98 protein-coding genes and 6 rRNA genes (2 of these 104 running past the window's edge) are annotated in these 115,343 nt (G+C 62.5%); 57 read left to right on the top strand and 47 right to left on the bottom strand.

The genetic code is table 11. From position 1 onward, the window contains the following. From JOE60_RS16740 to JOE60_RS16725, 4 genes are all read left to right on the top strand, one after another. Positions 1-638, top strand: partial view of a GntR family transcriptional regulator gene (locus JOE60_RS16740; protein WP_167268724.1) — the 3' portion only. 34 nt of this gene lie to the left of the window's left edge; the window shows 638 of its 672 coding nt (coding positions 35-672); the start codon falls outside the window, past its left edge; the stop codon is at positions 636-638. A 387-nt stretch (positions 639-1,025) separates the two neighbouring features. After that, positions 1,026-2,378, top strand: a complete 1,353-nt coding sequence (locus JOE60_RS16735) for an MFS transporter (protein ID WP_167268726.1) — start codon at positions 1,026-1,028, stop codon at positions 2,376-2,378. Between the two features lie 28 nt (positions 2,379-2,406). Beyond that, the gene (locus tag JOE60_RS16730; protein ID WP_167268729.1) at positions 2,407-3,663 is read left to right on the top strand and encodes an aminopeptidase P family protein; all 1,257 of its coding nucleotides are present in this window, start codon (positions 2,407-2,409) and stop codon (positions 3,661-3,663) included. An 87-nt stretch (positions 3,664-3,750) separates the two neighbouring features. Further along, the gene (locus tag JOE60_RS16725) at positions 3,751-4,566 is read left to right on the top strand and encodes an IclR family transcriptional regulator (protein WP_167268731.1); all 816 of its coding nucleotides are present in this window, start codon (positions 3,751-3,753) and stop codon (positions 4,564-4,566) included. A gap of 101 nt (positions 4,567-4,667) precedes the next feature. On the opposite strand, the gene JOE60_RS16720 is transcribed toward JOE60_RS16725, so the two are convergent. Beyond that, positions 4,668-5,147 (bottom strand): DUF4383 domain-containing protein, encoded by a 480-nt coding sequence (locus tag JOE60_RS16720; protein ID WP_167268733.1) that lies wholly within the window; start codon positions 5,145-5,147, stop codon positions 4,668-4,670. A gap of 155 nt (positions 5,148-5,302) precedes the next feature. Here JOE60_RS16720 and JOE60_RS16715 point away from each other — a divergent pair, with 155 nt between their 5' ends. Continuing rightward, entirely contained in the window at positions 5,303-6,274 is a 972-nt protein-coding gene (locus tag JOE60_RS16715; protein ID WP_167268735.1) for a hypothetical protein, read from the top strand. Positions 6,275-6,348: 74 nt separating this feature from the next. Beyond that, complete coding sequence (locus JOE60_RS16710; protein ID WP_167268737.1) at positions 6,349-6,816, top strand: SRPBCC family protein; 468 nt, start codon at positions 6,349-6,351, stop codon at positions 6,814-6,816. A 10-nt stretch (positions 6,817-6,826) separates the two neighbouring features. Here the strand turns inward: JOE60_RS16710 and JOE60_RS16705 are convergent, their stop codons facing one another. Continuing rightward, complete coding sequence (locus JOE60_RS16705) at positions 6,827-7,477, bottom strand: LysE family transporter (RefSeq protein WP_167268739.1); 651 nt, start codon at positions 7,475-7,477, stop codon at positions 6,827-6,829. Positions 7,478-7,580: 103 nt separating this feature from the next. On the opposite strand from JOE60_RS16705, the gene JOE60_RS16700 reads away from it, so the two are divergent. Beyond that, positions 7,581-8,036 carry an Lrp/AsnC family transcriptional regulator gene (locus tag JOE60_RS16700; RefSeq protein WP_167268742.1) on the top strand — a complete coding sequence of 152 codons (456 nt, stop codon included), beginning with the start codon at positions 7,581-7,583 and terminating at the stop codon, positions 8,034-8,036. A 12-nt stretch (positions 8,037-8,048) separates the two neighbouring features. Here JOE60_RS16700 and JOE60_RS16695 read toward each other — a convergent pair whose 3' ends face one another. Next, a complete protein-coding gene (locus tag JOE60_RS16695) occupies positions 8,049-8,507 on the bottom strand; it encodes an Lrp/AsnC family transcriptional regulator (protein WP_204815020.1) in 459 nt (152 codons plus the stop codon). Between the two features lie 350 nt (positions 8,508-8,857). Here JOE60_RS16695 and gluQRS point away from each other — a divergent pair, with 350 nt between their 5' ends. The 4 genes from gluQRS (at position 8,858) to JOE60_RS16675 (ending at position 12,362) form a co-directional block, all read left to right on the top strand. Continuing rightward, positions 8,858-9,745: a tRNA glutamyl-Q(34) synthetase GluQRS gene (gene gluQRS, locus JOE60_RS16690; RefSeq protein ID WP_167268745.1), complete on the top strand. Its 888-nt coding sequence runs from the start codon at positions 8,858-8,860 to the stop codon at positions 9,743-9,745. A gap of 25 nt (positions 9,746-9,770) precedes the next feature. After that, positions 9,771-10,916: a serine hydrolase domain-containing protein gene (locus tag JOE60_RS16685; RefSeq protein ID WP_167268747.1), complete on the top strand. Its 1,146-nt coding sequence runs from the start codon at positions 9,771-9,773 to the stop codon at positions 10,914-10,916. Between the two features lie 50 nt (positions 10,917-10,966). Next, a complete protein-coding gene (locus tag JOE60_RS16680) occupies positions 10,967-11,758 on the top strand; it encodes an SDR family NAD(P)-dependent oxidoreductase (RefSeq protein WP_167268749.1) in 792 nt (263 codons plus the stop codon). A gap of 67 nt (positions 11,759-11,825) precedes the next feature. Further along, positions 11,826-12,362, top strand: coding sequence for a phosphohydrolase (locus JOE60_RS16675; RefSeq protein WP_167268752.1), 537 nt, complete (start codon positions 11,826-11,828; stop codon positions 12,360-12,362). An 89-nt stretch (positions 12,363-12,451) separates the two neighbouring features. Here JOE60_RS16675 and JOE60_RS16670 read toward each other — a convergent pair whose 3' ends face one another. From JOE60_RS16670 to JOE60_RS16655, 4 genes are all read right to left on the bottom strand, one after another. Continuing rightward, positions 12,452-13,696 (bottom strand): low temperature requirement protein A, encoded by a 1,245-nt coding sequence (locus JOE60_RS16670; RefSeq protein ID WP_167268754.1) that lies wholly within the window; start codon positions 13,694-13,696, stop codon positions 12,452-12,454. A 117-nt stretch (positions 13,697-13,813) separates the two neighbouring features. Continuing rightward, positions 13,814-15,109 carry an ATP-binding protein gene (locus JOE60_RS16665; RefSeq protein ID WP_167268757.1) on the bottom strand — a complete coding sequence of 432 codons (1,296 nt, stop codon included), beginning with the start codon at positions 15,107-15,109 and terminating at the stop codon, positions 13,814-13,816. Between the two features lie 103 nt (positions 15,110-15,212). Further along, positions 15,213-15,980: an SDR family NAD(P)-dependent oxidoreductase gene (locus tag JOE60_RS16660; protein WP_167268760.1), complete on the bottom strand. Its 768-nt coding sequence runs from the start codon at positions 15,978-15,980 to the stop codon at positions 15,213-15,215. A 4-nt stretch (positions 15,981-15,984) separates the two neighbouring features. Continuing rightward, positions 15,985-16,884, bottom strand: a complete 900-nt coding sequence (locus tag JOE60_RS16655; RefSeq protein ID WP_167268768.1) for a fumarylacetoacetate hydrolase family protein — start codon at positions 16,882-16,884, stop codon at positions 15,985-15,987. A 140-nt stretch (positions 16,885-17,024) separates the two neighbouring features. Here JOE60_RS16655 and JOE60_RS16650 point away from each other — a divergent pair, with 140 nt between their 5' ends. From JOE60_RS16650 to JOE60_RS16630, 5 genes are read left to right on the top strand one after another with little or no spacing between them, the layout of a single operon-like run. Further along, entirely contained in the window at positions 17,025-18,329 is a 1,305-nt protein-coding gene (locus JOE60_RS16650; protein ID WP_167268769.1) for an L-fuconate dehydratase, read from the top strand. Further along, the gene (locus JOE60_RS16645; protein ID WP_167268771.1) at positions 18,326-19,618 is read left to right on the top strand and encodes an alpha-L-fucosidase; all 1,293 of its coding nucleotides are present in this window, start codon (positions 18,326-18,328) and stop codon (positions 19,616-19,618) included. Before JOE60_RS16650 ends, JOE60_RS16645 begins: the two co-directional genes overlap by 4 nt. Then, positions 19,611-19,925: an L-rhamnose mutarotase gene (locus JOE60_RS16640; RefSeq protein ID WP_167268774.1), complete on the top strand. Its 315-nt coding sequence runs from the start codon at positions 19,611-19,613 to the stop codon at positions 19,923-19,925. Before JOE60_RS16645 ends, JOE60_RS16640 begins: the two co-directional genes overlap by 8 nt. Next, entirely contained in the window at positions 19,910-20,869 is a 960-nt protein-coding gene (locus JOE60_RS16635) for an aldo/keto reductase (protein WP_167268777.1), read from the top strand. Before JOE60_RS16640 ends, JOE60_RS16635 begins: the two co-directional genes overlap by 16 nt. After that, positions 20,862-21,758: an amidohydrolase family protein gene (locus tag JOE60_RS16630; protein ID WP_167268779.1), complete on the top strand. Its 897-nt coding sequence runs from the start codon at positions 20,862-20,864 to the stop codon at positions 21,756-21,758. Before JOE60_RS16635 ends, JOE60_RS16630 begins: the two co-directional genes overlap by 8 nt. On the opposite strand, the gene JOE60_RS16625 is transcribed toward JOE60_RS16630, so the two are convergent. The 5 genes from JOE60_RS16625 to JOE60_RS16605 form a co-directional block, all read right to left on the bottom strand. Further along, positions 21,755-22,426 (bottom strand): FadR/GntR family transcriptional regulator, encoded by a 672-nt coding sequence (locus JOE60_RS16625; RefSeq protein ID WP_167268781.1) that lies wholly within the window; start codon positions 22,424-22,426, stop codon positions 21,755-21,757. The two genes, JOE60_RS16630 and JOE60_RS16625, sit on opposite strands and share 4 nt — an antisense overlap. 158 nt (positions 22,427-22,584) lie before the next feature. Beyond that, entirely contained in the window at positions 22,585-24,093 is a 1,509-nt protein-coding gene (locus JOE60_RS16620) for an amino acid permease (protein ID WP_167268783.1), read from the bottom strand. A 142-nt stretch (positions 24,094-24,235) separates the two neighbouring features. Further along, positions 24,236-25,651 carry an aspartate ammonia-lyase gene (gene aspA, locus JOE60_RS16615; RefSeq protein ID WP_167268785.1) on the bottom strand — a complete coding sequence of 472 codons (1,416 nt, stop codon included), beginning with the start codon at positions 25,649-25,651 and terminating at the stop codon, positions 24,236-24,238. A gap of 12 nt (positions 25,652-25,663) precedes the next feature. Further along, positions 25,664-26,695 (bottom strand): asparaginase, encoded by a 1,032-nt coding sequence (locus tag JOE60_RS16610; RefSeq protein ID WP_239528895.1) that lies wholly within the window; start codon positions 26,693-26,695, stop codon positions 25,664-25,666. Beyond that, on the bottom strand, positions 26,692-27,420 hold the full coding sequence (locus JOE60_RS16605) for an FCD domain-containing protein (protein WP_167268787.1): 729 nt from the start codon (positions 27,418-27,420) through the stop codon (positions 26,692-26,694). The genes JOE60_RS16610 and JOE60_RS16605 overlap by 4 nt, the downstream gene beginning before the upstream one ends. Positions 27,421-27,701: 281 nt before the next feature. Between JOE60_RS16605 and JOE60_RS16600 the strand changes: the two genes are divergently transcribed. Both JOE60_RS16600 and JOE60_RS16595 read left to right on the top strand, forming a co-directional pair. After that, positions 27,702-28,208, top strand: coding sequence for a hypothetical protein (locus JOE60_RS16600; RefSeq protein WP_167268790.1), 507 nt, complete (start codon positions 27,702-27,704; stop codon positions 28,206-28,208). Between the two features lie 76 nt (positions 28,209-28,284). Further along, positions 28,285-28,746: a DUF3817 domain-containing protein gene (locus JOE60_RS16595; protein ID WP_167268793.1), complete on the top strand. Its 462-nt coding sequence runs from the start codon at positions 28,285-28,287 to the stop codon at positions 28,744-28,746. 617 nt (positions 28,747-29,363) lie between these two features. Here JOE60_RS16595 and JOE60_RS16590 read toward each other — a convergent pair. The 5 genes from JOE60_RS16590 to JOE60_RS16570 all read right to left on the bottom strand — a co-directional run bounded on the left by JOE60_RS16590 (position 29,364) and on the right by JOE60_RS16570 (position 33,910). Then, entirely contained in the window at positions 29,364-30,308 is a 945-nt protein-coding gene (locus JOE60_RS16590; RefSeq protein WP_338112592.1) for a hypothetical protein, read from the bottom strand. Continuing rightward, the gene (locus tag JOE60_RS18430) at positions 30,295-30,963 is read right to left on the bottom strand and encodes a DUF6318 family protein (RefSeq protein WP_239528894.1); all 669 of its coding nucleotides are present in this window, start codon (positions 30,961-30,963) and stop codon (positions 30,295-30,297) included. Before JOE60_RS18430 ends, JOE60_RS16590 begins: the two co-directional genes overlap by 14 nt. A 223-nt stretch (positions 30,964-31,186) precedes the next feature. Beyond that, on the bottom strand, positions 31,187-31,564 hold the full coding sequence (locus tag JOE60_RS16580) for an RNA-binding S4 domain-containing protein (protein ID WP_167268795.1): 378 nt from the start codon (positions 31,562-31,564) through the stop codon (positions 31,187-31,189). Positions 31,565-31,607: 43 nt separating this feature from the next. After that, a complete protein-coding gene (locus tag JOE60_RS16575) occupies positions 31,608-32,711 on the bottom strand; it encodes a sulfite oxidase (RefSeq protein WP_167268798.1) in 1,104 nt (367 codons plus the stop codon). Between the two features lie 164 nt (positions 32,712-32,875). Further along, a complete protein-coding gene (locus JOE60_RS16570) occupies positions 32,876-33,910 on the bottom strand; it encodes an aldo/keto reductase (RefSeq protein ID WP_167268800.1) in 1,035 nt (344 codons plus the stop codon). 246 nt (positions 33,911-34,156) lie between these two features. Between JOE60_RS16570 and JOE60_RS16565 the strand changes: the two genes are divergently transcribed. After that, positions 34,157-34,648 carry a flavin reductase family protein gene (locus JOE60_RS16565; protein WP_167268801.1) on the top strand — a complete coding sequence of 164 codons (492 nt, stop codon included), beginning with the start codon at positions 34,157-34,159 and terminating at the stop codon, positions 34,646-34,648. On the opposite strand, the gene JOE60_RS16560 is transcribed toward JOE60_RS16565, so the two are convergent. Next, positions 34,645-35,391 carry a hypothetical protein gene (locus JOE60_RS16560; RefSeq protein WP_167268802.1) on the bottom strand — a complete coding sequence of 249 codons (747 nt, stop codon included), beginning with the start codon at positions 35,389-35,391 and terminating at the stop codon, positions 34,645-34,647. The genes JOE60_RS16565 and JOE60_RS16560 overlap by 4 nt on opposite strands. Positions 35,392-35,577: 186 nt before the next feature. On the opposite strand from JOE60_RS16560, the gene JOE60_RS16555 reads away from it, so the two are divergent. Continuing rightward, entirely contained in the window at positions 35,578-35,982 is a 405-nt protein-coding gene (locus JOE60_RS16555; protein WP_314325022.1) for a YchJ family protein, read from the top strand. A 19-nt stretch (positions 35,983-36,001) separates the two neighbouring features. On the opposite strand, the gene JOE60_RS16550 is transcribed toward JOE60_RS16555, so the two are convergent. After that, on the bottom strand, positions 36,002-37,966 hold the full coding sequence (locus tag JOE60_RS16550; protein ID WP_167268807.1) for an acyl-CoA dehydrogenase family protein: 1,965 nt from the start codon (positions 37,964-37,966) through the stop codon (positions 36,002-36,004). A 60-nt stretch (positions 37,967-38,026) separates the two neighbouring features. After that, a complete protein-coding gene (locus JOE60_RS16545; RefSeq protein ID WP_167268810.1) occupies positions 38,027-38,329 on the bottom strand; it encodes a hypothetical protein in 303 nt (100 codons plus the stop codon). A gap of 290 nt (positions 38,330-38,619) precedes the next feature. Between JOE60_RS16545 and JOE60_RS16540 the strand changes: the two genes are divergently transcribed. Genes JOE60_RS16540 through JOE60_RS16530 form a run of 3 tightly spaced genes read left to right on the top strand, consistent with a single transcriptional unit; the run spans position 38,620 to position 44,391 of the window. Further along, positions 38,620-40,077 carry a DUF3375 family protein gene (locus tag JOE60_RS16540; RefSeq protein WP_167268812.1) on the top strand — a complete coding sequence of 486 codons (1,458 nt, stop codon included), beginning with the start codon at positions 38,620-38,622 and terminating at the stop codon, positions 40,075-40,077. Beyond that, on the top strand, positions 40,070-40,912 hold the full coding sequence (locus tag JOE60_RS16535; RefSeq protein WP_167268815.1) for a DUF4194 domain-containing protein: 843 nt from the start codon (positions 40,070-40,072) through the stop codon (positions 40,910-40,912). Before JOE60_RS16540 ends, JOE60_RS16535 begins: the two co-directional genes overlap by 8 nt. After that, positions 40,909-44,391, top strand: coding sequence for an ATP-binding protein (locus JOE60_RS16530; RefSeq protein WP_167268818.1), 3,483 nt, complete (start codon positions 40,909-40,911; stop codon positions 44,389-44,391). Before JOE60_RS16535 ends, JOE60_RS16530 begins: the two co-directional genes overlap by 4 nt. A 32-nt stretch (positions 44,392-44,423) precedes the next feature. On the opposite strand, the gene JOE60_RS16525 is transcribed toward JOE60_RS16530, so the two are convergent. Next, positions 44,424-44,936, bottom strand: coding sequence for an FBP domain-containing protein (locus JOE60_RS16525; RefSeq protein ID WP_167268821.1), 513 nt, complete (start codon positions 44,934-44,936; stop codon positions 44,424-44,426). Between the two features lie 1,475 nt (positions 44,937-46,411). Between JOE60_RS16525 and JOE60_RS16520 the strand changes: the two genes are divergently transcribed. From JOE60_RS16520 to JOE60_RS16495, 6 genes are all read left to right on the top strand, one after another. Beyond that, entirely contained in the window at positions 46,412-47,482 is a 1,071-nt protein-coding gene (locus JOE60_RS16520; protein ID WP_167268824.1) for an iron-siderophore ABC transporter substrate-binding protein, read from the top strand. A 5-nt stretch (positions 47,483-47,487) separates the two neighbouring features. Continuing rightward, positions 47,488-48,618 (top strand): FecCD family ABC transporter permease, encoded by a 1,131-nt coding sequence (locus tag JOE60_RS16515; protein WP_167268826.1) that lies wholly within the window; start codon positions 47,488-47,490, stop codon positions 48,616-48,618. After that, positions 48,618-49,724, top strand: coding sequence for a FecCD family ABC transporter permease (locus JOE60_RS16510; RefSeq protein ID WP_420851417.1), 1,107 nt, complete (start codon positions 48,618-48,620; stop codon positions 49,722-49,724). Before JOE60_RS16515 ends, JOE60_RS16510 begins: the two co-directional genes overlap by 1 nt. A 1-nt stretch (position 49,725) precedes the next feature. Further along, positions 49,726-50,550 carry an ABC transporter ATP-binding protein gene (locus JOE60_RS16505; RefSeq protein ID WP_167268829.1) on the top strand — a complete coding sequence of 275 codons (825 nt, stop codon included), beginning with the start codon at positions 49,726-49,728 and terminating at the stop codon, positions 50,548-50,550. Continuing rightward, the gene (locus JOE60_RS16500; RefSeq protein WP_167268832.1) at positions 50,547-51,602 is read left to right on the top strand and encodes a siderophore-interacting protein; all 1,056 of its coding nucleotides are present in this window, start codon (positions 50,547-50,549) and stop codon (positions 51,600-51,602) included. Before JOE60_RS16505 ends, JOE60_RS16500 begins: the two co-directional genes overlap by 4 nt. A gap of 110 nt (positions 51,603-51,712) precedes the next feature. Further along, positions 51,713-52,567, top strand: coding sequence for a GDSL-type esterase/lipase family protein (locus JOE60_RS16495; RefSeq protein WP_167268835.1), 855 nt, complete (start codon positions 51,713-51,715; stop codon positions 52,565-52,567). A 19-nt stretch (positions 52,568-52,586) separates the two neighbouring features. On the opposite strand, the gene JOE60_RS16490 is transcribed toward JOE60_RS16495, so the two are convergent. After that, the gene (locus JOE60_RS16490) at positions 52,587-52,874 is read right to left on the bottom strand and encodes a YciI family protein (protein WP_167268837.1); all 288 of its coding nucleotides are present in this window, start codon (positions 52,872-52,874) and stop codon (positions 52,587-52,589) included. Positions 52,875-52,941: 67 nt separating this feature from the next. Here JOE60_RS16490 and JOE60_RS16485 point away from each other — a divergent pair, with 67 nt between their 5' ends. Continuing rightward, entirely contained in the window at positions 52,942-53,421 is a 480-nt protein-coding gene (locus JOE60_RS16485) for a MarR family winged helix-turn-helix transcriptional regulator (protein ID WP_167268839.1), read from the top strand. Positions 53,422-53,469: 48 nt separating this feature from the next. Beyond that, positions 53,470-54,234, top strand: a complete 765-nt coding sequence (locus JOE60_RS16480; protein ID WP_167268842.1) for an SGNH/GDSL hydrolase family protein — start codon at positions 53,470-53,472, stop codon at positions 54,232-54,234. Positions 54,235-54,245: 11 nt separating this feature from the next. On the opposite strand, the gene JOE60_RS16475 is transcribed toward JOE60_RS16480, so the two are convergent. From JOE60_RS16475 to JOE60_RS16465, 3 genes are read right to left on the bottom strand one after another with little or no spacing between them, the layout of a single operon-like run. Further along, positions 54,246-55,034, bottom strand: coding sequence for an FAD:protein FMN transferase (locus JOE60_RS16475; protein ID WP_239528893.1), 789 nt, complete (start codon positions 55,032-55,034; stop codon positions 54,246-54,248). Next, a complete protein-coding gene (locus JOE60_RS16470) occupies positions 55,018-55,554 on the bottom strand; it encodes an FMN-binding protein (RefSeq protein ID WP_167268845.1) in 537 nt (178 codons plus the stop codon). Before JOE60_RS16470 ends, JOE60_RS16475 begins: the two co-directional genes overlap by 17 nt. Continuing rightward, a complete protein-coding gene (locus JOE60_RS16465) occupies positions 55,551-57,011 on the bottom strand; it encodes a ferredoxin reductase family protein (RefSeq protein WP_167268847.1) in 1,461 nt (486 codons plus the stop codon). Before JOE60_RS16465 ends, JOE60_RS16470 begins: the two co-directional genes overlap by 4 nt. 395 nt (positions 57,012-57,406) lie before the next feature. On the opposite strand from JOE60_RS16465, the gene rpmB reads away from it, so the two are divergent. The 6 genes from rpmB to rrf (JOE60_RS16435) all read left to right on the top strand — a co-directional run bounded on the left by rpmB (position 57,407) and on the right by rrf (JOE60_RS16435) (position 64,273). Then, a complete protein-coding gene (rpmB, locus tag JOE60_RS16460; RefSeq protein ID WP_011776361.1) occupies positions 57,407-57,643 on the top strand; it encodes a 50S ribosomal protein L28 in 237 nt (78 codons plus the stop codon). Then, complete coding sequence (gene rpmG, locus JOE60_RS16455) at positions 57,643-57,810, top strand: 50S ribosomal protein L33 (RefSeq protein WP_003798558.1); 168 nt, start codon at positions 57,643-57,645, stop codon at positions 57,808-57,810. Before rpmB ends, rpmG begins: the two co-directional genes overlap by 1 nt. Before the next feature lie 4 nt (positions 57,811-57,814). Continuing rightward, the gene (gene rpsN, locus JOE60_RS16450; RefSeq protein WP_011776360.1) at positions 57,815-58,120 is read left to right on the top strand and encodes a 30S ribosomal protein S14; all 306 of its coding nucleotides are present in this window, start codon (positions 57,815-57,817) and stop codon (positions 58,118-58,120) included. A 703-nt stretch (positions 58,121-58,823) separates the two neighbouring features. Further along, positions 58,824-60,345 (top strand): 16S ribosomal RNA (locus JOE60_RS16445). A gap of 517 nt (positions 60,346-60,862) precedes the next feature. Continuing rightward, a 23S ribosomal RNA gene (locus JOE60_RS16440) occupies positions 60,863-64,002 on the top strand. 154 nt (positions 64,003-64,156) lie between these two features. Further along, a 5S ribosomal RNA gene (gene rrf / locus JOE60_RS16435) occupies positions 64,157-64,273 on the top strand. Together the 16S, 23S and 5S rRNA genes form the textbook arrangement of a ribosomal RNA operon. A 70-nt stretch (positions 64,274-64,343) precedes the next feature. On the opposite strand, the gene JOE60_RS16430 is transcribed toward rrf (JOE60_RS16435), so the two are convergent. Then, positions 64,344-66,248 (bottom strand): BTAD domain-containing putative transcriptional regulator, encoded by a 1,905-nt coding sequence (locus JOE60_RS16430; RefSeq protein WP_167269718.1) that lies wholly within the window; start codon positions 66,246-66,248, stop codon positions 64,344-64,346. Positions 66,249-66,369: 121 nt separating this feature from the next. On the opposite strand from JOE60_RS16430, the gene JOE60_RS16425 reads away from it, so the two are divergent. The 8 genes from JOE60_RS16425 to JOE60_RS16390 all read left to right on the top strand — a co-directional run bounded on the left by JOE60_RS16425 (position 66,370) and on the right by JOE60_RS16390 (position 78,696). Next, positions 66,370-67,251 (top strand): alpha/beta fold hydrolase, encoded by an 882-nt coding sequence (locus tag JOE60_RS16425; RefSeq protein ID WP_167269716.1) that lies wholly within the window; start codon positions 66,370-66,372, stop codon positions 67,249-67,251. 399 nt (positions 67,252-67,650) lie between these two features. Continuing rightward, positions 67,651-69,172: ribosomal RNA gene (locus JOE60_RS16420) — 16S ribosomal RNA — on the top strand. A 518-nt stretch (positions 69,173-69,690) separates the two neighbouring features. Then, positions 69,691-72,830: ribosomal RNA gene (locus JOE60_RS16415) — 23S ribosomal RNA — on the top strand. A gap of 154 nt (positions 72,831-72,984) precedes the next feature. Next, positions 72,985-73,101 (top strand): 5S ribosomal RNA (gene rrf / locus JOE60_RS16410). A 101-nt stretch (positions 73,102-73,202) separates the two neighbouring features. Then, positions 73,203-73,778 carry a GNAT family N-acetyltransferase gene (locus tag JOE60_RS16405; protein WP_167267730.1) on the top strand — a complete coding sequence of 192 codons (576 nt, stop codon included), beginning with the start codon at positions 73,203-73,205 and terminating at the stop codon, positions 73,776-73,778. 223 nt (positions 73,779-74,001) lie between these two features. After that, complete coding sequence (locus JOE60_RS16400; RefSeq protein ID WP_011776355.1) at positions 74,002-74,289, top strand: HU family DNA-binding protein; 288 nt, start codon at positions 74,002-74,004, stop codon at positions 74,287-74,289. Positions 74,290-74,446: 157 nt separating this feature from the next. Then, complete coding sequence (locus JOE60_RS16395; protein WP_420851404.1) at positions 74,447-76,723, top strand: bifunctional copper resistance protein CopD/cytochrome c oxidase assembly protein; 2,277 nt, start codon at positions 74,447-74,449, stop codon at positions 76,721-76,723. Continuing rightward, positions 76,723-78,696 (top strand): NHL domain-containing thioredoxin family protein, encoded by a 1,974-nt coding sequence (locus JOE60_RS16390; RefSeq protein ID WP_167267728.1) that lies wholly within the window; start codon positions 76,723-76,725, stop codon positions 78,694-78,696. Before JOE60_RS16395 ends, JOE60_RS16390 begins: the two co-directional genes overlap by 1 nt. Before the next feature lie 63 nt (positions 78,697-78,759). Here the strand turns inward: JOE60_RS16390 and JOE60_RS16385 are convergent, their stop codons facing one another. From JOE60_RS16385 to JOE60_RS16370, 4 genes are all read right to left on the bottom strand, one after another. Continuing rightward, positions 78,760-79,752 (bottom strand): hypothetical protein, encoded by a 993-nt coding sequence (locus JOE60_RS16385; protein WP_204815018.1) that lies wholly within the window; start codon positions 79,750-79,752, stop codon positions 78,760-78,762. Between the two features lie 158 nt (positions 79,753-79,910). Then, positions 79,911-81,650 (bottom strand): helicase HerA-like domain-containing protein, encoded by a 1,740-nt coding sequence (locus tag JOE60_RS16380; protein ID WP_167267726.1) that lies wholly within the window; start codon positions 81,648-81,650, stop codon positions 79,911-79,913. 3 nt (positions 81,651-81,653) lie between these two features. Further along, positions 81,654-82,172, bottom strand: a complete 519-nt coding sequence (locus tag JOE60_RS16375; protein ID WP_167267724.1) for a GNAT family N-acetyltransferase — start codon at positions 82,170-82,172, stop codon at positions 81,654-81,656. Positions 82,173-82,251: 79 nt separating this feature from the next. Continuing rightward, positions 82,252-84,180, bottom strand: a complete 1,929-nt coding sequence (locus tag JOE60_RS16370) for an FAD/NAD(P)-binding protein (protein WP_167267722.1) — start codon at positions 84,178-84,180, stop codon at positions 82,252-82,254. A 297-nt stretch (positions 84,181-84,477) separates the two neighbouring features. Between JOE60_RS16370 and JOE60_RS16365 the strand changes: the two genes are divergently transcribed. From JOE60_RS16365 to JOE60_RS16335, 7 genes are read left to right on the top strand one after another with little or no spacing between them, the layout of a single operon-like run. Continuing rightward, positions 84,478-85,443, top strand: a complete 966-nt coding sequence (locus tag JOE60_RS16365) for an amino acid ABC transporter permease (RefSeq protein WP_204814952.1) — start codon at positions 84,478-84,480, stop codon at positions 85,441-85,443. Further along, a complete protein-coding gene (locus tag JOE60_RS16360; protein WP_208381532.1) occupies positions 85,440-86,363 on the top strand; it encodes an amino acid ABC transporter ATP-binding protein in 924 nt (307 codons plus the stop codon). Before JOE60_RS16365 ends, JOE60_RS16360 begins: the two co-directional genes overlap by 4 nt. Before the next feature lie 9 nt (positions 86,364-86,372). Then, positions 86,373-87,404: an ABC transporter substrate-binding protein gene (locus tag JOE60_RS16355; protein ID WP_167267718.1), complete on the top strand. Its 1,032-nt coding sequence runs from the start codon at positions 86,373-86,375 to the stop codon at positions 87,402-87,404. Continuing rightward, positions 87,401-88,567 (top strand): LLM class flavin-dependent oxidoreductase, encoded by a 1,167-nt coding sequence (locus tag JOE60_RS16350; protein ID WP_167267716.1) that lies wholly within the window; start codon positions 87,401-87,403, stop codon positions 88,565-88,567. Before JOE60_RS16355 ends, JOE60_RS16350 begins: the two co-directional genes overlap by 4 nt. Next, a complete protein-coding gene (locus tag JOE60_RS16345) occupies positions 88,551-89,378 on the top strand; it encodes a DUF1684 domain-containing protein (protein ID WP_167267714.1) in 828 nt (275 codons plus the stop codon). Before JOE60_RS16350 ends, JOE60_RS16345 begins: the two co-directional genes overlap by 17 nt. After that, positions 89,375-90,436, top strand: coding sequence for an LLM class flavin-dependent oxidoreductase (locus JOE60_RS16340; protein ID WP_167267712.1), 1,062 nt, complete (start codon positions 89,375-89,377; stop codon positions 90,434-90,436). Before JOE60_RS16345 ends, JOE60_RS16340 begins: the two co-directional genes overlap by 4 nt. Before the next feature lie 9 nt (positions 90,437-90,445). Continuing rightward, a complete protein-coding gene (locus JOE60_RS16335; RefSeq protein ID WP_167267710.1) occupies positions 90,446-91,792 on the top strand; it encodes an NtaA/DmoA family FMN-dependent monooxygenase in 1,347 nt (448 codons plus the stop codon). A 185-nt stretch (positions 91,793-91,977) separates the two neighbouring features. Here the strand turns inward: JOE60_RS16335 and JOE60_RS16330 are convergent, their stop codons facing one another. The 5 genes from JOE60_RS16330 to JOE60_RS16310 all read right to left on the bottom strand — a co-directional run bounded on the left by JOE60_RS16330 (position 91,978) and on the right by JOE60_RS16310 (position 96,077). Continuing rightward, positions 91,978-93,174, bottom strand: coding sequence for an FG-GAP repeat domain-containing protein (locus tag JOE60_RS16330; RefSeq protein WP_167267708.1), 1,197 nt, complete (start codon positions 93,172-93,174; stop codon positions 91,978-91,980). 72 nt (positions 93,175-93,246) lie between these two features. Further along, positions 93,247-93,687, bottom strand: a complete 441-nt coding sequence (locus JOE60_RS16325; protein WP_167267706.1) for a GNAT family N-acetyltransferase — start codon at positions 93,685-93,687, stop codon at positions 93,247-93,249. Positions 93,688-93,707: 20 nt separating this feature from the next. Continuing rightward, positions 93,708-94,109, bottom strand: coding sequence for a (R)-mandelonitrile lyase (locus JOE60_RS16320; RefSeq protein ID WP_167267704.1), 402 nt, complete (start codon positions 94,107-94,109; stop codon positions 93,708-93,710). Between the two features lie 49 nt (positions 94,110-94,158). Continuing rightward, complete coding sequence (locus JOE60_RS16315; RefSeq protein ID WP_167267702.1) at positions 94,159-95,178, bottom strand: aldo/keto reductase; 1,020 nt, start codon at positions 95,176-95,178, stop codon at positions 94,159-94,161. 17 nt (positions 95,179-95,195) lie between these two features. Next, a complete protein-coding gene (locus JOE60_RS16310; RefSeq protein ID WP_204814951.1) occupies positions 95,196-96,077 on the bottom strand; it encodes an aldo/keto reductase in 882 nt (293 codons plus the stop codon). 86 nt (positions 96,078-96,163) lie between these two features. On the opposite strand from JOE60_RS16310, the gene JOE60_RS16305 reads away from it, so the two are divergent. Both JOE60_RS16305 and JOE60_RS16300 read left to right on the top strand, forming a co-directional pair. Further along, positions 96,164-97,039, top strand: coding sequence for a helix-turn-helix transcriptional regulator (locus tag JOE60_RS16305; protein WP_167267698.1), 876 nt, complete (start codon positions 96,164-96,166; stop codon positions 97,037-97,039). A gap of 29 nt (positions 97,040-97,068) precedes the next feature. Continuing rightward, entirely contained in the window at positions 97,069-97,998 is a 930-nt protein-coding gene (locus tag JOE60_RS16300) for a threonine/serine dehydratase (protein ID WP_167267696.1), read from the top strand. 80 nt (positions 97,999-98,078) lie between these two features. On the opposite strand, the gene JOE60_RS16295 is transcribed toward JOE60_RS16300, so the two are convergent. Beyond that, on the bottom strand, positions 98,079-99,077 hold the full coding sequence (locus JOE60_RS16295; protein WP_167267694.1) for an ABC transporter substrate-binding protein: 999 nt from the start codon (positions 99,075-99,077) through the stop codon (positions 98,079-98,081). Positions 99,078-99,355: 278 nt separating this feature from the next. Here JOE60_RS16295 and JOE60_RS16290 point away from each other — a divergent pair, with 278 nt between their 5' ends. Together JOE60_RS16290 and JOE60_RS16285 are read left to right on the top strand one after the other, a co-directional pair. Then, positions 99,356-100,345, top strand: coding sequence for an LLM class flavin-dependent oxidoreductase (locus JOE60_RS16290; RefSeq protein ID WP_167267692.1), 990 nt, complete (start codon positions 99,356-99,358; stop codon positions 100,343-100,345). 116 nt (positions 100,346-100,461) lie between these two features. Beyond that, on the top strand, positions 100,462-103,098 hold the full coding sequence (locus JOE60_RS16285) for a trehalase-like domain-containing protein (RefSeq protein WP_167267690.1): 2,637 nt from the start codon (positions 100,462-100,464) through the stop codon (positions 103,096-103,098). Between the two features lie 19 nt (positions 103,099-103,117). Here JOE60_RS16285 and JOE60_RS16280 read toward each other — a convergent pair whose 3' ends face one another. The 8 genes from JOE60_RS16280 to JOE60_RS16245 all read right to left on the bottom strand — a co-directional run bounded on the left by JOE60_RS16280 (position 103,118) and on the right by JOE60_RS16245 (position 111,065). Continuing rightward, positions 103,118-104,044: an AEC family transporter gene (locus JOE60_RS16280; protein ID WP_167267687.1), complete on the bottom strand. Its 927-nt coding sequence runs from the start codon at positions 104,042-104,044 to the stop codon at positions 103,118-103,120. A 160-nt stretch (positions 104,045-104,204) separates the two neighbouring features. Further along, positions 104,205-104,636: an aspartate 1-decarboxylase gene (gene panD, locus JOE60_RS16275; RefSeq protein WP_204814950.1), complete on the bottom strand. Its 432-nt coding sequence runs from the start codon at positions 104,634-104,636 to the stop codon at positions 104,205-104,207. A gap of 80 nt (positions 104,637-104,716) precedes the next feature. Further along, positions 104,717-105,268, bottom strand: a complete 552-nt coding sequence (locus JOE60_RS16270; protein WP_314323412.1) for a DUF6036 family nucleotidyltransferase — start codon at positions 105,266-105,268, stop codon at positions 104,717-104,719. 2 nt (positions 105,269-105,270) lie between these two features. After that, positions 105,271-105,849, bottom strand: a complete 579-nt coding sequence (locus JOE60_RS16265) for a helix-turn-helix domain-containing protein (RefSeq protein ID WP_167267685.1) — start codon at positions 105,847-105,849, stop codon at positions 105,271-105,273. A 55-nt stretch (positions 105,850-105,904) separates the two neighbouring features. After that, a complete protein-coding gene (locus JOE60_RS16260) occupies positions 105,905-107,440 on the bottom strand; it encodes an FGGY-family carbohydrate kinase (protein ID WP_167267683.1) in 1,536 nt (511 codons plus the stop codon). An 8-nt stretch (positions 107,441-107,448) separates the two neighbouring features. Beyond that, entirely contained in the window at positions 107,449-109,485 is a 2,037-nt protein-coding gene (locus tag JOE60_RS16255) for a bifunctional aldolase/short-chain dehydrogenase (protein WP_167267681.1), read from the bottom strand. A 3-nt stretch (positions 109,486-109,488) separates the two neighbouring features. Further along, positions 109,489-110,655, bottom strand: a complete 1,167-nt coding sequence (rhaI, locus tag JOE60_RS16250) for an L-rhamnose isomerase (protein WP_167267679.1) — start codon at positions 110,653-110,655, stop codon at positions 109,489-109,491. After that, a complete protein-coding gene (locus tag JOE60_RS16245; protein ID WP_167267782.1) occupies positions 110,652-111,065 on the bottom strand; it encodes an L-rhamnose mutarotase in 414 nt (137 codons plus the stop codon). The genes rhaI and JOE60_RS16245 overlap by 4 nt, the downstream gene beginning before the upstream one ends. Positions 111,066-111,190: 125 nt before the next feature. Between JOE60_RS16245 and JOE60_RS16240 the strand changes: the two genes are divergently transcribed. Further along, positions 111,191-112,207 (top strand): LacI family DNA-binding transcriptional regulator, encoded by a 1,017-nt coding sequence (locus JOE60_RS16240; RefSeq protein WP_167267677.1) that lies wholly within the window; start codon positions 111,191-111,193, stop codon positions 112,205-112,207. A gap of 61 nt (positions 112,208-112,268) precedes the next feature. Here JOE60_RS16240 and JOE60_RS16235 read toward each other — a convergent pair whose 3' ends face one another. The 3 genes in view from JOE60_RS16235 to JOE60_RS16225 are tightly spaced (at most 45 nt apart) and all read right to left on the bottom strand, a layout consistent with a single transcriptional unit that may run on beyond the window. Further along, positions 112,269-113,180: an aldose epimerase family protein gene (locus JOE60_RS16235; protein WP_167267675.1), complete on the bottom strand. Its 912-nt coding sequence runs from the start codon at positions 113,178-113,180 to the stop codon at positions 112,269-112,271. After that, positions 113,177-114,709, bottom strand: coding sequence for an L-arabinose isomerase (gene araA / locus JOE60_RS16230; protein ID WP_167267673.1), 1,533 nt, complete (start codon positions 114,707-114,709; stop codon positions 113,177-113,179). Before araA ends, JOE60_RS16235 begins: the two co-directional genes overlap by 4 nt. Before the next feature lie 45 nt (positions 114,710-114,754). Continuing rightward, positions 114,755-115,343: the 3' portion of an L-ribulose-5-phosphate 4-epimerase gene (locus JOE60_RS16225; RefSeq protein ID WP_167267671.1), read on the bottom strand. The gene runs 119 nt beyond the window's last position; 589 of the gene's 708 nt are visible here — the last part of the coding sequence; its start codon lies off the right edge, out of view — the gene reads right to left on this strand; the stop codon is at positions 114,755-114,757.

Here is a 115,343-nt window from a genome sequence, read left to right as displayed (position 1 = left end):
CGCAGGGCACGTCCCTCGCGGAGAACGCCTACCTGCTGCTGCGCGATCGGCTCATCATGCTGGACATCAAGCCCGGCGATCCCATCAATGATGGGCAAATTGCCGCCGAATTGGGGATTGGGCGGACCCCGGTCCGCGAAGCCATCAAGCGGCTCGAAAGTGATCACCTGGTGGTCTCATACCCCCGGCGCGGTACGTTCGCCACCGGCGTGGACATCACCCAGCTCGCCGAGGTTTCCGAGATCCGGGAGCTCCTGGAGCCGCTGGCTTCCAGGAAGGCCGCCCGCATGGCCGGTCCCGCGATGCGGGAGGAGCTGCGCTCCGTTGCTGCCGCGATCAGTGCGCTGGACGGACAGGATAATTCCTCGCAGGAACTCATGCGGTACGACATTCAGGTTCACCGGCTCATCTACAAGGCTTCGGCTAACGCGCACCTGGAAGATGTCCTGATCCGCTACGACAACCTCGCCACCCGCATCTGGTGCCACATGCTGGAGAAGATGCCGTCCGTCTCAGGGCACATCTCCGAGCATGCCGACCTCCTTACGGCCATTGCCGACGGCGACGAAGAGCGCGCCGCCGAGCTCGCCCTGCACCACGTGGTCAGCTTCGAAGAGACCATCCGCAAGGTCCTCTAGCCCCCGGCCCCTCTCTCACGTCCCGCGGGTTTTTTGGCGTTCCTCTCTCACGTCCCGCGGGTTTTTTGGCGTTCCTCTCTCACGTCCCGCGTGCCTTTTGGCGTTCCTCTCTCACGTCCCGCGGGTTTTTTGGCGTTCCTCTCTCACGTCCCGCGCGCCTTTTGGCATTAGGTGGGGGTGGGATGTGAGAGAGGGATGCGTTAGGTAGGGGTGGGATGTGAGAGAGGGGTACGTGGGTGGGGGTGGGATGTGAGAGAGGGACGGGGTTGTGGTGTGTACAACTAAGGTCCCCGCCGGATATGTAGCTCTTGACTGTGTCGCCACTCACACTTAGTCTGGTGCAACAGCGTTGCGCTGAATGCAACCCCAATCAAATTTGGTGGACACATGAGCAATGAATCATCTGTGGCAGCCGCACCGGGCAGCCCCTCCCGCACCCCCCACGCATCAAGCTCCCAACCAGCAGTCAGCAGTGACACTCGACGGCGAGTGGTCACCGCAAGCTTCATCGGGAACTTTGTTGAGTGGTTCGACTACGCCGTGTACGGATACCTGGCCGGCGTCATCTCTACTGTTTTCTTCCCCGAGTCCGACCGGCAGACGGCCTTGCTCGCGACCTTTGGCGTGTTTGCCATCAGTTTCTTCGTCAGGCCCTTGGGTGGTTTCATCTGGGGCCACATCGGAGACAAGCTGGGCCGCAAGCAAGCGCTGAGCCTGTCAATCGTCCTGATGTCCGTCGCGACATTCTGCATAGCCCTCATCCCCGGCTACGCCACGATCGGCGTGATGGCGCCGATCCTGCTCCTCCTGGTCAGGGTGGTCCAAGGCTTCTCCGCAGCCGGCGAGTACGCCGGGGCGTCAGCTTTCCTGGTGGAGTATGCGCCGCCGAACCGCCGCGGACTGTATGCCGCCGTCGTGCCCGCCAGTACCGCAGCGGGTCTGCTGCTGGGGTCCCTGCTGGCCGCCCTGCTGAGTTCAGTCCTCAGCGCCGAGCAGCTCAACGAGTGGGGCTGGCGCCTGCCGTTCCTGTTGGCTGCGCCCATGGGATTGATCGGGCGGTATATCCGGACCAAGCTCGAGGACACGCCGGCTTTCCGTGAACTCGCCGCCAAGGACAACGCGGTCAAAGCACCCGCCTTCGCCATGTTCAGGACGTACCGGAAGCAACTCATCATTGCCACCGGCGCAGTGTTGCTGAACGCGGTGGGTTTCTACGTGATCCTCAGCTACATGCCCACGTACCTGTCGGAGGAACTGGGCTTTGGGGCAACGGAATCATTCCTTGCCACCACCATCGCCTTGGCCAGCTACATCGGCTTCATCTTCCTGACCGGCATGGCGTCGGACAGGTTCGGCCGCAAGCGGATGCTCATCACGGCGTCCGTGCTGTTCATGCTGTTGACGGTGCCGGCATTCATGCTTCTGGATACAGGCAATTTCCTGGTGATCGTGCTGGTGCAGATTCTGCTGGGCGGGATGCTCACCCTGAACGACGGCACGCTTCCAAGCTTCCTGGCCGAACTCTTCCCCACGAAGGTCCGCTACACGGGATTTGCCGTCAGTTTCAACCTCTCCAACGCCCTGTTCGGCGGCACTGCGCCCTTCATGGCCACCTTGCTTATCGGCATGACCCACAACCAACTGGCTCCCGGTTGGTACCTCGCGGCTGCCGCCCTGGTTTCCCTCATCGCTGTCCTGTTTGCCACGGAGTCTTCCAAGAAGCCCCTGCTGCAGGACTAGAACAACCAACCCATTGAAAGGAAAGACCATGACCATCACGCAGAACGAGGCCGTCAACGATGTGGCCAAGCTCGAACGCACCAAAGTCCTCAACAACGGCGAAAAGGTCTCGCTGACCTTCTCCGACGCAGAGTTCGAGCGCCGTCTGGCCGGACTCCGGAGCATCATGGCTGAGAAGGAACTCGACGCCGTCATCCTCACCAGCTACCACTCCATCAAGTACTACTCCGACTTCCTTTTCACCTACTTCGGCAGGTCTTACGGAATGGTGGTCACCAAGGATGACACGGTGACCGTTACGGCAAATATCGACGCCGGTATGCCTTGGCGCCGCAGCTACGGCGAGAACCTGGTGTACACGGACTGGCGCCGGGACAACTACATCCACGCCATCCAGGAAATCCTTCGGACCCGGGGCATCAACCCGCGGCGCATCGGCGTGGAAGACGATTCCCTGCCGTTGGACAACCGCAACAAGATCCAGGCCGCTTTCTCCGGTGCAACCCTGGTGGATGTGGCACAGGCTGCGATGCGTCAGCGCATGATCAAGTCCGCCGAGGAGATCGCGGTCATCAAGCACGGCGCGCGCATTGGTGACCTTGGCGGCGAGGCCATCCGCAACGCCATCACGGCCGGGATCACCGAGTACGAGGTGGCGCTGATCGGTACCGAGGCCATGGTCCACGAAATCGCCCGGACGTTCCCGGATTCCGAAATCCGCGACACGTGGGTGTGGTTCCAGTCCGGCATCAACACGGACGGTGCCCACAACTGGGCAACCACCCGCAAGATCCAGGAACACGACATCCTGTCCCTGAACTGCTTCCCCATGACCAGCGGCTACTACACCGCACTGGAACGCACCCTGTTCTACGGCGAACCCGATGCCCGCTCCTTGGAACTGTGGAACATCAACGTGGAGGTCCACAAGCGCGGACTGGAGCTCATCAAGCCCGGTGCTGTGTGCAAGGACATCGCGGCGGAACTCAACGAGATCTACGTCAGCCACGGCCTGCTGGCCAACCGGACCTTTGGCTACGGCCACTCCTTCGGTGTGTTGAGCCACTACTACGGACGCGAAGCCGGACTCGAACTCCGGGAGGACATTGACACCGTGCTGGAGCCCGGCATGGTGGTGTCCATGGAGCCGATGATCACGGTGATGGACGGCCAGCCAGGCGCCGGTGGCTACCGCGAGCACGACATCCTGGTGGTGGGTGAAGACGGTGCGGAGAACATCACCAAGTTCCCGTTTGGCCCTGAGTACAACATCATCGGAGCCTAGGTCTGATGGGCCGGCGGACGCTGCACCCAGTGCCCGCCGGCCACGTCAGGTCCATGGACACCGGACGCAGCGAAATATAGTGAACGCATGACTCCCACGGAAACCAGCCAGACTCCTGACAGCAGAAACGGCAACGGGGACAGCAAAAGCACCTCGGTGATTGTCAACGCCATCGCGGTCCTGAGGAGCTTCTCGGCGGAGGAGCCACTGCTGGGAGTCACCGAAATCGCGGGCCGCATTGGCATGCACAAGAGCACCGTCAGCCGCATTCTGGCGACGTTGGAGCAGGAAAACCTTGTGGAGCGCGACGTCGAATCGCGCAGGTTCCGCTTGGGGCTGGGCATGATCGCCATGGCGGGGCCCTTGTTGGCCGAGCTGGAAGAGCGCCGCGTGGCCTACCCCGTGCTCCGCGAACTGACCGAGCGCACAGGCGAAACCAGCGCGCTCATGGTGTGGAACGGCGTCGAATCCATGTGCGTGGAGCAGATCCCCAGCCGGCATCAGGTCAAGCACTTGGCGCCGCTGGGTGCCCGGTACAACGAGGCCCTGAGCTCGTCGGTCCAAGTGTTCCTGGCGGCTGAGGATGAGGAGCGCGTCCGTCAGTTGCTGCGCAGCGGTTCCATCACTCTGCCCGGCTTGGATGATGATGCTGTTGAGGCGTATCTGGCGCGGGTTGGCGATTCCAAGGAACGCGGCTGGGCTGTGAATTTCGGGGAGACGTCCATTGAGGAAGTGGGGGTGGCCTCGCCGGTGTTCGATTACCGCGGGGAGATTGTGGCCTCCGTCCTGATTCCGGCCCCGAAGTTCCGCGTTTCGCAGGACACCCTGGCCAGTCTGGGCGAGGCGTGTGCCGCGGCGGCGGCGAAGGTGACCACACGGCTTGGTGGGCGTCCCGCGCGGTAGCCGTGCGCCGCCGTCGAGCCTCAAAGCCCGAGCCATCCCGGCGCGAGGAAAACAACAGGCGACCGTCCCCCGGAAGGGGCGGCCGCCGTCGTCGTCAGTGGCTACAGTGTCCTTCGCGAAGTAGCCGTCTCATCCATGGCATCCCTGCCGAGCCAAACGCCCAGGCCCACCATGGCAATACCAAGGATCAGGTGGAGCCAGTTGTCGGCGGTGTTGAACGGGACAAAGTTGGCGCCCGTTCCCTGGTTGATGACCAGGCCGTAGATCCACAGGACGATGTACACAGCGCCGCCGCCCAGCAGGAACAAGCGCGCCATCCGCGCGTTGCGGGCCATGGTCAGGCCGGCTGCGCCAAACAGCAAGTGGACGATGTTGTGAAGTATGGACACTTGGAAGACTCCAAGCAGCATGGCGCCTGACTCATGTCCCGCAAAAGTCATGGCGCCGTAATTGGTGGTGATTCCCGGGATAAAGCCCAGTACGCCAACCAGCAGAAATACAATGCCGACGCCCATGGCGGTGTTACGCAGGGTCAAGCCCATCATGTGATGGTGTTCGGCGGGGTGCGAAGCGGTGGTCATCAGTCCTCCCTTTCACGCGGTTACCCGGCTCTTCTCATGGAGAGCCGACCTGCGGCAAGGGGTGTGGCAAAACCTTGCCGACGCCGCCATAATACTCCTCAAACGCCCTCAATAGCAGGGGATGTGCCCAGTTCAGCGGCGGTTAGCATGGTTGCATGAGCCATGTTCCCCACGGACGCGCGCACACCGTTTTCCACGACACCCGGGACTTCACTCCGTTCCGGGACGGTTATGTCCGCACGCCGGTCCGTGGACTTACCGACGGCGTGGGTGGAGTGCTGTCCGGCGTGCTGGGTGGCAGGGACCAAGCCCGGTTGTCCGTGACCGGCCGGGTGCCCCGGCTCCGGATGCTGTCCTCCAGGCAAGCCAAGGCCATGCACGAGGCCGTATTCACCTCCACGGCTCCGGATCCGCTCCTCTCACTTGCCCGGGCCTATCCGGGGTGGGCCGGTTTGTGCCACGTGGTGGCGGGCCTGATCGCGTACAAGCAGGGCGGTTTCCTCCGCGCCTCCGAGCTTCTGCAGCGCGGTTTAACAACAAGGATCGACGACGACGCCAGCCAGTTCTCGTCCATCTACCTGGGCCAGGTGGTCACCCGGGTTGAGGTTGCCGAGCGCATTGAGGTTCCGGTGCTGTTCAGCGAGGAATCGGTATTCCTGGCGTTGTCCCATTGCCTCCGGGAGATGGGGATGACCGAGGCGGCGCTGGAAGCGGTGGTGGGCCTGCCGCCGTCGTTGCCTTCCGCGTTGGCCCGTTGCACGGCGGCGCATGCGCTGGAACGTCACCGGGACGTGGTGCGCTGGACGGAAGGTTTGCTGAACACGGATGATCTCTCCGCGGCGTTGCTGCTGATCAGGGCGCGTTCGCAGCGGGCCAGGGGCGATGTTGAATCGGCCCAGGCGGCGTTGAAGGAGGTCCTTCGGCGGCGCAAGACCAGCTTGGTCCTCCGCAATGACGCGCTCACGGACAAGGCCTTGCTTGCGCTGGATCAGGGGCGCCGGACGTTGACCCCGTGGTCCAAAAAGGCTGCCCCGGCGGAGGAGCTGGAGACCCTGGAGTTCATCCGCAAGGACGCCGAAATGCGCCGCCTGTGGGAGAACGATTTCAGGCAGCTCGGCGGCGAGTAGGAATCCCTGGCGGACCCTGTGCGGCGCGCCATCGTTGCCCGCCTGGGTCAAGGAAAACAAGGAAGAGAACTGACATGAGCAATCCCACCACCATCACTGCAGAAACCGGCGTTCCCTTTGTAGACACCGTCCGGGACTTCGACGCTCCCATCAGCGCCGTCTTCAAAGCCCACGTGGACCCCGACCTGCTCGCCAAGTGGTTGGGGCCGCGCAGCACGTCCATGAACGTCACGGAATACAACGCCGTGACGGGTGGAACCTGGCGCTACGAGAATGGGGACGCAGGGAACCCCTTCTCCTTCCGCGGCGTCTTCCACTCCGTGGAGACGGATGCGCTGATCATCATGACCTCGGAGTTCGATGGCGCACCCAACCAGGTGGTCATCAGCACCACCACTTTTGAAGAAGTGGATGGCCGCACCAGGATGCAGGCGCACGAGGTCTACCCGACGGTTGAGGCGCGGGACATGGCTTTGTCCACCGGCATGAACTACGGCGTGATTGAGGGCTACGAGCGGTTGGACGAGCTGCTGGCGTCCTGAACCCCAGGGATCATCCGCCGGCCACTGATGCCAGCAGCGGGAGCACTTGTTCTGACAACAGCACGGCTCCCAGTCCGATCATGATGATTCCGCTGATGAGGGTAACAATCCGCGCTGCGCCGGGCCTTGAGGCGAGGAGCTTCCTGGAAGTCAGAGCAACGGCCGTATAAACGAGCCCGGCCAGGAGGACGAACGTCAGGCCCAGCAAGCCAGACTGCACCGGCACCGGGAGTGTGGCATCCGTGCTCACAAATTGCGGCACCAGCGCCACGAAGAACAGCAAACCCTTGGGATTGATGCCGCTGGTGCCCATGCCCTGGAAGAAGGTGCGGAGCTGGTTTCCGGAATGTACGACGCCGGCTTCCGCGCTGAAGGTGGCCCCGCGCCATGAGCGGATGGTGGCCACGCCGAGCCATAGCAGGTACGCGGCGCCGGCGATGGTCAACCACCCGAGGAGGCCTGGTACGCCGGCCAACAAAGCCGCCAACCCGGCCACCATCAACAAGGTGTGCACCACGTAGCCGCTGCACAGCCCCGCCACTGCGGGCACGAAGCTGCGTTGGCGGAGGCCGGCCGAGATGGAGTAGGCCCAGTCCACGCCCGGGGTGCACGCCAGGGTGACCGCAACGAGGATGAAGGCGAGGAACAGCTGCGGATTCACGGTCTCTCCAGAGTTTTAGGGAACGGGAAAACTCTAGGTAAAAACTGGCCATAAGTGTTCCCGTTTTTATCGCAGAGACAGCTGCTTTGGGTAAGATATATGCGTGATTGACGGAATCGACAGAAGTATTTTGCGCCACCTCAAAGAAGATGGCCGGATGACTGCCACGGCGCTCGCCTCCAAAGTGGGGTTGACTGTGGCCCCTTGCCACAGGCGGCTCCGCGATCTGGAGAAAGACGGGGTGATCCGCGGCTACCGCGCGGACATTGACCCCGGCGCTGTGGGACTGGGTTTCGAGGCGATCGTCTTTGTCACGCTGCGCCAGGTGGACCGGACCACCATGGCGGATTTCGAGGATCGGGTGGCCGCCAGCCCCAACATCGTGGAGGCCCAGCGATTGTTCGGTTCGCCGGACTATCTGCTGAAGGTCATCGCTGCCGACTTGCCCGCCTACCAGCGCTTTTACGACGACGAGTTGGCCGCGCTGCCTGCGGTGGAACGACTGACGTCCACGCTGGTGATGAAGAACCTCAAGACGAATATCGGGCCGCCTGTTTAGGCAGCCGCCCGTCTACCCGGCCAGGAGTCCCGTGGTCCGGTAAGGAATCACTTCGCGCAGGAACATGCTGGTGGACGTCCGCACGATCCCCGGACACAGCCTTATTTCCTCCGAGACCCGGTAGAGGTCATCCGGACTCTTCGCCACCACCCTGATCACCAGGTCAGTATCTCCGGCGGGGGCGTGGCACTCCAGGACCTCGGGGATTCGCCGCAGGGCCGCGATTGCCTCGTTGAGATGGCTCTGGTCCAGTTCTGCGCTGACCGCAGCGGCCACTCCGCGGCCCAGCGCAGAGGGGAGGACTCTGCTGCTGTTGGCGCGCAGTGCCCCGGAGCTTGTCATCCGCTCCAGTCGGGACTGCACTGTGCCGCGGGCCAGGTGAAGTTTCTGCGCAAGGACCATGATGGGCACCCGGGGATCCTCGTCCAAAGCCGCGAGGATTCGCCGGTCCGTGCCGTCGAGTTCCTGCAAAGTGACCACTTCCTGTCGTTGAATTCCATCCAGACTGGTCAGATCGATCAATCCACTCGAGGTCTGTTGCACCTACTGTATGTCTCCTGCTGAAATAGTGGCAACGAAGCAGGCAAGGGCTACCGCCCAAGCCCGCAGGCAGCAGGTCACGCGGAACACCACCCGCAGCCCTGTCACAGGCTTCCCGCAAGGAAGCAGCCGCTGATTGACTCTTGTTCACAGCATTGTCATTCCGCACCCGCCCGTCTTTGTCCGGGCAGCACCAAGAGCCCCTGAGCCACCGAATCGTTGCGGTAGCTGAGGGGCTCTTGTGCGTCCGGCACTCCCGCCCCGCCGCATAGGCTTGCTGTATGACTTCCGCTGGCCGCTTCGCCCCAAGCCCGTCCGGTGAGCTGCACGTTGGAAACCTCCGGACGGCCATCCTTGCCTGGCTCTTGGCCAAATCCACGGGCCGCGACTTCCTGCTTCGCGTGGAGGACCTGGACCGTGCACGGGCCGGAGCGGAGGCTGTGCAGCTCCGCGATCTGGAGGCTGTAGGCGTGCGGTGGGACGCCGCCGTCGTGCGTCAGACGGAGCGCGGGGCGCTGTACGACGACGCAATCGATCGCCTCACAGCGGACGGGCGCACGTACCCGTGTTTCTGCACGCGCAAGGAAATCCAGGAGGCGCCGTCTGCTCCGCACGCCCCGCAGGGTGCGTATCCGGGTACGTGCCGGAACCTGGGCCCGGCCGAGCGGGCCATCCGGAGTGCGTCGCGCCCAGCGTCCATCCGTCTCCGATCCGAGGTCTCCGCATGGACTGTGGAGGACCGGTTGCACGGCACCTATACCGGCGTGGTGGACGATTTCGTGCTGCGGAGGAATGATCACGTGACCGCCTACAACCTGGCCGTGGTGGTGGACGACGCCGCCCAGGGAATCGACCAGGTGGTTCGCGGCGATGACCTCCTCCCATCAACGCCGCGGCAGGTGTATCTGGCCACGCTGTTGGGGCTGCCGGTGCCGGAATATGCGCACGTTCCGTTGGTGGTGAACCACGACGGCGTGAGGCTGGCAAAGCGCGACGGTGCCGTGACGCTGGGCGACCTTTCCGCGGTGGGACTCTCCGCCGATCGCGTGCGCGATGTGATCCTGGATTCCCTGGGGCTTCCGGCCGGACCGCTCTCCGCGGCGCTTCCGTTCTTTGACCCGGGGAAGCTGCCTTTGGAGCCGTGGGTGTGGAAAGCTCCAGCCCCCTGACGGCCCGGCCCTATACGCTGGCTGGATGCACTCACAGGTGGTCGCCCCAGGATTTGAACCCGTAGCCCAGCTCTTCGAACGTTTCCTCGCCCAGGACCCTGACTACTCGGCGCAGGTTGCCGCGTACCACCGGGGCGTCAAGGTGCTGGACCTCAGCGGCGGTCCCCACATCCGGGAAGATTCCGTCACCGGTGTTTTCTCCTGTTCCAAGGGCATGGCCGGGTTGGTCGTCGCGTTGCTGGTGCAGGACGGCCTGCTGGACCTGGAGGCCCGCGTGGCCGGTTACTGGCCGGAATTTGCTGCCAACGGGAAAGCCGGAATCACCGTTTCCCAGCTTCTTTCCCACCAAGCCGGGCTCTTGGGGGTGGAGGGTGGACTGACGCTGGAGGAGGTCAACAACTCCGAAATCGCCGCTGCCAGGCTTGCCGGGCTTGCTCCGCTGTGGAAGCCCGGCGCCGCCTTTGGCTATCACGCCCTGACCATCGGCATCTTCATGGAAGAACTGTGCCGGCGCATCACCGGATCCACACTCCAAGAGGTCTACGAACAACGGATCCGATCCGTGACCGGAGCCCACTTCTACCTGGGCCTGCCCGAGGCTGAAGAACCCCGTTTTGCACCGTTCCGCTGGGCAGCCGATCCTTCGTGGCCGTGGGTTGACCCCGCAAGCCACTTTGGCCTTGCCGCCAACTCCGCGGTGGGAGAGATCCTGGACCTGCCCAACATCCGTGAGGTGCGGGCAGCGGGCCTGAGTTCGGTGGCTGGGATGGCCAGCGCCGAGGGCATGGCGCGGAATTATGCAGCTGCGCTGACGGGACTTGCTGAGGTGTCCGGATCCGCCACGAGTGGTGGGCAAACCGCCGTCGAGCCTCTCCTGACGGAAGAGACCATCCGCAAGGTGAGCGCCGAGCAGGTGTTCGGCATTGACCGGGTGTTCGGGGAGTCCGGCTGCTTTGGAACTGTGTTCATGAAATCGCACAGCCGGATGCCGTTCGGCAGTTACCGCGCCTTTGGGCACGACGGTGCCAGTGCGTCGCTGGGCTTTGCTGATCCAGTGTACGGGCTCGGCTTTGGCTACGTTCCCCAGCAGGCAGAGCCCGGCGGATTGGGTTGCCGGAACTTCCAGTTGAGCAGTGCGGTCCGGCAGGTTATTGCCAGCTTTCCCGCGTAGTCTCACTGGGGACTGCGCCGCTGCCTTGACTTCCACAGATTGGAACCGCCATGACCATGACCTACACCGGCACTACTGCCCTCATCACCGGCGCCAGCTCCGGACTGGGTGCTGAGTTTGCTGAGCGGTTCGCCGCCAATGGCGCCAACCTTGTGCTGGTTGCACGCCGGGCGGAGCGGTTGGAGGAACTGGCAGGGAAGTTGCGCACCAAGCACGGAGTGACGGTGACTGTTTTGCCAATGGACTTGGGCAAACCAGGCGTGGGGCGTGAACTGTTCAAGGAGCTGGATGGTCGCGGAATCGCCGTTGACACGTTGATCAACAACGCAGGATTTGGCACCCACTCGCCTTTCGTGGAGGAAGACCCGGACGTTATTGCCTCGGAGATCTCCTTGAACGTGGCGACTCTGGTTGATCTCACCCACGCTTTCCTGCCCGGACTGATCAGCTCCGGCAAGGGCGCACTGGTGAATGTGGCCAGCACCGCCGCCTTCCAGCCGATTCCCGGCATGGCGGTTTACGGCGCAACCAAAGCATTTGTGTTGAGCTTCACCGAGGCCGTTGCCCACGAAACCAAGGCTTCGGGCCTCAATGTCCTGGCGCTCTGCCCCGGCGCCACGCGCACTGAGTTCTTTGATGTCCTGGGAAGCCAGTCCGGTGCTGTGGGTAAGATGCAAACGTCCGCCCAGGTTGTGGGCACCGCGCTCAAAGCCTTGGAGCGCAAGGGAACACCGGGAAGCGTAGTGTCCGGGTTGTTCAACCGCGTGGCCGCTGGGGTGGCGCAGCGTTTGCCGCGCGCTGTCACCGTAGCTGTTGCCGCCAGGGCCGTGCAGGACTGGTAAACGGCGCAAGCGGGCAACGGATAGCCTGAATGCGGGACAAGTCCACCTCATCCATCCGGAGGCCAGCATGACCGAACCACGATTTACCGTAGAAACAGCCCAAGTGCTTGCCGAGGTGGCGCATAACCGGCAGAAGGACAAACTCAAGCGCCCGTACCGTGAGCACGTGTTGGCCGTGGGTGATGCACTTGCTGACTTTGATGATGACATCCAGATCGCGGGGTACCTCCACGACATTGCCGAGGACACTCCCATCACCAGGCAGGCACTGCTGGACATGGGTGTCTCGGAGCGGGCGGTGGACATCATCGAGCGCGTCACCCGCCGCTTCCACGACGACCCGGATGATTACGACGCCGGCATCCGGCTGGTTGCGGAGGACCACGACGCCACGTTGGTGAAGATCGCCGACAACGCCCATAACTCCTTGCCGGAACGTGTCCGGGCCCTGGCGGAGAAGTGGCCGGACAAACCCCCAACAACCCGGTATGCCGATGCCCGTCCGGTGCTGTACGCGGCCGTTCCCCGGGAGGAAGTCGAGCTGATCCTGAAGCGGATCAACCCGCACCTGTTGCCTGAACTGGACCGGATCGCACCGGAATAGGACCCTCGATTCCCGTTGCGGGGCCCGCTCCGCGTGCTTGTCGGGGGATTTGGGGCGTAGAACGGGCCCCGCAACGCGAGGGGGATGGCTCAGCCCGCGGCGGTTTCCAGCCGACGGAGTGCCGCAGCCCGGCCTTTGTGCCCGCGCCGCTCGTCGTACACGATTGACAGGCCCAGCACGGCCATCATTTCCAGCATGCACAAGGGCACGGAGACGCCGGCAGCTGCCATGCCAATGCTGCCGGCTACGGCAACCACCACCACAGCCGAACTCAGCAGGAGCTCCCTGTCCGGACCCAGCATGATCGAGTACAAGGTGGTGAGTGAAACCTTGAACAGGATGATGGGCACTGCAATCGAGGCAATGGCTCCAGCAGCGGGGATCTGGGCTTCGTGGTCAATGAAGTACGCCGCAACGTGCAGCCCTGCTCCGGTGGCAGCGATCGCGGCGAAAACGAACATGTGGCCGTAACCGAAGACCCATGACCGGTGCCGCTGCACGTGCAGGGCCGGTCCCGCGGGCAGGATGAAGTAGATCCACCACATGGCAAAGGCCAGTCCGGTCCCGCCCAGGCCCACCAGGGCTGCGTCCATGGACCAGCCATGGGTGGCCACAATGGCGCGCAGCGTTTCGATGGCCCCAATAAGGCACTCGCCCAGCGCAATGATGGCCAGCAGCCCGTACCGCTCCGCGATGTGGTGGGCGTGCCACGGCGTCCGGATTTTCCGTTCCGCGAAGTAGGGAGTCGCCATCTCCAGCACGAACAAGGGCGCAGCCAGCAGGAAGGTGGTGAGGACGTCGGTCTCGATCACCAGCGCCAGGACCCAGCCGACTTGAACCACGGCCAGGTACTTGGCGTAACGGAGACACGTTTCCCGGCGCTCCGGATCCTGCCTTGCGGCACGCAGCCACTGGACGATCAGGGCCAGTCGCATCACGATGTAGCCAATCAGGATGGCCACGTTGTTCACGTGGTCACCGTCCACAATCGAGTGGAACATGGGCTCGATCCCCATGGCCAGAATCAGCACGCCCACCATCTGCACCATGGTGACAACACGGAATACCCAATCGTCGGTGTCGTAGGCGCTGGCGAACCAGGTGAAGTTGATCCACGCCCAGATCACGGCAAACATGGCGTAGCAAAACCCCAACAGGCCAGCAGCGAAGTGGGCTTCCGCCACCGCGTGCGCAAACTGGTTCCCCGCAACGCCGAAAGCGATGACGAAGGTCAGGTCGAAGAAAAGCTCCAATGGCGTGGAAGCGCGGTGCTTCTCATGAGGATCGCGGCCGCCCATCCGGGACAAGGCATGGCGCAGTGGATTCGTGGACATGTTTCATAGGGTAGCGACCCGGCAGGACTGCCGCCGAAATCGTGGGAATGCGTCGGGATCGCCCGGAAAGTTCCGGCGTACCCGCAGCATTCCCGCGAACTCGCGGAGAGGCAGCTTCTACACCCGTCCCAGTGCGTCGATGTCCTCCAGGAAGTCCTGGTGCACCTCCGGGCTCACGGTCGTCCGGGTGTCGGCGATCGCGTCGAGGTAGTCCTGGGTGACCGGTCCCTTACGTCCGTTGGACGCAAGACCGGAGCCGTCGTCGTACACCGCTTTTTCCAGCGCCCGCTGGGAGGCACTGCGGGCAGCGAACTCGATGTCCGCGGGGGAGAAGCCCTCGGTGCGGGACACCAGCAAAGGAATGTCCACTGCATCCACCACGGTTGCGGGGATGAAACGTTGCCACATGGCTTCGCGGGCGTGGACGTCCGGCAGTCCGATGGGAATCACGTAGTCGAACCGGCCGTGGCGCAGGAACGCCGTGTCCAGGGCCCGGATGAAGTTGGTGGCGCACACCAGCAACCGTCCGGGCTGTTCGCGGAACGCCGGGATGATTTTGAGGAGCTCATTGGTAACGCCCTGCAGTGGGGATGGCGGATCCCCGGCACGTTGGGACGCGATTTCCTCCACCTCGTCAATGAACACCACGGCGTGTTCCAGCTCGGCGATCTCCAGGAATGTCTCCCGCAAAGCACCGGCCAGGCCCTTGGGATCGGAGGCCAGGCGTGAAGGGAACACCTCAACGAACGGCCATTCCAGGCGTGACGCGATCGCCTTGGCAAAAGTGGTTTTGCCTGTGCCCGGAGGGCCGAACAGCACCACGGCCCGCGGCGGAACCACGCCGTACTCATCGGCAAGATCGGCCTCGGCCAGCGGCAGCACCAGCCGGCGTTCCAGGAGTTCCTTCTCGCGGCGCATGCCGGCCACGTTCTCCCAGAGGTCCCGCGCCAGGATGCGGCCGCCCAGCAGTCCCAGCGCCCCCAGTTCCTGCCGTTGCACGGGAATGGTCCGCTCGAAGTAGCGCAGGTTCTTCTTCACCACAAAGCCGCGGCCCAGGAATGCCTCCACGCGGGTCTCGGTTTCCGGCATCAGCGCGGACAACTTGTTGAGGCCGTGGGGTGCCATGCGGTTTTCGACGGCGGACAGCAGCGAGGTGCCTATGCCGCGTCCGCGGAATTCGGTCAGGGTGGCCAGGAAAACGATCCATCCTTGGTCATGGGCGGCACGTCCCACCGCGGCACCCACCACTTGTTCGCCCTGCACCGCCACCACGGCATGGTCCTTCTCGCAGGACGCCAGGACCTCGGACAAGGCGTACACCGGCTCGACTCCTTCGGCTTTCAGCGATTCCCAGAGGTGCAGGATGCCGTCGAGGTCGGACGAATGGAAATCCCTGATGCGCCAGCTGCTCATGGCCGTGTCTCCTTGGTAAATCTTGGTAAATCGCCGTTGATTCCGTTGGAGTTGAGCATAGGCGAACCGGGAACCAAGGACGTTGCGCCCCCGTTGCGTTACGTCACGCCTGCTGAACGGGACGCAACCGCAGTCCCTGCATGCCGCCGTCGACCGCCAATGACGTGCCGGTGGTGGAGCCGGACAGCGGGCTGGCCAGGTAAGCCACCGCGCCGGCAACCTCGGCTGCCGCCACCAGTCGGCCATGGGGTTGCCTGGCGTTGAGGGCTGCGCGCTCGCCGGCAGGGTCTGCGGCGGAATCCAGAAGCCTGGTGACCCACGGTGTGTCCGCCGTGCCGGGGTTGACGCAGTTGACGCGGATGCCCTCGCGGACATGGTCGGCAGCCATGGCCAGCGTCAGGGACAACACCGCACCCTTGGACGCCGAGTACAGCGCGCGCTGCGGCAAACCCGCGGTGGCCGCGACAGAACAGGTGTTGACGATCGCGGCAGCGGAGGATTGGCGCAAGTACGGCAGGGCGGCGCGGCTGACCCGGGCGATTCCCACCACGTTGACGTTGAGTACCCGCAGCCATTCGTCGTCGTGATTCGCGGCGATATCGCCTTGGGCGCCGATCCCGGCGTTGTTGACCACGATGTCCAGGCGGCCGAACTCCTGGCTGACGCGTTCGACGGCGTCCCGCACCGAGGCGTCATCGGCCACATTGCAGTACACGCCAAAGTGCGGGCTGGCTTCCGGGGCCAGGTCGAGTACCGCTACCCGCGCGCCTCCGGCGGCGAGACGGTCCGCGATCGCGGCGCCGATCCCGGACGCCCCGCCGGTGACCAGTGCTGCCAAGCCTTTGAACTCTTCGTTCCCGATGGCGGCCATGGTGTCAGGCCGTGGCCACAGCGGTGGGGCGGGAAGCTGTCGCCCGGAAATACTCTTGCCGCTGGCGGCCCAGGCCCTCGATCTCCAGTTCCACCACGTCGCCGGGCTGGATGAAGGGGAACCGGCCGGACATTGCCACGCCCTCGGGAGTGCCGGTGATGATCACGTCGCCGGGCTCCAGGACCATGTACTGGCTGAGGTGGTGGACGATCGTGGCGGGGTCAAAAATCATGTCCGCGGTGGTGGAATCCTGGCGGGCCTCGCCGTTGACCAGCGTCTGGAGTCGGAGATTGCCGGCATCGATGTCAGTGGCGGGTACCAGCCACGGACCCAGCGGAGTGGATCCGGGCAGGGACTTCCCCTTCGTCCACTGGCCCGCGGCGCCGGGGATCTGGTAATCGCGCTCGGAAAGATCGTTGGCCACGGCGTAGCCTGCGATGCAGTCCTGGGCCTCGTCCTCCGAGGAAAGGTATGACGCTTCCTTGCCGATCACGATGGCGAGCTCCACCTCCCAGTCGTATTTTTCCGATTCCGGCGGGATGGGGGCAGCATCGTGGGGGCCAGCGATGGTGTTGGTGGGCTTCAGGAAAACAACAGGGACCTCGGGTGGTGCAGCACCGGATTCGGCGGCATGCGCGGTGTAGTTCAGGCCGATGGCCACCACTGCTCCGGGGCGCGCTACGGGGGCGCCGATGCGCAGCCCGTCAGCGGAAATTTCCGGCAGTTTGCCTTTTTCCAGGGCTGCGCGGGTCCGTTCCAGGCCATCCGAGGCGAGGAATCCGCCGTCGATATCTGCCGTGAGGGACAGCAGGCTGAAGTATTTCCGGGTGCCGTGGGCGTCGGTGGCGATGACGGCCGGTTGTTCGCTTCCGGCAGCGCCCAGCCTGGCGAATTTCATGGTCATGGCTTCCTCCGTGCGTAGGGAACTAACATCCGAGCTCTAGTGTGGTGTTGTCACCCATAATACGGAAATGTGACCCGTTGACAAGGGATACATCCGATGTTTAGGCTCAGCGCAAGATTGCGTCTCACTTCAGGAGCCCCATGAGCGTCGTTACATCAGTGGATACGTTTGATATCCGCTTTCCCACATCCCTGGAACTGGACGGCTCGGACGCCATGAATCCGGACCCGGACTACTCCGCGGCGTACCTGATCATCGGGACCGACGCGGACGATGGGCACGAGGGCCACGGCTTCGTGTTCACCATTGGCCGCGGCAACGAGGTGGAAACGGCCGCGATTGCAGCGCTCCGGGACCACATCTTGGGCCGCTCCGTGGAGGACCTCCTCAATGACATGGGAGCAACATGGAAACTCCTGGCCCACGATTCCCAACTCCGCTGGCTGGGCCCGGAAAAGGGAGTCATGCACATGGCCATCGGAGCGGTGGTCAACGCACTGTGGGACCTCAAAGCCAAACGCGCCGGACTTCCCTTGTGGGAGTTGCTGAGTCGGATGGCGCCTGAGGAATTGGTTGCCCTGGTGGACTTCAGATACCTCACCGATGCGCTGACGCCGGACGAAGCCCTGGCCATCCTGCGGGCCGCTGAACCTGGCCGGGCGGCGCGGACAGCGGAGCTCCGGGCCGGCGGCTACCCCGCGTACACCACGACGCCGGGCTGGCTGGGGTACAGCGACCGCAAACTGACGCGCTTGGCCAAGGAAGCCGTGGCCGATGGATTCCAGCAGATCAAGCTGAAAGTGGGGGCCAACCTCGAGGACGACATCCGCCGGGTTCGGGCCGCCCGGGCCGCCGTGGGACCGGACATAAAAATCGCCGTTGATGCCAACCAGCGCTGGGACGTCCAGGAAGCAATCGACTGGATGGCCCACTTGGCTCCCTATGACATTGCCTGGATCGAGGAACCCACCAGCCCGGACGACATCCTGGGGCACGCAGCGATCGCCCGCGGGGTAGCGCCGATTCCGGTAGCCACCGGGGAGCACGTGCAGAACCGCGTGGTGTTCAAGCAGATGCTCCAGGCCGGTTCTTTGCAGGTGCTGCAGATCGATGCTGCCCGGGTGGCAGGCGTCAACGAGAACATCGCCATTCTCCTGCTGGCCGCCAAGTTCGGCGTCCGGGTCTGCCCGCATGCCGGGGGCGTTGGCCTCTGCGAAGCCGTGCAGCACCTGTCCATGGTCGATTTCATTGCCGTTTCCGGGACCAAAGAAGGCAGGACCATCGAATTTGTGGACCACCTCCACGAACACTTCGTCACCCCCGTGGATGTTCACCACGGCTCCTACTGGCCGCCGGCTGCTGCGGGAGCCGGGAACCAGATGCTCCGTGAAACACTGGCCGCATACAGCTTTCCCGACGGCCCCGTATGGAAGGACGCGCGTTGATCCAGCACGCACCATGGTTCGAAGAGGCACGTTTTGGCATGTTCGTGCACTGGGGCATTTACGCCCTGCCCGCCCGCCACGAGTGGGTCATGAACCGGGAGGAGATCAGCGTTGAAGCCTACGCGCAGTACTTCCGGCGTTTTGATCCGGATCTCTATGACCCCAGGGAGTGGGCCCGCGCCGCGAAGAACGCGGGAATGAAGTACGTGGTCCTCACCACCAAGCACCACGATGGCTTCTGCCTTTGGGACTCGGCGTTGACGGATTACAAAGCCACCAACACGCCCGCCGGCCGCGACCTGATCACGCCCTACGTGGAAGCGCTGAGGGCCGAAGGCTTGAAAGTGGGTTTCTACCACTCCCTGATTGACTGGCACCACCCGGACTTCACCCTTGACGGGGTACACCCGCAACGCAACACGGCCGACGTCGAACGTTTCAACGCCGGGCGGGACATGGCTCGCTACCGCGAGTACCTGCACGGCCAGGTGCGTGAGCTCCTCAGCAATTACGGCACCATCGATTACCTGTTCTTCGACTTTTCCTACGCCGGCCTGGGCGGGGAGGAATTCTGGGGCGGCAAGGGCCGTGAGGACTGGGACTCGCAGGCGCTGCTGGCCATGGTGCGTGAGCTGCAGCCGGGGATCGTGGTCAACGATCGCCTGGATATCCCCGGGGACTTCGTCACCCCCGAGCAGTACCAGCCAGCCGGTCCCATGATGCTCGACGGCGACCCACTCACCTGGGAGGCCTGCCAGACCCTCAACGGAAGCTGGGGCTACGACCGTGACAACCTGAACTACAAGTCCGTGGATCTGCTGATCCGGATGCTGGTGGATGGTGTGTCCAAGGGCGGCAACCTGCTGCTCAACGTAGGGCCCACGGGCAGGGGAAACCTGGACCCCCGGGCGTTGGCATCACTGGCTGGCATGGGGGAATGGATGAAGCTCCATGGACGCGCCGTTTACGGCGCCGGACCCTCCGCATTCACGGCGCCCCCCGATGCCCGCTACACCCAGCGCGGCGATTGGCTCTACGTGCACCTCTTTGCCTGGCCGTTCGAGTTTGTGCACCTGCCCGGGCTGGCAGGGAAAGTGGACTACGCCCAGCTGCTCAACGATGCCTCGGAGGTATTCCTCCGAGAAGTGGACCCCGAACAGCAGGCCATGAACCTTACCCCCGGTGGCCAGCCGCCGGGAACACTGACCATCAAGCTTCCAGTGCAGAGGCCGGACGTTGCCGTTCCCGTGCTGGAGCTGTTCCTGAAAGCAGGTGCGGACGATGAGTGAGTCAATTGCCCTCCACACCCGGCTCAAGCCAGGAAGTGAGGCCGAATACGCCGATGCTCACGCGCACATCCCCGCGGAGCTGGTTACTGCCCTCAAGAAAGCAGGCGTCCTGAACTGGCGGATCTGGCGCAGTGGGCTGGACCTTTTCCACGTGGTGGACGTGGAGGATTACCAGGCCATGCGGCATGCGCTCGCCGACCACCCTGCCAACGTCCCTTGGCAGGCCACAATGGCTGAACTCCTGGAGGTCCAGGACGATTACTCGGGGCAGGATGCGGGTATCCACAAGGTATGGGAACTGCCATGAGTGCATTGGGTGCCGGCCAACTGGGAAAGCTCGGCTTTGGCGGGGCCGGAATCGGGAACCTGTACCGCGCCATTCCAGACGGCCAGGCACTGGCCACCATCCTGGCCGCGTGGGATGCGGGAATCCGGTACTTCGACACCGCACCGCACTACGGCCTTGGCCTTTCGGAGCAACGGCTGGGTGCTGTCCTCAGGGACAAACCCCGGGATGAGTTCGTCATCTCCACCAAAGTGGGCCGTTTACTGGAGCCCTCGGCAGGGTCGGGACGGGATCCTGAAGGTTTTGACGTTCCCGCGGACAAAAAGCGCGTGTGGAACTTCTCGGAGGCCGGCATCCGGCGCAGCATCGAAGATTCCCTCGAACGGCTCGGCCTTGACCACGTGGACATCGCGTACCTCCATGACGCGGACGTTCATGACCTCCAAGCGGGAATAGCGGAGGGCCTGCCGGCCTTGGAGAAGCTCAGGGCCGAGGGACTGGTCAAAGCCATCGGCGTGGGACTGAACTCGGCGGAAGCTGCCTTGGAATGCGTCGAAGCCGCAGACCTGGACCTGGTGATGCTCGCCGGACGGTACACGCTGCTGGAGCAGCCCGACGTTCCCTTGCTGAGCCGCTGTGTGGAGCGCCGCACCGGCGTCGTCAACGTTGGCGCCTACAACTCCGGCCTGCTGGCCAATCCCGAAGTCCCTGACGACGCGCATTACAACTACCAGCAGGCGCCGCCGGCCGTCCTGGAACGGGCACGGGCGCTCGCCTCGGTGTGCCGGGACTTCGGCGTTGAACTTCCGACGGCGGCCATCCAGTTCCCGTTGCGGCATCCGGCGGTGGTGAACGTGACAGTTGGAGCAACCACCCCTCAACAGGTTCAGACCAATGCGGCCCGGATGGAGGAACCCCTCCCGGAAGGGTTGTGGGCAGCTTTGGAGGCTGTTGGCCGTGATTGATTCACACGTGCACCTGTGGAACCTGGACACGTCTGTCACCGGCGGCCAGCGGCAATACTCATGGCTGGGACCGCAGCACGGGGCGCTGTTCCGGAGTTTCGGCGCTCACGAAGCGCAGGAGACGCTGGAGGCAGCAGGAGTCCGCGGCGCGGTGCTGGTTCAAGCGGACGATTCCGTGGCTGACACGGAGAGCATGCTGGCAGTGGCCCGGGATAACCCCTGGGTGCTGGGCGTGGTGGGCTGGGTGCGGCTCGATTCGCCTGCGGTTGCCGCTGACCAGCTGGACCGGTTTGCCGCGCAGGAGGCCTTCAGGGGAGTGCGGCACCTGATCCATGACGATCCCCGCTCCGACTTCCTGGACCTCGCCGCAGTGCGGGAGTCACTGGGATTGCTGGCCCGCAGGGGTTTGGCCTTCGACGTTGCCGATGCGTTTCCGCGGCATCTGGACAGTGCCGCGCGCTTGGCCCGTGACCTTCCGGAGCTGACGGTGGTGTTGGACCATCTGGGCAAACCACCCGTGGCTGATGCCGCAGCGATGGACCTGTGGCTCAACGGTTTCCGTGCTTTCGCCGGGGAGCCGAACACGGTGGCCAAACTGTCCGGACTGCATCTGGCGGGCGTCGACTACACCGCCCAGGCTCTGCGGCCCCTTTTCGACCAAGCACTGGACTGCTTCGGTGCCGAGCGGCTGATGCTGGGCGTCGACTGGCCCGTCAGCACACTCGGCGCTCCTTACGGCCGGACCCTGGATGTGCTCCTGGAACTGGTGTCCACGTTGAGCCCGGCGGAGCAGGACGCTGTGCTGGAGGAAACTGCCATCCGCACCTACGGCTTGGCGGTCACACCGGTCCCACCGGTCACACCGGTCCCACCGGGTGCCGGGGTTTAGAGCGACTGCCGGAGCCAGTTCTCCACGCCGCTGACGTGCACAGTCACCAGCGCTTTCACCAGCTCAGCATCCCCACGCTCCAGGGCGTCCACGATTGCGTGGTGTTCTGCAAGGGTGTGCGCCACTGCCTTTTCCTGGGTCAGGCCGCGCCAGATCCTGGCCCGGACCGTGCTGCTGGAGAGAGCTTCCAGGAGGCTGCCCAGGTAGTCGTTTCCCGCGGCCTCAGTGATAATGCCGTGGAATTCGAGATCGTGGGCCACCAGCTCCTGCACGTCCGTGTTCTCATCGATCCCGTCCATGGTGCCGCGAAGCCTGAGGATCGCCTCGGGGGTGATCTTGCCGGCAGCCAGGTGCGCCGTGGCGGGCTCCAGGATCCTGCGGACTTCAAAAAGTTCAAGGATGGAACGGTCCTGGTGGAGGTCAACCACAAAAGCCACGGCCTCGTTGAGCAGCTTGGCATCCAGGCTGGTCACATAGGTGCCATCGCCGCGGCGGACGTCCAGCACCCGGATCAGCTCCAGGGCCTTCACAGCCTCCCTGAGCGAACTCCGCGACAGGCCAAGCCGTTCGCTCAGTTCCTTCTCGGGCGGGAGCCGGTCTCCGGCCTTGAGTTCCCCCCGGATCAGCATGTCTTTGATCTTGCTGATCGCCTCGTCTGTGACAGCCATGGACCAATACTAGTCAGGCAAGTTCCGATGTCTGCCTCCGCCACGTCCGCACCTCACTCCGCGTCTGTCACCCGGCTGGGACGGTAAACGACGACGGCGGCACCGCCGGTTCCGTTGTTACGGAACCTGGTGCCGCCGTCGTGAGCTGTTGGACGCTGCTACTTGTCTCCGCCCGGGAGGGGGCGGTTGGCGATCACGGGTGCACTGCCCGTGAAACCGTCGCGGGTAGCTGCGAGCTCGTGGATCTGCTTACGGCACAGGAACCAACCCCACACCATGAGAGCGCAGGCGATCGCGGTGACCAGCATGGTGAGAGGGGACTCGATGAACACCATAATCAGGACGCCCGCAAGGAAGACCAAGGACAACCAGCCCGTGTACGGGGCTCCGAACAATCGGAAGGATGGCCGCTTGACCCACCCCTTGTCCGACCAGCGCTTCAACTGCATCTGGCAGAGGACGATGGTGGCCCAGGTGACGATGATGCCCACGGAGGCCACGTTCAGGACGATTTCGAAGGCGTCGGAGGGCACCAGGTAGTTCAGGGGAACACCGAGGAGGGAGACGCCGGCCGTGATGGCGATGCCGCCGTAGGGAACACCGGCCTTGTTCATGCGCTGTGCGAACTTGGGAGCCGAACCTGCAACGGACATGGAGCGGAGGATGCGGCCGGTGGAGTACAGCCCGGCGTTCAGCGAGGACAACGCGGCGGTCAGCACCACGAGGTTCATGATGACGTCCACGCCCTGGACACCGATGGAGCCGAAGAACGTCACGAACGGGCTGACGCCCTTCTCGTAAGAGGTGTACGGCAGCAGCAAGGCCAACAGGATGACGGAACCGACGTAGAACACTGCGATGCGGAAGACCACGGAGTTGATGGCCTTGGGCATGATCTTTTCCGGATTGGGGGTTTCGCCGGCCGCGGTACCCACGAGTTCGATCGATGCGTAAGCGAACAGCACACCCTGCATCAGGATGATCATGGGCAGGACGCCGTTCGGGAAGACGCCACCGTTGTCGGAGATGAGGCTGAAGCCAACCGTTTGACCATCAACCGGCGTACCAAAGATCACGAAGTAGGTACCCACCAAAAGGAACGCCACCAAAGCAGCGACCTTGATCAAAGCGAACCAGAACTCCATTTCGCCGAAGACCTTCACGGAAACAAGGTTCAGGCTCAGCACAACCACCAGGGCGATCAAAGCCCAGGCCCACTGAGGCACGGCACCCATCCACGGGACGTATTTGCCGAAGAAGTTCATGTAGAGCGCCGCTGCGGTGATGTCCACAATGGTGGTGGTTGCCCAGTTGATCCAGTAGAACCAGCCGGAGATGAACGCTGCCTTCTCGCCGTAGAACTCGCGGGCGTAGGAGACGAACGAGCCGGAGCTGGGGCGGTGCAAAACGAGCTCGCCCAGTGCACGCAGGATCAGGAACGCGAAGAAGCCACAGACCGCGTAAGCGATGACCAGGGAAGGTCCGGCCGCGTTCAGGCGCCCACCGGCACCGAGGAACAGGCCGGTGCCGATTGCTCCGCCGATGGCGATCATCTGGATCTGGCGGGGCTTCAAGTCCTTGTGGTAGCCCGCGTCCTCTTTGTGGAGCGACTTCTCGTTGGCGTGGGCTTGGGGTGGGACCGTGTGGTCCGTGATGGGGTTGGTCATTGGAATCCTTTGGGGTGTCCTGTTGGGGCTGCCTTGGGCGCGTCCGGCTTGGGATCCGGGCACACAAAGCATCGCCACGTGGGGGTGGGCCTCATGGGGCGGGACGGCTGGCTAAAGCCGATTCATTCTGGCCAGTTTCGGCCTATTTGCTGAGATTTGCCAGACGTTCGGGGCTAAGAAGTTCCTCGAGCTGGGCTGCCGTCAGCAGGCCATGCTCCAGGACGAGTTCCGCCACGCCCTTGCCGGTGGCCAACGCTTCTTGGGCGATGGCGGTGGCGGAGGCGTAACCGATATGGGGGTTCAATGCCGTGACAAGACCGATCGACTGCTCCACGGTAAGCCGTAGCCGTTCGGTGTTTGCGGTGATGCCCCGGACACAGCGAGCCGTGAGGGTGCGACAAGCCGCTTCCAGGTGGGAGATGCTCTTGTGCAGGCTGTGCACAATGATGGGTTCGAAGGCGTTGAGTTGGAGCTGGCCGGCCTCCGCGGCCATGGTGACGGTGACATCGTTCCCGATGACTTCGTACGCCACTTGGCTGACCACTTCCGGGATCACCGGATTGATCTTGCCAGGCATGATCGACGAACCGGACTGGACAGCCGGCAGGTTGATCTCGCCCAAACCCGCACGCGGTCCGGAGGACAACAGGCGGAGATCGTTACAAATCTTGGAGAGTTTCACAGCCACTCGCTTCAGCACGCCGGACAGGTGCACAAACGCACCAACATCCTGGGTGGCCTCGATCAAGTCAGCGGCGGTGATGAGGGGCAGGCCGGTGATCTCGGCGAGGTGGCGGCACGCGGCGTCCGCGTAGCCCACCGGGGCGTTCAAACCGGTGCCGATGGCCGTTGCACCCAGGTTGATCTCGTGGATCAGCATGTGGGACTCGTCCAAGCGCGCCCGGTCCTCGCCGATGGTCACGGCGTAGCCGCCGAATTCCTGGCCCAAGGTCATGGGAACGGCGTCCTGCAACTGCGTGCGGCCCATCTTGACGACGGTCCGGAATTCCCGGCCCTTCTCGGCAAAGGCAACTTCCAGCTCTTCCAGGGCCTCCAGGAGTTCCTTCACGGAGAAGATAGTGGCCAGGTTGACCGCCGTGGGGTACACGTCATTGGTGGACTGGCTGAGGTTCACGTGATCGTTCGGGTGCAGCTTTGAGTACTCGCCCTTGGGGTGGCCCAGGATCTCCAGGGCACGGTTGGCGATCACCTCATTGGCGTTCATGTTGGAGCTGGTCCCGGCTCCACCCTGGATCACGTCCACCATGAACTGCTCGTGCAGCATGCCGTCCATGATGTCCTGGCAGGCCTGCTCAATGGCGCCGGCGCGCTCGGCGTCCAGCAGGCCAAGCTCGTGGTTGGTGCGTGCTGCGGCCTGCTTGACCGCGGCCAGGCCACGGACGAGGTGCTTGTTGGTGGAGAGTGCCTGCCCGGTGATGGGGAAGTTCTCGATTGCCCTGAGCGTGTGGACGCCCCAGTAGGCATCCGCGGGGACGTTGCGGTCACCCAGGAGGTCATGTTCGGAACGGAGGGGGATCGCCTGATCGACGGTGGTCATAGCTGTCCTTGCTTAGTTCTTATTGAAAATTTTGGCCGCGCGGAGCTCCCCGACCGGGAGGCCACCGCCCAACACGGGTGGGCTCTGGAGCGTATCCAAGCTGCCGCCGTCGATGCCCAGCGCGCGGAGTACTTCAACGGTGACCGGCATGCGGGCGCGGTCCCCGCCGTCGGAAATCTTGACTGCCACACCGGTGCCGTCCGGGAGGCCTACCAGCTGGAGGCCTTCAAAACCGTCCTTGGCCAGCAACCCCGGGACCGCACGCATGATGGCGGTGACATCGCGGCCCTCGCCGGCCACCATTTCCGGGAAGCGGCGCATGGCGTGCGCTACTTTGCCTTCATTGGAGTCCTCATCCGCAGCGGCCAAGCGGCCGTAAGCGCGGGCCATGCCATTCAGCGAGTGCGCAAAGAGGGGAGTCCCGCAGCCATCGGTGCTGACTGCCGCAGCTTCCTCGCCGGTCAGTTCCGTGATGGTGTCACGGACCAGGACCTGCAACGGGTGCTCCGGGTAGAGGTATCCCTCAACCGGCCATCCATTGATGACACAGACGGCAGCCATGGATGCGTGCTTTCCGGAGCAGTTCTGGGCAATGTGCGTGGGGCCATTACCGGCACGGAGCCATTCCTCGCGCTCCTGGACGCCGTAGGGAAGATCCGTGCTGTTGGCCATGGCTTCTTCAGTGAGGCCGTGGAGTTTCAGGATTTCCCGGGCGCCTTCCTGGTGCATCGCTGCGCCCGAGTGGCTCGCCGCAGTGAGCGCAAGAAGATTTTGGGGAAGGTCAAGGCCTGCCTTCAGCAATGCGACGGCCTGCATCGGTTTCAGGCTGGAGCGGGGGTACATGGGGGCTTCGGGCTCGCCTGCGGAAGCTGTGATGCTGCCATCTGCGGCGACTGCAACCAACGAGCCGTAGTGGACGCTCTCCACCAAGCCGTCACGGGTCACTTCGACCAGTGGGACGTGGCGGGGCGCTTCGATTTCCGGTGCGTGGGCCTCTTGGGCCGGTGCTGTGGGGACGGGCATGGTGTCCTTTGAATGGTTCATTTGCTGAGAATCGTGTCCAGGGCAACGCTGACTGCGTTCAAGTGGTCAGCCATGGCGTTGCTGGCGGCATGGGAATCGCCGGACTCGATCGCCTTGAGGATGGCAACGTGTTCTTCGTCCGAACGCTTCTGCCTGTCGGCCACCAGGTTCAGGGTTTCCGACTGATGGGCCAAGGCTTCGCGAATATCCGACACGACGCTGGCGAACACCCTGTTTCCGCTGGCACGGGCCACCGCCGAATGGAAACTGGCGTCCAGGGACACCCATGCTTCCGGGTCGGTCTCGTTGAGCATCTCCTGGACGATGTCCTTGAGGTGCTCGAGTTCTTCGTCCGTCCTTCGCTGTGCTGCGAGGCCGGCTGCGGGGATCTCGATGTGGGGACGGGCCTCGTTGAGATCACGCGCGCTGTACTGACCCAAGGTAAGGTCATTTGCAACCTTATTGGCCACGATGAACGTGCCCTTGCCGGTCTTGGTCATGGTCAGGCCCAAGGTGTTGCAGGACCGCAGCGCCTCACGGATGACGGAGCGGCTCACGCCGTACTGCGCTGCGAGGGTGGCTTCCGAGCTCAGCTTGGTGCCAATATCGAATTGGCCGCCCTCGATCGCACGCCGCAACGCTGCGAAGACCGCTTCTGCCGCGGAGATGCGGGAGATCGGCGTATGTGCAGCGGCGTCGCCCGGAAACTCGAGCTGTCCAGCTGTCCGGCTGTCTGACAGGTTCACGCTTTGAATATGGCACGGGTCACAAGCGGCTGTCAACGCTGAAAGGACTGCTTCACGGTTTGGGGTCCGTCAGTTGCGATTCAGGCCGAACTTGCGGGTCATGAGAGCGGCTTTGCAGTGGGACTCAGCGGCAAGGACGCGCCTGCTTTGCATAGGTTGCCGTGCGGCGCGACAGGTAAACCCGGACGGAGCTGCCGCTTCCTGCGGACGGCGAGATGCACTGCTGTCGTCGGCCTTACGGAATGGAGGCGTCGTCGTGTCCACCACAGGGACAATGGAGCATGCTCTTCACCAAAAAGTCGCTTACCGATGCAGGCTTCGCAGGCTTTCGAGCCCTGGACGAGCTCGATCCAATGCGCATTCCCATGGGTCCCGGCATCTGGGTCCTGCTTCGCCCCTCAGATTTTGACGTCGCGTTTCTCACCAAGAGCACCGCTGGCACATTCAAGAAGAAGGACCCATCCCTCAGCCGGGACTCCTTGGAAAAAGAGTGGGTAGCCGAAGCCTCCGTGCTCTATATCGGCAAGGCCAGCGCCGGAAGCCATGGCAACCGTGGTCTGCGGAAGCAGATACAGGAATTTCTGGACTACGGCCGTGGGCGGCCCACCGTGGTGTGGGATGCACGGCTTGTCTGGCAACTGCGCGATGCGTTGGACCTGGTGGTTGCATGGAAGGAGCTCCCGGCGTCAGAGGTAAACGCTGCCGAGGCTTCCCTGCACGCCGAATTTGTGGCTTCCTTCGGGCGGCTTCCGTACGCCAACCTCGTCCAAGCACGCTCCAAGAGGTAACGAGTCCCGCGCTTCCACGTGTAGTTCTACGGGCGATAGAATAAGGTGTCTCCCCGCTTTCTACCCGAGGACTCCCATGCAGCCGCGCACCCTGTTCCGTACCGTCGCTTTCGCCGAGGCCGTGACATGGACGCTTTTGTTGATCGGGTTGTTCCTGAAGTACGTCACCAAAACCACGGATATGGGAGTGAGCATCGCCGGTGGCATCCACGGCTTCGTGTTCCTTTGCTACGCCGCCACGGCTGCATTCACCTGGATCAACCAGAAGTGGCCCGCAAAAACCGGTCTTCTTGCCATCGCCTCGGCTGTGATTCCTTATGCCACCGTTCCCATGGAGAAGTCCCTCGACCGGCGTGGACTGCTTGCCGGCGCTTGGCGTTTGGCCGAAGGCGGCGAGACCCCTCGCGGTGGATTCGAGAAGGCACAGGCCTGGGTTTTGAGGAACCCCATTCTGGCCATCGTGGTGACCCTTGTTGCGGTGGGGGCTGTTTTCAGCTTCCTGCTGTTGATGGGCCCTCCCGGCACCTGGTTCTCCTAGACCTGTTCTCCAGGTCCGCACGCGAACCACTGGCCGCTGACTGGCTCGTCGTGGTTCGCAGGCGTTCGGGGGTATTAGAGGAGACTCGCCGCCGTCAGGCTGCTGGATCGTAAAAGCAGGTGGGCGGCCCGACAGGAACCCAATCGTGCCACCCGGGGTTGGCGATCGCCCTCGGCGCACGTTTCCAGATGACGGTTCTTCCTTCCCGGGCGCTGCTGGCCATAGCCGGACAGCTCAAGGTGAGGCACCTGGAGTCCTCAGAATCCGGTCCGTCATCACGGCAATGGAAGTCCGGCATCAGTTGGTACAACCCGTCAGCGGAAACAATGACGCCCTGGTCTGGATAAGCAGAGTCGAAGGCGGCAACTGTCGTCGGGGTGGCGGGTGCCCCCTGCCCGGAGCTGTTCCCGGGACTTTGGCAGGAGCTGAGCAGCGCCATACCTGCCGCCGCCAGGGCAAGGCTGCGCAAGCGGCGGACTTTTGAACCATGAGAAGCAAGAGTTCTTTTCAATTGTGAATCTCCTTCGGTTTGTTGTCGTGCACAATCGGGGTAAAGCTTCATAGCGGTTTTTGGGCACAGTTATCCAAGGCAAATGACATGGAGGACTTGTCAGGCGTCAGCCGTCAGCGTCTGGGCAGCCCCAGGAGTTGGGGTTTTCTTGGCAGGTGTCTGCGACGAGGGCTCGTTGTGTTTTCCAGACGTGGATGGTGGTGGGTGGTGTGGTGAGGTCCAATGTGCCGTTGATGGGTAGGGGTGGGCCGTTGTTGACGGAGTAGGTTCCGGTGTAGGTGGTGGTTACTGCTGCTTGGTAATTGCCGGTTTCTGCGTAGGTGTGGCTGGTTGGTGTTTCGGTGGTCAGCCATTGGGGTTGGGCGATGGGGTATCCGGTGGCTGGTGTTGGTCCCAGGGTGGTGCCGTCCCCGTAGTTGTAGGTGTGGTTGGTGGGGGTGGCTGTGAGGTGGACTGTTTGGCCGAGGATGGTCAGGTCGAAGGTTTGTTGGCCGGTGGTGGTGTAGAAGTTGGTGGGTCCGTCTTTGAGGGTGTTGGGGAAGGGTTGGGCTTGGATGGTGCCCGGGTTGATGGGTAGTTGTCGGAAGTCGTTCAGGATCCGCGCGGCGATATCCGCCAGCACATTTTCGGGTTTCTCGCCGTAAAAACACGTAGGCCCCGTAATTCCGCGGTAGTCAGTCCAGTCAGGGTTTTCGATTGCTTTAGGGGCGCGCTTCCAGATGACGGGCGTACCCTCTTGGCCTCCAGCCTCGGATGGTGGGCATTGGAGGCCCTGGCAACCCAGCTCCCCTCCACCAGCTCGGCAAAAGGTGTCGGGCTTGTATTGATAGGGGTCGTCGCTGGTCAGATTTGCGCCGGCCAGCCTGGGTGTCGACTTTCCGGATTTTGGATCGAACTTCCACAGGGAACCAACATCGATTGATCCCGCAGACCTGTTGATGGTGGCCCAGGTTTCATCATCCGCCGCAAATGCCGGCGCGTGCGATGCGTACAGGACTGTCGCTGCCAGAAGGACGAGTGTGACTCGCCGGAGAGAGTCAGCGAATGACACCCGTGTCCACCACCCTCCACGTCGACTGGAATGAGGCAACGACAGAGAAAGCGTCATTTGTGGCAGGGTCAGCAGGGCGACCCTCTGTGCCGTCTGCGTTGTAATACTTGATGGACTCTTGAACCACCTGCACCGTCGCTTGTTGGGTGGCAGAGGATGTGTCCCAAGTGATGTCTACCTTGGGAGTGCTGATTTCCCCGCCCGAGATCCATCGACCATTTCGGTTACTGTCTGTTGAGGCTTGAATGTAGTATGCACAAGCCTTGCAATCGGACGCGCTCAGGGTACTGAGAACAGAGACATCCCCGGTCTGATCGGCATACTGCCCCACCGCGTACCAATACCCAATAAATGCCTCCAACCCCGCCTCCGAGTTCTCCTTAGCCAACTCCGGCATCACGGGAACCGGCACGTTCTGGGCTTTACCGTGGGCATCGGCCGGCTTGTACACAAGAGGTGTCGATAGCGCAGCAGCCGACACCGAAGGCGACGGTTCAACTGAGGCGGGCAACGCCGTCGTCGTGCTGGTTTCCGAGGGTGGGACGCCCTGAATGGTGGTCCCGCTGCAGCCTGTCAGGAGCATGGCAAGCGCCACGGCGATGGCGCTCAGACAGGCGTTGACAGGCGAAAAAGTGGCATACGAATGGCGTGACATGACGGGCTCCCCAGCAGCTTTTTATGGTGTGGCGGCCAGTCTAAGCAGGCGTCTGCTCCAGAATCATGTCCAAGAATGGGGCCTGTGGACAACCAACAAAATATTCTGCTGGATGATTCGTATCCGGTCAGCAGGAAACCCCCGAGATTTCGCGGTCGAGCGGCTGTGCCAGTGGCGATGATCCAGCAGAATTGCGCGGCCTGCCCGGAAACCTGTCAGCCGATCAGCCGCGCAGCTTGTCCATGTCCCGGCGGTCCTTCTTGGTGGGCCTGCCAGCTCCGCGGTCGCGTTGGGGGAGACCCAGCTTGGGTGCGACCGGTCGGGGAGGGGTGTGGTCAGTGAAGCAGTGCGACGCAGCTTCAGCCCCAACGCGTTTCGCGATCAGCCGCCGCACTTCGAGGATCCGTTCCCACCCTGATTCACGCACACGGATGGTGTCGCCGATGATCACGCTTTGTGAAGCCTTCACAGGGTTGCCATTGACCCGGATGTGCCCTGCCCGGCATGCGGCGGTGGCAGCGGATCGGGTTTTGTAGGCGCGGATAGCCCAGAGCCACGCGTCAACGCGGACATTGGCTGGCGAGGAAGAGGGGATGCTCATGGTCCAAACGAGTCTAGTAGGACCGCTCGCCCGGAGGCAGCAACTACCGCACTGTCACCTCAACTACCTGTGCCATGTTGTTCCCGATGCCCTGATAATTCCAGACCTGCTCCATCGGCTGCAGCGCGCCGGAAGTATCCATGGCACGGCACCGCAACACATGGTCACCGGGGCTGGCCACCCACACCATGGACCACCTCCGCCAAGCAAAATCACCCATGGTGGGTTCCATGTGGGCGGGCATCCATTCGCCGTCGATCCCCACTTCCACACGTTCCACCTCGCCGTGGCCGGACCACGCGCGCCCGTGCAACATCACGGGACCCGCATCCACCACGCGGCGCCGGGTAAAGAAATCGGGTATGCCCGGCGGCACCATCAGAGCGCGCACTCGAATGTGCGTCACGGGCAGGCCGGGTCCGTCGGGCCCCTGCAGATAGTGGTAGGCCACGGCTTGCTGGAACCCCATAAAACGTGAAGTAACAGCCTCGATTGAGGTCAACCACTTCACACTTGCCATCCCGTACCATCCAGGCACCAGCAGCCTCACGGGAAAACCGTGCTGAGGCGGCAAAGGCTGGCCGTTCATGGCGTAAACCAGCAGGACTTCGGGCTGCATCGCCTCGGCGACGGTAAGGCTCCGCGCATACGGTTCTTCCACGCCGTTCTGGATGCCGCGGTCCGCGCCGGTGAAGACGAGCTCGACGGCGTCACCCGCCAAGCCTGCCCCCTCCAACAGGGGCGCCAAGGGAGTCCCGGTCCACTCGGCGGTGCCCACCGCACCGAGGACCCACGGTTGGCTCAGGGGACGCGGTTCCAGCAGCGACCGCCCGTTGCCTGCACATTCCATGGTCACGGGCATGGTGACTGCGGGCCGGGCTTTGAGGTCTTCCAGGCTCAGTTCAAGGCCACGATCCACGGCGCCGCCAAGCCGCAAACGCCAAGTGTCAGCTGCGACGTGCGGGATGTCGAAATGGATCAGCAGATAGTGCAGGCCGGCCGGGGTGATGTCATCCTGCAGGATTTCCAGCGGCATGGAGTGGTTCCTGCCGGCGAGCTGCAGTTCCTCGTGTGTCAGGGGACCGGAGGTGGGCCGACCGGACGGAGTGGCTGTTTCGGCGTCTCTTTTGACGTGGTGTTCGGACATGGGACGGCGGCGTTCTACTGGAAGCTAAACGCTGCGGAGTGCCGCAGCACCTAGGACAAGGATCACGCCGCGGCCGAAGCTGCGTCAATAGCTCGTTGTGGGGCCCGCTCTGCGCGCAAAAGCAAAGACGGAGGGCGCAGAGCGGGCCCCACAACGGAAGGGGACTACCGGCGTCGCAATTCCGGGTACTCGAGGTGCGGGGCCACCGTGCCGGCGTCGCGTTCCAGGAAGTTGACGGCGGGCGCAACGATGTCGTCGATTTCGTCCAGGATTGACTCGCTGAGGACGACGTCGGCCGCTTTCAGGTAGTCGGTCAGGTGCTCTTCGGTGCGTGGTCCAATGATCACGCTGGTCACCGCAGGATGGTTCATGGCGAAAGCAACGGCGAGCTGGATGAGCGTCAGGCCATGCCGGGCCGCCAACTGGGCAAGGGCGTCTGCCGCGTGGAGCTTGGCCTGGTTGAAGGGAGCATTGACATCGAACCTGCCTGGCAGGGCGGAAAAACGCGAACTTTCCGGCTGCCCACCGCCAACCCGGTAACCTCCGGCGAGCCACCCGCCGTCGAGCGGTCCGTAACTCAAGACGCCGACGCCGTACTGCTGGGTGATGGGCAGAACGTCACGTTCGTTGGCGCGCACCAACAGCGAATAGGGAACCTGGTCCACCACGGGAGGGGTCAGGTGATTGGTGTTGGCGATCCACTGGGCCTCCACCAACTGGGCAGGGCTGAACACCGAGGTGCCGTAGTAGAGGATTTTGCCTTGCCGGATGAGGTCGTTCAGGGCAGTGATGGTCTCCAACAGATCAGTGTTGTAGTCCGGCCGATGAGCTTGGTACAGGTCAATCCTGTCCGTGTTCAAGCGGCGCAAGCTGTCCTCCACAGCCCTGACAATCCAGCGGCGGGAGTTGCCCGCGTGCGCAGGGTTGGACCCCATTTGGCCGTGGAACTTGGTGGCCAGGAAAACGTCATCGCGGCGGCTGTGGATCGCCTGTCCCACTACCGTCTCGGACTCGCCTTGGGAGTAGATGTCCGCGGTGTCCACGCTGGTGATGCCGGCGTCCAGGGCAGCCTTGATGATCCTGATGCTGTCGGCAGGACCGGTAGGCGCGGCGCCGTTGCCAAAGTTCAGTGTGCCCAGGGTGAGTGGACTGATCAGGGCGCCAGTGCGTCCAAGCGTACGTAGCTCGTTGATGCTCATGGTGGCTTCCTGTGGAGGGGTGGACCGGATATCTCATCGAGGCTACACAGGGCCTTCCGGGGCACGAACGCAAACGGTAGAACTTCTTCGTTTTTCGTCTTGTGGAGTAACGCTGGTTGTCTTTGTTCGCGATATTTCTTGACATGCGGCAACACAAATGACTTCCGGATCAACAAATATCGCTGAACCGGAAAGCCCGTGAATTATGGGAAAGGAACGCAGGCAACGCACGAAGGGGACAGCGGAATGACACAGACAACAGTGGAAGAATCGGCGGCGATCAAAGCGGCCTTTGCGCAGTTTCCGTCCGGAGTTGCGGCCTTCAGCGCCATGGTGGATTTCACTCCGGAAGCGCTGGTGGCATCGTCCTTCACAGTGGGCGTTTCCTTGGAGCCGCCGTTGGTGATGTTTGCTGTCCAGAACTCGTCCACCACTTGGCCCAAACTCCGCCAGGCAAGCCGTCTCGGTGTTTCGGTTCTTGCCGAGGACCAGGCTGCAGCCGCGCTCCAGCTGGCATCCAAAACCCGCGATCGTTTTGCCGGTTTGGACACCAGCGTGAGCGACTCGGGAGCCGTCTTGATTGATGGGGCTGTTCTGGGCTTCGAATGCGAGGTCGTGTCAGAAACGCCCGCGGGCGATCACGCGATTGTGGTCCTGGAAGTCAAGGCGACAACGGTGAACCTCGAATCCAAGCCACTGATCTACCACGGCGCGGCGTTCCGCCAGCTTGCCGCCTAGGAGTTGCGGCTGGCGCTGCTGAGCGAACCTTTACGAATCGGGCTCGGAGACTTTCCATTCTTGGAAGTGTTCGAGTCCGATTTTTTGTTAGCGCCCGACGTCGGCTTGCCGCCGCCCGTGGCCGGCTTGGCGCCTGCACCGGCAGGCCCCTCAACCTCTCGCACGGTCACCTTGATGGCCGGAGGCTTCTGGGATTTTTCCCGCTCGGCGGCACGCTGATCGGCTTCCGCCACGGCATCCGCCCAGTCCTTGGCCAGCACGGGTGGCTCCTTGGCCGCTGCAACGACTATGGGGTGATGGGCTGTCTGGTGTTCCACCACGGACTTGACTTCAGCTGGTTTGGGGAGCTTGCGGGGGTCAACCTTGGTCTTCCACCCGCCGTCCTTGGCGGACGCCACCGCACTGGCGATCCGGCGTCCTGCCTCTCCCAGGCGGTCCCGCTTGGGAGATGCCACGGAAGGGGCCTCAACCGAGGGCGCAGCGGAAGGTACCTGGGCAGAGCCGGCAGCGTCAGTTACGGCAGGTTCGCGGGGCCGCCCGGAAGGCAAATGAACAATGGGGGTGGTATCCCTCTTGGGGAGCAGCCCGATCATGGCCATGAGGATCACGGACACAAGCCTGCCTATGCCGGCGATGACCAGCGTGATGATGATGATCACCCCGAGACCCAGGAACATGAGCACGGCAAGGCCCAGGGTTCCCACATAGGTCAAGTTGATGGCGAGTGTTGTCGGATCCTCCACGTAGCCCCCCTGGCTGTCGTTTTGTGATGCGCGCATTGCCCACCCAGCTTGCTTATCCAGCGTACGGTCCAGCACCGACGGAATCACGCCGCGCGCCGCTCTCCGGCCGTGTTGTTTCAAAGCTGTTATCTCGCATGCGAAAATATGTTGCCCAGCTCTCATTTACAGCCCTGGATTAGGACTTTTGTGACCATTGACCTGACCCGCCTCCGCAACGGCACCTGCCCCTGCCTCTCGGGGGAGCAGTACCAGGATTGCTGCGGCCGCTTCCACAGCGGAAACGCGGACGCGCCCACAGCGGAGCAGCTCATGAGATCGCGGTATTCGGCGTTTGTCGTCCTGGATTCCGACTACTTGTTGGACACGTGGCATGCGGACACCCGGCCGGCTGCCATGGAGCTGGACCCGGACACCGAATGGCGCCGGCTGGACATCGTCTCCACCCGCAACGGTGGCCCGCTGGACACCAGCGGAACCGTGGAATTTGCTGCGTATTTCAGATCCGACGGCGGTCGCGGAGTCCAGCGCGAAACCAGCCGTTTCGTCCGCGAAGGCAAGCGCTGGTACTACGTGGACGGGGACGTCGCCTAGAACCCGGGGAAGGAGCCCGTCACCGGTATTTTCTGTGCAGGTTCTCCTTGGTTGATGCCCCCGGAGTGGCATCGGCAATCCACGGACCGGTCCCTTCGGATTGGTCCAGCACCCCGTCCTCAAGCCACGTGTAGTCTCCGGCCAGGACCTTGCGGGAGAGTTGGTGGTCGCCGTCGTCGGTATTGCGCCACAGCTGGTCGAAGTATTCGTCCACCCGGACCCGTGCCTGCTCGCAGAAAGCATCGGCCAGTTCGAATGCCCCCGCGCCCTGCGCCGGATTGGTGCGGAGGATCATCTCGGCACGGGAACAGCACGCTGCCATGGCAAAAAGCTCCGCGCCGATGTCCACAATCCGTCCCAGGAACGCCTGCTTGTACTCAAGCTTCGCCTGCCAACGGCCCATGCCGTAGAAAGTTTGCCGTGCCAGCCGGCGGGACGATCGTTCCACGAACCTCAAGTGTCTGCCCAAGCGGCCGAAGTCGCCGAAGGATCGCGGATCCATGCCTGCTCCGGCTACCAGCTTGGGCAACCACCGGGCGTAAAAGCCTGAGGCCCCGACGGCGGCCCGCGCCTTGTCCTGCATGCTTGCGTCCGCTGAGGCCAGGTCACCGGCAGCCGCCAGGTGTGCGTCCACGGCTTCGCGGGCGATCAGCAATTTCATGATCTCGCTGGACCCTTCAAAGATGCGGTTGATCCTGAGATCCCGGAGGAGCTGCTCAGCGGCAACGGCTCGTTCGCCGCGGGCCTCCAGGGAATCGGCCGTTTCATAGCCCCTCCCGCCGCGGATCTGCACGAGTTCGTCGGCAATCCGGCAGCTCAGTTCCGTGGACCAGAGCTTGGCCAGAGCGGCTTCAATGCGGATGTCCTTGAGGCCGGCGTCCGCCATTTCCGCTGACAACTCAAACACTGCCTCCAACGCGAAGGTGGTGGCGGCGATAAAGGCGATCTTCTTGCCCACCGCCTCGTGCTCGCCCACCGGCCTGCCCCACTGCGTCCGGGCGTTTGACCATTCACGGGCGATCTTGAGGCTCCATTTTCCGGCGGCCACGCACAGCCCGGGTATGGACAGCCGTCCTGTGTTAAGGGTGCTCAGTGCGATCTTCAGCCCTTGGCCTTCGCGCCCCAATCGGTTGGCCACAGGGACACGGACCTGGTGAAACCGGGTCACTCCGTTTTCGATTCCGCGCAGGCCCATGAACGCGTTCCGGTTCTCAACCGTGATCCCGGGGGAATCCATCTCCACCACAAATGCCGTGATGCCTCCCCTGTGCCCGGTTCCGTCGGAGTCCGTGTGCGCGGGGACCCGGGCCATGACCACCACAAGTTCGGCAATCACGCCATTGGTGGTCCACAGCTTCACGCCCTCCAGAAGGTAAGAACCGCCGTCGTCCGAGAGCACGGCAGTGGCGCCCATCCGCGCGGGGTCGCTGCCGACGTCGGGCTCTGTCAGAAGGAAAGCCGTCACGGCCCCCGCGGCGCAACGCGGCAGGTACTCCTTTTTCTGCTCCGGGGTACCGAATTCCTTGACGGGCTCGGGAACGCCGATGGATTGGTGGGCGGAGATCAGGGCGCCCAGGCTTGGATGGACGGATCCCAGGAGAGCCAGTGCGCGGCCGTAGTACACCAGGGAAAGCCCCAGACCGCCGTATTCGCGCGGAATTTTCATGCCGAAGACGCCCAGATCGGCCAGGCCGGTGAGGTATTGGTCCGGGATTTTGGCATCGCGTTCTATGACCCGGCCGGACATGGTTTTGGCGAACGCTTCCAAACGGACCACGAACGCCTCGCCGCGCTCCACATCGCCGGCTTTCGCTTGCGGCCAGGGGTGGATCAGGCTGAGGTCGAAGCTTCCCAAGTACAGGCCTTTGGCGAAGCTCGGCCGGTTCCACTCTGTTTCGCGGGCGGCTTCAGCCACGGCGCGGGCTTCCTCTGCGGAGGCGTTGACGCTGGCGGCATTGAGGCTGTTGTCAGTGGCGGACGTCATGGGATTACTCCTCTATCCGGTTTCCGGATGGAGCCAGGGTCCGCCGGGGGTGGGAACCCTTCAGCTGTCCCTCAAGGCTACCCGCGGGTAGCTACCCGTGCCAGAGGAAATCTGGGGTTGGAATTCGGCGGGGATTTCAACCTGTCCGGCATGGTGGACCACGCGGTCCCAGGCGAAATTGATGCCGTGGACCAAGGTGCCCAGGACGCCCTTGACGGCGTACCAAGCCAGCCCGCCGGCCCCAACCAAGACAATCGTTGCCATGGCCGCGACGGCTATGAATGCCACCAGCAGGGCAGCAAAAAAGAGCGTTGCGATCACTACATAGGTGCCGGTTTCAAGCGCAGTAACATCGAAATCCATGGTTCCCCCCTGGGCGACGGTGCGTGGGTCGGCGCGGCGTGGCGGCGTCGATGCTCTGAGACTAGGGGTGCTTATGCGTTCCGGCCAGAGCTGGAGCGCGCCGCCGGGGCGTTGATACGGGATCGAAACCATACCCGGCGGTAGGTTACGGAATGGTTGCGGCGGGCGCCGTGGATACGTTCGACGGCGGCATCCAGTGCTGCTCCGCCCTCCCGGCGACGCTCTGCGTTAACCTTGTACGGGGCAGTTTTCGCTGCCAGCCAGGTTTCGCAGCAGCTGAAGGAGAGTAATTGTCCCGCTCAGCCATGTCCTCGGCAGATGCGATCGGCGCCAGGCTCCGTGACCTGGAGCAACTGACCAAAGGTCCTGCCTGGGCGTTGACGCGTTCGGCGCCGTGGGTCATCGCGGTGCTTCAGGCTTCCTTTACCCGCACCCGCCCGCAGCTTCCGTTGGAAGAGTTCCACGCCGACGTCGACGCTTTCCTGGAGCAGCTCCGCCGGCAGGATCCGGCGCTGGGCGGCCAGCAGAACGGCAAACTGTTCGGGGACGAATGGACGCGCAAGCAGTTCCTGACCCGCCGGAACCAGTCGGGGCAAATTGTTTACGAAGTGACCGAACCCGCAGCGCGCGTGCTGGCGTTCCTGGACAGCCTCTCCAGCGAGCGTTCCACGCTGAACGGTTCGCGGCTGGGTACGCTCCTGGGCGATGTTGAAAAGCTGGCGAATGAGACCAACCCGGACCAGAGCGCCCGGCTTGAGGCTCTTGAGGAGGAGATCCAGGAGCGCCAACAACTGGTGGAGGACATCAGTTCCGGCGAGTTTGACGGACTTCTGGATGACGAAGACGCAGTGGAAGCGGCAGGCAACATTCTTGACCTTGCCGCGAGCCTTCCCGCGGATTACAAGAAAATGCGTGACCGCATTGAAGAGTTGGTGGGCGAGCTCCGCAACCAGATCATCGAGGAATCGCTGAGCAAGGGTGCCACCATGGCCCAGGTGCTTGAGGCGGACAAGCGGCTGCGGCAAAGTCCGGAGGGCCGGACCTTCCGTTCCTTCACGGCTTTCCTTGAGGATCCACAGCAGCAACTGCGGTTCCGATCGGCGATCGGGGAGGTCCTCAGCCGGCAGTTCGCCGATGATCTCTCGCCTGAGGACCGGGAAACACTGAAGAACCTGGTGGCCGAGCTGCGTTACCAGCACGGCCAGATCCAGCGGATTTACGGCAAGTTGTCCGAGAGCCTGAATACGTACATCCAAAGCGATGACGTGCGGCAGTCCGTGAGCCTCCGCAAGGTTCTGGCCGAAGCTGAACAGGCCATCCGCGCCTTGCCCTACGAGCGCGACCGCCCGGGACTGGTGCGTGGACCTGTCCTCTACAACGCCGGCTTCGAGTCCTTGGCCATGGTCAAACTCTTCGACCCGGACGAGTTCGCCACCCCGCCCCGCTTGGCGGACCCCATTGCTTTCAGCGATTCGGACCGCGCCCGCTCGGCCCGCACGGGCAAAGCCAAACCGGCGGTGCTCCGGGCCGCGATGGCCGGGGCCGGAACGGTGGGCGATGCTTGGGAAAACCTTCCCGCCGAAGAACGCCATATCAACACCGTCCGCGCCATTCTCTCCATGGCTTTGCAGGACGGCGCCGGCTTCAACAGGGCTACGTGGGAACACCTTGACTTCGAACAAATCGACGGCAGCATCCGCACGGCATACCTGCCGGTCGTCACGCTGAATGAGGACTCTGATGACTGAGGAAATCACGACGACGGACCCCACCCAGGAGGGCGGCGTCACCGACGAGACCCCTGAGGTGCCTGCGGAGGCAGCCCATGTGGACCCCTTCCGCGTCACGCCGCGGGATTCTTTTGTTGACGGCGCCGCGCTGTTCCCGGGTGACACGGGGGTGCTTCCGTTGAAGGTCCGGCACGCCCTGGTAAAGCTCCTGAAGGGTCCGTACATCGACGGGGGCCGTGATGAAAAGTTGTGGACCACCCTCCTGGACAACCAGCTGATCCTTCGCAGCCGCTTGTCTGAGCTGTTCCTCACCCTGCAACTGGACCACGACCGCAAGATTGCCGTTCTCCGTCCCGTGGATCCCGAGATCATTGGTGCCAGTTCCCGTTCCAGCATCCTCCGCCAGCAGCGGGCACTCAGCAGGGTGGAAACCATCGTGTTGCTGCGCCTGCGTCTGTTGTTGGACCGGCATGTCACCGCGCAGACCGATCCCACCATCACCCGCGAGGAAATTTCCGACCTCGTGGCCAACTACACGCCGGCCGGCCAGCAGGATGCCTTGCGCGACTCGGACGTCGTGACCCGGACCATCAACAAGCTCCTGGCCCGTCAACTCCTCCTCCCCACCCCGCTGGAGGACACCTTCACCATCAGCAACGCGCTGCCGCTGGCCCTTCCGTTCGAGAACATCGGTGACATACCGGCGCAGATCGAGGCGTTGGTGGCAGTGACGGCAGACGAATCCGGAACCGAGCCGTTGCTGGACCTGGACTCGCCGGACTCCGCCGCTGAAGACGACGACGGCGACGCCGGAACCGCCGCGGACGCACCAACTGAAGGACAAACCAAGTGACCATCGCAAGCATGCTCCCCCTGGGTGAGCTCACCAATCCCGGCCAGATGCGGCTCGCTTTGGTGCAGGTGGTCAACTGGGGCACGTTCCACGGCGCCCACACCATGCACGTGGACCGGAACGGCACCCTGCTGACGGGCAACTCCGGCGTGGGCAAATCCACCTTGTTCGATGCAATGCTCCGCGTTTTCGATGCCCGGCCGCGTTCAAACGAGGCAGCAGCGCAGCGTTCGGGTGGTGCTGTGGAGGACAAGAGGACCACGTTCACCTATATGCGCGGGAAGGTAGGTGATAAGGCCGTTGGGGACAGCTCGGCCAGTGCCTTCCAGCGCCCCGGTGCCACCTGGTCCGCCGTCGCTCTGACGTTCGACAACGCCGCCGGCACCAAGGTGACCGTGTCGGCCCTGTTTGACCTGCCCAAAAACGGCACGGAGTCCAGCGTCGGCCGCTTCTACGTGATCGACAGCAAACCCCTGGACCTGGAAGCGATCGAAGGAATCGCGCAGAAGCGGTTCACCAAGGGTGCGTTGGAAGGGATCTTCCCGGACGGCCAGGTGTTCGATGTCCACAAGGCGTTCGCCGAGCGTTTCCGCCGGCTCCTGGGCATCAACTCCGACCAGGCGTTGCCGTTGCTCCGCGTGATCCAGGCAGGCAAGGGCCTGGGTGGCAGCGTCAACACGTTCTTCCGCGATCAGGTGCTGGATGCACCCGCCACGCTGGCCGCTGCGGATGATGTAGTGGAGGAGTTCAGCAACCTCATGTCCATCAGGCAGAGGTTGGAGGATGTCCGGCAGCAGCGCGATCAGCTGGCCCCCGTTCCGGCACTCAACAAGGAGTACGCTCAAGCCCTCCTGGATGCCAACCGCCTCCGTGAGCTGGCCGGCGAGGAGTTCGAGGCCTACAAACAACAGCTCGCCGTGACGGTCCACGCCAAAACGTTGGCGCGCTACAAAGAGCTGGCACAGTCCAAGGCCCAGGAATTGACAGCTGAGCGTGCAGTTCGGGATGCCTTGTCCAAGGAACTCCGCGAGCTTGAGCTGGATTACAACAACCGTGGCGGCAACGCGATTTCGGCCATTGAACAGTCTTTGGAGAACGCCAAGGTCGGGCTGAAGCTGCGTCAACAAGTGGAGGAGGCCGCCCGCAAGGCCCTGGCCGACGCCGGGTTGAACCTGGAATGGTCCGCTGAGGGCTGGGAGCAGGCACACGAGCAAGCTGCCGCCCGCTCGGCGGAGTTGAAGGACGATTCCGAAGCCTTGAAAGAGCTCCGTTTCGAAGCCTTCGACGGCCACGCCACCAAAAAGCGTGAACTGGCCGCGGCTGAACAGGAATTGCTGTCCTTGCGGACGCGCAAATCCCTGTTGCCGCCGTCCAGCATTGAAAACCGTGCGGCCATTGCTGCAGCCACGGGCGTACCTGAAGAGCGGATGCCCTTTGGCGGCGAACTGATCGACCTCGCGGAGGGACAGGAACAGTGGCGGCCCGCGGCGGAACGCGCCCTCCGCAACCTGGCCACCACGCTGCTGGTTCCGGGCGAACACTTTGCCGCAGTAACGCGGTACCTGAATGACAACAAGGTCCGTGGCGCTTTGCGCGCAGTGGACGTCTCAAAGCCGCTCGCCGGCGGCGCCCTGGCTGTGGAGGATGCGTCCGACGGTGACCTCTTGACCAAGCTGAGCATTCTCACTTTTGGGGCCAACGCCGACGCCGGCGAATGGATCCGCGAGCGGATCGCCGTGGACTTCGCGTACCCGTGCGTTGAAAACCCGGACCAGTTGGCGTCCCTGGACAAGGGATTGAGCCTGGGCGGTGTGGTCAAACGCAACCGGCACACGGTGGAGAAGGATGATCGCTTCACCAGCCGCCAGGATTACGTCCTGGGCTTTGACAATGCCTCGAAACTGGAGCTGGTGGCGGCCAGGGTGGGAGAGCTGGAAAACGAACTCGCCAAGGCCGCGGAACTCGCGCAAAGCCGCGAAGACTCCCACCAAGGCATGGCCCGTCAGCTGGAAGCACTTCGTCGGGTTGCCGAGGATGAGCGGCCCTGGGAGCAGGTTTCTGCTGCCGTCGCCGCGGACGAGTTGGCTCGGATCGAGCAACGGTTGGCAGATGCCCTGGCAGCACAGGCCGATCTTGAGCCGCTGCGTGCCACCATTGAGTCCGTTCGGGAGAAGCAGCAGTCCTCCACAGGTGCCGCGGCAGTGCTGCAGAGCGAATACAAAGCGCTCGACCATCAGATGACCACCGCTGACGGCCTGCTCGATGCCGCACGGCTCAAACTCGAGCAAGCTCCGCCGTCGGCCGCCACGGTGACCGCGCTGGAACCGTACTTTACCGGCGTCGCAGACATTTCGGAGCTGTACCAGCTGGACAACCTGGCCAACAGCGTCCGCAACAAGCTCTTGGACGAACTTCATGCCGCGGAGTCACGCGGCCAGGCGACTGCCGAGCGGTTGACCCGCATGTTTGAAGCATTTGTACGTGACTGGGGGAGCGCCATCAGCGCCGATCACGGCACGTCGATCGGTGCTGCCGGCGACTTCGAAGCCCGGTACCACGCGATTGTCAGCGACGGCTTGCCGGCCCAGGAAGCCGAGTTCCGGCGGTTCTTCAACCAGCGCACGCATGAATCCTTCAGCACGCTCCTGCATCTGCTGGACGAGGAACGGCGGAGCATCACCAGCCGCATCTTGCCCCTGAACGGCATCCTGTCCCAGGTGAACTTCCATGAGGGAAGCTACCTGGAACTGGACATCAAGCAGACGCTTCCACCCACGGCCAAGTTGTTCAAGGACGCTATCCAGAACGCGTTGAAGGCCAAGCACTCCCGGCCAGCCCGCGGCGCTTCAGCCCCAGCTGCGGAGATGGACGACGACGCCGAACTCACCGCCCGCTACAAGTCACTGGAAAGCCTGGTCAAACGGCTCGGATCCCAGACTCCCGAGGACCGCCGCTGGCGCGCGGAAGTACTTGACGTCCGCGGGCACTTGTTCATCCAATGCAAGGAACACCGCGAGGTGGCCAAGGCCGTTCCGACAGGAAAAGCAGCTCCAGCCGGAAAGACCGGCAAGAAGAAGACCGAGGTCTTCATGCATGCCGACACCGGATCCATGTCCGGCGGTGAGCGTCAGCGCTTTACGGCGTTCATCATGGCCGCTGCCCTCAGCTACCAGTTGGGCATTGCCGAGCAGGGCTTCACCACCTACGGCACGGTCATGATGGATGAGGCATTCGTCCTGGCTTCCGAAGAATTTGCGGGTGCCGGGATCAAGGCGCTTCACGAATTCGGATTCCAGCTGTTGCTGGCTGCGCCCGAAAATGTGATCGACCTGTCCCGGCACCTCGGCTCTGTCACGGAGATCCTCAGGGACAAACGGACCAACCGCTCCGGGGTTCTGACGGCCCCGGTGATCTCAGGTCCGGGTGAGCCCGGAGCCTGGCGATCCGAAGCCAACCCCGTGGACATCGTCCTGCGGTAGTTTCAGCTGGCCACTTGGCCGGGCCACTCCGGTCATTTTGCCCGGCGCTTCGAGTCGCCCAGCACCCTGTCCAGGAACAATGCGGTCCGCTCTCCAAGACCTGCTATTTGGCGGTCCACCACCACGGCGGGATCAGGATTGATTTCGTTGACGGGCGGAGCCTTGCGGACGTTGGTGCTGCAACTGAATTCCGCGCAGATCAGCGTGCCCACCGTGTTGCCGTCCTTTCCTGACTGGCCAGCCTTCTTGGCCACCCAGAGGTATACGTCTTCTTTGGAGTAGACGTCGCGGCAGAGTTCGCAGAGGACAACGCGCTTTTTGCCGGAGCCGCCCTCAGGGGCCCTCAGCAGGATGCCGGTGAGCTTGCCTTGGTGTTCAACAACCAAATAGCCACGCTGCGGCATTTTTTCGTCCCGCCATCCCAGGAACTCCAGGTTGTCCCAGTCCAGCGTGTCAAAGGTGGTGGGGAGGTTGAGTTTTGCAGCCTCGGAGCGGCTGGCATTGATGAAGGACGAACGGATTTGCTGGGCGGTGATTTTCTGCATGGCAGTGCTTCTTTCGGAAAAGTTCGACGTCGGCGCGCGCTGAAGGGCGCGCCGGATGGCACGGGGCGTCGGTCACCGAAGGGAAGCACTGTGGGGAACCCCAGGCAGGGTTCTGACCAGCGAAAGTGGTGCTCTAGGAAGGGACCGACGTGCGGGGAAGTGCCAAGCAGGCCAAAGCGGCCACCTCGCCAACCATGGCAGCGGCAACTGAAACAGCGCGCATGCTCATCCCCTCGTCGTGATTCCTGGAAGCGGTAGTCCGCTGCCGCTATCTTCCCAAAACCCACGCGCCGCTGTCCACCTCTGGGCCTTTTAGCGGCAAAGATGCCCTGTCGCCGGCAGTGCGTTGGAAGATAGAATGTGCTTTTAGGGGGAATTATGGAGTGGATAGTTTTAGGCGTCGGCGCATTGGTCATCATTATTGGATCCATTTGGCGGGACATTGCCAGAAAGTCGGTACGACCGCCTCGGGGATCCGATCCAGATTCGGAGCGCGAGCTCCGCGATTTTCACCGCGGGCGTACCTTAGGCCATTCGCATTTCGTTGGGCTGGATAACACCGGTCATCGCCGCTAGCCCGCTGGCTGTCCCGCTCCCGTTTAGCCCGGGCGAGCTTTTGCAAGAGCCTGAACTCAGGGTCTCGCAATCCCTGAGTTCGAGACACATGGGTGCGATATGGCCTCTTTCAGGCGTCCGGTGGAGGATCCTTCAGCGGGCACTCTTGACAGTATGTCCAGGATCGCATGAAGCCTCCTCACAGTCGTGGGCGGTCGCGCCCTTGCGGTTCGGCGCTACACGTGCCGCTAGGCTGTAAGGAATAGGACAGTTTAACTCGTCAATCTTCAAACAACTGGGCATGGGGGCAGCAGTTGAATACGGAAATCATCGCGATCATTGTCTTGGTCGTCATTGTTGTGATGTTCGGAGTCGGGTCCTACCTCGTAAACGATATCCGACGTAAGAAGTGAAGCGTCGGGAACTTTGACCGGAGGCAAATGTGATCAGGATTCTTGGGGGTAATGCACGTACCGAAATCGTCAGGGGCGGCTGGGACGCAGACTACCAATGGATCGTCTTCGCTGTAGTAGGAGCAGTTTTCCTCGCCATCATAATCGCGGCCGTGCGCACCTACATTCGACGCAGAAGATAACCCCAGATCATTGGGCAGACAAAGTGAGCCCGCTAGCTGATCGTTTACCGGGACGCCTCGAAAAGAACGAGGTCTGACCGACCGTTGTCGGCGGTCACTCAGTGAATCTCCGCGACTCGGGCGATCGGCCAGAAGTTGAGAGCCTCGTGCATCCTGATGGATGCAGTGTTGTGTTCGTTCGTGAAGTAGTACGCAGTCGAATCCCGGGACCGTGACATGCGTCTCACTTCACCCACTTTTTGGAATACGTGACGCAAACGTTTCGTAATTATCCAGAGGGTAGGCTAGCCTTACTTAGGTTCGCATCACTTACCTAAGGAGTCCCGTGGCTTCCCTTCTCCCACGCCGCGCCCTGCTCAAGACAGCAGGAACCGCGACGGCCGCCCTGGCCGCCGTCGCCCTCACCCTCACTGGCTGCTCCACCGGCCCGGCCACCACGTCGCCGGCGTCTGAGCAGGCCGAGTCCGCGGCTTTCCCCGTGACCATCAAAAACGTCTTCGGCGAGACCACCATCAAGGAACAGCCCAAGCGCGTAGTCACCGTTTCGTGGGTCAATGACGATGTCGCGATTGCTTTGGGTGTCGTTCCTGTGGGTGTGCCCAAGAACGAATGGGGCAATAACGACAAGGGCTCAACCCCCTGGAAGGACGCCGCACTGGAGAAGCTCGGTGCAGGTTTCGGCACGGACAAGGCTCCCGTCCAGTACTCCGAGGCAGATGGCATCAACTTCACCGAGATCGCCAAGCTCAACCCGGACGTCATCCTGGCCGCCTACTCAGGCTTGGAAGAAGCTGATTACAAGAAGCTCAGCGAAATCGCTCCCGTGGTGGCCCAGCCGGAGCTCGCGTACGGCACCCCGTGGCAGGAAAGCACCACCCTGATCGGCAAGGCCTTGGGCAAGGAAGCTGAAGCCAAGAAGCTGGTTGAAGACACCGAGTCAACTGTCAAGGACAAGGTTTCCAAGTTCCCGCAGATCAAGGACAAGACCTTCATCTACGGCAACCTCGAGCCTGCCAAGGGTGACGGCGCCAACGTCTACACCGCCATCGACAACCGCCCCCGTTTCCTCTCCGAAATCGGCATGAAGCTGGCCCCCGTGGTTGAAGAGAACACCAAGAGCAAGACCGAATTCTTCATTCCCTGGTCTGCTGAAAAGGCCAATGAGCTGGAATCAGACATCTTCGTGACCTGGGTCCCCGACGCTTCCACGGCCGATGCCATCAAGGCAGACCCCCTGCTCGGCCAGATCCCGGCCATCAAGAAGGGTGCCCTGGTTGCCGACTCGGACCAGACGCTAACGCTCTCCATCTCCGCTTCTTCGCCGCTCAGCCTGCCGTGGGCACTGGATACCTTCCTCCCGCAGCTGGGTAAAGCAGCAGACGCAGCAGGCAAGTAACTGCAATGAAACTGAGTACGACGACGACACTTCGGGGGCGGAGCGGTGGCACTTTGGTGTCTGCCGGTCCGGGAGGCACCACCCCTGATTCCGTGGAAGCCGGCAGGGGAGCCGGCTCCCGTGGAACAGCGGACAAGCGCACTGCAGCCACGCGCAGCGCTTGGCTGTTGGTGGCCGTCGTCGTACTCGCAGCAGTATCTGCCGCATCCTTGGCGATCGGCGCACGCGGACTTCCCCTCGCCACGGTGTGGGAAGCACTCACCAACTTCAACGCTGCGGACGGCAACCATGCTGTGGTCATTGCCCGGATTCCCCGCACGGTCCTGGGCCTTCTGGCCGGCGCCGCGCTGGGCCTCGCAGGTGCGGCCATGCAAGGCGTGGCCCGCAACCCGTTGGCGGATCCAGGCATTCTTGGCCTCAACGCCGGTGCGGCACTGGCCGTCGTCATCGGGATCTACGTCTTCGGCATTGGCTCCCTGACCGGCTACATCTGGTTCGCCTTCGTCGGAGCCGCAGTGGCCGCCGTCGTGGTGTACGCCATTGCCTCCCGAGGGCGGGACGGTGCCACTCCGGTCAAACTTGCGCTTGCGGGAGCGGCCCTCAGCGCCGGTCTTTTCTCCCTTTTGAACGTCATCCTTGTGTCCAGCCAGGACACTTTTGACCGCTTCCGCTTCTGGCAAGTGGGCAGCATCGGCGGCCGCGACTGGTCCGTGCTTCTTCCCGCACTTCCATTCCTGGCAACGGGTGCAGTGATCATCCTGGCTGGCGGCCGTGTCCTCAACAGCCTGGCGCTGGGGGACGATATTGCTCGCGGACTTGGCCAGAACGTTGGCTTGTCCCGCGGAGTGACCGCCTTGGGTATCGTCCTGCTGTGTGGTTCGGCCACGGCGTTGGCTGGCCCCATCGGTTTCCTCGGCTTGGTCATTCCGCATGCTGTCCGCTTCCTGACCGGCCCGGATTACCGCTGGATCCTGCCGTTTTCCATGGTCTCAGCACCCATCCTGCTGATCAGCGCGGACATCATTGGCCGCGTGATCCTGCTCCCGGGAGAGGTCCCCGCTGGAATCATGACTGCCCTGGTTGGCGCGCCGGTGTTTATCTGGCTCATCCGTCGTGGAAAGGGGGCCGGACTGTGATCACCACCAAAACCGCCCCCGTGGTGGAACTCAATGACAATGTTTCCGCCAAACGCCCTCGCCCTTTGGCGCTTGGGCGCGTACTGAGCCCCACCTTCTGGCTCGGATTCGCCCTCCTGGCCATGTTTGCCGTGTACGTCCTCCTGGGCAGTTACACCGTGACCATCCCGGATTTCTTCACCATCGTAATCAACCACCTGACCGTCGGGGAGAAAATCCCCGGTGCCAGCTTCATCGTCATGGAACACAAACTGCCCCGGGCGGTGGTGGGCACCATGATCGGCGTTGCCTTCGGCTTGGCCGGTGCGCTGTTCCAAACAATGCTCCGCAACCCCTTGGCGAGTCCGGACATTATCGGAATCAGCTACGGTGCCAGCGCTGCCGCAGTGACGGCAATCGTGATTTTTGGCGCTTCAGGTGCCGTGGTTTCGGGGGCTGCGTTGGGCGGCGCCTTGGGTGTTGCCGCTATTATCTACGCGATCTCCCGCGGATCAGGGGCAGGCGCCGGCGGAGGAAGCCGCGGCAACGCTGCCGGCAACCGGCTCATCCTTGCCGGGGTCGGAATCGCCGCGGCCCTTCACGCGGTGGTCAACTTCCTCATGACCCGCGCCGATATCCGCACCGCTGCGGATGCCCTGATCTGGCTCAACGGTTCCCTCAATTCGTCCACGTGGGACCGCGCAGGTGTGCTGCTGGTTTCCCTGCTGGTCCTGATACCTGCCGTCATTGCCCTCGCGGGACCGTTGCGCATCCTCGAATTGGGGGATGACACCGCCGCGGGACTCGGTATCAAGGTCAACGCAGCCAGGCTGGGCCTGGTCCTGACCGCCGTCGCGCTGGCTGCGGTGGCAACGGCCGCTGCTGGTCCGGTAGCGTTTGTCGCTTTCCTTGCCGGGCCCATATCCCGGCGGATTGTGCGCAAACCGAGCCTCCCGGCGTCGGCCCTCACCGGCGCACTGATAGTGCTCCTGGCTGATTTCTTCGCATCCAACATCGCACCCGTCATCCTTGACGGGACCGTCCTCCCTGTCGGCGTCGTCACCGGCGCACTGGGTGCTCCCTTCCTGCTGTGGCTGCTGGTCACGTCAAACCGAAAGGAGGCCTGACATGGCCGTCCTTAATGCCCAGGACCTGACGCTGCAATACGAGCAGCGCAAAGTGGTGGAGGGCCTGTCCACCGAAATCCCCGAAGGCAAAGTGACCATGATCGTGGGCGCCAACGCCTGCGGAAAGTCCACTTTGCTCCGCGGCCTGTCACGCCTATTGAAGCCCGCCGGTGGCACCGTCACGTTGGACGGCAAGGATATCCACAGCCGCCCTGCCAAGGAACTTGCCCGTACCCTCGGCCTGCTGCCCCAGCACCCCACCGCCCCGGACGGCATCACCGTCCGCGACCTGGTGGGCCGGGGCCGGTACCCGCACCAGGGCTTCTTCCGGAGCTGGAGCGAGTCCGACGACGCCGCGGTGCAGCGTGCGCTGGACGCCACGGACACGCTGGAGCTCGCTGAGCGGGACATCGATGAACTCTCCGGCGGGCAGCGCCAGCGCGTGTGGATCGCCATGGCCCTGGCCCAGGAAACCGATGTGCTGCTGCTGGACGAGCCCACCACCTACCTGGACCTGGCGCACCAGGTTGAGGTCCTGGACCTGATCACCGACCTCAACCGCAGCCGCGGCACCACCGTGGCGATCGTGCTGCACGATCTCAACCTTGCTGCGCGCTACGCGGACCACGTCATCGCCATGAAGGGCGGGCGCATCGTGGCCGAAGGTGCTGCCACGGCAGTGGTCACGGAGGAACTCGTGTTCAACGTTTTCGGCTTGGAATCACGGGTGGTCCCGGATCCCATTTCAGGCACACCGCTGATCGTCCCCATCGGACGCCACCACGCACGTACCGCTTCAACCAACGAACTGGAGATCGCATCATGAGTGCACAACCGACCCAGGCCAAAGCAAGCGCCGCAGTGGAACCCATGACCCTCGCCTTCGATGTCACCGTGACCGCGGTGCAGGAGCTCAGTCCCAACTTCCGCAGGATTACTTTCGGCGGCTACTGCCTGCGCGATTTCGGAGTGGCCGGTGACACCCTGGACCTGCGCGTGAAGCTGATGATTCCTTCCATCGACGACGCCGGCCGGATCATCCCCCTGCCTGTCTTCACCATGGAGGAGGCCGGCTGGTACCAGGAGTGGCTTGCCATGGACCCGGCCGTCCGCGGCAGCATGCGTACCTACACCGTGCGGTCCGAACGCCTGGATGCCGTGTACCCGGAAATCGACGTTGACTTCGTGATGCACTTCGACGACGCCGGTAATGGTGGACCTGCAGCCAATTGGGCCGCCGCCGCCAAGCCCGGCGATGCCCTCACCATCATTGGGCCCAACAACCGGGCTGCCCAGTGCACCACCGCCGGAGCTTACGGCGGCATCGAGTGGCGGCCGGGCCTGGCGCAGCGCATTCTCCTTGCGGGCGACGAAACTGCCGTTCCCGCCATCAGCGCCATCCTGGAGAGCCTGCCTGCGGACATGACCGGGCACGCATTCCTGGAAGTACCCTCAGCTGCTGATTTCCAGGACATCTCCACCGCTGCAGACATCCAGATCACATGGCTGGCGCGTGGGGCTGCCATTGGCCGCTCCCGCCCGCACGGTGAGCTGCTCAAAGAGGCTGTTGCAAAGGCCGTTCCAGTTCCCGGCTGGGTTGGACTCAAGGGCGCAGGATCAGCGGCGGGTCCCGAGCCCGAGGACGTCAACGTGGATCAGGACATCCTGTGGGAAACCCCGCAACGCATGGACGCAGCAGCCATCGAGGCCACCAAGAACCCCACGCTGCCTGCCGGCGCGTTGCCCTTCTACGCCTGGATCGCCGGTGAAGCATTCGTGATCAAGGAAATGCGTCGCTACTTGGTGCGGGACGTGGGAATCGACCGCAAGCAGGTTGCCTTCATGGGTTACTGGCGCAAGGGCAAAGCCGAGGGCTAACCCGTCCCTCTCTCACATCCCTACCGCTTTCTCCCATCGCTCTCTCACTTCCTGCTCCCCGTTCACCTTCCTTTTGCCCCGATGTAACTTCCCAGGGCTAGCGTGGCGGGGTGGGTGCTGGGGAGAACGGTCGACGGCGGTATGTCGCCTTGGGGGACTCTTTCACCGAGGGCGTCGGGGACCCCAGCCCTGTGTTGCCCAACGGGGTGCGCGGCTGGGCCGACAGGGTTGCCGAGAAACTGGCTAAAGCAGAGCCGGGGTGGGAGTACGCCAACCTGGCAGTCCGCAGCAAGAGGCTCCGGCACATCATCGATGAACAGCTGGCGCCGGCACTGGCCATGCGGCCAACGCTCATCACGCTCTACGCCGGCGGCAACGACATCCTGGATTTCGGCACGGACATGGATGCCCTGCTCACCGACTACGAACTCCTTGTGGCACAGCTCAGTGCCACCGGGGCAACGCTGGTGTTGTTTACCGGGTTCGACGTCAAGGTCTCAGCTGTCCTGGAACCCTTCAAGAAGCGCAACACCCTCTACAACCAGCGGGTCCGGGATATTGCGGCAAAGTACGGTGCGGTACTGGTGGATTACTGGTGCTTCGATGCCTACAAGGACAAACGGATGTGGGCCCCTGACCGCCTTCACATGTCCAAAGCCGGGCATAAATACCTGGCCGCACAGGTCCTGAACCACTTGAATGTGCCCCACAAGATCAAGCCCAAGGAATGGGAGCCACCATCGCGCCTGACGCTCCGGGAGTGGGAGCGGGCCCAACGCCGCTGGGTCAACGACTGGGTGGTGCCGTTGTTTGGGCGGAAACTGCGGGGAGTGACTTTGGGTGATTCCACCCGGGCCCGCTGGCCGGAGCCGGTCACTGTGCCACGCAAAGGCGGTTTAAGGAAGCTGGTGGAAAGGAGCGCGCGGGATGTGAGAGAGCGTCCGGCGGGGGATGGCGGGATGTGAGAGAGCGTCCGGGGTGGGCTCAGCTGTCCAGCAGGTTCTCGTATCCCTCAGCCACGCTGGTGGCATTGAACTCAATGATCTCGAACTCCGCCACACCATTGGCGTAAAAGGGATCCTCAGCCAGTGATGCGTCCAAAGTGGGCCGATCCACCTTGGAGAGCAGGACGCCGCCAGTGGCTGGAACGCGACGCCCGGACGCCAGGAAGATGCCGGCGTCGAACGCTTCCTTAAGCCAGGCCATATGGCCGGCGCGGTGGAAATCGACGATTTCGTCGGGAACCTTATAGGTCAGCGAAACAACGAACATGCGCACAGCCTATCCGGTGGCATCGACAGGGGCCTTGTTATGCGGTTGATTCTCATAAGATGGATTCATGACTCAACCCCGCTGGCTCAATGCCGACGAACGCCGTGCCTGGCTGGCTTTGCTGAGCATCAACACTTTGCTGCCCTCGGCGTTGGATACGCAGCTGCAGTCGGTGGGAAAGCTCTCGCTGTTCGACTACAACGTGCTGGCGATGCTGTCCGAAACCGATGGGCGCTACCTGCCCATGAGTGAGCTCGCTGCACGGACCAGCGCCTCGCTGTCACGGCTTTCGCACGTAGTCACCAAGCTGCAAAAGCGCGGGTGGGTGGAGCGGCAGACGCATCCCGGCGACGCCCGTGTCACGGTGGCGCACCTGACCGATGCCGGCATGGCAACCATCGTGGAGCTGGCGCCGGCGCACGTGGAATCCGTCCGCGCGCTGATGCTGGATTCTTTGACCCCGGACGACGTCGCCGACCTCGCCCGGATCGGTGAGAAGATCGTTGCCCGCCTGGACAACAACCACTGGATCCTCCGCGACTCCTGATGCGCCTGCGCTTTGTAGGTCCCGGCTTTCTGGTGGCAAACTGGCGGCATGGATTTTTCTGCCCGTTATGTGGCCCTGGGAGACTCGTTCACTGAAGGCGTGGGGGACCAGGACTCCGCCCGCCCCAACGGTGTCCGCGGGTGGGCAGACGTCGTTGCCCAACAACTGGCCCGCAGCAATCCGGGATTCGGCTACGCCAACCTGGCCATCCGTGGCCGGAAGCTGCGCCAGATCATGGCCGAGCAGGTGGATGCCGCCGTCGCAATGAATCCCACCCTGGTAACGCTCTACGCGGGTGCCAACGACATCCTGCGGCCCAAGATCGACATCGACTCGCTGTTGGCGGAGTACGACGCCGGGGTGTCGCGTTTGAGCGCGACCGGTGCCACGGTGGTCCTCTTCACGGGCTTTGATGCAAAGGGCTCCAAAGTCTTCAATGCCATGCGCGGACGGACCGCCATCTACAACGAGCTGGTGCGCGAAATCGCGGACAACCACGGTGCGTTGCTGGTGGACTACTGGCGTTTTGATGAATACGACGATTGGCGGATGTGGGACGAGGACAGGATGCACATGTCCTCTGCCGGGCACGTCAACATGGCCAAGCGGGTCCTGGATGTCCTGGAACACGAGCACGCGGTGGAGGTGCCGGAACTGGCCCCGATCCGTTTGGCCAACCGGGTGGAAACGCTGAAAGCCAACGCGCGCTGGGTGAAGGAATCGGCCGCGCCGTGGGTAGCCCGACGCCTCCGGGGAGTGTCCTCCGGTGATGGACTCAGCCCCAAGTACGCGGAACTGATCAAGCCCTTCTAGGTGCGGAAGCCTTAGGCGCGGAAGCCCGGTGTGGCCAGCAACGACCCGTCACGATGGACCGCCAAGACATCCACACCCCAGCGCTCCACGGCGTGATCCAACGCCCGGGTGCCGCCAGCAACAATTGCCGTTGCCAGCACGTCCGCTGTGACGATCTCCGTCGCCGCGACCGATACCTGGATGAATTCCGGGCGATCCGAGCCGGCTGTCCAGATATGCTCTCCGCGCTCGGCGGACCCCGAGGTAGCAAGGGCCCTGTTGGCCGCCAGCGGGTAGGCGCCCAGCAGTGACTGACGGTCCCCGGGGTCCACGATGCCGGCCAACCAAGGATCTCCTGCCGCATCTGCCGCAGGGGATCCGCTGACCAGGACGTCCCCGCCGGCATTCACGCACCAATCCTGAAGCCCCAAGGCCCGGAGGGACAGCTCAGCTTCCCGGACTGCATGCGCTTTGACGATTCCCGAAAGATCGAGCCTGCCGTCGGGGCGCTCTGCCGTGAAAGCCCCATCCGTGGCCAATCGCCATTCCGAAGCCTCTGCGTACAGATCCCGGAGGGACTCGGACGCATAAGCCAGGGCCAGCTCGCCGCTGTTGACCTTGTTTGCTTCGGACCCGGACCGGTAGAGGCTGAACGTCAGGTCGAGGTTGGCAAAGATCCCTTCGAGGACCTCGACGGCGGACTCCAGCTCGTCCACGGCAGTATCAGGTGCGGAGGTGCTCGCCACCGTCAGGCTCACCACGGTGCCCATGCTGTGGAAGGTCCGCGCACGGAGCTGCGGGCGGCTAGAAGTTTGCTGCATCGAGGGCCGCCTGGAGGGAGGTGAGGTAGGCGTCGCTGGTGATGGTTGCGCCACCCACCGTCTGGACGGTGGCCGATTGTGCCTGGAGAACTTCAGACCGCAATACGGGGGCCGCACGGCTGCTGATCTGGGCGGACTTTCGTTCCGCGTCGGTCAGCTGCAGTGGGGTGATCTCGGTGATTTTGCCGGCTTGGATGGTGACCCGGACCTGAACTGAACCGTAGCGGGTCTGGACGGTGGAGCCGTCGTACGTTGCCGCCGTCGTACTTCCCGTCCCTGTGCCGCTGCTGCCCGTACTGCCGGAGCTGCCTGAGCCGGTAGACCCGCTCCCGCTGGACCCGCTGCTGCTTGTCCCGGAACTTCCGCTGGCTGCCGAACCGGAGCCGCCGCTGGTTGTGTTGCTGCTGAGGCTGGTGGTGATCGCCGTGCCCGTCTCGGCCACATGCGAACCCGATTGCCACCCCGCCAGCAGGATGCCTGCCGATGCCAAGGCTGTTGCCAAAGCTGCCCGTATTCTCACCAGTCGAACCTTTCGTAGTGGAGTTGCTGTGCGGGGACGCCGGCCAGTTCGACGTCCCGGAGGACGGACGCCGCCCACGGGGATGGCCCGCAGACATAGACATCGGCGTCCGCGATGCCTTGAACATAGGAGTGGAGTCCAAAACCGGCCTGGACCGCGTCGTGGGGAAGCCAGGCGTGATCGCCCTGGGAACGTGGCCCCAGGAGGTGGAACAGGGTGACTCCCCGTGCCTGGCAGAGGGCCATGATCTCCTGGCCAAGGAACAACTCCGAGTCTTGATGGCCACGGAGAAGCACGGTTGCTTCGCCGGGCTGGAACGGTGTTGTTTCGAGCAACGAGCGCAGGGGAGTAATCCCAATGCCGGCACCGATCATCACCACCTTGTTCCGGGTCCTGGCGGCCGTGCTGAACATGCCGTAAGGTCCTTCGATTGCCACTTTGGTGCCGGGCCTGATGTGCGCCAGCTTGGCCGTGCCTTCGCCAAGGGTGCGCACGGTGATGCGGAGTTTGCCGGGCTGATTGCCCCTCCCTGGAATGGGCTCTGCCGACAGGCTGAACGGATGGGGCTGCCACCAATGCCCGGGGGCCAGGAACCTCCAGAAGAAGAACCGGCCGCCGGCCCCGGACAAACGCTCCAGATTCCTCCCCGCCATCTCGATGCTGAAGACATCCGCCGAAACACGGACCACCCTGCTCACCGTGAGCTGGTGCTTGAAACTGGCGGCAATGGGTTGGCAGATCCGGAACCAAAGGAGGGCCGCGCCGGTTCCCACACAGAGCAGCAACCAGTACCAGCGCTGCCACGTGCCCTCCGCAAACAGGCCGCCAACGCTGAATTGATGCGGGATGGCAGTCCCCACTGCGGCGTAGGTGAGCAGGTGGACTGCGTACCAGAATTCATAGGGGAACTTGCGCCGGACTGCCACCAGGGACGTCACCACCACGGCAATGAACAGGACCATGGAGACGAAAGCCAGCCACATGTCCGGAACATTCACCCACAACGAGATTGATTCACTGACAGGATCCAGTCCTTCCGCGGCGCCGTACCCGATAGCCAGGAGGATGCCGTGGGCAAGCAGAAGGTAAAGCGCCGGCTTGCCCAACCATTTGTGGACTTCCAAGGCGCGGTCATGGCCGATCGTGTTGTCGATGAACGGGATCCGGGCCGCCAGGAGCAGCATCAGCAGGACTACGTCCATGCCGATCAGCCCTGCAATGATTCCCAGCGCCGTCATGGTTCCGGCGAACGAGGAGAACCCGCTGATACCGCCATCGGCCAGCCACAGCGCCACCGCCGCCACGGGTGACAACCACGCAAGGAAACCCAGGATGTCGGTCCGGGCCAGCCGCCGTCGTGCCTGTAAGTGGAAACGTTCGACGGCGGCGGGCCGCCTGCGTTTGGCCCCTTCCGGAGCGCTTTTCACCGGGGAGCCGGAGTTAAGTAGCGAGGTCATGAATCAAGACTCGCCATGATTCCTTTCATTCTGCTGTGAAAGGGCTGGCGGGGGCTTATGATTCCTGATTGGTCTTAATTTGGCCTGGCCCGTAGAATGGTTAGGCGCTAGGTAGTGCGGATCGTGTGCAATTGCTCCGGTTGGTGGTGAAGGTCAGTCTGACTGACGTCCCGTTGGCCGGTAGTTAGGGGCTCAAGTTGCGTGCATTCCTGTATTCGCCCGGTATCCCAGGTTTTGATCCAGTGGTTTCCACTGCCCGGACCTGAGGCCAACCCTCTTCGCCGCAGTTGCTGCGGAAACTACCGAAATGGTTTGGAACGGACGCGGACGCTGCCTGTCGCACGGTAACGCAGGAACATCTGCACGCCGTTACATTCAATCTTTGGAGGAGAGTCATGGCAGCACACTGCCAAGTGACCGGAGCCGAGCCGGGCTTTGGACACAGCATTTCGCACTCGCACCGTCGCAACAAGCGTCGGTTCGATCCGAACATTCAGAAGAAGCGCTACTGGGTTCCGTCCCTGCGCCGTAATGTCACGCTGACCCTGTCAGCACGTGGCATCAAGACCATCGACGTACGCGGCATCGACTCAGTCGTTGCTGACATCCTGGCACGAGGAGTAAAGCTCTAATGGCAAAGGACAAGGACGTACGTCCGATCATCAAGCTGAAGTCCACTGCGGGCACCGGTTACACCTACGTAACCCGCAAGAACCGTCGTAACGATCCTGACCGCCTGGTCTTGAAGAAGTACGACCCCAAGATCCGCCAGCACGTCGAATTCCGAGAGGAGCGCTAAACACATGGCAAAGAAGTCCAAGATTGCTCGCAACGAGCAGCGCAAGGTCATTGTTGAGCGTTACGCTGCCAAGCGTCTCGAACTGAAGAAGACCCTGGTTGACCCCAACGCGACTGACGAAGCACGCGAAGCTGCACGCCTCGGCCTGCAAAAGCTGCCCCGCAACGCCTCCCCGATCCGTCTGCGTAACCGCGACCAGATCGACGGCCGTCCCCGTGGCACGCTCCAGAAGTTCGGTATCTCCCGTGTTCGCTTCCGCGACATGGCTCACCGCGGTGAGCTTCCGGGCATCACCAAGTCTTCCTGGTAATCACGAAGTCCTGAAAGGGCCGGCAACCGTTACGGTTGCCGGCCTTTTTTGCGTTTAACCCCACCCCCCTTTGCGTTCCTCTCTCACTTCCCGTCGGGGTTTCGGGGGTTGCTCTCTCACGTCCTGTCGGGTTTCGACGGCGGCGGGTTGGGTGGTGTGATGGGCTTCACCTTGACTGGTTTTGGGTTGTTTTTGGTGGTTTGGGGGTTTTGGCCTGTGTTTGCGGGGGGTGGGGCTGGGTGTTGGGGGCGATTTGTGTGCGGGGTCGTTGGCGTGTAATGTCTTCTGAGTCGCCGCGAGTGAGACAGCCTGGAGCTGGAAGCCGCGGAGGCCAACCCCCTTCTAAACAGCCTGAAATATGGTGCGCTTCCGGGTGCGCCGTGGTCGGGTGGGGCCGATTGATTGCCTGGTGAACGCGGAAACGCTGATTTGCTTGGGGCTGGTTGATCGGGTAAGTTTGAAAAGTTGCTCCGGAGCGATCTTGGACCCTGTTGGGTGTGGGTGGTGCCGGTTAGTGTCTGTTGTTTGAGAACTCAATAGTGTGCCAAGTTTGTTGATACCGATTGTTTTATTGATTGGTTGAAATTATGGCTGGATCATTGCGCACCCCCGTGTGTGGTGGTCTGGTTTTCAGCTGGTTTCGAATTTTGTGCAGCCGCGTTTTGCCGTTATTTCCGGTGGGTGTGGTTGTGTCTGTTATTTTTCAACGGAGAGTTTGATCCTGGCTCAGGATGAACGCTGGCGGCGTGCTTAACACATGCAAGTCGAACGATGATCCCAGCTTGCTGGGGGATTAGTGGCGAACGGGTGAGTAACACGTGAGTAACCTGCCCTTGACTCTGGGATAAGCCTGGGAAACTGGGTCTAATACCGGATACGACCATCTGGCGCATGTCATGGTGGTGGAAAGCTTTTGTGGTTTTGGATGGACTCGCGGCCTATCAGCTTGTTGGTGGGGTAATGGCCTACCAAGGCGACGACGGGTAGCCGGCCTGAGAGGGTGACCGGCCACACTGGGACTGAGACACGGCCCAGACTCCTACGGGAGGCAGCAGTGGGGAATATTGCACAATGGGCGCAAGCCTGATGCAGCGACGCCGCGTGAGGGATGACGGCCTTCGGGTTGTAAACCTCTTTCAGTAGGGAAGAAGCCGTAAGGTGACGGTACCTGCAGAAGAAGCGCCGGCTAACTACGTGCCAGCAGCCGCGGTAATACGTAGGGCGCAAGCGTTATCCGGAATTATTGGGCGTAAAGAGCTCGTAGGCGGTTTGTCGCGTCTGCTGTGAAAGACCGGGGCTCAACTCCGGTTCTGCAGTGGGTACGGGCAGACTAGAGTGCAGTAGGGGAGACTGGAATTCCTGGTGTAGCGGTGAAATGCGCAGATATCAGGAGGAACACCGATGGCGAAGGCAGGTCTCTGGGCTGTAACTGACGCTGAGGAGCGAAAGCATGGGGAGCGAACAGGATTAGATACCCTGGTAGTCCATGCCGTAAACGTTGGGCACTAGGTGTGGGGGACATTCCACGTTTTCCGCGCCGTAGCTAACGCATTAAGTGCCCCGCCTGGGGAGTACGGCCGCAAGGCTAAAACTCAAAGGAATTGACGGGGGCCCGCACAAGCGGCGGAGCATGCGGATTAATTCGATGCAACGCGAAGAACCTTACCAAGGCTTGACATGAACCGGTAATACCTGGAAACAGGTGCCCCGCTTGCGGTCGGTTTACAGGTGGTGCATGGTTGTCGTCAGCTCGTGTCGTGAGATGTTGGGTTAAGTCCCGCAACGAGCGCAACCCTCGTTCTATGTTGCCAGCGGTTCGGCCGGGGACTCATAGGAGACTGCCGGGGTCAACTCGGAGGAAGGTGGGGACGACGTCAAATCATCATGCCCCTTATGTCTTGGGCTTCACGCATGCTACAATGGCCGGTACAAAGGGTTGCGATACTGTGAGGTGGAGCTAATCCCAAAAAGCCGGTCTCAGTTCGGATTGGGGTCTGCAACTCGACCCCATGAAGTCGGAGTCGCTAGTAATCGCAGATCAGCAACGCTGCGGTGAATACGTTCCCGGGCCTTGTACACACCGCCCGTCAAGTCACGAAAGTTGGTAACACCCGAAGCCGGTGGCCTAACCCTTGTGGGGGGAGCCGTCGAAGGTGGGACCGGCGATTGGGACTAAGTCGTAACAAGGTAGCCGTACCGGAAGGTGCGGCTGGATCACCTCCTTTCTAAGGAGCTGCTAGCAACTGGTTGCTGTGCCTGTATGGGTGTGGTGGTGGTTGTCAGTGTTGCCCATTGCGCAGGCGTCTGTTCTGCGGTGGGTGCTCATGGGTGGAATATCAACGAATCATTTTTTTGGCATGGTCTTCTGTGCTGTGTCCTGGTGTGAGTACGGCAACGTGCGTCTTCCTTTGTGGGGGGTGTGGTGTTGTTGGGAAAGCGTTCCGGGGTGTGGTGTGTGGGGGTTGTGTTTGGCGCACTGTTGGGGTTCTGAGGCAACAGGACCTTGTGCAGCAATGCATGGGACGGTTGTTTCTGTGTTTCCTGCTTCTGGTTCTGTTCTTGCACGTGTGTGTGGGGGTGGTCTGGTTGATGGGGTTGTTGTTTGAGAACTACATAGTGGACGCGAGCATCTAAGAACACACATGCCTGTGGTGTGGGTGTTCTTATACAGCAATTTCTTATGAATGAACCCTGGGCCCAAGTGGCTCGTGGTTCTCTCGAGTAAGTTTTTGATCTTTGTGTGGTCAAGTTTTTAAGGGCACACGGTGGATGCCTTGGCATTAGGAGCCGAAGAAGGACGTAGGAATCTGCGATAAGCCTGGGGGAGTTGATAACCGAGCGTTGATCCCAGGATGTCCGAATGGGGAAACCCCGCACAACGCTGCAAGGTGATTGTGTGACCCGCATCTGAACACATAGGGTGCGTGGGGGGAACGCGGGGAAGTGAAACATCTCAGTACCCGCAGGAAGAGAAAACAATAGTGATTCCGTTAGTAGTGGCGAGCGAACGCGGATCAGGCTAAACCGTTTCATGTGTGATAGCCGGCGGGCGTTGCATGGGCGGGGTTGTGGGACTTTCCGTTCTGGTTCTGCCGGACCAGTGAGGTGATGTGCGTGCATAGGTGAACGGTCTTGAAAGGCCGGCCAGAGAGGGTGTGAGCCCCGTAACCGTAATGTTGTGTGCAGCCTGGAGAGTATCCCAAGTAGCACGGGGCCCGAGAAATCCCGTGCGAATCTGTCAGGACCACCTGATAAGCCTAAATACTTCCTAATGACCGATAGCGGACCAGTACCGTGAGGGAAAGGTGAAAAGTACCCCGGGAGGGGAGTGAAACAGTACCTGAAACCGTGTGCTTACAATCCGTCGGAGCAGTCTTGGTTACTGTGACGGCGTGCCTTTTGAAGAATGAGCCTGCGAGTTAGTGTTACGTCGCGAGGTTAACCCGTGTGGGGTAGCCGTAGCGAAAGCGAGTCTGAATAGGGCGAGTGTAGTGGCGTGATCTAGACCCGAAGCGGAGTGATCTACCCATGGCCAGGTTGAAGCGACGGTAAGACGTCGTGGAGGACCGAACCCACTTCAGTTGAAAATGGAGGGGATGAGCTGTGGGTAGGGGTGAAAGGCCAATCAAACTCCGTGATAGCTGGTTCTCCCCGAAATGCATTTAGGTGCAGCGTTGCGTGTTTCTTGCCGGAGGTAGAGCTACTGGATGGCCGATGGGCCCTACAAGGTTACTGACGTCAGCCAAACTCCGAATGCCGGTAAGTCAGAGCGCAGCAGTGAGACTGTGGGGGATAAGCTTCATAGTCGAGAGGGAAACAGCCCAGACCACCAACTAAGGCCCCTAAGCGTGTGCTAAGTGGGAAAGGATGTGGAGTTGCGAAGACAACCAGGAGGTTGGCTTAGAAGCAGCCATCCTTGAAAGAGTGCGTAATAGCTCACTGGTCAAGTGATTCCGCGCCGACAATGTAGCGGGGCTCAAGTACACCGCCGAAGTTGTGGATTTCACACAGTACCCTAGCCTTCGTGGTTCAGGGGTGTGGAGTGGTAGGGGAGCGTCGTGTGGGCAGTGAAGTCGCGGTGGAAACCAGCGGTGGAGCCTACACGAGTGAGAATGCAGGCATGAGTAGCGAAAGACGGGTGAGAAACCCGTCCGCCGAATGATCAAGGGTTCCAGGGTCAAGCTAATCTGCCCTGGGTAAGTCGGGACCTAAGGCGAGGCCGACAGGCGTAGTCGATGGACAACGGGTTGATATTCCCGTACCGGCGAAGAACCGCCCATGCCAAGCGGGGGATACTAACCGCCCGGAGCCTGCCCTAGCACCCTTGTGGTGTGTGGGTTTTGGCCGAGCGCGGGACCTGATCCCGGGAGGTAAGCGTATTAACAGGTGTGACGCAGGAAGGTAGCCGGGCCGGGCGATGGTTGCCCCGGTCTAAGGATGTAGGGTCAGGGATAGGCAAATCCGTTCCTGTGTGCTTCGAGCACGATCCTGAGATCTGATGGGACTCCCGTAAGGGGGGATCCGGTGATCCTATGCTGCCGAGAAAAGCATCGACGCGAGGTTCTAGCTGCCCGTACCCCAAACCGACACAGGTGATCAGGTAGAGAATACCAAGGCGATCGAGAGAATTATGGTTAAGGAACTCGGCAAAATGCCCCCGTAACTTCGGGAGAAGGGGGGCCTGCCCCGTGATACAGACTTGCTCTGTGGAGCGGGTGTGGGCCGCAGAGACCAGGGGGAAGCGACTGTTTACTAAAAACACAGGTCCGTGCGAAGTCGCAAGACGATGTATACGGACTGACTCCTGCCCGGTGCTGGAAGGTTAAGAGGACCGGTTAGCCCTTACGGGCGAAGCTGAGAATTTAAGCCCCAGTAAACGGCGGTGGTAACTATAACCATCCTAAGGTAGCGAAATTCCTTGTCGGGTAAGTTCCGACCTGCACGAATGGAGTAACGACTTCCCCGCTGTCTCAACCATAAACTCGGCGAAATTGCAGTACGAGTAAAGATGCTCGTTACGCGCAGCAGGACGGAAAGACCCCGAGACCTTTACTATAGTTTGGTATTGGTGTTCGGAGTGGCTTGTGTAGGATAGGTGGGAGACGTTGAAACCCGGACGCCAGTTCGGGTGGAGTCATCGTTGAAATACCACTCTGGTCACTTTGGACATCTAACTTCGGCCCGTGATCCGGGTCAGGGACAGTGCCTGATGGGTAGTTTAACTGGGGCGGTTGCCTCCTAAAAAGTAACGGAGGCGCCCAAAGGTTCCCTCAGCCTGGTTGGCAATCAGGTGTCGAGTGTAAGTGCACAAGGGAGCTTGACTGTGAGAGAGACATCTCAAGCAGGGACGAAAGTCGGGACTAGTGATCCGGCGGTACATTGTGGAATGGCCGTCGCTCAACGGATAAAAGGTACCTCGGGGATAACAGGCTGATCTTGCCCAAGAGTCCATATCGACGGCATGGTTTGGCACCTCGATGTCGGCTCGTCGCATCCTGGGGCTGGAGTAGGTCCCAAGGGTTGGGCTGTTCGCCCATTAAAGCGGTACGCGAGCTGGGTTTAGAACGTCGTGAGACAGTTCGGTCCCTATCCGCTGCGCGCGCAGGAAATTTGAGAAGGGCTGTCCTTAGTACGAGAGGACCGGGACGGACGAACCTCTGGTGTGTCAGTTGTACTGCCAAGTGCATCGCTGATTAGCTACGTTCGGATGGGATAACCGCTGAAAGCATCTAAGCGGGAAGCTCGCTTCAAGATGAGATTTCCATACACAATTTGTGTGAGAGGCCCCCAGCCAGACCACTGGGTTGATAGGCCGGATGTGGAAGCGAGGACTAAAGACTCGTGAAGCTGACCGGTACTAATAGGCCAACAACTTACACCACACACAAAAAAACACTGCACGCGTCCACTATGTGGTTCCCGAACAACAACCGTTCCAGGAACCAACAACAACTACATAACAACCAAGCACCACAGTTGTAACCAAAGATTTCCCACCCACCCCCACCACCACGGGGGCGGGACGGGTAACAGAGTTACGGCGGTCATAGCGTGGGGGAAACGCCCGGTCCCATTCCGAACCCGGAAGCTAAGACCCACAGCGCCGATGGTACTGCACCCGGGAGGGTGTGGGAGAGTAGGACACCGCCGGACAACCATTCACGAGAAGGCCCCGAACCACCCGGTTCGGGGCCTTCCGTATTTAACCTCCAAAAACCAACCATCACGCCGAGACAGACACCTCCCCGAGCATCTTCAGGTAGTAATCAACGCTGCCGAGGTCCACCACACCGCTTCCGGCCGCTCGTTCTCCCTCGGCCGGCTCCAGCGCGGCCAATGCCCTGTGGATGAGGGAGGGCTCGCCCACTTCGCAGGCTGCCTGGGCAACGATGCACCAGGTGGCCTCGAGCAAGAGATCACGTGGGGGATCCGGAAGGTGCCGAAGAGCTTCGGCCGCCTCGCTACGAGCTCCCGCCCTCACCAGAAAAAGGGGCCGAACCCAGCGTTCATATGGGCCAAAGTTACCGTCGCTCAGCTGAGCACCATGCGGTTCAACACCACCCAGGTCAGCCTCCTGGCGTAATTGGCGGCCGAGCGTGGCCAACGCCGCGATTCCGTCAGCGAAGCCCGGCATCTCTGTCGGTAAGGGAGGAAGCTGGGTGCCGGCAAGGAAAGTCCACCGGAACCAGTGGGTGAACACGCTGGCCAACGGTCTCTGGTGCCTTAAGGCCAGCCGGTCTACTGCATCCGCTTCTGTACTGGCCGAGTTGATGTCATTCATGGCGCACAATGCCTGCATACGAATCAGCCGCCCGTTGATCTCAAAGGTGGGCGAGTCGGCGTCGAAAGCGGCTGCTATCAGCTGTTGGCCAATATCCGCGCGTTGGGCTGCAAGCCCGGCCACGGCGAACGTTTGCATGAACCGGGCGCTGAGGGCAAAGCAGAGCAGCTGCGCGTCTCCCAATCGTCCAGCAATTGACTCCGCTTCACAGGCCTCCAGCTGGCGACCGCCTGTTCCTCGGGACTCCATGGCTATGGTTGCCAGAAGGCGGGCACGGCTTCGGTCGCTGAGTCCTGGGTTGGCGGCCAGCGCTTCCTCCGCAGCTGCTATGACAACGCCGGCCGCAGCCGAATCATCCGTGCGGGTCCATATTCCAGGTACGTCGTAGCCTCCGATTATTCGGACGTTGAGTTCAGGATCGCCAAGGTCTGCAGCGGCTTGAATGGCTGCAAGGCGTTGGGTGCGGGCTGTCTGAAGGTTGCCGGCAACGGCCAAACTGCCCAACACTGCGTTCGAGGCCTCCAACTGAACTCTGGTGCCGCTCCGTGAGTAGGCGGCGGCAGTGATGGCCAGACCGGGGGTTTCGAAGCGATACAACTCCGCATCCCCGCGAAGAATCCGGCTCTCCAGGTCAACGAGACCAGGACTGGGGTCCAGCCCGAGTTCGTTGACAAGCTGAAGGCGTGCCCTCCGAAGGGCAGCCAGCGCATCGCCTTGGCGTCGGGCCCCATGCAGGGCCAGCGCCAGCAAACGCCACCCTTCTTCACGCCAGGGACTCTCCTCCACGTGTGCTTCGAGCATGGCCACTGCGTCCGTTGGACGGCCACAGTCCAGCCGCGCTTCCGCGCATCGTTCGACGGCGGTCTTACGCAGCTCTGTTAGTCGCTTCACCTCAGGGACAGCCCACGGCCGTTCGACAAATTCTTCAAAGACGCCATGCCAGTTCTTAAGGGCTTTGGACAATCGGGAGTCCACCTCCTCAGGAGATGTTCCGACTGCCGCGGCCACCGCGGCTTCGAAGGCCCAAGCGTCCACCGCCTCGGCATTGAGCCGTAGTGCGTATCCGTCACCGACGGTGAGGAGGATTTTGGGCGGTGTCCGGGGAGGCCTGTGCGGTTCGAGGATACGGCGAAGCTCGCCGATGAAGGTCCTGAGTACTCCCACGGCTCCTTCTGTGGGGCTGTCATCCCATAACTCTTCAATCAGCGATGCCGTGGAAATAGCCCGGCCCCGCTGTGCCACAAGAATCCCGATGATTTCCCTATGCCTTCGCTTGGTGGGTTCCCGCGACTCTCCGTCAGCGATTACTGAGATGGGGCCGAGGACTCGGATGTGGAGGTTGCTCACAGGTCAATCGTATTCAGGAGGTGCGACACCCTTGGTTGACAGCCGGACCGTATGGCGCCGGCTGATTGAGGGCTGATTCGGTAGCGGGAGAGTGGACTGACCACCAACGAATGGAGACTCCATGGCTTTGACCTTGCTGCCCGACGCCACATACCACCGCGTGCCCGTAGCACCCGATATCCACCTGAACGTAGCGGTGGCAGGCAGTGGACCCGCCGTCGTACTTTTGCATGGTTTTCCGCAGACGCATCTCATGTGGAGGCACGTGGCCGATGATTTGGCGAAGGACCACACGGTTATCTGCCCTGACCTTCGCGGGTACGGAGCGAGTGACAAGCCCGCGGAAGAAGACGAGGCGACGTACTCAAAGCGGACCATGGCTGCCGACGTCGTCACGGCCGCCCGATTTCTTGGTCATGAACAGTTCGCCTTGGCCGGTCATGACAGGGGTGCCCTTGTGGCTGTTCGCGCTGGCTTGGATCATCCTAAGACCGTGACGCACCTTCTCGCCTTGGAAGTGCTCCCGACGTTGGATATGTGGGAGATACTCCGCGGTGCGGACGCCAAAGTGGCTTGGCATCTATACCTGATGGCCCAAGCGGCCGGGATTCCGGAGCCCATGATCGAAGCGACGGCTGACTCGTTCTTCGCGTCGTTCCTGGACGGCTGGACGAATAATCCGGAAGCCATTTCTGCGGACTATCGACAGGAGTACCTGCGGGCATCGCGCGAAGCAGTGTGGTCGATCGTCGCGGACTACCGGGCCTCTGCAGGAATCGACATCACGCGTGATCGCGCGGATAGGAACGCGGGACGCACGCTGGCCATGCCAGTCGCTGTAATGCAGCAGGATTGGGGCACGGCGTTGGGCTACGACGCGGCTTCACTTTGGGGCGCATGGGCGCCGGCACTCGAACACATGACACTGGATATAGGTCACTTCATGGCTGAGGAAAATCCTGTGGCGGTGATTGCGGCGATGCGGGAGTTGATGGACCGCTAAGAAGCAGGGTTCGACGGCGGGGTGGCGGGGGTTGGGGGTGGATTTGCGTTGGGGGTTGGGGGCGTGTATTGTTTTCTGAGTCGCCGGGTGCGAAACGGAAAGCCGGAAGGTGTGTACGGTTCGGTAGGCGGCCAAAAATAACTCTTCTTTTCCAATGGCCCTGTTGTGGTGCGCTGCTTTGTGTGGTGTTTCCTGGGGTGATGTTTTGGGGGGTCTGTTGTTTGAGAACTCAATAGTGTGCCAAGTTTGTTGATACCGATTGTTTTATTGATTGGTTGAAATTATGGCTGGATCATTGCGCACCCCCGTGTGTGGTGGTCTGGTTTTCAGCTGGTTTCGAATTTTGTGCAGCCGCGTTTTGCCGTTATTTCCGGTGGGTGTGGTTGTGTCTGTTATTTTTCAACGGAGAGTTTGATCCTGGCTCAGGATGAACGCTGGCGGCGTGCTTAACACATGCAAGTCGAACGATGATCCCAGCTTGCTGGGGGATTAGTGGCGAACGGGTGAGTAACACGTGAGTAACCTGCCCTTGACTCTGGGATAAGCCTGGGAAACTGGGTCTAATACCGGATACGACCATCTGGCGCATGTCATGGTGGTGGAAAGCTTTTGTGGTTTTGGATGGACTCGCGGCCTATCAGCTTGTTGGTGGGGTAATGGCCTACCAAGGCGACGACGGGTAGCCGGCCTGAGAGGGTGACCGGCCACACTGGGACTGAGACACGGCCCAGACTCCTACGGGAGGCAGCAGTGGGGAATATTGCACAATGGGCGCAAGCCTGATGCAGCGACGCCGCGTGAGGGATGACGGCCTTCGGGTTGTAAACCTCTTTCAGTAGGGAAGAAGCCGTAAGGTGACGGTACCTGCAGAAGAAGCGCCGGCTAACTACGTGCCAGCAGCCGCGGTAATACGTAGGGCGCAAGCGTTATCCGGAATTATTGGGCGTAAAGAGCTCGTAGGCGGTTTGTCGCGTCTGCTGTGAAAGACCGGGGCTCAACTCCGGTTCTGCAGTGGGTACGGGCAGACTAGAGTGCAGTAGGGGAGACTGGAATTCCTGGTGTAGCGGTGAAATGCGCAGATATCAGGAGGAACACCGATGGCGAAGGCAGGTCTCTGGGCTGTAACTGACGCTGAGGAGCGAAAGCATGGGGAGCGAACAGGATTAGATACCCTGGTAGTCCATGCCGTAAACGTTGGGCACTAGGTGTGGGGGACATTCCACGTTTTCCGCGCCGTAGCTAACGCATTAAGTGCCCCGCCTGGGGAGTACGGCCGCAAGGCTAAAACTCAAAGGAATTGACGGGGGCCCGCACAAGCGGCGGAGCATGCGGATTAATTCGATGCAACGCGAAGAACCTTACCAAGGCTTGACATGAACCGGTAATACCTGGAAACAGGTGCCCCGCTTGCGGTCGGTTTACAGGTGGTGCATGGTTGTCGTCAGCTCGTGTCGTGAGATGTTGGGTTAAGTCCCGCAACGAGCGCAACCCTCGTTCTATGTTGCCAGCGGTTCGGCCGGGGACTCATAGGAGACTGCCGGGGTCAACTCGGAGGAAGGTGGGGACGACGTCAAATCATCATGCCCCTTATGTCTTGGGCTTCACGCATGCTACAATGGCCGGTACAAAGGGTTGCGATACTGTGAGGTGGAGCTAATCCCAAAAAGCCGGTCTCAGTTCGGATTGGGGTCTGCAACTCGACCCCATGAAGTCGGAGTCGCTAGTAATCGCAGATCAGCAACGCTGCGGTGAATACGTTCCCGGGCCTTGTACACACCGCCCGTCAAGTCACGAAAGTTGGTAACACCCGAAGCCGGTGGCCTAACCCTTGTGGGGGGAGCCGTCGAAGGTGGGACCGGCGATTGGGACTAAGTCGTAACAAGGTAGCCGTACCGGAAGGTGCGGCTGGATCACCTCCTTTCTAAGGAGCTGCTAGCAACTGGTTGCTGTGCCTGTATGGGTGTGGTGGTGGTTGTCAGTGTTGCCCATTGCGCAGGCGTCTGTTCTGCGGTGGGTGCTCATGGGTGGAATATCAACGAATCATTTTTTTTGGCATGGTCTTCTGTGCTGTGTCCTGGTGTGAGTACGGCAACGTGCGTCTTCCTTTGTGGGGGGTGTGGTGTTGTTGGGAAAGCGTTCCGGGGTGTGGTGTGTGGGGGTTGTGTTTGGCGCACTGTTGGGGTTCTGAGGCAACAGGACCTTGTGCAGCAATGCATGGGACGGTTGTTTCTGTGTTTCCTGCTTCTGGTTCTGTTCTTGCACGTGTGTGTGGGGGTGGTCTGGTTGATGGGGTTGTTGTTTGAGAACTACATAGTGGACGCGAGCATCTAAGAACACACATGCCTGTGGTGTGGGTGTTCTTATACAGCAATTTCTTATGAATGAACCCTGGGCCCAAGTGGCTCGTGGTTCTCTCGAGTAAGTTTTTGATCTTTGTGTGGTCAAGTTTTTAAGGGCACACGGTGGATGCCTTGGCATTAGGAGCCGAAGAAGGACGTAGGAATCTGCGATAAGCCTGGGGGAGTTGATAACCGAGCGTTGATCCCAGGATGTCCGAATGGGGAAACCCCGCACAACGCTGCAAGGTGATTGTGTGACCCGCATCTGAACACATAGGGTGCGTGGGGGGAACGCGGGGAAGTGAAACATCTCAGTACCCGCAGGAAGAGAAAACAATAGTGATTCCGTTAGTAGTGGCGAGCGAACGCGGATCAGGCTAAACCGTTTCATGTGTGATAGCCGGCGGGCGTTGCATGGGCGGGGTTGTGGGACTTTCCGTTCTGGTTCTGCCGGACCAGTGAGGTGATGTGCGTGCATAGGTGAACGGTCTTGAAAGGCCGGCCAGAGAGGGTGTGAGCCCCGTAACCGTAATGTTGTGTGCAGCCTGGAGAGTATCCCAAGTAGCACGGGGCCCGAGAAATCCCGTGCGAATCTGTCAGGACCACCTGATAAGCCTAAATACTTCCTAATGACCGATAGCGGACCAGTACCGTGAGGGAAAGGTGAAAAGTACCCCGGGAGGGGAGTGAAACAGTACCTGAAACCGTGTGCTTACAATCCGTCGGAGCAGTCTTGGTTACTGTGACGGCGTGCCTTTTGAAGAATGAGCCTGCGAGTTAGTGTTACGTCGCGAGGTTAACCCGTGTGGGGTAGCCGTAGCGAAAGCGAGTCTGAATAGGGCGAGTGTAGTGGCGTGATCTAGACCCGAAGCGGAGTGATCTACCCATGGCCAGGTTGAAGCGACGGTAAGACGTCGTGGAGGACCGAACCCACTTCAGTTGAAAATGGAGGGGATGAGCTGTGGGTAGGGGTGAAAGGCCAATCAAACTCCGTGATAGCTGGTTCTCCCCGAAATGCATTTAGGTGCAGCGTTGCGTGTTTCTTGCCGGAGGTAGAGCTACTGGATGGCCGATGGGCCCTACAAGGTTACTGACGTCAGCCAAACTCCGAATGCCGGTAAGTCAGAGCGCAGCAGTGAGACTGTGGGGGATAAGCTTCATAGTCGAGAGGGAAACAGCCCAGACCACCAACTAAGGCCCCTAAGCGTGTGCTAAGTGGGAAAGGATGTGGAGTTGCGAAGACAACCAGGAGGTTGGCTTAGAAGCAGCCATCCTTGAAAGAGTGCGTAATAGCTCACTGGTCAAGTGATTCCGCGCCGACAATGTAGCGGGGCTCAAGTACACCGCCGAAGTTGTGGATTTCACACAGTACCCTAGCCTTCGTGGTTCAGGGGTGTGGAGTGGTAGGGGAGCGTCGTGTGGGCAGTGAAGTCGCGGTGGAAACCAGCGGTGGAGCCTACACGAGTGAGAATGCAGGCATGAGTAGCGAAAGACGGGTGAGAAACCCGTCCGCCGAATGATCAAGGGTTCCAGGGTCAAGCTAATCTGCCCTGGGTAAGTCGGGACCTAAGGCGAGGCCGACAGGCGTAGTCGATGGACAACGGGTTGATATTCCCGTACCGGCGAAGAACCGCCCATGCCAAGCGGGGGATACTAACCGCCCGGAGCCTGCCCTAGCACCCTTGTGGTGTGTGGGTTTTGGCCGAGCGCGGGACCTGATCCCGGGAGGTAAGCGTATTAACAGGTGTGACGCAGGAAGGTAGCCGGGCCGGGCGATGGTTGCCCCGGTCTAAGGATGTAGGGTCAGGGATAGGCAAATCCGTTCCTGTGTGCTTCGAGCACGATCCTGAGATCTGATGGGACTCCCGTAAGGGGGGATCCGGTGATCCTATGCTGCCGAGAAAAGCATCGACGCGAGGTTCTAGCTGCCCGTACCCCAAACCGACACAGGTGATCAGGTAGAGAATACCAAGGCGATCGAGAGAATTATGGTTAAGGAACTCGGCAAAATGCCCCCGTAACTTCGGGAGAAGGGGGGCCTGCCCCGTGATACAGACTTGCTCTGTGGAGCGGGTGTGGGCCGCAGAGACCAGGGGGAAGCGACTGTTTACTAAAAACACAGGTCCGTGCGAAGTCGCAAGACGATGTATACGGACTGACTCCTGCCCGGTGCTGGAAGGTTAAGAGGACCGGTTAGCCCTTACGGGCGAAGCTGAGAATTTAAGCCCCAGTAAACGGCGGTGGTAACTATAACCATCCTAAGGTAGCGAAATTCCTTGTCGGGTAAGTTCCGACCTGCACGAATGGAGTAACGACTTCCCCGCTGTCTCAACCATAAACTCGGCGAAATTGCAGTACGAGTAAAGATGCTCGTTACGCGCAGCAGGACGGAAAGACCCCGAGACCTTTACTATAGTTTGGTATTGGTGTTCGGAGTGGCTTGTGTAGGATAGGTGGGAGACGTTGAAACCCGGACGCCAGTTCGGGTGGAGTCATCGTTGAAATACCACTCTGGTCACTTTGGACATCTAACTTCGGCCCGTGATCCGGGTCAGGGACAGTGCCTGATGGGTAGTTTAACTGGGGCGGTTGCCTCCTAAAAAGTAACGGAGGCGCCCAAAGGTTCCCTCAGCCTGGTTGGCAATCAGGTGTCGAGTGTAAGTGCACAAGGGAGCTTGACTGTGAGAGAGACATCTCAAGCAGGGACGAAAGTCGGGACTAGTGATCCGGCGGTACATTGTGGAATGGCCGTCGCTCAACGGATAAAAGGTACCTCGGGGATAACAGGCTGATCTTGCCCAAGAGTCCATATCGACGGCATGGTTTGGCACCTCGATGTCGGCTCGTCGCATCCTGGGGCTGGAGTAGGTCCCAAGGGTTGGGCTGTTCGCCCATTAAAGCGGTACGCGAGCTGGGTTTAGAACGTCGTGAGACAGTTCGGTCCCTATCCGCTGCGCGCGCAGGAAATTTGAGAAGGGCTGTCCTTAGTACGAGAGGACCGGGACGGACGAACCTCTGGTGTGTCAGTTGTACTGCCAAGTGCATCGCTGATTAGCTACGTTCGGATGGGATAACCGCTGAAAGCATCTAAGCGGGAAGCTCGCTTCAAGATGAGATTTCCATACACAATTTGTGTGAGAGGCCCCCAGCCAGACCACTGGGTTGATAGGCCGGATGTGGAAGCGAGGACTAAAGACTCGTGAAGCTGACCGGTACTAATAGGCCAACAACTTACACCACACACAAAAAAACACTGCACGCGTCCACTATGTGGTTCCCGAACAACAACCGTTCCAGGAACCAACAACAACTACATAACAACCAAGCACCACAGTTGTAACCAAAGATTTCCCACCCACCCCCACCACCACGGGGGCGGGACGGGTAACAGAGTTACGGCGGTCATAGCGTGGGGGAAACGCCCGGTCCCATTCCGAACCCGGAAGCTAAGACCCACAGCGCCGATGGTACTGCACCCGGGAGGGTGTGGGAGAGTAGGACACCGCCGGACAACCATTCACGAGAAGGCCCCGAACCACCCGGTTCGGGGCCTTCCGCACTTAACCACCACCCCACCAAACACACCCGTTGAGACCCCGGTAGAGTCTCAGGATGGATTTCACCCGCACGCTCCATGCCCCTGAGGCGACTGAGGCGTCCACTGACAGCCTCACTGAGCTCATGATCCGCCCGCTGAAGGTCAACGATGCTGGGCTCCTCGCAGCAGCCTATGAGCGCAACCGTGGTCACTTGGCACCCTGGGAACCCAGGCGCAGTGACGTCTTCTTCACCAGGGAAGGCCAGGAACAGGTGGTGCAAGGGAAGCTCCAGCAACAGGAGCTGGGTTCCGAGATGCCGTGGGTCATTACTGACGGGCCAAATATAGTCGGTGCGATGACGTTGTCCGGGATTGTGCACGGGCCGTTCAGGAGCGCGAACCTGGGGTACTGGATCGATCACGGACTCACAGGCCGGGGCCTCGCAACCAAAGCCGTTCAAGAGGTCCTGGAGATGGCACGCAACGGGTTGGGGCTCCATCGTGTCCAGGCAGCCACACTGGTGCACAACGACGCTTCCCAGGCTGTACTGAAGCGCAGCGGCTTCGAACGGATCGGTGTGGCGCCCAGCTACCTGAACATAGCGGGGCGCTGGCAGGACCACATTCTCTTCCAGCGAATTCTGTTCTGAGGGGCGGATCCGTCCAAACCACGGAAATGCAGGGCCGTCGTCGTCTACGCCAATGGCTTAAAGGGACCCCTTAAACCCCCTAAAATCGGTGATTTTGGTCAAAAAGGCGCGGAAACACGCGGAATTTGCTGGCCACGCCAGCCCAAGCTGGTAAGTTTTCGAACAGTGGCTTGCTCGCATTCCGCTTGAAAGCTCAAAAACGTATGAGTCCAGGAGGACGTAAATGGCTAAGAACCGTAGTGAACTCGTTGCAGAGGTAGCAGGCAAGGCTGGCACCAGCCAGGCTGCTGTCAACTCCGTGCTCGATGCACTGTTCGAAGTTTTCGAGACTTCTGTCGCTGCCGGCGAAAAGATCACCATCCCGGGCTGGCTCGCAGTTGAGCGCACCGACCGTGCAGCTCGCACCGGCCGCAACCCGCAGACCGGTGAGACCATCCAGATCGCAGCAGGCCACAGCGTCAAGCTGACCGCCGGCTCCAAGCTGAAGGCTGCTGTCGCCAAGAAGAAGTAATTACTCTTCGGCATATGCCTTAAGTAGGGACGGAAGCCTTGCGGCCTCCGTCCCTTCTTTGCTTTAAACCTGGGGCTGACCGGGCCGCCAGTCGCACTGCTCCTCCCCAACGCTTGCCCGATTCGCAGCCGGGGAGCAGGTAGCGGACAATGGATAGGTGCCGTCAGCAAGAAGTTCCGCAACCGTCCCTTCACCAGTTCCCAAGCCGGGGACCCGGGGAGGCGATGCTGTGGCGGGTATTTCCGTTCCGTGGCAGCTTGCCGGCTTGGCCGTGCTGTTCCTGGCGCTTGCGGGCGCATTGATCTTCTCAGGTGCCTCTGCCGCCCGGCAGGTGTCCGATCCCGGCGAGCTGGTTCGGTGGGGTCTTCCCATCGCCAAAGCCATTCACAACGTCTCCGTTGCCACAGTCGTTGGCGGATTGATCTTTGCTGTCGGAATTCTACCCAAGAATCTTGGAGGCTCCCGGTCGAGGGAGAAGGATCCCGAGGCGCCGGAGCATCCAGCCTTCGCGCGGGCACTGGCCGTTGCCGCGGCCGCCGGCGCTGCCTGGACGCTGTCCGCCGTCGCAGTCCTGGTCCTTACCTATGCGGACGTGGCCGGGCAACCACTCTCGGGAGACGCTGAGTTCACCCGTTCCTTGGTCTACTTCATGACGGACATTGACACCGGCAAAGCCTGGCTCGCCGTCACGATCATCGCCGCCGTTGTCACCACGGCCTTGTTTGGTGTCCGGTCCCTGACAGGCCTGGCGTTCACGCTGATTCTTGCGCTGATCGGGCTCATTCCCACCGCACTCATCGGGCACTCGTCGAGTTCAAGCGACCATGAAGGTGCCATCAACTCCTTGGGGCTGCACCTGGTGGGAGTATCCACGTGGGTGGGTGGGATCATCATGCTGGCTGTCCTTTCCGGGATTCTCACTGGGTCCAGAAGCAAGGGCACCGCGGACATCACTGAGCAGACCTTGCGTCGATTCTCAGCCCTGGCCGGTTTTGCCTTTATTCTGGTCTTTGCCTCTGGTGTCATCAACGCAGCCATCCGCGTGACCAACCCTGCTGATCTTTTCGGTTCCCCCTACGGACAACTCATCGTCGCCAAGGCCCTGGCCACGCTGGTCCTGGGTGGTATCGGTTTCATGCACCGCCAATGGGTGATCCCCCAACTGGGTAAGAACGGCTCCATGTCGGCACGCCGGGTACTTTGGCAGCTGGTTTTGGTTGAGCTGCTGGTGATGGGCGCGACGTCGGGCCTTGCCGTTGCGCTGGGACGCTCGGCTCCGCCGCAGCCCACCACCTACGCCCCGGATGCGTCGCCGTCGTTCATCCTGTCCGGTTACGAACTGCCTCCAGAGCTGACGCCGGAGCGGTGGCTGACCGAGTGGCGCTTTGACTGGCTGTGGGTGGGGGTTGCCCTGTTCGGCGCCGTCACGTACATCATGGGCATCGTCAAGGTGCGTCGTCGTGGGGACCAATGGTCCTTGTTCCGGTCTGTCAACTGGTTCGTTGGCCTGGTGGTGCTGACGTTCATCACCTCCGGTCCACCGGCTGTTTATGGCCGTGTCCTGTTCTCCGCCCACATGATCGACCACATGGCGTTGACCATGGTGGCGCCCATCTTCCTTGTGTTGGGTTCGCCGATCACCCTGGCCCTGCGTGCCCTGCCCGTCAGAGGGGAAGGCCCTCATGGCTCCCGCGGCCTGCGCGAGTGGCTGCTGCTGTTTGTGCACTCGCGATTCTCCAAGCTGGTGACACACCCGCTCTTTGCCGCAGCCAACTTTGCCGGCTCGATTGTCCTTTTCTACTACTCGGACTTGTTCGGCCTGGCGATGCGGGAACACGTGGGCCACGAGCTCATGAACGTGCACTTCCTGCTGACCGGCTACATTTTTGTTCTGGGCATGATCGGCAGCGATCCCCTGCCCCGCCGCGCCCCTTACCCGATGCGATTGCTGCTCCTGCTGGCCACCATGGGTTTCCACGCCTTCTTCGGTGTGTCCATCATGGGCGGTACCGGGTTGTTGGCAGCTGACTACTTTGGGAACCTGGGCCGCACCTGGGGACCCTCGGCACTGGGGGACCAGCAACTGGGTGGCGCAGTGGCTTGGGGGATCGGCGAAGTACCCACGCTGCTGGTAGCCATTGGCGTGGCTGTGATGTGGTCCCGTTCCGATGAGCGGGAGACGCGACGCGTGGATCGTGCAGCCGACAGGAATAATGACGCCGACTTGAGTGCTTACAACGATATGTTTGCCCGACTGGCTGACCGCGACGCCAGGATGGGTCCGGCCGCTGGGACGGCAGGGCGCCGCCAAGCCGGTGAGGGAGCGAACGTCAATGCGACAGCCGTTGATCCCGGCGGCCCCAGGCCCACGCCAACAGAAGCTGTTGACCCAGAAACAAAGACTGAACCGAACACCACGCTGGAAGGACGCTGATGAGCGAAACCGTACGCACCCAACTCCGGGTCAGGGCCTCCGAACTTGAGGGCCGCGGCTGGCTCAATACAGGCGGAAAGTCCCTTGATCTTGAGTCCCTGCGCGGCAAGATTGTGCTCCTGGACTTCTGGACGTTCTGCTGCATCAACTGCCTGCACGTCCTGGATGAGTTGCGTCCACTCGAGGAAAAGTACTCGGACGTCCTGGTCACGGTAGGTGTGCATTCACCGAAGTTTGAGCATGAGGCTGATCCTGTGGCTTTGGCTTCCGCCGTTGAGCGCTACGAGATCCACCACCCCGTCCTTGACGATCCCGAACTGGCAACGTGGAAGGCCTACACGGCCCGCGCCTGGCCCACCCTGGTGGTTGTGGATCCCGAGGGCTACATCGTGGCCCACCTTTCCGGCGAGGGCCACGCTGACGGCTTGGCAGTCCTGCTGGAGGAGCTCGTGGCCGAGCACGAGGCAAAGGGAACCCTCCACCGGGGCAACGGACCCTACGTGGCTCCTGAGCCGACGTCGGGCACTCTTCGTTTTCCTGGCAAAGCCACACAGCTCGCCAACGGCAACTACCTGGTGGTGGACTCCGGTCACCACCGGCTGGTGGAACTCCGGCCGGACCTTGAGACCGTAGAGCGGGTCATTGGCTCCGGAACCAAGGGTTACCTGGATGGCCAGGCTGAGATCGCCCAGTTCAACGAACCCCAGGGTGTCGCACTGCTCCCGTCGGAGATTGCCTGGAAGCTTGGCTACGACGCCGTAGTGGCGGACACGGTCAACCACCGCCTCCGGGGCGTGACGCTGAGCTCAGGCTATGTCCAGACCGTGGCCGGCAACGGTGTGCAGCGTTTGCTGGACGTGGGCCCTGCCCGCGTGACGGACTCGGGAGCCGGAACGTGGTCCGAGCACCTCGACGGCGGCCCGGCTGACTTTGAGGCCGCGTCCTCCGAGCTTGGTGCGTTGGGCCTGGGCAGCGAGGTGTCCCTGTCCTCGCCGTGGGATGTGGTGTGGAGCGAAAAGCTGCAGAAGGTTGTGGTGGCCATGGCCGGCACACACCAGATCTTCGCTTTCGATCCCCTGACCAACGTTGTTTCCGTCCTGGCCGGATCAGGGCTGGAAGGCCTGCTGGACGGTAAGGCCGGGGAAGCCTGGTTCGCCCAGTCGTCCGGCCTGGCTGTCGATGGTGAAGACAACATCTGGGTAGCTGACTCAGAGACGTCCTCGCTGCGCCGTCTGCTGGTCACCGATTCGGGTGTCACCGTGGAAACCGCGGTGGGCAAGGGTCTGTTCGACTTTGGCTTCCGCGATGGCGAAGCAACAGAGGCCCGGCTCCAGCACCCCTTGGGCGTGACGGTCCTGCCTGACAACTCCGTTGCTGTCGCTGACACGTACAACGGTGCCGTTCGCAGGTACGATCCCGCAACCAAGACCGTCTCCACGTTGGCGCGGGGCCTGGCTGAGCCCAGCGACGTAGTGGTGGTCCAGGTGGAGGGTAGCGATCCGCTGCTTGTAGTGGTGGAGTCCAACAAGCACCAACTGGTTCTGGTGCCGATCCCCAAAGAAGCACAGCAGGTTGATGAGGGCGCATCGCAGACCCAGCGTCCCAAGAGTCCCGTAACGCCGGGCAACCTGGAGCTCGCTGTGCGCTTCAAGGCTCCCACGGGCCAAAAGCTGGACGACCGCTGGGGTGACCCCACGCAGCTGAAGATTTCCTCCACGCCTCCGGAGCTGCTGCTCTCAGGAGGCGGAACCTCGGTGGGTTTGCTTCGCACTTTGGAACTCTCGCCAGATGTACCTGAGGGAATCCTCCACATCACTGCCCGTGCGGCCGCCTGTGATGGACCGGAGACCGAGGACGGCGAGATCCCCGATCACGCCGCGTGCCACCTCTACCAGCAGGACTGGGGCATCCCCGTTGTCCTGCAGGCTGATGGCGAATCCGAGCTGGTGCTGGACCTTCGCGGCATGGACTGACACATTGTGAAAGTGGCCCGGCTTCCACCTGTAAAGGGTGGGAGCCGGGCCTTCTTTGCTTTCCTAGAAACTCAGCAGCGGCGTCACTGTGATGGTGTCTCCGGAGACGTCCAACTGGGTGGTGAAGCTGAAGTCGTGCTCAACGCTGAGGTCCTTGCCGAAACCGGTGAACAGATCGATTTCGCGGGCCGTCAGCGTGGCCTTGCCGTTCAAGGGTGCAACCACCCATTTGCCGCCGAAAGGCTCGATGGAGATCTTGGGATACTCCGTGATGGTCCACTTGATGGTTCCGTCCAACACCCTGGCATTGCTGACATGGTAGAACGGGCAGTCTGGCTGCAGCCGCTGTTGTTCAGTGGCTTGAACCGCGCAGTTGTCCAGGAACTCCCGGACCTTGCCCGCCACGGCATCGTTCATGGCCTTGGTGGACCTGGTCATCAGATTCAGTGGCGCCTGGCCGCCGTCTCGGGATGAAACCACTGCCGAAGCCGGCGGTGCTTCAAAGTAGGTCCCGTTCAGGCTGGCCTCGTACTTTCCAGGAAAAAACACGGCGAACGTGTTGCGCCCATTGGGCATGTTGACGGGGACGCCGTTGAGGTTGGCTTCGTTGCCGTTGACCACTGTGACGTCAATGGTGGGCAAGGTGGTGGGTACGAACGCCCACTTGGTGAAGAACAGCCACTGCGTTCCTGTTTTTTCCATGAGGAATTCAGTGTGGAGAGTGTTGCCATCCAGTGTGTAGTCAACGGGCACGGAGGTCCGGTTGCTGCCGCGTGCTTCGGGGTTTCCCACCTTGACGTCCGACATCTTGGACGCGGCAGTCTGCAACGCTGTTCCGTCCAGCATGGCTGCGTTGGCGTTGGGCACCTTGGCCCGCAAAAGCCCCAGCGCTTCCGCGCCGTTTCCTTTTTGCAGGGCCGCCAGATACTCCTTGACCGGCTGTTGAGGGCTGGCCACCGATGAACTCACCAGGTTGATGGCCACAATCGCTCCGGCGGCAGCAAGCATCAGACCGAGCAGCCACCCGGCTGCGGTCTTCACGAATGCTTGACTCAACTGCACGCCCTTTACGTTACCGGTCACGGCAGCGTTCACCGCGCAGGTGAGCGTTGGAGCGCGTTATCTCCACCGTTTGGAAAAGCCCGACGCCGGGCCACGCCCAGCGCCCGGACCGCACCCAATGCGGACCTCACCTGAGCGCTCCGCGCCGCAGGTCAGCGTCGACGGCGCTTGGATGAGGTACCGAAGACGCCACGCATCAGGTCCCTGCCGAGCTGTGTGCCCATGGACCGGACCATGCTCTTGAGACCGCCACCCAAGGCACCGCCCAGTGCGCCCGCGATGTCCCCGAACATTCCGTCCTGTTGCGAAGAAGGTGCCTGCTGGGGAACAGGCGCAGGAGCCGGCGGGGCCGGGTAGGACTGGGGGGTGGCAGCGCGCGAACTGGGCCGACCCAGGATTTCCTCTTCGATACGCCGGGCTTCGGCGTCGATGTCGGCCTGGGAAGGACCAGCTGGTTCGGAGCCGGAAACAGGGTCCCCGGAACCGGCAGGAGCGCCGGTGGAGGCTACGGACCCACCTGCAGCAGAACCACCGCTGAGCTTTTCATAGGCAGACACGTTGTCCACGGCCGTCCCGTATTTGGCCAGGAGGGAGGACGCGGCAACTGCACTCTTGACGAGGTCGTCCGTGCTGGGGCCCATCACGGATTCCGGGGCCCGGAGCCGGGTCAGGGCAACGGGTGTGGGCGCGCCCTTCTCGTTCATGACGGTGATGACGGCCTCGCCAATACCGGCGGATGTCAGCGTCTTTTCGAGATCGTAGTCGCTCACCGGGAACGTGGACACAGTGGCTTTGAGTGCTTTGGCGTCCTCGGGGGTGAAAGCGCGGAGGGCGTGCTGCACGCGGTTGGCCAGCTGCCCCAGGATGTCCGCGGGAACGTCCTTGGGTGTCTGCGTGACAAAGAAGATGCCTACGCCCTTGGACCGGATGAGTCGGACGGTGGTAGTGATGGCCTCGAGGAAGGCTTTGGAAGCGCCATTGAAGAGCAGGTGTGCCTCATCCAGGAAGAACACCAGCTTGGGCTTGTCCAGGTCTCCGGCTTCGGGCAGGTCCTCAAAGAGGTCGGCCAGGAGCCACATGAGGAACGTGGAGAACAGCAGGGGCTTGGTTTGGAGGGTGGGGAGTTCCAGGCAGCTGACCACACCGCGGCCGTCCGGGGCGTTGCGGAGGAGCTCGGCGGTGTCGAACTCGGGCTCGCCGAAGAACTTTTCCATGCCCTGCGCTTCGAGTCCCACCAGCTCGCGGAGAATCACTCCGGCAGTGGCCTTGGACAACCCACCCAGGTTTGCCAGCTCCGGCTTGCCCTCGTCTGAGGTGAGGAACTGGATGACAGCCCGCAGATCCTTCAGATCGATGAGTTCCAGGTTCTTCTGGTCCGCAAAGTGGAAGATCAGTTGGAGGCTGGACTCCTGGGTGTCGTTGAGGTCCATGATCCGCGAGAGCAGGATGGGCCCGAACGAGGTGATGGTGGCCCGGACCGGGATGCCGTTGCCGTCACCACCGAGCGACAGGAACTCAACGGGAAAGTTCTTCGCGGACCAATCCTGGCCAAGCGCCGAGGTGCGGGCAGTCAACTTTTCGCTGGCGGTGGCCGCCGTTGCCAGTCCTGAGAGATCGCCCTTGATATCGGCAAGAAAAACCGGCACACCCGCCGTCGAAAGCTGTTCCGCGATCATGTGCAGCGTAACCGTCTTGCCGGTGCCGGTGGCGCCGGCCACCAGGCCGTGCCGGTTCATCATGGCCAGGGGAAGGCGGACTTGCGCTTCTTTGTGGACTTCGCCGTCCACGATCGCGGCACCCAGCTCAATCGTGGCGCCTTCAAGGGTGTATCCCTGCTGGATGGTGGCAAGTTTCTCGGCAGTTGTTGCGATGCGTTCGTTGGCCATGCGCATAGCTTAGCTGGGCAATGCAAGATCCTTGGTGAAGGCCAAATGCATGATTTCCTCGGGGTCGGCGGCCAGGTCGAACAGCGCTTGGTAACCGGTGGCGAGGTACAGGTGCTTCGCTTCCGGCTGGCGGGGACCGGTGGTGAGATAGAGCTTTGCGTACCCGCGGCGTCGGGCTTCATTTTCAAGTTCCGCGAGCACCAGGCGGGCCAGGCCACGGCGGCGGTGGGCGGAGTGCGTCCAGATTCGCTTAAGCTCGGCCGTGTCCTGGCTGTAGCGGCGGAAGGCACCGCCGGCCACTGATTCGCCGTTTTCCTGGATGATGAGCAGCGCGCCGTGCGGGGCTTCGAATTCTTCAGCCGGGTACCGGTTCAGTTCCTCGGAGGCACCTTCGCTGCTGAAGAGGTCGCCGTAGCGTGCCTCGTATTCCACGGCGAGTTCGTCAAGGAGCGGACGGACGCGGGGGTCGCTCATGGGCAGGCTGAGGACGGTGAGGCCCGACGGCGGCAGGGTTGGCGTTGTTGTCATGTCATACCTTTCGTACGTGGTGCCCAAGTAGGTGACAGTTGTGCGCGTTATGAGGGCTCAAAACGCGCACAAGTGCGACCTAGTTGGGTTGGGGTGCAGGTACCGCGGCAGCCACGGAGGCCAGGATACGGCGTGCCAAGGCGTCATTTTCCCGGAACGGTGCGGCGTTGGTGTTGGGACGGGCGAAGGCCCCGGCACCCCAGCCGGAGGTCCAGGGACCCACTGCGAACAAACCCTTCTGTGGTGTTCCAACAGGGGAGAGAACCTCGTGATTCCCGGAGACCAGCAGTTTTCCGGTGGAGTGTGTGCCTTCGGAGGTGAGCAGCCTCTGTTCGGTGCCCACACCGGCGTCGTGCAGGTCTGTGAGGGCCGGATTCGCCGAACGTTCCACGGACGCGGAAGGCAACCGGGCTTCAATGTACGCCGAAGCGTCAACCACCACTGGCGACTGGAAGGTCCCGGCAACGAACCGGCCAACTGATTCGTCGGCCCTGACCCACATGCCCGGCCCCAGGAACTTGAGGAAACCGGCCCGGTGCAGTGCGAGCATCTCGCGGAGCCGGTGGGCCGGCGGGCCCGAGTCGACGAAGCTGAAGAAGCCGTGCCACCAACCATGAATGGCTTGCTGGGAGCGCGCATTCAGCCGCTCCTGCGGGACAAGCCGGCCCAGGTCCATGTAAACGAAAAGCAGCGCCATGAACAGGGCAAGGGTTTCGGAATGGTCCTCGCTGGTGCGCAGATCCAAGTCCCGCTGGATGTAGGCGGCCACGGAGCGCTGCACTGTGGCGTGGTCAGAGAAGGCACATCCGCTCAGGGGGTGGTCCAGCTTTTCCAGGTCCAACCGCAGTGTGGGGTCCGGAACGGCCGCGGCTACCAGCTCTTCCCGCGCTGTGCTGTACCAATCCAGGGCATCCAGCCGCGCCTCGAAGTCCGCCCACGTCCCCTCAACCCGCGACGGGTAGCCGGTGAAAAGCTCGCGGTAATAGGCGTACCCGGCGTCCTTGGCGATCAGCGGCCACAGGTGCGCGCGGAAATCGAGTTCCGCGTGGGAGGCCAAGAGGGAATCGATGGCATCGGCCGTGAAATACCGCGGACGGGCAACGGGCTCGCCCTGCAGCGTGGACGAGATTTTGGAGTGGTACGGCACTCCGCGGCGGGAACCGGCCCAGACCCGTGGCTCGGCGCCGGACGGCACGTAGCTGAGCTGGCCGTCCGTGCCTTCTTCGAACCGGCCGCCGCGGCCCTCGAACAACAGCACCAGCAGGTCCACGAACGCCAGCCCCATCCCCGAGACGATCACGTCCTGGCCGGCGCTGATGGGGGAGTAGTCAACATCGGTGGTGTACGACGGCGGCGCATGGAACCTGTCATGCCGGGCAGCGAATTCGCTGAAGCGGGCGGACTCGTCGTCAGGAGCGGAATCGGTGTGGCCCAAGGCGTAGACCACGACGTCGGCAAGCACCTCCGCGCCGGAGGCCAGCCGCACGCGGTGCGCACCGGCGTCGGGCCCGCGGTGGTCCGACGGAGAAACCGTGGTTGCCGTGTCCTGGTGGACGGTGACGGAGACGTTTTTCCCCAGGGCGGAGACGGCGCGGCGGAAGAACCATTCCAGGTATTTGCTCTGCAGTTGCCGGCTGGGGAAGGACGCCGGCGTCAAGGCGTGAAGCTGCGCGAGCAGGTGCGGCTCCAGCACGGGAACGTCACGGATGCTGCCGTCGAGGACCCCGGCGGCCCACGCGGCGAGCCCGGGACCGTCCACGGCCGGGCCGTCGCAGGCCACGGAACCATCAGTGAACATGGTGACGTCCGCGGCAGTGGAGTTCAGCAGCAGGCCCGGGCTCTGGTCATAGCGCCAGATCCTCCCCGATCCCGGCTGGTGCGGTTCAATCACGTGGATGCGCAGGGGGCCGTGGAACAGTTCGGGACGGCTGGCCGCAATCCGTTCCAGGACGCCGGCCGTACGCGGGCCGCCGCCAATGAAGGCAATGGTGGGAACTCGTGACGGCATGGAATCTCCTGAAACAACATGAAAACAAGGGGTGGTAGAGCCCAATCTAGGGAGCGCGGGGTGGGCTGGTCGAGGCGCTGGTAACGCCCGGTCACTGCACGTCACGGAGCGTCAAGGGACGCAAAATCCCGACTCAAACCACTGCAGGCGTGGGCAATTGTGACGTCATGAGAACCCCCAAGAAGCAGCGCTAAGTCCGGTGAAGAAGTGCAAATTCCTGCCTTGCCGGGGTCTTTGCCACGCCCCTAGATTGGCAGCCAACCAATAAACCCCAACCGATCTGAAATGAGGTGGCGCATGAGTGCAACAGCACCGCCTGCCACGGCGGAAACTGCACCGCCCACCCCGGACTATTCCGACTACAAGCTGGTCCCGGCCAAGCATCCCTGGCGTTGGGTGGGCACCGTGCTGGTTGCTGCCGGCGTCGCGGCCATCGTGTGGTCCCTGGCCACCAATCCCCGCTGGGAGTGGGGCGTGGTGGCCGAATGGTTCACCGCGCAGTCTGTAGTGAAGGGCTTGATCGAAACCCTCAAGCTCACGGCCATTTCAGGAGTGCTGGGGTTCATCCTCGGTTTCATCCTGGCCTTGATGCGCCTCTCCGCTTCGCCACTGTTGGTATCGGTGTCGTGGACGTTCTCCTGGATTTTCCGTTCCACCCCGCTGCTGGTCCAGTTGCTGCTCTGGTACAACCTGGGATACCTCTACGAAAAAATCAGCCTGGGCATACCGTTCACGGACGTCAGGTTCTTCGAAGCGCAGACCACCACGCTCATCAGCCAGTTCGCTGCGGCGGTCCTGGGCCTCACCTTGAACCAGGCCGCATACTCGGCAGAGATCATCCGTGGAGGCATCCTCTCCGTGGACCAGGGCCAACTGGAAGCTGCCTCCGCCTTGGGCATCCCGGCCTGGAAGCGTTCCACCAGGATTGTCCTGCCGCAGGCCATGCGGGCCATCCTGCCCAACGCCTTCAACGAGATCATCGGCCTGGTGAAGGGCACCTCGATCGTTTACGTCCTGGCCTACTCGGAGCTCTTCTACACCGTGCAGGTGATCTACAACCGGACCCAGCAGGTCCTGCCGCTGTTGCTGGTGGCCACGCTCTGGTACGTGGTGATCACCTCGGTGCTGAGCGTTTTCCAGTACTACATTGAACGGCACTTCTCCAAGGGGGCTGTCCGGAACCTGCCGCTCACGCCCCTGCAGAAGGCCCGCAAGTTCTTCTCCACCCACGTTGCCGCTTCTCCCGCAAAGGACGCCCGATGAGCATCATCGCCGCACGCAAGCAAAACACGAGGGCGGCACAGGCTGCCGCTGGAACCGCGGCCGGGGACGTTGCCGGGGAAGCCCCGGGCACCACCGGTTCGGCCGCGGCTGCCAACCGTTCAGCCGAAGGAAAAGCCGGCACCCGCGGCCAAGTGGACATCACCAACGTCCGCAAGTCTTTCGGCGCCACCGAGGTCCTCAAGGGCGTCTCCTTGTCGGTCCCGCCCGGCGGCGTCGCAGTGATCGTGGGTCCCTCCGGGTCCGGCAAGTCCACCCTGCTGCGGACCATCAACCACCTGGAAAAAGTCGACGGCGGGTACATCACCATCGATGGCGACCTGGTGGGCTACCAGGTGCGCGGCAACAAGCTCCATGAGCTCCGCGAAAAGGACATCCTCAAGCAGCGCACCAACATTGGCATGGTGTTCCAAAGCTTCAACCTGTTCCCGCACCTCACCGCGCTGGAAAACGTGATCGAGGCGCCGATCGTGGCCCAGAAGCGTTCCAAGGCCGAAGCCCGGAAACGTGGTTTGGAACTCCTGGACCGTGTGGGCTTGAAGGACAGGGCGGACGCCTACCCCCGCCAGCTTTCCGGCGGGCAGCAGCAGCGCGTGGCCATTGCGCGGGCGCTGGCACTTGATCCCAAGATCCTGCTGTTCGATGAGCCCACGTCCGCACTGGACCCTGAGCTGGTCAACGAAGTCCTGGACGTCATCCGGGAACTGGCAAAATCCGGCACCACCCTGATCATCGTTACCCACGAGATGGGCTTTGCCCGTGACGTGGCGGACACCGTGGTGTTCATGGACGACGGACTGGTTGTTGAGTCCGGCTCCCCACAGGACATCTTCGCCAACCCCCGCGAGGAACGCACCCGCAGCTTCTTCTCCAAAGTCATCGAACCAGCTTTCAACATCTAGGACATCCCCATGCTTCGCACCACCCACAGCCACTCGTCCTCTGAACCATCCCGGGGCTCCACCAAACGCAGGTTCCTGGCACTCGCTGTACTTCCCGCCGTCGTACTTCCTGTTCTGGCGGGTTGCTCCGATCCCGGTGCGTCGGCTGCCAAGCCGGAATCGGAAGCTGCCAAGAACGGCGTCGTGTACAACACCTCCGTTGACCAGAACCGGATCCGCGATGAGAAGGATGCCGCAGCCGCAGCCAAGGTTCCGGCCGCCATCTCCAAGGACGGCAAGCTGACGGTAGCCACCACGGCCGGCTCCATCCCACTGTCCTTCCACGCCACGGATGACAAGACCCCCATTGGCGTGGAGGTGGACATCGCCCAGTTGGTGGCGGACAAGCTGGGCCTGGAACTGGACCTCCAAGTGACCTCCTGGGAGAACTGGCCGCTGAAGACGCAGTCCGGCGACTTCGAGGCAGTGTTCTCCAACGTGGGCATCAACGCCGCACGCGTGAAGCTGTTCGACTTCTCCACCTACCGCGCTGCCTACATGGGCTTCGAGGCTAAGAAGAGCTCCAGCTACGACATCAAGGGCTCGGACGACATCTCCGGCTTGAAGATCTCCGTGGGCTCGGGCACCAACCAGGAAAAGATCCTCCTGGCGTGGAACAAAGAACTCGAAGCCAAGGGCAAGGCCCCCGCTGCGCTCCAGTACTACTCCTCCGACGCCGACACCATCCTGGCGCTGTCCTCAGGCCGTACCGACCTGAACCTGGCCCCGTACCCGTCGGTGACGTACCGCGAGAACACGCGCGACGACCTCAAAGTGGTGGGCAAGGTCAACGCCGGCTGGCCCGCTGAGACACTGGTTGCTGCCACCACCCTGAAGGGCAACGGGCTGGCCCCGGCCATCACCGACGCCTTGAACTCCACCATCAAGGACGGCTCCTACGGCAAGGTCCTGGAACGCTGGGGACTCTCCGAGGAAGCAGTGCCGGAATCCAAAACCGTTACCGAGGCAACGTTCGTCACCCCGGCAGGGACCACCAAATGAAGTTCCAGGTCCTGGACATCATTCCGCACCTGAAGCATCCGGTGACGGGGGAGATCGTCTCCACCGCTGACCGTTTGAACCAGGTGGTGGAAACGGCCCACCGGGCTGAGGAGCTCGGCTTCGACAGCTTCTCAGTTGGGGAACGTCATGCCGGCGAGTTTGTCTCGTCCTCCCCGACGACGGTCCTCGCCGCGATTGCCGCCGTCACCAGCCGTATTCGCCTGCAATCCGGGGTTACCGTGCTCTCGGTACTGGACCCGGTGCGCGTTGCCGAGGATTACGCCACCATCGACCAACTGAGCCGTGGCCGCCTGGAACTGGTGATCGGCAAGGGCAACGAGATCCTTCAGTACCCCCTGTTTGGTTTGTCCTTGGACGACCAATGGGACCTGCTGGCCGAGAAGTACGCCTTGCTGCGGACACTCTGGCGCAAGGAAAGCGTCACGTGGTCAGGCCGCTTCCGCCCGGCCCTCACCGAGCCGACCACGACGACGCCACGCCCCTTCGCGGGTTCACCCCGGATTTGGCACGGCTCGGCTACAACCCTGACATCCGCTGCGCTCGCAGCCAAGTGGGGCGATCCGCTGTTCACAGCCAACGCCATCCAGCCGCGGGAGAACTACAAGGTACTGATTGACCACTACCGCGAGGAATACGAACGCCACGGCCACGATCCCCGCCACCAGTACCTTGGCTCGGGCAGCGGGGCCGGAGGAGTGTTCATTGCGGACACCACGCAGGAGGCCATCCGCCAGTACGGCCCGGTGTACGAGGGTTTGACCGCGGGCCGGAATGTGCCGGGCAACAACTCGCCATTCCGCGACATTGAGCACGCCGTGGCCGAGGGCCCCGCCTTGGTGGGAAGCCCGGAACAGGTGATCGACAAGATCCTCAGCTACCACTCCCTGTACGGCCACGATCTCCAATCGATCTCCCTGCCCACCACGCTGCCGTTCGAACAGCAGCTGGACATCCTGGAGCGCTTCGCCCTGGAAGTCATCCCCGCCGTCCGGGCCGCGGCCCCCACCACACTGTGGGAAGCGGTGGACCCCTTTGGCGGCCGCCCGGAATTCGCCGGGGCCACCGAACCGGACGCCGCAGCAGCAGTCACCGCCGATCATGCTTTGAACAGGAGCGATACCGCCTATGTCTACGCAAGGTAACACCACAGCCACCCTGGACTCCTTCGAGCAGGAGTGGCAGGAATGGCACGCAGCCCACGAACGCAAACGCGCCCACCCCCACGGCTTCCTGGCCGTGACCCATCTCCACTGGCTCACCGCTGAACCGGCCCGGCTGGAAGGCGCCCCGGGAACCTGGAGCGTGGAGTCCGGCGTCGTCCGCGTTGTCCTGGAGCCGGGAGAGAGCCTGGAACAAGATGGTGTGCAGCTGGGCTCGCCTATCGAGCTGGGGCCGATCGCTGAACGCGGCGGCATCAACCTGGTGTGGGGCGACACCGTGATTGAAGTAGCCAAGCGCGGCGGCGAGTACATTGTGCGTCCCCGCAACCCCGCCAATGACCTGCTGGCGGAATACCAGGGCACGCCCACGTATGCGCCCACTGCAGCATTCGCGGTGGAGGGTACGTTCGTTCCTTTTGACCAGCCGCGATCCACCACGGTGGGCGCTGCTGTGGAGGGCATCCAGCACGTCTACGAAGCGCCCGGACAGATCCGGTTCCAGCTGGACGGCGAGGAACTGGCCTTGACGGCATTCAACGGATACGCGCCCGGATCCCTGTCCGTGCTGTTCACTGACCGGACCTCGGGCAAAACCACCTATGCGGCCAATCGTTCGCTGTCCGTGACCCCTGCCGCCGACGGTACCGTGCAGCTGGACTTCAACCGCGCGGTGAATCTGCCCTGCGCCTACACGGACCTGGCCACCTGCCCGCTCCCCCCTGCCGAGAACCGGTTGCCAGTGGCCATCGAAGCCGGAGAAAAAATCCCCTACGAACGTCAGGACCAGAAGTGAGTATTGCTGAGAAGGCCGGATTCCTGGCCATTGAACTCGACGGAGCCGGGTATGAGGACCTTGCCCGGGCTGTCCTCGCCGCTGAATCCGCGGGCTTCCATGTGGCGACCTTCCAGGACGAACCCGCCGCGGGGCGGACCAATGCACTGCAGCGCGCAGCCTTCGCCGGTCCGCTCACCCGGACCATCGCCGTGGTGCCGGAAGTGGACACCGTTTACACGGAGCCCTTCCACGTCTCCACGCAGCTGGCCAGTTTGGACTATGTGTCAGGAGGCCGCGCCGGCTGGATCGCCACCGCGGCCGAGTCGCCCGAGGCCGCAGCCGCCGTCGGACGTTCCTTTGTCACGGGCGGGGCGCTCGCAGAAGAAGCTGCCGCTTCCATTGAAGTGGGCCGGCGTTTGTGGGATTCCTGGGAAGACGACGCCGTGATCCGCGACGTCGCCACAGGCCGCTACATTGACGTTGACAAGCTGCACTATGCGGACTTCGAAACCCCTGCCGGCTTCAGCGGCAAGGCCTACTCCGTCAAGGGCCCGTCCATCATTCCGCGCCCGCTGCAGGGCCAACTGCCGGTGCTGGCTGCAGCCTCGCTGGTGGGGGATGGCCTGGTTCCGGTGTCGGCCGTGGACGCAGTCCTGGTCAGTGCGCCCACCACGGAGCTGCTGGTTGCGGAAGTCCGCGACGTACGGGCGCGGCTGGGTTCCCCGGTGGCGATCATCGCGGAGCTCGACGTCGTGCTGGACTCGCGCGGGCAAAGCGCACTGGCGCGGACGGTCGCCTCGGAAGAGGCGCATCGTGCACGGTTTGTCGGCTCCGCGGCCGGACTTACCGATCTTCTGGACGGCCTTCTGAAGGAAGCCGACGGCGTTCGCCTCCACCCTGCCGACGTGGACGTTGAGCTGGAAGAACTTTCGCGGCTCGTCCTCCCTGAGCTGCGCCGCCGTGGGGCCTTGCGCCCACTGGTCCAGGACGGGACTTTCCGTGATGTCCTCGGGCTTGCACCTGCGGAGAACCGCTATTCGACCACTGCCGCGGCTCCTGTTGCCGCCGGAAAGTAGGGGAACACCATGACACGGGACATTTTCCAGCCCTCCGGCCAGATCCAGTTCGGGATCTTTTTCCAGGGCGTCAACTCCGGCACCATCTGGAAGGCAGCCGAGTCCGGCTCGCAGACGGACTTCGAGTCCTTCCGGCACATCGTCCAAACGGCCGAGCGCGGCAAGTTCGCAGCCTTCTTCCTGGGCGAGGGACTCCGCCTGCGTGAGCACCTTGGCCGCCCCCACGCACTGGACGTGGTGGGCAGGCCGGATGCGCAAACCATGCTGGCAGCCTTGGCGGCCATCACCACGAACATCGGCTTGGTGGCCACCCAGAACACCACGTACAACGATCCCGCCGACCTGGCACACCGTTTGCAGTCCTTGGACCTGATTTCCGGCGGCCGTGCTGCCTGGAACATCGTTACCACGGACAATGCCTGGACGGGAGCCAACTTCCGCCGCGGCGGATATTTGGACCACGCCGATCGCTACAAGCATGCCGAAGCGTTCGTGGAAACCGCCAAGCGCATCTGGGATTCCTGGGAGACACCCGAAGGCCCGGCACGGCGCGTGCTGCATGAAGGCCAGCACTACACCGTGGACGTGACCCCGCGCCTGCCGCGGAGCGCCCAGTACCGTCCGGTGCTGTTCCAAGCCGGCGACTCTCCCGATGGCCGCGACTTTGCGGCCCGCCAGGCAGACGTGATCTTCTCCGCGCACCCGAAGTTTGACGACGCCGTGGAATTCCGACGCGACATTGTGGCCCGTTCCGTCGCCGTCGGACGTGGTGCCAACGCCGTGCAGATCATGCCGGCCAGCGAGTTCATCCTGGCGGCCACCGATCAGGAAGCCCAGGAGAAGAAGGCCTGGGTCCGCAGCCTGCAGATCGGTCCGCAGCAGGCAATCGCGTATTTGGAACAGTTCTGGGGTCGCGAGCTCTCCTCCTACGACCCCGACGGTCCCCTGCCGGACATCGACCCCGTTGTGGAAGAAACCTCGGAGACCCGTGGCAGTGGTTTCCACGGCGCCAAAGCACGGCAACTTGCCGACCAATGGCGTGCCGAAGCCAAGGACAAGGGCTTCTCCATCCGCCAGTTCGTGAGTTCCAAGACGGCCAGGATTGACGCTACGTTCACCGGTTCCTACAACTCCGTGGCCGATCACCTGGCCGAGTATGCACGCGTAGGTGCTGTGGATGGCTTCAATATTTCGCCGTGGCTCATCCCCACCGGACTGGATGACATTGTGAACCACTTGGTCCCCGAACTCCAGGAGCGCGGCGTATACCCCACCGAATACCGCGGCACCACGCTCCGGGAGAACCTGGGCCTGGAGACTCCGGTGCGCTCCAGTGAGGCCGTCCCGGCGTCATGAGGGTACTCGTGAATTCTGCTGGATCATTCCTGCGTCGCATCTTTTCGGGCCCGGAACCACGCGGACCTGCCTGGGCAAGTCGCCGGATGATCCAGCAGAATCGTGCGGCGTCCGACGGCGGGCGGGGGACGGTGAGCCTGCAGCTTGCTGTGTGGAACCAGCCGCTGTAGTTCCGGCCGAGCCTGCTAGAGAAGGTTGCTGAACACGTTCCACCCTGTGCCCAGAGGCCCGTAGGGGCCCCACAGGGTGGACGTGTTTGCCCCGCTGGAGTACGTCAGCAGATCGCCGTTCCCGTTGATCACGGCGAGGTCGTTGAACCTGTTGTGGCTGAAACTTCCCAGTCCTGCGATATCGGAGAACGAGCCCCATCCGCTGCTGATCATGGCGGACTGCTGCCATCCTCCTTGGCCGTTCGCCGGATACAGATACAGATTGCCGGCTGAGTCCCGTGCGTAGACCTCCACCGGGCCGTCGCCGTTCATGTCCCCGGCCGGGATGATCTTGTTCATGACCTGCCAGCCTTGACCCACCTTCACGGGTGCCAGCCAACCGCCGCTACCGTTGCCCGGGTAGAGGAACAGCTCACCGGCAGAGTTCCGTGCCAGGACATCGTTGTTGCCATCACCGTTGAAGTCGCCGGGACCCACGATCGAGTCGAAAACATTCCACCCCTGGCCCACCTGACGCCGTTGCTGCCAGCCACCGCTGCCGTCGCCGGGATACAGGAAGAGGTTGCCAGCGGAATCCCTGGCCAGAAGGTCGTTGGCGCCATCGCCGTCGAAGTCGCCGGGGGAGAACACCATGCTGAACACGTTCCAGCCCTGGCCCACTTGGCGGGGCTCATCCCACACTCCACGGTAGGTGGGGCAAGCCCCCTCGCAGCTTCCTTTGACGTACGTGTAGGTCCGTGGGTACAGGATGAGCCGGCCGTCCGCGGTACGCGCCAAGGGTTCGAAGTTGCCCCTGCCGGTCCACCCCATGGCGCGGCTTGACGCTTTGATGGGTTTGGTTTCGGCGCTCAACTGGGTGCCGCTGGGGCAGCCAGTTTGGCCGGGAGTGGACGGGTAGACCTTCAGGGAGATGCGGGTGCCTTGGTCTTCCGCCAGGACCCGGAGGCTGTCACCTTGGCGCGCGGCTGGAAGGGGTACGCCATTGCGGAGCCATTCCACCCTGATGCCCTCCGAAGTCCCGTCCGCACTGGGGCACCCGTAGTAGTCGTAGTTGTACTGGCGGCGCAGTTCGGCACCCACGTAGGGGACGCCGTCGATCACTGGCGTTGGCTGGGAGGCCGCCGAGGCGGGTCCCGGTCCGATCAATCCTGCGGTGAGACCTACAACCGCAACGGTCGCGAGCCTTGCAGCGCGCACAAAGAAATTCCCCATGGTTCCCCCCGGAAGCCAGCGTCGATTGGTGCTTGAGTGTGTGCTGAGGGTACCGCACTCAGCACACCGTCGTCAGTGGGTGGGTGGCGCCACCATGAAGACATCCACCGGATCCTGGGACTCCACCACGAATCCGTGGCGCTCGTACAGGCGTTGGGCAGGGCTTCCCTGGAGCACGTTCAGGCGGAACGGCTTGCCACCGGAGGGGGCGTTTATGATGTGCCGGAGCACTGCCGAGCCAAGGCCTTTGCCCTGGTGGGCCGGATTCAGGTAGAAGTGCTCGATCCACCGTTCATCTGCCTCGGTCCGCAATGCCACAACCCCCGCGTCCACTCCGTCCACGTGGATGACGAAAGTATTCTCCGGCTGGAACCCGTTCAGGAAACGCTCCCGGACGCGGACAGGATCGAATCGTTGCAGCCGTTCCAGGTCCGGCCGCATCACCACGGCGCGGAGTTCGGCAATCCACGCGGCATCGGAGGGCACGCACGGGCGCAGGACAAAATTGCTCATGCTCCCAAGCCTAGGCTGCGTCAGCGGCCGTTATAGTCCTCGTCCGTGATGTGCTCGCGCCATGTGGTGGTGTTGGCCGGGTCCTCGCCGTTCTGGAGCATGGCGATGTGCTCCATAAAGCACCCCGGCGCGGCCGCGTGCCAATGCTCTTCACCCGGCGGCGTGTACAGGGTTTGGCCGGGGTGAACCTCGATGATGTTTCCGTCGCGGGTACCAAAGCGTCCAATGCCCTGCGTGACGCGCAGGTACTGGCCATGCTGGTGGGAATGCCAGGCTGTGCGGGCTCCGGGGGCGAAGCGGACCGTTGCAACCACCATGGTCTGGTCTTTTTCGTGCGGTACGGCAATCGGGTCGAGCCACACGTCCCCGGCGAACCGCTCGGGCGGGTTCTTGGTGGTTGGCGCTGTGGGTTCAATGTTCATTCGGTGGTTCCTTGATCGTTTCTGGGCTGGGGGTGAGGGGGCTTGAGGCTCAGCGTCGCCGGGCTTCCGGGCTCAACTCATGCGCGGAGTAGCTGTTATCGTCGGGATTCACGGTCACCCCTGGCGCTACCAGTTGATCGATTCCGTCCAGGACGTCGGAGGACAGGGTGGTGGTGGCAGCGGGCAAGTAGGACTCAAGCTGTTCCATGGTGCGCGGTCCCACAATTGCTGAGGTGACTCCCGGGTGGGTAAGGACAAAAGCTATGGCCAACTCGATCAGGGTGATGCCGGTGGCGTCTGCGAGCTGGGCGAGTTCTTCGACCAGCTCCAGCTTGCGCTGGTTGCCGGCCTTGGTCATATCGAACCGGGCGCTCGGCCGGGCACTGGACGTCGGCGCCGATGCAGAGTCTTTCCGCCAACGTCCGGAAAGCCATCCTCCACCGAGGGGGCTGTACGTGAGCGTACCCATGCCGTGGCGCTGCGCGGTCGGCAGAACGTCCTCTTCGATGCCCCTTGTAAGGATCGAATAGGGCGGCTGCTCGGTGACGAACCGTTCCAGGTTCCGTTCCCGGGACGCCCACTGTGCCTCCACCATCTGGGAGCCGGTGTAGGACGATGAACCGATGTAACGGACCTTGCCCTGGCGGACCAGATCAGTCAGGGCTCCCAGCGTCTCTTCAACGTCGGTGTCCGGACTGGGTCGGTGAACCTGGTAGAGGTCAATGTAGTCGGTCTTGAGCCTGCGGAGGGAGTCCTCCACGGAACGCATGATCCAGCGGCGGGACCCACCGCGTTTGTTCGGATCGTCCTGGTCCATGGGCATGAAGAACTTGGTAGCCAGGAACACATCATCCCGGCGACCTTCCAGTGCATGCCCAACAATCTCTTCCGATTCCCCGCCTGAGTAAACATCTGCGGTATCGATGAAGTTGATGCCGGCTTCCAGGGCGCGGTGGATGATGCGGACCGAATCTGCAGTGTGGTTGTTGCCCCAAGGACCGAACATCATCGCGCCAAGACACAGCGGGCTGACCTTGACGCCGGTACGGCCCAGTGAACGGTATTCCATCTCTTTTGCCTTTCTGTCTAGGCCTCGGGGATGACCATGGCGAAGCGCTCTTCGCGGGCCTCATCGGGGTCGGGTCCGTTCCGGTTGCCGGTGTCCAACGAGTTGATGGTTGCCACCTCGGAGCCGGTGAGCTCGAAGTCGAACACGTCGAAGTTCTCGGCGATTCGAGCCGGGTTGACTGACTTGGGAATGGCGGACCGGCCTTCCTGCAGGTGCCAGCGGATCATCACCTGGGCGGGTGTTTTCCCGTGTGCGGCAGCTATCCCGGCGATGGCGGGGTCTTCCATGACATTCTTACGCTGCTCGCCCCAGCCCGGGTAGAAGGTGATCCCGCCGATGGGCGACCACGCCTGGGTGATGATCCCGTTCTCCGCATCGGCTGCCTGGACGTCCGGCTGTGTGAAGTACGGGTGCAGTTCTATCTGGTTCACGGCCGGAACCACATCGGTGGCGGCCAGAAGGTCCTTCAAGTGATGCGGCATGAAGTTGCTGACGCCGATGGCACGGACACGGCCGTCGTCGAGCAGTTTTTCCAGCGCCTTGTAAGCAGCAATCGTCTTGTCGAAACGGTCCGGTGCAGGCTGGTGCAGGATGAACAGGTCCAACTGCTCCACCCCCAGTTTTCCGGCAGCCTTATCCCACGCATGCAGGGTCTGGTCGTAGCCGAAGTCGCTGACCCAGACTTTGGTTTCAATGAAAACCTCTGCCCTGGCGAGCCCGGAATTCCGGATGCCCTGGCCGACTTCCCGCTCGTTGCCGTAGGCGGCAGCGGTATCGATGTGCCGGTAGCCGGCTGCCAGTGCGGACTCCACCGCCGCCGTTGTTTCTTCGGGCGCGCTTTGGAAGACGCCCAGTCCCAGTGCCGGCATGACCACGCCGTTGTTCAATGTGATGTTCATGGTTCCAGTCAACATGGCTGCTGATACCTGTGGGAGTGCATATCAGTACCCCTCTAAAACCGGTCACGGAGCGTAGCGTTGGGTTCATGACACACAGCGATGACGTGAGGAAGTTCCTGGCCTCCCGCCGTGCCAGGATCACGCCCGAGGAAGCCGGGCTTCCCGCTTACGGCGGCAACCGGCGGGTCAGCGGGCTGCGGCGGGAGGAAGTGGCGATGCTCGCCGGCATGAGCGTGGATTACTACATCCGTCTTGAGCGCGGAAACCTTTCGGGGGCCTCGGACAGTGTCCTCGAGGCGCTGGGGCGCGCACTGAAGCTTGACGACGCCGAGACGGCCCACCTTTATGACCTGGCGCGGGCAGCCACTGCCGCCCCCAGGGTCCGGCGCAAACGCAGCCCACAGACAGTGCGGCCAAGCGTGCAGCGTGTTGTGGATGCGATCACCACCGCCCCCGCGTGGGTGCGGAACGACCGTGGTGACGTCCTCGCCTCCAACGAGTTGGGCCGCGCCCTCTACCAGGACCTCATGGCCGAAGAGACCAAGCCGCCCAACAGTGCACGTTTCACGTTCCTCAACCCGAAATCGCGGGAATTCTTCTCCGATTGGGAGCGGGCGGCAGATGACATCGTGGCGGTTCTCCGCTCCACCGCCGGGAAGAACCCCTACGACAAAGACCTCACGGACCTCATTGGTGAGTTGTCCACCCGCAGTGAGGAGTTCCGCACCCGTTGGGCAAGGCATGATGTGAAATACCATCGCACGGGGCACAAACGGCTGCACCATTCGGTGGTGGGCGACCTTGATCTCAGCTTTGAGGCGTTGGAACTCGCCGCCGATCCCGGTTTGCGCATCAACGTCTACACGGCCGACCCCAACACCGCCTCAGAGGATGCGTTGAAAGTCCTGGCCAGTTGGGTGGCCACACAGCGCGAATCAGCCGTAACCCGGCCCGGATCGTAGGATGAAACGGACGAAAGGTGCCGTATCCCATGGTCACACGCCACGAAGTAGAGGCCGCATACACGCGTACATCCGGTTGGGTCCGCCACACCCCGCTGGCTGAGAGCGGCAACCGGGAGGCCTATCACCTCTGGTTCAAGTGCGAGTACATGCAGCACACCGGTTCCTTCAAAACGCGCGGTGCCTTCAACCGCCTGCTCACAGCCCAGGAGGACGGAGCTTTGGATCCGGTGGCAGGAATTGTGGTGGCCTCCGGAGGCAATGCCGGTTTGGCCAACGCCTACGCTGCTGCGAAGCTCGGAGTGCCCGCCACGGTGTTCGTTCCGGAATCCGCGCCTGCCAACAAGGTTCACAAGCTCTACGCGATTGGCGCGCACGTGGTCCAGGGCGGCGCCGAGTACGCCGAAGCGTACGCCGCGGCCGTCAGCTTCGCGGAGGAGAAAGGCGCCGTCTATTGCCACGCTTACGACCAGCCCGAGATCGTGGCCGGTGCCGGCGGTGTGGGGCTTGAGCTGCTGGACGAACTGCCCGACGTCGATTCCATCCTTGTTGCCGTAGGCGGCGGTGGGCTGATGGGCGGCATAGCCGCTGCCGTTGAAGGCAAGGCGCAGGTGGTGGGCGTGGAGCCGGAAAACGTTCCGACACTGCACACGGCCCTGGCCCAGGGTGAGCCCGTGGATGTTGCAGTGTCAGGAGTAGCCGCTGATTCGCTGGGAGCCCGGCGTATTGGCGGGATCGGCTTTGATGTTGCCCGGCGGGCCGGAGTACAGAGCGTCCTGGTCAGCGACGAGCTCATCATCAAAGCCCGGCGGAGGCTGTGGGAGGACCACCGGATAGTAGTGGAGCACGGAGCTGCTGCTGCCTACGCCGCGTTGCTCTCCGGGGCCCACACCCCCAACGATGGCGAGACGGTCGCCGTCGTACTGTGTGGTGCCAATACCGATCCCGCGCACTTCTAGAACCCAGCCGGAACGCAAGAATCCCCGCCGGGTGATGTCCGGCGGGGATTCGGCGTCGGCAGGGTGCCCTGCCGCAGGAACTACTTCTTGGGCAGGCCTGCCGGGTTCAGTTCGGACGCGGGGATTGCCTCGGAGGAGAGGCCCCAGCGGTCCAGGATCTGGGCGTAGCTACCGTCCTTGATCAGCTTGTTCAGGGCAGTTTGGGCAGCCACTGCCAAACCGTTGTCCTTTTTTGTGGTGAAAGCAATCTCAGCCTTCAACGGCCAGCCGCCCTCCACCGTTCCAACAGACTTGGTCTTGCCATCCCTGGCTGCCTTGTAGGCAGCAGAGGCGTTGGGCCCGAACGTCAGGTCCGCGCGGCCGGACTGAAGGGCCAGCTGGGAGGCGGAGTCGTCGTCGTAGTACTGGAAGTCAACGGGCTTCAGTCCGTTCTTCTTGTTCTCCTCGTCCCAGCGGACCAAGATGGCTTCCTGGTTGGTGCCGGAGCCCACCACGATGCGCTTGCCTGCCACGTCCTTGGCTTCCTTGATCTCGCCGATGTCCGAGTCGCTCTTCGCGAAGAAGCCCAGGAGGTCGTTGCGGTAGGTGGCGAAGTCGAACTTTTCCTTGCGTGCCTCGGTGACCGTCACGTTGGACAGCACGGCCTCGTACTTGCCGGATTCAACGCCAAGGGGCCAATCCGCCCATGCCACGGGGAGGACCTCCACTTGCAGGCCCAGGGTCTCGCCCACGGCGTAGGCGATGTCCACCTCGCTGCCGATCAACGTCTTGTTGTCAGAGGCGAACAGGCTGAGCGGTGCGGCACCGCCGGTGGTCACCACGGTCAATTTTCCGTCGGACTTGATGGCGTCCGGAACCTGGGCTGCAGCTGCCGGGTCCACTGTGACCTTGACCCGGTTCTGTTCGGGAGTCAGGTTGAACTCTTTGGTGCTTGAGGAAGCGTTCGCGCTTGCCGATCCCTGCGGTGCGGTGGTCCCCGTAGCGGCGGTGGCGCCGGGATCCGAGCAGGCCGCCAGGCCCAAGAGTGCGGTGGCGGCCAATGCCGCGGTAAGGCCGGTTTTGGCTGCGAAGCGTGCCATGGATTCTCCTTGATGACGCCGAAGCGTGGGTCTGATGCGAGCTTGTTGCTGCAACTATCCGGCAGCCTTTGGAGGACGGTCAAAGCGTTCTGACACGCTGGGATACAGGAGTTCACGGCGGTTAATCGCGCGTCGAACAGGGTCACATTCCGCCTGGAACGGGTGCCCCGAAACGGCGGCGACGTAGCTCACAGAAATAACCCGGGCACCGCCGTGGTTGTCGATAAAGTGCCCGCTGAAAGCTGGGCGCACTGCGAAACGTAACGAAAGGCCATTCCGTGACTGTTCCTCTTTCCATCCTCGACCTGGCGACCATCGGGAAGGGCCAGACGGTGGCGGAAAGCCTCGCGGGCAGCGTTGCCATGGCGCAGAAGGCAGAAGAAATGGGCTACCGTCGTGTCTGGTACGCGGAGCACCACAACATGTCCGCCATTGCTTCCTCGGCAACCAGCGTCCTGATCGCCCACGTTGCCGCCCACACCAACTCCATCCGCCTGGGCGCGGGCGGAGTCATGCTGCCCAACCACTCGCCGCTGACCATCGCGGAGCAGTTCGGCACGTTGGAAACCCTGCACCCGGGGCGCATTGACCTTGGCTTGGGACGCGCCCCCGGGAGCGACCAGAACACCATGCGTGCACTGCGCAGGGACCACACGTCCTCGGACAGGTTCCCCCAGGATGTTCTTGAACTCCAGGGCTACCTCACCGGCCCCACCCGCATCCAGGGAGTGGAAGCAACACCCGGCAAGGGAACCAACGTTCCGCTGTACATCCTGGGATCGTCCCTGTTCGGCGCACAGTTGGCAGCACAGCTGGGACTGCCCTACGCCTTCGCATCCCACTTTGCCCCGGCCGCGCTGCAGGACGCTGTTGCCATTTACCGCCGCGAATTCCAGCCCTCGGAGCAGTTGTCCCAGCCGCACGTGATCGCAGGAGTGAACGTCACCGCTGCGGACAGCAATGCCGAAGCCCAGGCCATCCACCTCGCAGTGAAGCGCGCCCGCGTCTCCCTGTTCTTCGGTGGTGGCCGTGAGTTCACCGACGATGAAGCAGACATGGTGCTCGATTCCCCGCAAGGCCAGCACATTGCCCAGATGATGAAGTTCTCGGCAGTGGGCACCGCAGGGGTTGTCCGCGACTACCTCGACGAGTTCGCCGGTTTTGCCGATGCTGATGAGTTGATTGTGGCGCACCAGAGCATCGGGACCGACGAGCGCTTGCGTTCGGTAGAACTGCTCGCCGAAGTTTCAGGGCTTGTTCCTGCCTGATTCCGGCAGCCCAGGCCGTAACACTGGAAAAGATTTAACGCTGTTGCAATAACAAGGTGTACGAGCGAAACACTTCGGGCGGAAACTGTAGCTATCCGCCCTCGGAAGGAATCGCCATGCCAACGCACCTGAACCAGTCCGTGGCCGACTCGGCTTTGCTGATGAAGTCACTTCCCCTTGGCCTCCTGCGTTCCACCGCCAGGCCACACGAGGATCACGGAATCACCCCGGAACTCATGGCGGACCTCAAAATCCTGGCCAGGGTTCCCGGGCTGTTGGTGGCGTGCAATTACGGCGGGACCTTGTGCTCAGCGGAGGGTGTATCCACCGAAACGCTTCCGCTGGACAGTGCCGCCGTGGCCCTGCGGGCGTTGGCCGCCCTGCCCAACACCCACGCCGCCATTATCTCCGGGCGGTCCCTGCGCGATCTGGCCGCCGTCTCCAGGTTGCCGGCCGAGGTCCACCTGGTGGGCTCCCACGGGGTGGAGTTCGACATGGGCTACGCGTACAACCTTTCGCTGTCCACCGAGACACTGCTCCAGCACGTGGCAACGGCGTTGACCGAAGCCGTGGCCTTTGAGAAGGGCATCAGCGTTGTCCGCAAGCCCGTGGGGGTCGCGGTCCACACACGTCCCGCCACCCAGGAAGTGGTGGACCGGGTGATTTTCCGCTCGCAACAAATCGCGATCGAATTCGGCCTGTACTTCATGATCGACGGCACCGTCCTGGACCTGACAGTGGAGGAACCCGCCAAGGGCCAGGCCCTGGAGCAGCTGCGCTCCCGGCTGGGTGTCAGTGCCGCCCTGTACGCCGGCGATGCCGAAAGCGACGAACGGGCGCTCGCCACCCTGCGCGGCCCTGACCTGGGCTTGCATGTAGGCGCAGGGGATACGACGGCGGCCCACACCATTCCGGACCCGGAGTCCTTTGCCCGTGTTCTGGCTTTGTTGTTCGAACTCCGCCGCGCATGGCTCTTTGGTGAGGACGCCGTAGGGCTCGAACGTCACTCGATGATCGGCAATGGAAGCTCCACTGCCCTGCTCACGCCGGACGCCAAGGTCTGCTGGATGAGCCACCCCCTGCCCGACTCCGGTTCTTTGTTCGCGCACATCCTGGGCGGCGATCCCGCAGGACATTTCAGCGTGGAACCCGTGAAAACCTCACCGGTGCTGGCCCAGCGCTACGTGGACAACACCATGATTGTGGAAACCAGGTGGGCGGACGTCACCGTGACCGACTACCTGGAGCCCGCTCCGGAGGGCATCACCAGCCTGGTCCGCGTCCTTTCCGGAACAGGCACGGCCAGGATCATCTTCGCGCCCAGGCCGGACTACGCCAATGCCCCGTTCAACATGGAGGCCCGCAACGGCGAGGTGCACATCATCGGCACGTCCGATCCCCTCATCCTTTCAGCGCCGGGCGTGGACTTCACCATTACCAGCGACGGCAAACACGCCACTGCCACCTCGGAGGTCGCCCTGGGCGACGGTCCGGTAGTGCTGAACCTGCGGTGTGGTGACACCGAGCCGCTGCCCGCGGACCCGGCCGGTGAACCTCAGCGGCGTGCCGCCGTCGGGCTGGTCATGCGGGACTGGGTCCGGGCGCTTCAGCTGCCCACCATGAAACCTTCCTTGGTGCGGCGCTCGGCGCTGGTACTCAAGGCGCTGGTCCACGAACCCACCGGCGCGGTGCTGGCTGCTCCCACCACGTCCTTGCCGGAAGGGATCGGGGGAACGCGCAACTGGGACTACAGGTACTGCTGGCTGCGCGATGGGTCCATGACGGTGAACGCCCTGGTTTCCCTGGGATCCACTGCCGAAGCGGAGGGCTTCCTGGGCTGGTTGGGACGCATCCTGGAGAACGCACCCGGGCCGGAGTGGCTGCACCCGCTGTACTCGGTGACGGGGGCGCCCCTGTCCACCGAAGCCATTGTGGAGAGCCTGCCCGGGTACGCCGGCTCGCGTCCGGTGCGGATCGGAAACGCGGCGGACCACCAGGTCCAGCTGGACGTTTTTGGGCCCATTGCCGAGCTGATCCATGACCTCGCCGAGCGTCGCGGTTTCCTTCCGGACGAGCACTGGTACCTCATGGAGCAGATGGCACACGCGGTGATGGCGCGCTGGCACGAGCCCGATCACGGGATCTGGGAAGCCCGGCGGGCACCACGGCACCACGTATATACCAAGGTGATGTGTTGGGTCACGCTGGATCGTGCGCTGAAGGCTGCCGCACTCCACGGCCGGACACCGCACGCCGGCTGGGCCACGGAAGCACACACCATCCGGGAAGAAGTCCTCCAGGAGGGCTGGGATTCCTCGGCGCGTTCCTACACCGTGGCCTACGACAGCCCGGACCTGGATGCGGCCGTGCTGCACATTGGAATCTCCGGACTCCTGGATGTTCAGGACCAGCGCTTCCTGGACACCGTCACCGCCGTGGAACGCGAGTTGCGTGTTGGGCCTACCGTCTTCCGGTACAGGTACGACGACGGCCTGCCGGGTTTGGAGGGCGGCTTCCACATCTGCACCACGTGGCTGATTGAGGCGTACCTGGCCGTGGGCCGCTTGGATGATGCCTTGGAACTGTTCAACCAGCTGGTGGCGTTGTTTGGTCCCACGGGCTTGCTGCCGGAGGAATACGATCCCTCAACGGAAACCCATTTGGGCAACCACCCGCAGGCCTACTCGCACCTGGGCTTCATCCGCTGCGCCCAACTCCTGGATCTCTACCTGGCCAGCGCCGACGTCGAATAACCCGGTTGGGAAAGGGGCGCTAGGCGAGCAGCAGTGCCACGGCGATCATGGCCGGGACAGCAACAATCGTGGTGATCAGCACGGTGTCCTTGGCAACCGTGAGCCCTGCCTTATACCGGTTGGCGGCCACGAACACGTTCTGGGCCGTTGGCAGTGCCGAGGTGACAACCACGGCAAACAACGCGTGACCGTCCATGCCCAACGCGAAGCGCGCGAACAAGTAGGCGATCAGGGGATGGACAATCAGCTTGAAGCCGCTGGCCAGCAGGGTATCCAGCCTCCGGCCCGCGGCTTTCTGCAGTGGCTTGGACCCGTTCAGGCTCATGCCGAAGGACATCAGCATTGCCGGAATCGCTGCACCGCCAATGAGGTGAATGGGCTCCAAAATCAGTGTGGGGACCTGGAAACCAGTGCCCGCCACCAGCAGTCCCAGCGCTGAGCCCACAATCATGGGGTTCTTCACGATCATCAACAGGAAACGCAGGGGAGTGGTGCGATGGCTGCTGGTGCTGGCATCCAACGCCATGAGGTACATGGGCGTGAAGAATGCCAGCTGGAAGATCAACAGGGGAGCCACGTAGCTGGCGTCACCCAGCACGAATACGGCGATGGGGATGCCCAGGTTGGCGGAGTTGGCCAGGGACGCGCTCATGGAGGACATCAGGGCTTCGGGCATGGCCCGCTTCAACCAGAATCTCGCCATGAGGAAAAAGAGCAAGCCCGTCGCTACGGCGCCCACGGCTGTGACCAAGAGGGGGGCGGCGAAGACGTCGTGCAGCTTGGCCTTGCTCAGGGTCTCGAACAGCAGAGCCGGGCTGGCTACGAAGAACGTCAGCGAACTCAGGACCGAGCGGGCGTTGTCGCCCAGGATGTTGCGGCGGCCCACAAACATGCCCACCAGAATGATGGCCCACACCACAAAAAACCCGGACAGTACGCCGATCATGGCAGTGTGCGGGTGGGGTTTTGGTGGATCACGGTTTCCAGCCTAGCCAATGCCTCCGCAGGAGTAAGCGTTTTCTCGCGATTGTCCCGTTATGCGGACTCACAAAGCGCTCGACGTCGGCACCCACCTGGGCGCCGACGTCGAGCGTTGTTGTGGAACTTTAGCTGAGGTGCGCCGCGTTGCTGAGCGCGTGCGGCGGGCGCATGAGCCCTGGTGTGTGTGCCTCGGCGGGGTCGTTGCCGAGCTGCAGGATTTTGTTGTCCTCGCCAACGTGGACCACTTTGGGTTCGTAGGCGCGGGCTTCTTCCGTGGTCATCTCCGCGTAGGTGATGAGGATGACGGTATCGCCAACATGGACCATATGGGCGGCCGCTCCGTTGATCCCGATCACGCCCGAACCGCGCTCGCCGGCAATGGTGTAGGTCTCCAGACGGGCTCCGTTGGTGACATCCACAATGGACACGAGCTCGCCCGGGAGGATGTCGGCCGCATCCAGCAGGTCCAGGTCGACAGTGACCGAACCGACGTAGTGGAGGTCGGCGTGGGTCACCGTTGCGCGGTGGATCTTGGACTTGAACATTGTGCGGATCATAGTGCCCCCAGTTTAGCGCGCCACCCTCGTCCGGCGCTGTGACGTACCAGACGTTCGCGTTCTTGGCGCTGGTGGAAAGGCTACTTTAGTGGCCGACGTAAGGCCCTGGCCGCGGCCATTGCTTCTTCAGCAACGATTTCGTAATTGTCTGCTGGTGCGCTGAGGGCTACAGAGTGCTCGCCGTATTTCTCGAAAGCGAGTTGTACGAGGTCGGCGGCCTTTTCAATCCCCAGCGCCAGCACTATGTGGCCAAGATCCTCAATGTCTTTCGCCCGCTCCGCCGCTATCTTCATTGCTGCCAAGGTGGGCAGGTCGGCGAGCTGGATGGCTGATGAGGTCCCCTTTGGGCCTGCGATCCAACGCGCTTCTTCGGGGAGGAAGGCTGCTGCATTGCTGTTTAGCCACTTCGGGGGCAACCCGTACTCCTGTTCCATCCCGGCGGCCACTTCATCCACGTCGTCCTTGGGAGCGTATCGTGCATCAATATCGCCGGTCGCACGGTCCAAGATGCCATGGAGCAGGAGTGCGGCACCACCTACGATTTGGATGTCCAAGGTGATGCCGCGGGCTCCAAGCCGGGCTTCCAATTCGCGAAGCAGTTCAACCACGTCGTCACGTCGGAATTCGAGCACCGTCAAACCGTGGCCAAATCTCTCTCGCGGATCCAAACGTTCATGGCAGCGATTTCAGCGGGAGTCTCACTGCGGATGAGGTCCTTCATCCGGTCGCTGACCGGATGAAGCTTCTCGGCCAGAAAAACCGGCTGCGACGATGCCCTGGCGTTTTTCGCCCACTTTGGTGCGGGCGATCCGGTTTTGGCTGACACCCATAGAGTCACCGCGCCAAGGGCTGCCCGGTAGGCGTCGTCATTGAAGGAAGGGGCCGTGGGCATCAGTGCCCGGCCCGCAGTGAGCGAGGAGTTGGTGTATTCGCCCAGCAACCGAATCGCGTAGTGGTAGTCGCCCTCGTTCAGAGTGCGTGCAAAGTCTCCCGCGAATTCATGGGAAGAGCTGTCATTGGAGGTTATTTCCAGGCCGAGGACTTGCATCGCCTTCAGGGCCAACCCGAAGGATGCTCCTTCCTTTCCTGATTCCAGGTCCACAATAAACTTGCGGGAAGCTCCGACGGAGTCGGCCAAGGCTTGTTGAGTATAGCCTCGGGCCTTCCGTCGCTCGCGTATGGTGTGGCCAATAGCCTCCGCGTTCATATCCATCTTAGTATTATGGCACCATTCGGTTACATTTTGTTCGTACTAGACCCAGCTTTAACTAAGAGCCTCCTGGAAGCGCCGCAGACGCATCACTAAGCTCGTAGCGCACCAGCTCCTCGCCTGCGATGACCAGCTGCCGCAGCTCAGCCAATCCGCCGGCCACCACCCCGGCAGCGCGTGCCTGCACCAGGACGTTGCCCTGTGCGGTCGCTTCCACAGGTCCGGCGACCACAACTTTGCCCGTGGCGGCTGCCGTCAGTTGGCACAGGAGCCGGTTCTGCGAACCGCCGCCCACAATGTGCACCACGGCGGTGCTGCGACCGGTAAGACGTTCGGCGTCGGCCAGCGTGCGCGCGTAACCGGCCGCGAGGCTGTCCATGATGCAACGCACGACGGCGGCAGGCCGGTCCGCGAGTACCGCGCCGGTGTTGCGCACAGCTGCGCGGATCCGGTCCGGCATGTTGTCAGGGGCGGTGAACGCAGGATCGTCAGCGTTGATCTGCGGACCTCCTGCTGGCAGCGCCGCCGCCGAGTCGAGCAGGGCCGGGAGTGCCTGGCTGAATCCTTGGGCAGCCCATGCGCGCTGGCATTCGCTCAACAACCACAGGCCGCCGACGTTGCGCAGGTACCGAATAGTGCCATCCACGCCACGTTCGTTGGTGAAGTTGGCCTTGCGGCTCGCTTCCGTCAGTACGGGCTTGTTCAGTTCCACTCCCACCAGCGACCACGTGCCGGAAGAGATGTAAGCGAAATCCTGGTCCCCGGTTGCACTCAAAACCTGGGCGGGGACGGCGGCGACGGCCGAGGCAGTGTCGTGCGAGCCCACAGCCACCACCGTGGTGTCAGCGGGCAGACCCGTCTGCTCAAGGATCGCCGGCAGGAGCGTGCCCACGGTTTCTCCGGGCTGGATGAGTTCCGGGAAGATGTTCCGGGGCAGGCCCAACGCGTCCAGGAACTCCGTGGCCCACTCGCCCGCAACGGCGTCGAAGAGTCCGGTGGTGGAGGCATTGGTGGCCTCCGTGCGGCGAACACCGGTGAGCAGGAAGGCGATCAGGTCCGGAATCAGGAGGGCCTGCAGCCCAGCCAGATTTGGTTCTGCAGCGAGCTGGTAAATCGTGTTGAACTGCAGATACTGCAAGCCTGTGGTGGCATACAGCTTCTCAGGGGAAATGACCGCATGGACCCGCTCCACCGTGGCCCGGCTGCGCTCGTCCCGGTAGCTGAACGGAACCGAGGTGAGGTCGCCGGCGTCGTTCACTAATCCGTAGTCCACTGCCCAGGTGTCGATGCCGATGCTGGCGATACGCTCGCCGCTCGTGGCCGCCACGGAAGCGGCAGCCGCCAGGCCCTTGAGTACCTCAGCGAAGAGAGCGTCGAAGTCCCAGTGGAGTCCGCCGTCGAGCTCCACCACCCCGTTGGGAAAGCGGTGGATCGTCTCGAGGGACACGCCTGTGGAGGGAGAGACGCGGCCCAGCATGACGCGGCCCGAGGACGCGCCGATGTCGATGGCGGCAAACACTCTGTTGCGGTCTGCGGGAGCGGACACCGCCCCGGCGTGTGCCGGGGCGGTGCTCGCGGTGGTTCCGTAATTCACTGTCAGTCCTAGCGGAGGAAGGCTGCTGCCACGCCGGCGTCCACGGGGATGTGGAGGCCGGTGGTGTGTGACAGTTCGTTGCTGGTGAGCACGGCGGTGGCGTTGGCCACGTGTTCCGGGAGGACTTCGCGCTTGAGGAGCGTGCGCTGGGCGTAGTACTTGCCCAGTTCCTGCTCGTCCACGCCGTACACCGCGGCACGCTTGGCGCCCCAGCCCCCGGCGAAGATGCCGGAGCCGCGGACCACGCCGTCGGGGTTGATGCCGTTGACGCGGACACCGTACTCGCCCAGTTCAGCGGCGAGCAGGCGGACTTGGTGGGCCTGGTCCGCCTTGGTGGCGGAGTAGGCGATGTTGTTGGGGCCGGCGAACACCGAGTTTTTGGAGGAGATGTAGATGATGTCTCCACCAAGGCCCTGATCGATCATGACTTTGGCTGCGGCCTTGGACACCAGGAACGAGCCCTTGGCCATGACGTTGTGCTGCAGGTCCCAGTCCTTCTCGGTGGTTTCCAGCAGCGGCTTGGAGATGGACAGGCCGGCGTTGTTGACTACCAGGTCCAGGCCACCGAACGCGAGCACGGCTTCCTGGATGGCAGCGGCGATCTGCGCTTCGTCGGTCACATCGGCCTGGACGCCGATGGCGACGTCGGAACCGCCCAGTTCCTCGGCGACCTTCTGTGCGTTCTCAAGGTTCAGGTCGGCAATCACTACGCACGCGCCGTCGGACGCCAAACGGGTGGCGATCGCCTTGCCAATGCCCGACGCCGCACCCGTCACCAGGGCGATGCGGGTGGCGTGGGACTTGGGCTTGGGCATCCGGGCGAGCTTGGCTTCTTCCAGCGCCCAGTACTCGATGCGGAATTTCTCGGATTCCTCGATCGGGGCGTAGGTGGAGATGGCCTCGGCGCCGCGCATCACGTTGATGGCGTTGATATAGAACTCGCCGGCCACGCGTGCGGTCTGCTTGTCCTTGCCGAAGGAGAACATACCCACGCCCGGGACCAGCACGATGGCCGGGTCCGCACCGCGCAATGCCGGGCTGTTCTCGTCAGCATGGCGGTCGTAGTACGCCTGGTAGTCCTCGCGGTACGCGGCGTGTAGTTCCTTGAGCCGGGCCACCGAGTCTTCGATCGAGGCATCGGCCGGGAGGTCCAAGACCAGCGGCTTGACCTTGGTACGCAGGAAATGGTCCGGGCAGGACGTGCCCAGTGCACCGAGGCGCGGGTGCTCTTCCGCAGCGAGGAATTCAAGCACGACGGCGTCATCACTGAAGTGCCCCAGCTGCGGTTTGTCCGTGGAGGCCAAGCCACGGATCGCCGGAGCCAGGGCAGCTGCCTTGGCACGGCGCTCAGCCTCTGGGAGGGCACCGTAACCGGGAAGCTGGGCGCCGAAGGGCTCGGGCTTGCCGTTGTCCTTGATGTAGTTCTCAGCCTGATCAATGATCCACAACGAGTTCGCCTCGGCCTCTTCGGACGTGGCACCCCAGGCGGTGATGCCGTGGCCGCCCAAGATGGTGCCGATGGCCTGCGGGTTTGCTTCCTTAATCGCGGCAATGTCCAAACCGAGCTGGAAACCGGGCCGACGCCACGGAACCCAGACAACTTTGTCGCCGAACACCTTGGAGGTCAGTGCTTCGCCGTCAACGGCGGTTGCGATCGCGATGCCGGAGTCCGGGTGCAGGTGGTCAACATGGGCAGCGTCCACCAGTCCGTGCATGGCGGTGTCGATCGACGGCGCCGCGCCGCCCTTGCCGTGCAGGCAGTAATCGAACGCGGCCACCATTTCGTCTTCGCGCTCGACGCCGGGGTAAACGGACTTGAGTGCCTGCAACCGGTCAAGCCGGAGTACTGCCAGGTTTTCCGCCTTCAGGGTGCCGAGGTCGCCGCCGGAGCCCTTGACCCAGAGGAGCTCGACGTCCTGACCCGTCACCGGGTCCTTCTCGGTGCCCTTCGCGGAGGTGTTGCCGCCGGCGAAGTTGGTGTTCCGTTTGTCCGCGCCGAGGCGGTTGGAACGGGAAATCAGCTCTTCAACAGTCTTGCTGGTCATCTTTTACGCGCCCCATCCGGCTTGCTGGCCGCCTGCGCGGTCCTCGTTGATCTTCTTCTGGTAACCGCTGGCCTTGTACGCAGCCATCGGATCGGCGGGCAGGCCGCGGGATTCGCGCCACTCGGCCAGGATCGGGCGGACGTCAGTGTAGAAGGCATCGTTGAAGATGCCGTTGGCAGCCAGGACATCCCCGGCACGCTGGGCTTCGGAGAGTGCCGCGGTGTCTACCAGCAGGGCCCGGGCTGTCATTTCCTGGACGTTGAGCACCGAGCGGATCTGTCCCGGGATTTTCTCTTCCAGGTTGTGGCACTGGTCCAGCATCAGCGCGACGCCGGAATCCTTGCCGAAACCGCCGCCACGGATGACCTCGTGCATGATGCGGAACAGCTGGAACGGGTCAGCTGCGCCAACAATCAGGTCATCATCGGCGTAGAAGCGTGAGTTGAAGTCGAACGAACCCAGCTTGCCCAGGCGCAGGAGCTGCATCACGATGAACTCGATGTTGGTGCCCGGCGCGTGGTGGCCGGTGTCCAGGCAAACGAAGGCTTTCTCGCCCAGGGCAAGGGTCTGCGCGTAGGAGGTACCCCAGTCCGGAACATCGGTGTGATAGAAAGCCGGCTCGAAGAACTTGTACTCCAACACCAAGCGCTGCTCATCACCGAGGCCCGTGTAGATCTCCTGCAGGGACTCGGCCAAGCGGTCCTGTCGGCCGCGCATATCGTCCTGGCCAGGGTAGTTGGTGCCGTCAGCCAGCCAGATCTTCAGGTCCTTGGATCCTGTGGCGTGCATGATGTCGATGCACTCAAGGTGGTGATCGATCGCGCGGCGGCGCACGGACTCATTGGAGGAAGTCAGGGAGCCGAACTTGTACTCGTCATCCTGGAAAGTGTTGGAGTTGATGGTGCCCAACCCAACACCCAAGCCTGCGGCGTATTCGCGGAGTTCGGAGTAGTCATCCACCTTGTCCCACGGAATGTGCAGGGCCACCGTCGGGGCCAAGCCGGTGAGCTCGTGGACTTTGGCGGCGTCGGCGATTTTTTCCTGAACGGTGCGGGGAGTACCCGCGGTGCCGAAGACCTTGAACCGGGTGCCGGAGTTGCCATAGGCCCAGGACGGCACTTCAATGGCCAGTTCCCCTAGACGGCCCAGGGCCGATTCTGTGGTGTTCATGCTTGTTCCCTTTGGTCTGAGTGCTCTGCGTGTTCTGGGTGGTTGGTGCTGCTGGTGCTGCCGCCGGATGCTGCGATGCCTGCGGCGGCGAGCTGGTCTTCGAGGTTGAAAACTTCCTCGACGATTTCGAAGCCCTGATCCGGAGGGAGGTCGCTGTTGGCGAACAGAGTGGCCATCTCCGATTGCCAGCGGGCGTTGACGTCTGTCAGCGCCATCCGGGCTTGCGCGTCTGCATAGTCTTCGCATTCCAAATAGCCGATCAGCTGGCCGTCCGGGGCGAGGAACAGGGAGTAGTTGTTCCACCCTGCGCTTTTCAGTGCGGACAGCATCTCCGGCCATACGGCGGCGTGGCGCTGCTTGTATTGGTCCATCAGTGCCGGCTGGACGGAAGAGCGGAAACAAACCCTCATGTGAAGTTCTCCGGGGTACTCGTCTTTGAATCGTTTCATTTGTTACGATTCAAACTACCCTCGCCCCGAGGAAAGTGTCAAGGCGTTTCCAGCTCTTTGACGGCAGCCACCGGAGATCGGAAAGCATGTCCCCAACAGCCAGCATCAAAGACGTTGCAACCCACGCCCAAGTGGCGGTGGGAACCGTTTCCAACGTGCTGAACTATCCGGACAGGGTCTCCCCGCGAACCAAAGAAAGAGTCCTGAAATCCATCGCCGAGCTGGGTTTCGTCCGCAATGATGCGGCCCGGCAACTCCGTGCCGGCCAGAGCCGGACCATTGGGCTGATTGTGCTGGACGTGGGCAACCCCTTCTTCTCCTCAGTAGCGCGTGCAGCCGAGGATGCAGCCACGGCTCTGGGCAGCGCAGTGCTGGTGGGCGACAGCGGGCAGGACGCCACCCGGGAAGCGCACTACATGGACCTGTTCCAGGAGCAGCGCGTCCAGGGCCTGCTGATTTCCCCCGTAGGAGACGTAACGGCGCGGATCGATACCCTCCGCGAACGGGGCGTCCCCACTGTTCTGGTGGATGAACTCGCGGACACTGACCGCTGCAGCTCCGTTTCCGTGGATGACCAGGAAGGCGGGTACCTGGCCGCCAAGCACCTGCTGGACCTGGGCCGCCGTCGTCTGGCTTTTGTCGGTACCCCGAGCATCCGTCAGGTGGCCAGCCGACTCAAGGGTGCACAGCGGGCGGTGGCCGAAGTTGCCGGAGCCGGCATCGAGGTCCTGGATTCCGCCGGTCAAACCGTCCTGGCGGGCAGGCAGGTGGGCAACACGCTGGTGGAGCGCTCGCCGGAGGAGCGTCCGGAAGCTGTTTTCTGCTCCAACGACCTCCTGGCGCTTGGCGTCATGCAATCGTTGACCATGCTGCGAACGGTGAAAATCCCCGAGGACATAGCGTTGATCGGGTATGACGACATCGACTTCGCCATCTCCGCCGTGGTCCCGTTGTCCTCCATCCGCCAGCCCACGGAAGCGCTGGGCCGCACGGCAATCGAGTTGCTCGCGGAGGAGCAGGAGAACGGCGGAACCAAGCACCGGGCAGTGGTGTTCACTCCCGAACTCGTGGTCCGCCAAAGCACAGCCGGCGCATCCAACTAGGTCGCATTTGTGCGCGTTTTGAGCGGTCAAAACGCGCTTAACTGCGACCCAGTTGGGTGAACTACAGTGCGTAGATACTCCAGGACGCCGTGTGCCGGGCGCCCGGTTCCAGGCGGATCAGGTCCGTGCCGCTGTTGAAGGCATTCGGCGGGCAGGTCATGGGCTCAACGGCAAGGCCAATCCGGCTGGGGATCGGCTCCGGCTTGTCAGCCGTGTGGATCTGCAGCCACTGGCAGCTTTCGTCCCAGGACATACCCACGCCGGAGTTCCCGACGCCGGTGCCCGCCGGGTCCCGCACGGAAAGCCGCGCCAGGCCGTCGTCGAACGTCAGTCCCGTGAAGGCGTGGTCGATTTCAGTGCTGCCGATGGCGCGCTGGGCGCGGAAGTCGAAAGCGTGCCCCTCCACGGCTGCCAGCGACACAGGCAGCAACCTGTCCGGGGTGACCTCAAGGAACGATTCAGCGCTGAAATCCAACTCCCACTGGTCCAAGGGCGAAGACCCGGCCACCAGGTAGGGGTGCGGGCAGACGCCATAGGGCGCGGCCATATCGGCGGCGTTGACGGCCGTAACGGACGTGTGCAGCCCCGATTCGTCCAGCACGTAACGGGCCGAAAGTTCCAGTGCGAACGGGTAGCCCGCGGTGGGCCCCACCGCGCAGGTGAGGGTGAACGAACCGGCGTCGGATTCCTTGAGTGCCCAGTCCAGCGGGAACGCCAAGCCGTGAAGGGCGGTGCCCCTCTCCGGCTCATTGATGGGCAGGTGGTATTCCACGCCGTCAAAGCTGTAGGTGCCGTCCGCTGTCCTGTTGGGCCACGGCGCGGCAATGATTCCGCGGTAGTCCGGGATGGGCCCACCCTCAGGAAATGGGACAACCAAGTCCCGGCCCTGGAACTGCAGGACGCGCAGCGCCGCCGCGCGGGCGGTCACAATTGCTGAGTAACCGCCCGCGGTCAGCGTGAATTCGTTACTCACAGGCCGCCGGCCAGCTTGTAGTAGGCGGCGTTCCAAGCGAGTTCTTTCTTGAACTGTTTGATGGTGGTGTCCTGGTCGATGGTGAGGAGCTCGGTCTTGGCGATTTCGGCGAAGTCCTCGAATACCTCCAGGCCCACCTGCGTGGACAATACCGTGTGGTGGGCGGCGCCGGCGGTGAGCCACGCGGCGGCGGAGGTGGCGAAGTTGGGCTTCGGCTCCCAGAGCGCGCGGGCCACGGGCAGGTTGGGGAGCGGTTGGTCGAGGTCGACGACGTCCACCACGTTCGCGACCAAGCGGAACCGGTCGCGCATATCGGACAGTGCGACGACAACGCCGGGGCCGGCGTCGGTGTCGAAGACCATGCGGACGGGGTCTTCCTTGCCGCCGATGCCCAGCGGGTGGATCTCCACGCGCGGCTTTGTGGCGGTCAGTGAGGGGCAGACTTCCAGCATGTGGGCGCCCAGGATCTTCTCGCTGCCCGGTTCCAGGTGGTAGGTGTAGTCCTCCATGAGGGAGGCTCCGCCGGGCAGGTCCCCGCCCATGACCTTGGCTGCGCGGACCAGGATGGCGGTTTTCCAGTCTCCCTCTGCGCCGAAGCCGTAGCCATCGGCCATGAGCCGCTGGACGGCCATGCCCGGCAGCTGGCGCAATTCGCCCAGGTCCTCGAAGGAGGTGGTGAACGCGGCGGAACCATTGCTTTCCAGGAAGCTGCGGAGGCCCAGTTCGATCTTTGCGCTGTAGCGCAGCGACTCGTGGCGGTCGCCGCTCTTCTTTAGTTCGTCGGCCACCTCGTAGAGGTGCTCGTACTCCGCAACCAGGGCGTCGACGTCGGACTCTGCGGCCGCGTGTACAGCATCAGCGAGCTCGTTGACGGACCACGTGTTCACCGAGACGCCGAAGCGAAGCTCGGCTTCGGTCTTGTCGCCTTCGGTGACGGCAACGTTGCGCATGTTGTCACCAAAACGGGTCAGCTTCAAGGTCCGCACGGCGGCCCAACCGGCCGAGGCGCGCTGCCAGGCGCCCACCTGGCGGGCCACCTCAGGGTTGCTGACGTGCCCGACGACGGTCTTCCGCGGCACGCCGAGGCGCGACTGGATGTAGCCGAACTCGCGGTCGCCGTGGGCAGCCTGGTTGAGGTTCATGAAGTCGAAATCGATGTTTGCCCACGGCAGGTCCCGGTTGGCCTGGGTGTGCAGGTGCAGCAACGGCTTGCGGAGGGCGTCCAGGCCCTGGATCCACATCTTGGCGGGGCTGAACGTGTGCATCCAGGCAGTGACGCCAATGACGGAATCATCCGCGTTGGCCTCCAACGCGGTGCGGCGGATGGCTTCGGAATCGGTGAGGACCGGCTTCCACACGAGCTTCACCGGCACGTCACCGGCCGCGTTCAGGACGTTCGCGATCTCCTGCGACTGGGCAGCAACCTGCTTCAGGACGTCCTCGCCGTACAGGTGCTGGCTGCCGGTGAGGAACCAGACCTCGTACTGGTCAAGGGACGTGTTGTTGGCGTTCTTGCTGGATTCGGGCATGAGGGGCTCCTGGTAAGGGTGGTCAGTGGCGGACGCGGCGGCGCGTCAGCGGCCGTAAACGTTTTGGTAGCGGTGGAAAAGGGAATCGATTTTCGCCGGCTCAATGGGCAACGGCTCGCCGAGCTGGCGGGAAATGTGGACCGTCCTGGCCACTTCCTCGCACATGACCGCAGCCTTGACCGCGGCGCGGGCTGACGGGCCGATGGTGAACGGGCCGTGGTTCTGCATCAGGACGGCCGGTGAGTTGGAGTTCTTCAGAGTGTCCACGATTCCCTGGCCGATTGAGTCATCCCCAATGAGCGCGAACGGCCCCACCGGGATGGGTCCGCCGAATTCGTCACCCATCATGGTCAGCACGCAGGGGATTTCCTCGCCCCGCGCGGCCCACGCGGTGGCGTACGTGGAGTGGGTGTGGACCACGCCGCCTACCTCGGGCATGTGCCGGTACACGTAAGCGTGGGCGGCGGTATCGGAAGACGGCGAGAGATCCGGGTTTCCCCAATCCACGGTTCCTGCGCTGCCGGTATTCATGCCCCGGACAGGGGTGCCGTAGAGGTCCGTAACCACCATGTGGTCCGGGGTGAGCTGGTCATAAGAGACGCCAGATGGCTTGATCACCATCAGGTCATACCCC

Source organism: Paenarthrobacter ilicis, assembly GCF_016907545.1.
Lineage (GTDB): Bacteria > Actinomycetota > Actinomycetes > Actinomycetales > Micrococcaceae > Arthrobacter > Arthrobacter ilicis.
Note: the sequence above shows the minus strand (reverse complement) of the source record. Positions and strands in the feature narration are given on the sequence as shown.

Excerpts from the sequence above, each read along its gene's own strand:
- JOE60_RS16735 (WP_167268726.1), top strand. The coding sequence starts at position 1,026 with ATGAGCAATGAATCATCTGTGGCAGCCGCACCGGGCAGCCCCTCCCGC.
- JOE60_RS16730 (WP_167268729.1), top strand. The coding sequence starts at position 2,407 with ATGACCATCACGCAGAACGAGGCCGTCAACGATGTGGCCAAGCTCGAA.
- JOE60_RS16725 (WP_167268731.1), top strand. The coding sequence starts at position 3,751 with ATGACTCCCACGGAAACCAGCCAGACTCCTGACAGCAGAAACGGCAAC.
- JOE60_RS16720 (WP_167268733.1), bottom strand. The coding sequence starts at position 5,147 with ATGACCACCGCTTCGCACCCCGCCGAACACCATCACATGATGGGCTTG.
- JOE60_RS16715 (WP_167268735.1), top strand. The coding sequence starts at position 5,303 with ATGAGCCATGTTCCCCACGGACGCGCGCACACCGTTTTCCACGACACC.
- JOE60_RS16710 (WP_167268737.1), top strand. The coding sequence starts at position 6,349 with ATGAGCAATCCCACCACCATCACTGCAGAAACCGGCGTTCCCTTTGTA.
- gluQRS (WP_167268745.1), top strand. The coding sequence starts at position 8,858 with ATGACTTCCGCTGGCCGCTTCGCCCCAAGCCCGTCCGGTGAGCTGCAC.
- JOE60_RS16685 (WP_167268747.1), top strand. The coding sequence starts at position 9,771 with ATGCACTCACAGGTGGTCGCCCCAGGATTTGAACCCGTAGCCCAGCTC.
- JOE60_RS16680 (WP_167268749.1), top strand. The coding sequence starts at position 10,967 with ATGACCATGACCTACACCGGCACTACTGCCCTCATCACCGGCGCCAGC.
- JOE60_RS16675 (WP_167268752.1), top strand. The coding sequence starts at position 11,826 with ATGACCGAACCACGATTTACCGTAGAAACAGCCCAAGTGCTTGCCGAG.
- JOE60_RS16670 (WP_167268754.1), bottom strand. The coding sequence starts at position 13,696 with ATGTCCACGAATCCACTGCGCCATGCCTTGTCCCGGATGGGCGGCCGC.
- JOE60_RS16665 (WP_167268757.1), bottom strand. The coding sequence starts at position 15,109 with ATGAGCAGCTGGCGCATCAGGGATTTCCATTCGTCCGACCTCGACGGC.
- JOE60_RS16660 (WP_167268760.1), bottom strand. The coding sequence starts at position 15,980 with ATGGCCGCCATCGGGAACGAAGAGTTCAAAGGCTTGGCAGCACTGGTC.
- JOE60_RS16655 (WP_167268768.1), bottom strand. The coding sequence starts at position 16,884 with ATGACCATGAAATTCGCCAGGCTGGGCGCTGCCGGAAGCGAACAACCG.
- JOE60_RS16650 (WP_167268769.1), top strand. The coding sequence starts at position 17,025 with ATGAGCGTCGTTACATCAGTGGATACGTTTGATATCCGCTTTCCCACA.
- JOE60_RS16640 (WP_167268774.1), top strand. The coding sequence starts at position 19,611 with ATGAGTGAGTCAATTGCCCTCCACACCCGGCTCAAGCCAGGAAGTGAG.
- JOE60_RS16635 (WP_167268777.1), top strand. The coding sequence starts at position 19,910 with ATGGGAACTGCCATGAGTGCATTGGGTGCCGGCCAACTGGGAAAGCTC.
- JOE60_RS16625 (WP_167268781.1), bottom strand. The coding sequence starts at position 22,426 with ATGGCTGTCACAGACGAGGCGATCAGCAAGATCAAAGACATGCTGATC.
- JOE60_RS16620 (WP_167268783.1), bottom strand. The coding sequence starts at position 24,093 with ATGACCAACCCCATCACGGACCACACGGTCCCACCCCAAGCCCACGCC.
- aspA (WP_167268785.1), bottom strand. The coding sequence starts at position 25,651 with ATGACCACCGTCGATCAGGCGATCCCCCTCCGTTCCGAACATGACCTC.
- JOE60_RS16610 (WP_239528895.1), bottom strand. The coding sequence starts at position 26,695 with ATGAACCATTCAAAGGACACCATGCCCGTCCCCACAGCACCGGCCCAA.
- JOE60_RS16600 (WP_167268790.1), top strand. The coding sequence starts at position 27,702 with ATGCTCTTCACCAAAAAGTCGCTTACCGATGCAGGCTTCGCAGGCTTT.
- JOE60_RS16595 (WP_167268793.1), top strand. The coding sequence starts at position 28,285 with ATGCAGCCGCGCACCCTGTTCCGTACCGTCGCTTTCGCCGAGGCCGTG.
- JOE60_RS18430 (WP_239528894.1), bottom strand. The coding sequence starts at position 30,963 with ATGTCACGCCATTCGTATGCCACTTTTTCGCCTGTCAACGCCTGTCTG.
- JOE60_RS16580 (WP_167268795.1), bottom strand. The coding sequence starts at position 31,564 with ATGAGCATCCCCTCTTCCTCGCCAGCCAATGTCCGCGTTGACGCGTGG.
- JOE60_RS16575 (WP_167268798.1), bottom strand. The coding sequence starts at position 32,711 with ATGTCCGAACACCACGTCAAAAGAGACGCCGAAACAGCCACTCCGTCC.
- JOE60_RS16570 (WP_167268800.1), bottom strand. The coding sequence starts at position 33,910 with ATGAGCATCAACGAGCTACGTACGCTTGGACGCACTGGCGCCCTGATC.
- JOE60_RS16565 (WP_167268801.1), top strand. The coding sequence starts at position 34,157 with ATGACACAGACAACAGTGGAAGAATCGGCGGCGATCAAAGCGGCCTTT.
- JOE60_RS16550 (WP_167268807.1), bottom strand. The coding sequence starts at position 37,966 with ATGACGTCCGCCACTGACAACAGCCTCAATGCCGCCAGCGTCAACGCC.
- JOE60_RS16545 (WP_167268810.1), bottom strand. The coding sequence starts at position 38,329 with ATGGATTTCGATGTTACTGCGCTTGAAACCGGCACCTATGTAGTGATC.
- JOE60_RS16535 (WP_167268815.1), top strand. The coding sequence starts at position 40,070 with ATGACTGAGGAAATCACGACGACGGACCCCACCCAGGAGGGCGGCGTC.
- JOE60_RS16525 (WP_167268821.1), bottom strand. The coding sequence starts at position 44,936 with ATGCAGAAAATCACCGCCCAGCAAATCCGTTCGTCCTTCATCAATGCC.
- JOE60_RS16515 (WP_167268826.1), top strand. The coding sequence starts at position 47,488 with ATGAAACTGAGTACGACGACGACACTTCGGGGGCGGAGCGGTGGCACT.
- JOE60_RS16505 (WP_167268829.1), top strand. The coding sequence starts at position 49,726 with ATGGCCGTCCTTAATGCCCAGGACCTGACGCTGCAATACGAGCAGCGC.
- JOE60_RS16500 (WP_167268832.1), top strand. The coding sequence starts at position 50,547 with ATGAGTGCACAACCGACCCAGGCCAAAGCAAGCGCCGCAGTGGAACCC.
- JOE60_RS16490 (WP_167268837.1), bottom strand. The coding sequence starts at position 52,874 with ATGTTCGTTGTTTCGCTGACCTATAAGGTTCCCGACGAAATCGTCGAT.
- JOE60_RS16485 (WP_167268839.1), top strand. The coding sequence starts at position 52,942 with ATGACTCAACCCCGCTGGCTCAATGCCGACGAACGCCGTGCCTGGCTG.
- JOE60_RS16480 (WP_167268842.1), top strand. The coding sequence starts at position 53,470 with ATGGATTTTTCTGCCCGTTATGTGGCCCTGGGAGACTCGTTCACTGAA.
- JOE60_RS16475 (WP_239528893.1), bottom strand. The coding sequence starts at position 55,034 with ATGCAGCAAACTTCTAGCCGCCCGCAGCTCCGTGCGCGGACCTTCCAC.
- JOE60_RS16465 (WP_167268847.1), bottom strand. The coding sequence starts at position 57,011 with ATGACCTCGCTACTTAACTCCGGCTCCCCGGTGAAAAGCGCTCCGGAA.
- rpmB (WP_011776361.1), top strand. The coding sequence starts at position 57,407 with ATGGCAGCACACTGCCAAGTGACCGGAGCCGAGCCGGGCTTTGGACAC.
- rpmG (WP_003798558.1), top strand. The coding sequence starts at position 57,643 with ATGGCAAAGGACAAGGACGTACGTCCGATCATCAAGCTGAAGTCCACT.
- rpsN (WP_011776360.1), top strand. The coding sequence starts at position 57,815 with ATGGCAAAGAAGTCCAAGATTGCTCGCAACGAGCAGCGCAAGGTCATT.
- JOE60_RS16425 (WP_167269716.1), top strand. The coding sequence starts at position 66,370 with ATGGCTTTGACCTTGCTGCCCGACGCCACATACCACCGCGTGCCCGTA.
- JOE60_RS16405 (WP_167267730.1), top strand. The coding sequence starts at position 73,203 with ATGGATTTCACCCGCACGCTCCATGCCCCTGAGGCGACTGAGGCGTCC.
- JOE60_RS16400 (WP_011776355.1), top strand. The coding sequence starts at position 74,002 with ATGGCTAAGAACCGTAGTGAACTCGTTGCAGAGGTAGCAGGCAAGGCT.
- JOE60_RS16390 (WP_167267728.1), top strand. The coding sequence starts at position 76,723 with ATGAGCGAAACCGTACGCACCCAACTCCGGGTCAGGGCCTCCGAACTT.
- JOE60_RS16380 (WP_167267726.1), bottom strand. The coding sequence starts at position 81,650 with ATGCGCATGGCCAACGAACGCATCGCAACAACTGCCGAGAAACTTGCC.
- JOE60_RS16375 (WP_167267724.1), bottom strand. The coding sequence starts at position 82,172 with ATGACAACAACGCCAACCCTGCCGCCGTCGGGCCTCACCGTCCTCAGC.
- JOE60_RS16370 (WP_167267722.1), bottom strand. The coding sequence starts at position 84,180 with ATGCCGTCACGAGTTCCCACCATTGCCTTCATTGGCGGCGGCCCGCGT.
- JOE60_RS16365 (WP_204814952.1), top strand. The coding sequence starts at position 84,478 with ATGAGTGCAACAGCACCGCCTGCCACGGCGGAAACTGCACCGCCCACC.
- JOE60_RS16360 (WP_208381532.1), top strand. The coding sequence starts at position 85,440 with ATGAGCATCATCGCCGCACGCAAGCAAAACACGAGGGCGGCACAGGCT.
- JOE60_RS16355 (WP_167267718.1), top strand. The coding sequence starts at position 86,373 with ATGCTTCGCACCACCCACAGCCACTCGTCCTCTGAACCATCCCGGGGC.
- JOE60_RS16350 (WP_167267716.1), top strand. The coding sequence starts at position 87,401 with ATGAAGTTCCAGGTCCTGGACATCATTCCGCACCTGAAGCATCCGGTG.
- JOE60_RS16345 (WP_167267714.1), top strand. The coding sequence starts at position 88,551 with ATGTCTACGCAAGGTAACACCACAGCCACCCTGGACTCCTTCGAGCAG.
- JOE60_RS16335 (WP_167267710.1), top strand. The coding sequence starts at position 90,446 with ATGACACGGGACATTTTCCAGCCCTCCGGCCAGATCCAGTTCGGGATC.
- JOE60_RS16330 (WP_167267708.1), bottom strand. The coding sequence starts at position 93,174 with ATGGGGAATTTCTTTGTGCGCGCTGCAAGGCTCGCGACCGTTGCGGTT.
- JOE60_RS16325 (WP_167267706.1), bottom strand. The coding sequence starts at position 93,687 with ATGAGCAATTTTGTCCTGCGCCCGTGCGTGCCCTCCGATGCCGCGTGG.
- JOE60_RS16320 (WP_167267704.1), bottom strand. The coding sequence starts at position 94,109 with ATGAACATTGAACCCACAGCGCCAACCACCAAGAACCCGCCCGAGCGG.
- JOE60_RS16315 (WP_167267702.1), bottom strand. The coding sequence starts at position 95,178 with ATGGAATACCGTTCACTGGGCCGTACCGGCGTCAAGGTCAGCCCGCTG.
- JOE60_RS16310 (WP_204814951.1), bottom strand. The coding sequence starts at position 96,077 with ATGAACATCACATTGAACAACGGCGTGGTCATGCCGGCACTGGGACTG.
- JOE60_RS16305 (WP_167267698.1), top strand. The coding sequence starts at position 96,164 with ATGACACACAGCGATGACGTGAGGAAGTTCCTGGCCTCCCGCCGTGCC.
- JOE60_RS16300 (WP_167267696.1), top strand. The coding sequence starts at position 97,069 with ATGGTCACACGCCACGAAGTAGAGGCCGCATACACGCGTACATCCGGT.
- JOE60_RS16295 (WP_167267694.1), bottom strand. The coding sequence starts at position 99,077 with ATGGCACGCTTCGCAGCCAAAACCGGCCTTACCGCGGCATTGGCCGCC.
- JOE60_RS16285 (WP_167267690.1), top strand. The coding sequence starts at position 100,462 with ATGCCAACGCACCTGAACCAGTCCGTGGCCGACTCGGCTTTGCTGATG.
- JOE60_RS16280 (WP_167267687.1), bottom strand. The coding sequence starts at position 104,044 with ATGATCGGCGTACTGTCCGGGTTTTTTGTGGTGTGGGCCATCATTCTG.
- panD (WP_204814950.1), bottom strand. The coding sequence starts at position 104,636 with ATGATCCGCACAATGTTCAAGTCCAAGATCCACCGCGCAACGGTGACC.
- JOE60_RS16265 (WP_167267685.1), bottom strand. The coding sequence starts at position 105,849 with ATGGATATGAACGCGGAGGCTATTGGCCACACCATACGCGAGCGACGG.
- JOE60_RS16255 (WP_167267681.1), bottom strand. The coding sequence starts at position 109,485 with ATGACCAGCAAGACTGTTGAAGAGCTGATTTCCCGTTCCAACCGCCTC.
- rhaI (WP_167267679.1), bottom strand. The coding sequence starts at position 110,655 with ATGAACACCACAGAATCGGCCCTGGGCCGTCTAGGGGAACTGGCCATT.
- JOE60_RS16245 (WP_167267782.1), bottom strand. The coding sequence starts at position 111,065 with ATGAGGGTTTGTTTCCGCTCTTCCGTCCAGCCGGCACTGATGGACCAA.
- JOE60_RS16240 (WP_167267677.1), top strand. The coding sequence starts at position 111,191 with ATGTCCCCAACAGCCAGCATCAAAGACGTTGCAACCCACGCCCAAGTG.
- araA (WP_167267673.1), bottom strand. The coding sequence starts at position 114,709 with ATGCCCGAATCCAGCAAGAACGCCAACAACACGTCCCTTGACCAGTAC.